Genomic DNA, 106857 nt, shown 5'->3' on the forward strand with positions numbered 1-106857 from the left:
TTCAAGGTTAAAGCGCTGGCAAGACCTGCCGTTAGGGCTGAGCATGAACGCCATGTCCCTTGCCGCCGCCCTGATGCTTGCCGCAAGCGCACCCGCCGCCGCGCCCATAGCGCAGCAGCCGAAGGCGAGCGCGGTCGGCATCGCGCGCGTGCGCATCCTGGCCCCCGCCGAGGTCCGACGCGTGGACGGGCGGCTGGAGGTGCGAAGCGGCAGCCGCGACGCACCGACGCAGGTCCACCGCACCGAACGGCGCGACGGCGGCGAAACCGCCGATTTTTACTGAGTTATGGGCCTCAACCCTTTTCGCCTGGAAAGAAGCGCGCGATCACATCGCTCGCGAGCCGCGCGGGGCGCAGCGTTTCGGCGTCGATACAGCACCAGCTCGACTTGACCTCGGCCAGCACTTCCTCGCCGCGGCGGATGATCGTTTCGTAAAAGGCGCGCGCGCCCTGCACCTTTTCGAGGATGACCGTCGCGATGACCTGATCGTCGAGGAAGGCGGGGCGGCGATAGGTGATTTCATGCTTGAGCGCGACCCAGAGATGCGCGGCGACCGCTTCGGGCGGCGCGATCTTGCGCCAGTGCGACAGCACCGCGTCCTGCACCCAGCTCAGATAATGGGCGTTGTTCACATGCCCCATGAAGTCGATCGCGTCGGCGCCGACGGCAATGGGATGGTCGTGCGGAAGCGAGGCTGTCGTCATATCGTTTACACTAGTGTCAACAAAATGTGTCGGAAAGATGAAATATCAGCCGCGCCCGCGATAGGGCGCGACGCCCTGGTCGGGGAGCCACAGCTCCGCGGGCGGCGGTCCCGACTGCCAGAAAACGTCGATCGGAATGCCGCCGCGCGGATACCAGTAACCGCCGATGCGCAGCCATATGGGCCGCATCTCGTCGAACAGGCGACGGCCGATACCGACGGTGCAATCCTCGTGGAAACCGGCATGGTTGCGAAAGGAACCGAGGAACAGCTTGAGGCTTTTCGATTCGACGATTGTTTCGCGCGGCGCGTAGTCGATCACCAGATGCGCGAAATCGGGCTGGCCGGTAACCGGGCAGAGCGACGTGAACTCGGGTGCGGCGAAGCGGACGAGATAAAGCTCGCCCACGCGTGGATTGGGCACATAGTCGAGCACCGCGGCCCCGGGCGAGGCAGGCAGTTCGCTCGATTGGCCGAGATGTTTGGGCGCGAGCGGCGTAGGGGTGGAATCGGTCATGGAAACGCTCTAGTGCGCAGCGCGGCCGATGTCACCGACCTCGTGGGACTGCGGGCCGCGAGGTTCAGCGCCAATTCAGCGGCGCGGGCAAGATATGGACGGTTTGGGATCGCGACAGGATGAGCGTGCGGATATTCGGGCAGGATCGGGCGGCACGGGTCGCGCTGGCGGCAGCGATGCTGGTCGCGAGCGCGTCCGCGGGCGCGCAAGACAGTGGAACCGCCACGCAAAATCCGCCGCGCCAGATCGATTTCCGCCTCCAGCCCGAAGACGATGGCCGCGCGCCGGGCGTGCAGGGGCCCGCCGACAACGGCCTGCCCCCCGTCGCGCCGGGCGAGCGCCGCGGCCAGCCGACGCCTGCGCCCACGCCTACGGTCACGACCACGCCGACAGCGCCCGCCATCCCGCCGCGCGTCGTCCCGACCCAGCCCGAACCGCCAGCGGCGCCCGAGCCGACGGCCGCCCGAGGCCCGTCACCTGTAGCATCCGAGGCGCAGCGCACTGCCACGCCGACCCCCACACAGCAGCTCGACCCAGCGGCCGACGCGGAGGAGTTGCCGCCGGTCGATTCGGAAGCTACCGCGCCGGACCTCGTCACGCGCGAATCGGCCGATGACATTCGGGCGGTCAACGTGCCCGCGTCGGGCACCCCGCCTTGGGCGTGGGCGCTCGCCGCGCTCGCCGCGCTGGGCGCAGGCCTCTGGTACTGGCGCCGCCGCATCGCGCCAGCGGGACCGGCGCTGGACGAAACGCCCGAAGCCGCATCGCCGCCCCCCGCGCCGCGTCCGGTCCAGCCGCCGCCCGCCAAAACCGCAACGCCGCGTCCGCCCGTACCCGCTACTCCCGCCGCATCCCCGGCCGCACCGCGCCCGGCTTCGCCGCTCGTCACTCGCCCCGCGGCCGAGCGCCGTGCGATCGTCGCCATGGCGCTCGAGATTCGCGCCATTCGCTTTGCCGCCGATCATGTCGCGGTCGCCTTTGCGCTCAACCTGGTCAACCAGGGCAGCGCCGACGCGACCGGGCTGATGGTGCGCATCGCGCTGAATCAGGGATCGGCGATGACCGAACCGGTGCTCGGCCGCTTCTTCGACGGCGCGGGCGGCAGCGTGCTGCGCGACGACATGATGCTCGCGCCCGGCGCGGGCGAGCTTTTGTCGACCGAAGTGATGCTGCCGCGCGCCGCGATCGAACCGCTGATGATCGGCGGCAAGCCGATGCTCGTCCCCGTGATGGCGATCGACGTCACCTATCATTGGGACGGCGAAGGTGACGCCTTCGGGCAGAATGCGGGCAGCTTCGTCCTCGGCCGCGAACAGGGAGCGGCCAGCGACAAGCTTGCACCGCTCGCGCTCGACCGCGCCGCCTATGCGGTCGACCGCCCCGCCGCCCGGCCGACCGCGATTCGCCGCAGCCAATAGGCGCGCAGGGCTGCAATCCGCCGCTTTTATTGTTGCGGTGCAGCAAAGGCTGGGGCAGAGCGGACCCGCTTGAAAAAGCACAGGTGGGGGCATAGGCTGACGATCCCCGGAAAGAAGCCACAGCAGGATGGCCGGACGAGGAACAGGCAGAAGCTTCCCGACCGGCGGTAACAGGAGCATGACATGGACGCCTTGGTTTCAACCGACTGGCTGGAACGCGAACTGGGGGCATCGGACCTGCGGGTCGTCGATGCGACGAAATTCCTGGGGACCGATCGCGACGCGCGCGCCGAATATGAGGCAGGGCACATTCCCGGCGCGGTGTTCATGGACCTGGCCGAACTGACCGACACGTCGAGCGCGATCGAGAATATGGCGCCGCCCGCCGAAAAATTCGCGAGCCGCATGCAGTCGCTCGGCCTCGGCGATGGCAGCCGCATCGTGCTGTATGACGACAGCCCGCTCAAGAGCGCGGCGCGCGCCTGGTGGCTGCTCAAATTGTTCGGCGCACACGACGTTGCGCTGCTCGACGGCGGCCTCGCCAAGTGGAAGGCCGAAGGCCGCGCGCTTGAAATGGGCAAGCAGACGCTGCGCCACCGCCACTTCACCGTTTGGCGCGACGCCAAGGCGGTGCGGACGAAGGAACAGATGCTCGCCAATCTCGACAGTCGCGCCGAACAGGTGGTCGACGCGCGCCCCACGGCGCGCTTCACCGGCGAGGAACGCGACCCGCGCCCCGGCCTGGCGCCCGGCCATATTCCGGGATCGCGCAGCCTGCCGCACAGCGAATTGTTCAACGCCGACGGCACCTGGAAGCGCGGCGATGACCTCAAGGCCGCTTTCGACGCCGCCGGAATCGACCTCGACAAGCCGCTCGTCGCGACCTGCGGCAGCGGTATGACCGCCGCCGTCGTCGCCTTTGGCGCGCATCTGCTCGGCAAGGACGACGTCGCGGTCTATGACGGCAGCTGGCTCGAATGGGGGGCCGACGCCGCGACGCCCAAGGCGACCGGCGCGGCCTGATCGGGCGCGGTGGTCGAATTGCCGCCTCTTGTCATTCCCAGCTTCGGCGCGGCGGTGCGCGTCTATGCGCGTATCGGCTTGCTGAGCTTCGGCGGCCCCGCAGGGCAGGTCGCGCTGATGCACCGCGAGTTCGTCGACGAGCGCCGCTGGGTCGACGAGGCGACCTTTCTCCACGCGCTCAATTTCTGCAATTTGCTGCCCGGCCCCGAAGCGCAGCAGCTCGCGACCTGGATCGGCTGGCGGCTGCACGGGCTGCGCGGCGGGCTGGCGGCCGGACTGCTGTTCATCGTTCCAGGCGCGCTGGTGATGCTCGGCCTGTCGCTGCTGTATGTGATGGCGGCGGGGCTGGGCTGGTTTACCGCACTCTTCCTCGGCATCAAGGCGGCGGTGCTGGCGATCGTCGTGCAGGCGTTGCTGCGTATTGCCGGACGTGCGCTCAAGACCCCGCTCCAGCGCGGCATCGCGGCCGCCTCCTTCGTCGCCATCGCCATCCTGACCTTGCCCTTCCCGCTCGTCATTCTTGCAGCATTGCTGACCGGCTGGGCGGCGGGGCGCTGGCGGCCGGGCTGGCTCAGGCTCGCACCCGCCGCCGCGACGCCCATTGCGCCTTCGCGCTCGGCGTGGCGGCAGAGCGTTTCGGCGGTGCTGATCTGGGGCGCGATCTGGGCGGCGCCGATGCTGCTGATCCTCGCCACCCTGGGGCAGGAGCATGTCCTCTGGGACATCGGTGTCTTTTTCTCGCAGCTCGCCGTCGTCACCTTCGGCGGCGCCTATGCGGTGCTTGCCTATATGGCGCAGGAAGCGGTCGGCGGCTTCGGCTGGCTGCGGCCGGGCGAGATGGCCGACGGGCTGGGACTCGCCGAAACGACGCCGGGGCCGCTGATCCTGGTGACGCAGTTCGTCGGCTTTCTCGCCGCCTACCGCGACGCCGCGCCCTTCACGCCCTTTGTGGCCGCCCTGTTCGGCGCGGGGCTGACGCTGTGGGTCACCTTTGCGCCTTGCTTCCTGTGGATTTTCACCTTCGCGCCGTGGATCGACCGGCTCGAACGCGCGGCGGGCCCGAAAGGCGCGCTCGCGGCCGTGACCGCGGCGGTCGTCGGCGTGATCGCCAACCTGTCGCTGTGGTTCGCGCTGCATCTGCTTTTCCGCGAGTCCGTCCGCAGCGGATGGGGCATGGAACTGCCGGTGCTTGCCAGCCTCGACCTTCGCGCGCTGCTGCTGGCGCTGCTCGCGGCGCTGCTGCTCTTTCGCTTCAGGATGGGGATCGTGCCGGTGCTCGCAATCTGTTCGGCGGTGGGGCTCGTGGTCGGCTTTGCCGGTGCGCCACTGGATTTTACCTAGCGCTTCGCTAACAAGGCGGGGATGAGCAAGAACGACGATGACGGCCTCCGCCCCGCGACACGGCTGGTGCGGGGCGGGCGGCGGCCCGAATGGACCGGCGACCCGCGGCTGGGCGGCGGCATCGTCAACCCACCCGTCTGGCGCGCTTCGACCATCCTTTACGACAATGTTGCCGATCTCAAGGCGCGCGGCCATGCGACCCACGACAGGCTCTATTACGGCCGTCGCGGGACGCCGACGGTGTGGGCGCTCGCCGACGCGCTGACCGCGATGGAGCCGGGGGCCGAGGGGACATTGCTCTATCCTTCGGGCGTCGCCGCCAATTCGGCGGGGCTGCTCGCGCTCTTGTCGCCGGGCGATCATCTGCTGATGGTCGACAGCGCCTATGAGCCGACGCGCGCCTTTTGCGACGGGATGCTCGCGCGGCTGGGCGTCGAAACCACCTATTATGATCCGCTCGTCGGCGCGGAGATTGCCGCGCTGATCCGCCCGGAAACGAAGCTGATCTTCCTCGAATCACCGGGCAGCCTGACCTTCGAGGTGCAGGATGTACCCGCGATCACCCGCGCCGCGCGTGCGCGCGGCGTGCTGACGATGATCGACAACAGCTGGGCGACGCCCCTGCTGTTCCCCGCGCTGGCGCACGGGGTCGATGTCGCGATGATGAGCCTTACCAAATATGTCGGCGGGCACAGCGACGCGATGATGGGCTCGCTCACCGCGACGCGCGCCGTCTGGCCAAAGCTGCGCAGCGCGGCGTACCAGCTCGGCCAGTCGGTCTCGCCCGACGATTGCGCACTCATGCTGCGCGGGCTGCGCACGCTCGACGTGCGGATGCAGCGGCATGGCGAAAACGGGCTGACGATCGCAAACTGGCTCGCCGGGCGCAAAGAAGTCGGCCGCGTGCTCCACCCCGCGCTTGCAGGTGACGCGGGCCACGCCATCTGGTCGCGCGATTTTGCAGGCACCAGCGGACTGTTCGGCTTCACGCTCAAGGGCGCCGACGAGGGCGCGCGCACGCGCTTCATCGACGCGCTCACCCATTTCGGCATCGGTTTCAGCTGGGGCGGCTATGAAAGCCTGATCGTGCCCGCCGATCCCGCGGGCATCCGCACCGCGACGCGCTGGGCCGACCCCGACCCCCTCGTCCGCCTGTCGATCGGGCTCGAAGACCCCGCCGACCTGATCGCCGACCTCGCGCGCGGCTTTGCGGCGATGACGGCGTGAACAGCCTCGACGCCCTGCTCGCCCGCATGGGTTTTCCGGCGCTTGCCGAAGCGCAGCTGGTTGAGCTCGGCGTCGCCGCGGCGCTGGCGGTGCTCGCACTCGCCGCGAACTGGCTCGTCAGAAAGCGGATCGGGCCGCGGCTCGCCGACTGGCTGCATGGGCAGGATTTCGGCGCGCGCGGGCCGCTCACCGAACGCGCCGGCGCAATTCTCGGCTGGATCGCCGCGCTGCTGATCGTCGGTATCGCAGGGGCGCTCTGGCCCTGGCACCCCTATGCGTTGCTGCTGCTGAACCTGCTGTTCGCATTCGGCGCCGCGGCGCTGGTGCGACATATATTGATCGGCGTGGGGCTCGGCGACGGGGCGGCGCTGGCGGGGGCGTTCGTCGCGCTCGTCATCATGTTGTCACGCGCGGTCGGCGGGCTGGAACTGTTGCAGGAGCGGCTCGACGCCTTTGGCTTCTCGATCGGTGCGCGGCATTTCTCGCTGCTCACCGTCGTCAACCTGCTGGTGACCGTGGTCATTCTCTTCACGCTGGTGCGGCTCGCGACGCGCGTGCTGCGCCGGGCGATCAGGCGCAGCGATCGTTTCGATCCGACACAGCGGTTGCTTATCGAAAAGATCTCGGCGGTGGTGATTATCGTCGCCGCCTTTTTTGTCGGCATCGACATATTGGGCATCGACCTCACCGCCTTTGCGGTGTTTTCGGGCGCGCTCGGCCTGGCAATCGGTTTCGGGCTGCAAAAAACCGTCGGCAATCTGATCGCGGGGATCATCCTGCTGATGGATCGTTCGATCAAGCCGGGCGACGTCATCGCGGTCGGCGACAGCTTTGGCTGGGTGAACAAGATCGGCGTGCGCGCGGTGTCGGTGATCACGCGCGAGGGCAAGGAGCATCTGATCCCCAACGAAATCCTGATGACGCAGGAGGTCGAGAACTGGAGCTATTCGAGCCGTACGGTGCGCGTGAGCATCGCGGTGGGCGTCGCCTACGACACAGACCTGCGGCTCGCGCAGCAGCTGATGATCGAAGCGGCCAGCGAGACGAGGCGCGTGCTGGCCGAGCCCGCGCCCGTATGCTGGATCACCGCTTTCGGCGACAGCAGCGTCGACCATGAAGTGCGCTTCTGGATCACCGACCCTGAGGCCGGGATCGGCAATATCAAGGGGGACGTCTTTCTGCGCATCTGGGACAAGTTTCAGGCGTCGGGGATCGAAATCCCCTATCCGCAGCGCGACCTGCACGTGCGCTCGATGCCCGCGCCCCAAACGGCGTCGGCGCCGAAGCCGAAAGATTGAATCGTCGCCTTCGCGGGGGCGACATATGCTTCAGAAGCCGACTTTTTTCGCGCGCTCGACCGCTTCGACAATGATGCGCTTGGCCGCATCGACATCGCCCCAGCCGTTGAGCTTCGCCCATTTGCCGGGTTCGAGATCCTTGTAATGGGTGAAGAAATGCTCGATCTGTTGCAGCACGATCGGCGGCATGTCGGTGTAGCTTGCGACATCCTTGTAATAGGGGAAGGTCTTGTTCACCGGCACGCACAGCAGCTTCTCGTCGCCGCCGGCGTCATCCTCCATCATCAGCACCCCGATCGGGCGGCATTTGACCACCGCGCCCGCGACGATCGGCGAGCGCGCGACGACGAGCGCATCCAACGGGTCGCCATCGTCGCCGAGCGTGTGCGGAATGAAGCCGTAATTGGCGGGATAGCGCATCGGCGTGTGCAGGAAGCGGTCGACGAACAGCGCGCCCGACGCCTTGTCGAACTCATATTTCACCGGCTCGCCGCCGATCGGCACTTCGATCAGGACGTTGAGGCTGTCAGGCGGGCTGTCGCCCGCCGGAATGAGGTCGATACGCATGGGAGAAATCCTGTCTTTTCTTGATTCGCGCGCGGCCTTAGCCCCGGAGGGCGCGACAAGTCGAGGGCAATCAACCCTGCAAGGTGCGGATGATCGCCGAAAAGTCGTGGCCGTCCTTGTCGGCCTCGACAAACGCCTCGTATAGCTCCCGCGCCTTTGCCCCCATTGGCACATCGGCGTTGACGCTGGCGGCGGCCTCCATCGCGAGGCGCAGATCCTTGAGCATCAGCGCCGCCGCGAAACCGCCCTTGTAATCATTGTCGGCGGGGGTCGTCGGACCAACGCCGGGAAGCGGCGCATAGCTGGTGAGCGACCAGCATTGCCCCGACGACACGCTGGCGATGTCGAAAAATGTCTGCGGATCAAGGCCGAGTTTCTGAGCGAGCGCGAGCGTCTCGCACGTCGCGACCATCGACGCGCCGAGCAGCATATTGTTGCAGATTTTCGCCGCCTGCCCCGTACCCGCATCGCCGGCGTGGATCACCGCCTTGCCCATTTTGGCGAGAATCGGCTCGGCGCGTGCAAAGCCTTCATCGGTGCCGCCGACCATGAAGGTGAGCGTTCCGGCATTGGCGGCGGCGATGCCGCCCGACACCGGCGCGTCGACAGCAACGAGGCCCTTGGCGGTCGCCGCCTCGATATTGGCGCGCGCGGTCGCGACGTCGATCGTCGAGCAGTCGAGGAGCAGCGTGCCGGGCGCGGCGTTGGGATAGACATCGCCTTCATAGACGCCTGCGACATGCTTGCCCGCAGGCAGCATTGTGACGACGGCTTCGGCGCCGGTCACCGCTTCAGCGGCGGAGGCGGCGCGGGTGCAGCCCGCTTCGACGGCGCGCGCCAGCGCCTCTTCGCTGAGGTCGAAGGCGCGGACCTCATGCCCCGCCCTGGCGAGGTTCGCGGCCATCCCGCCGCCCATATTGCCGAGTCCGATAAAAGCGATCTTCATTTGTCTCTCCATGAGCCCTCTCCCCTTCAGGGGAGAGGATTGGGAGAGGAGGACGTGGTCACAAGCCCCTCTCCAACTCCGGCCAGGCGCTACGCGCCAAGCCTCCATATCCTCTCCCCTGAAGGGGAGAGGGTTTAGAAGGTCACCGCCCCTTCCACACGCCTTCGCGCTTCTCGATAAACGCGGCCATGCCTTCGGCCTTGTCCTCGGTCGCGGCGAGGATCTGGAACAGGCGGCGTTCGTAGATGAGGCCCTGGTCGAGCGTCGTCTCGAACGCGGCGCCCACCATCTCCTTGTTCACCATCGCGGCCATCGGCGGCATTGCCGCGATCGTCGTCGCGGTCTTCACCGCTTCGTCGATGAGGCTTTCGTGCTGGACGACGCGCGCAACCAGCCCCGATCGCTCGGCCTCCTCGGCATCCATCATCCGCCCGGTGAGGCACATTTCCATCGCCTTCGCCTTGCCGATCGCGCGCGTCAGCCGCTGCGACCCGCCCATGCCCGGCGCGACGCCGAGCTTGATTTCGGGCTGGCCGAATTTCGCCTTGTCCGACGCGATGATGAAATCGGCCATCATCGCAAGCTCGCAGCCGCCGCCGAGCGCAAAGCCGTTCACCGCGGCGATCCAAGGCTTCCTCACCTTCTTCACGAAATCGCTCGTCCATTTCGAGAAAAAATCCTCGAGGTAGAAATCGGCGGCGGGCTTGTCGGCCATTTCCTTGATGTCGGCGCCTGCGGCGAAGGCCTTGTCGCCCGCGCCGGTGAGAACGGCGCAGCGCTGGCCGGGGTCGGCCTCGAAGGCGGCGAAGGCGGCGATCAGCTCGCCCAGCACGCCCGAATTGAGCGCATTCAGCGCCTGTGGGCGGTTGAGCGTCACCAGGGTGACGGCGCCGCGCTGTTCGACGAGGAGGGTTTCGTAGGTCATTCGCTATTCTCCGGATTTTCGTCATGCCGGACTTGATCCGGCATCCATGGCCGCCTGGACCCCGGATCAAGTCCGGGGTGACGAGCTAGGTGAGCGGGGTCCATTTCTCATTCTCAGGCAGCGGCGCAAAGATGGCGTCGATCCAGTCGTCGGTCACCGCCTCGGGCGTCGGCGGATTCCATTTCGGGCTGTTGTCCTTGTCGATGATCAGCGCGCGCACGCCCTCGATGAAGTCGTGCATCGTCACGACGCGGCTACCGATCGCATATTCCTGCGCCATCTCGGCAGCGAAGTCGTGCATCTCCGCCCCCTCCTTGAGCTGTCGCAGCGCGACCTTGCACGTTTGCGGCGATTTGCTGTGCAGGGTTGCAAGCTCCCTTTCCGCCCATTCGCCGCCATCGGCTTCCAGCGCGGCGAGAATCTCCTCATAGGTGTCGCTCGCGAACAGCCGGTTGATCCTGTCGATCTGATGGGTGATCGTGGCGGGCGGTGCGGTGATCGACAGCTCGCCCAAAATGCCGCCGATGCGATCGGGATGCGCGGCGATGCGCGCCTTTGCCTCGGCGAGCTTTTCTGACGGCAGATAATGCGTCGCGAGGCCGAGCGCGAGGCATTCCGCCCCGTCGAGCCGCGCGCCGGTGAGCGCCAGATATTGCCCGACGCGCCCTTCGAGCCGCGGCAGATACCAGCCGCCGCCGACGTCGGGGAACAGGCCGATTCCCGTTTCGGGCATCGCAAAGCGTGTGTGCTCGGTCGCGACGCGATATTTCGCCGGCTGCGAAATGCCGACGCCGCCGCCCATGGTGATGCCGTCCATGAAGGCGACGACGGGCTTGGGATAGGTGAAGAGCAGATGGTTGAGCCGATATTCGGTGTGAAAGAAGGCGCGCGCCTCGACCCCGTCCTTCGCGCCGCTTTCCGCGAGCATGCGGATGTCGCCGCCGGCGCAGAAGCCGCGGCCCTCGCTATGGTCGATGATGACGGCTTCGACCGCATCGTCGGCGCGCCACTGCAAAAGCGCGTCGATCATCGCCTGACACATTGCGAGGTTCAGCGCGTGGATCGCCTTGGGGCGATTGAGCGAGATTCGGCCGACGCGGCCGCAGGTCGAGATGAGAACGTCTTCGGTCATCGCCGATCCTCCCCCAAGGGGGGAGGGGGACCACCGAAGGTGGTGGAGGGGTACGGGAGGTCATACGCAGCGCTCGACACCGCGTACCCCTCCACCATGCTTCGCATGGTCCCCCTCCCCGTGCCGGGGAGGATCTTTTCGATCGTGATCATTGGCGCAGCAAATCCCTTCCGACGATCATCCGCATCACCTGGTTGGTGCCCTCGAGGATCGAATGGACGCGCAGATCGCGCCAGAAACGCTCGATCGGATAATCCTTCAAATAGCCATAGCCGCCGAACAGCTGGAGCGCGTCGTTGACGATCCTGCTGCCGTTATCGGTCGCGAGCCGTTTCGCCATCGCCGAAAAGCGCGACTTGTCGGGGGCGTTGGCGGTCACCTTGGCCGCCGCCATATAGAGCAGCGCGCGCGCGGCCTCCAGATCGGTCGCCATGTCGGCCAGCATGAACTGGGTGTTCTGGAAATCGGCGATCGGTTGCCCGAACTGCTGGCGGTCCCTGGTATAGGCGATCGCTTCGTCGAGGCATCGCTGCGCGCCGCCCAGCGAGCAGGCGCCGATGTTGAGGCGGCCGCCGTCGAGCCCCGCCATCGCGAAGCGGAAGCCGTCGCCCTCCGCGCCGACAAGATTCTCCACGGGCACGCGGCAATCCTCGAAAATCACCTGCGCGGTCGGCGAAGCGTTCCAGCCGAGCTTTTTCTCGGGCGCGCCGAACGACAGGCCCGGCGTGTCCTTTTCGACGACGAGGCAGCTGATCCCTTTCGACTTTTCCTCGCCGGTGCGCACCATGCAGACATAAATGTCGTTGACCCCGGCGCCCGAGATGAACTGTTTGGTGCCGTTCAGCACATAATGATCGCCGTCTCGCCTTGCCGTCGTCTTGAGCGCCGCGGCGTCCGACCCCGAACCCGGCTCGGTCAGACAATAGCTCGCTATTCTTTCCATGCTGACCAGCTGCGGCAGGAAGCGCGCCTTGATCTCCGCTCCGCCGAAGCGGTCGATCATCCACGTCGCCATATTGTGAATCGAGACATAGGCGGATGTAGCGGGACAGCCATAGGCCATCGCCTCCATGATGAGCGCGGCTTCCAACCGGCCGAGCCCGATGCCGCCCGATTCCTCCGCGACGTAAATCGCGCCGAAGCCGAGCTCGCCCGCGGCCTTCCAGACATCGACGGGATAATGGTGCGTCTCGTCCCATTCGGCCGCGAAAGGCGTGATCCGGTCGGCGGTGAACTTGCGCGCCATGTCCTGGATGGCGAGCTGGTCGTCGGTCAGCTGGAACTGGTCGGTCATGCGGTCTTCTCGATAATGATGGCTTCGGCTTCGATTTCCACTTTCCACTCAGGGCGGATCAGCGCGGGGATGACGAGCATCGTCGATGCCGGGCGGATGGCGCCGAACATAGCGCCATGCGCGCGGCCGACGAGATCGGCATCAGCGGGGTCGGTGACATACATGCGCGTGCGCACGACGTCGGCGGGCGAAGCGCCGAGCGCCTCCAGCGCCTCGGCGATGATCGCCAGGCAGCGCGCGGCCTGCACCCCCGCGTCGCCGACGGTCGAACTGCCGTCCGGCTCGATCGGCGCACAGCCCGCAACGTCGATGCGGTTGCCCACGCGCACCGCGCGGCTGTAGCCGTATACGGGCTCGAACGGGGACGCCGAGCCATGATTGCGGCGCGTGCCGTCAGCCACAGGTGACCTGCGTGATCTTGTAGGCGTCGTCGTACATGATGTTCACCCGGTCCTGGCGGTAATCCATCGTCATCGCCGAACGCGGCGGCCCCCAGCGCAGCGTGCGCGCGCCGGTGGCTTTCAGGATCGCCGCGCCGACAGCCCCGGTCGCGGTCTGCCCGACGTAGGATTGCGCCGCATCGGCGTTGCACGTCATTTCGGTGGGCGGCGGCGGGGTCGATTCGACAGGCGCCTCGCCGCCCATGCAGGCGGCAAGCGGCAGCGCGGCGGCGATGGCAAACAGGCGGATGTCCATGGTGAATCTCCCTTTCAAAACGACGCCGTCATCCGGCACAGCGCGTATAGCGCATCGCGCCCGCCACGGCACCCTCGCCCATATCGCGGCGCACGAGCGCCTTGCCGCCGTCGGCGAGGGTGAGCGTCATGCGGCGGTCCCATTGCTCGCCCTCGCCGCTGAACCGATAATCAGCGACGATGCGGTTCGCATCGCTTTCCCGAACGCGCACAAGTTCGCCGTGCGATTCATAGAAGCGCAAATCGGTCGCGCCGATCGTCAGCACGGTGAGGTCGGCGCCCTTGCGCGCCGTGCAATCGGCGGCGCTCAGCGCCCAACGTCCACGGATTGCGGGCGGGTGCGTATCGCCGTCGACGCGGGCGCCGTCCTCGTCCGGCGCGGGGGCTTCAGCGTTGACGCCCGCAGTCGGCATTTCGGGCGGCGCCGCACGCTCGGCCTTTTGTACCGGGCTGATCGCGGCGCTGTCCTCGGGGCCCGTCTCCCCATCCTGACCGCCGCCGCACGCGGCAAGCAGCAGAAGCGCGGCGGGCATCATCCATCGCATCATCGTCCTTCTCCTTTGCCCGGAGAAATGTCCGACCCGGCGCATGGGTTTCATCGGCGCTTGCCGATCAACCCATCGTCGGGATGACGAAGGCGTTGCCGCCGTCGGGCGATCCATCGGGCCAGCGCGCGGTGATCGTTTTCACCCTGGTCCAGAACCTCACCCCTTCCATGCCGTGTTGGTTGGTGTCACCGAACGCCGAGCGCTTCCAACCGCCGAACGTATGATAGGCGACGGGCACCGGAATCGGCACGTTGATGCCGACCATGCCGACCTGCACGCGCGCCGCGAATTCGCGCGCGGCGTGGCCGTTGCGCGTGAAGATCGCGACGCCATTGCCATATTGATGCTTCGACGGCAGTTCGAGCGCGGTCTCGAAATCGGGCGCGCGGACGATCTGGAGCACGGGGCCGAAAATCTCTTCCCTGTAGCTTTCCATGTCGGGGGTGACATGGTCGAACAAGGTCGGACCGACGAAAAAGCCCTTTTCATGCCCCTGAAGCGTGAAGCCGCGGCCGTCGATCACCAGCTCGGCACCCTCGTCGGCGCATTTGGCGATCCAGCCTTCGACCTTTTCCTTGTGCGCCTGTGTCACGACGGGACCATAATGCGCCTCGGCATCGGTCGACACGCCGACGCGGAGCGCCTCGATCGCCGGGATCAGCTTTTCGCGGAGACGATTGGCGGTATCCTCACCCACCGGCACGACGACCGGCAGCGCCATGCAGCGTTCACCCGCCGAGCCGAAGGCGGCGCCGGTGAGGTCGTTCACGACCTGGTCGAGATCGGCGTCGGGCATGACGATGCCATGGTTCTTGGCGCCGCCCATCGCCTGCACGCGCTTTCCGTTCGCGACGCCGCGATTATAGACATAATGCGCGATGTCCGACGAGCCGACGAAGCTGACCGCGCCGATGTCGGGATGGTCGAGAATCGCATCGACCATTTCCTTGTCGCCGTGGACGGTCTGGAAAATCCCCTCCGGCATCCCGGCTTCGAGGAACAGTTCCGACAGGCGCACCGGCACCGACGGATCGCGCTCGCTGGGTTTCAGGATGAAAGCGTTGCCCACGGCAGTCGCGACGCCGCCCATCCACAGCGGGATCATGGCGGGGAAGTTGAACGGGGTTATGCCCGCGCCGATGCCGATCGGCTGGCGCATCGAATAGACGTCGATGCCGGGTCCGGCGCCTTGCGTATATTCGCCCTTCAGCACATGCGGGATGCCGCAGCAGAACTCGATGACTTCAAGGCCGCGCTGGATGTCGCCCTTCGAGTCCGCGATCACCTTGCCATGCTCGGCCGACAGCATTTCGGCGAGCTGGTTCATATTGGCTTCGACGAGGCGCTTGAACTCGAACATCACGCGTGCGCGGCGCTGCGGGTTGGTCGCGGCCCATGCGGGCTGCGCGGCCTTTGCCGCGGCCACGGCGCGGTCGAGAACAGCGCGGTCGCCGAGCGCGACCTGTGCCTGTACGCCGCCATTATTGGGGTCGAGGACATCGCCGAAGCGAGCGGAGCCGGCGGAACCGCCGACGATGTGATGGTCGATCTGTCGCATATCCGAGTCTCCCATAAGATGTTGCCGCTGCCACAGCCGAGTTGCGGGGCGATTGCAAGGGATAGACTTGCAGAGTCATCCTGCATATTTGCAGGTTATGGACTGGGACAGGCTGCAATATTTCCTGATGGTCGCACGCCATGGCACGCTCGCGCGCGCGGCGGCGGCGCTGCATGTCGATGCGACGACGGTGAGCCGCCAGGTCAGCGCACTGGAGGCGGCGCTCCAGCAGACCTTGTTCGAACGCGCGCCGACGGGTTTCGTTCTGACCGCGGCGGGCCGGGCGCTTGTCCCGCACGCCGAGGCGATGGCGACGGCGGCGGCGCGCATCCATAAGGCGTCCGAAGGCTCATCGGCGCTGTCGGGGCAACTCCGCGTCAGCGTCTCCGAAGGCTTCGGCAACAGCTTTATCGCGCCGCGGCTCGGCGGCTTCGTCGCGGCGCATCCCGAGCTTGAGATCGACCTTGTCGCCTCGTCGGGGTTTCTGAACCCGTCGCGGCGCGAAGCCGATATGGCGGTGCTGCTCGCGCGGCCGCGCAAGGGTCCGCTCATCACGCGCAAGCTCGCCGATTACAGCCTCGGCCTCTATGCCCCGGCGAACCGCCCCGATTGGCAGGAAGCAGTTGGCAACACGCCGCTGTCGCGCGCGGGCATTCCGGTGATCGGCTATATCCCCGACATTCTTTACGCCCCCGAACTCGACTATCTGGGCGAGATCGAGCCGGGGTTGCGAGCCAATGTCCGCTCATCGTCGATCCTCGCCCAGCGACGGATGATCGCCGGCGGCGCGGGCGTCGGCGTGCTGCCCTGCTTCCTCGCGAGCGGCGATCCTGCGCTGGTCCGTGTGCGGAGCGATCAGGCGATCGCGCGCGCCTTCTGGCTTGCGCTTCACCGCGACATCGCGCCGCAACCGCGCATCAGGGCGTTTATCGACTGGCTGGATGGCGAGGTGAGGGAGAGCCGGGGGTTGCTGGTTCCAAGCTAACCCCTCCCCGTCATTGCGAGCGGAGTGAAGCAATCCAGGGCGGTTTACGCAGACTCTGGATTGCCGCGTCGCCTTCGGCTCCTCGCAATGACAGCGGTTAGATAGTGGTTTCCGGCCGCCATTCCGACGCGATCAGGCCGCCGTCGCCGAACAATTTTGCTGTCGCGTCCGGACCCGCCGCCGCCTCGCGCAACCTGTCCGCCAGCGGATCGTCAATCGGATGCCCGCTCCGCAGAAAGGCAATCCACGCCGCAATCGCCGTTTCGAGCGACGGACAGCGCGCACCGCGCGCCTGATGCCACGTCAGCGTCTCCAGCCAGCGCTGCGGAATCTTCTGGCTGCCGTCCATCGCGATCTGAATCAGCCGGTGGTCGAGCGCGGGATTGGCGAAGCGGTCCAGCAACGCATCGGCATAGGCGCCAAGATCCTGCCCCGGCGCGGCGTCGATCGTCGGCGCGGCTTCGCCCAGCATCAGCCGTTCGATCACCGGGCGGATGGCAGGATCGGCGATCGCCTGATGGACAAAATCATGTCCGCGCTCCAGCCCGATATAGGCGAGCGCCGAATGCGCGCCGTTGAGCATCCGGAGCTTGGCGGTTTCATAGGGCGCGACGTCGGCAACGAGTTCAGCCCCGACCGCCTCCCAGCGCGGTCGCGGGCCCGCGAAATCATCCTCGATCACCCACTGGCTGAAGCCTTCGGTGACCACCGCTCCCGCGTCGCGCGCGCCGAGTTCGGCTTCGACCGCCGCGCGGTCGGCGTCGGTGGTTGCGGGGACGATGCGGTCGATCATCGTTGCGGGGCAGGCGCAGGTCGCATCGAACCAATCGACCAGTGCCGGATATTCGGCGGCGAGATATTGCCGCATCAGCCGCCGCAGCACGGCGCCATTGCTCGCCAGATTGTCGCAGCTCAGCAGGGTCAGTCCCGGCAGGCCCGCCGCCCGGCGGGCGGCGAGCGCGGCGCCGACGAAGCGGTAGAGGCTCGACGCCCCGCGTGCCGCATCAAGGTCGAGCGATCCGTCGGCGCGGCGCAGATAGCCCTTCTCGGTGACGGTGACGCTGACGATATGCGTCGTCGGCGCGGCGATGGCGTCGATCACGGCTTGCGGATCGTCGGCGGCGACGAGCACATGCCGCACCGCACCAACGATGCGGAGCCGTGTGCCCGCCGCGCTGCGGCTGCTCACCGAATAGAGTCCCGCCTGCGGGTTCAGCTGCGCCGCGACGTCGCCCGACCGCAGCGACACGCCGATGATGCCCCAATCGCGGTCGCCGGCGTCCATCGCGTCGTCGGTGTACACCGCCTGATGCGCGCGGTGGAAAGCGCCGATACCGAGATGGACGATGCCCACGGCTTGGGCGGAGCGGTCGTATCGCGGCCGCCGCACCGACGCCGGGAGCGGCGTGTCGGCACCCAGCCTCACAGCTTGTAGGCCGCCTTGGCGAGATTGTAGCTGAGGTCGGCCGCGAGTTCGGCGGCTTCCCATTCCTCCAGCCGATGTTCGGCGACCAGCCCGGCGAGAAAGCCGCAGTCGATGCGCCGCGCGACATCGTGCCGCGCGGGGATCGACAGAAAGGCGCGCGTGTCGTCGTTGAACCCGACCGTGTTGTAGAAGCCCGCCGTCTCGGTCATCTGCGAGCGGAAGCGCCGCATTCCTTCAGGGCTGTCGTGAAACCACCACGCCGGGCCGAGCCTCAGCGCCGGATAATGGCCCGCGAGCGGCGCGAGTTCGCGCGCATAGCTCGTCTCGTCCAAAGTGAAGAGGATGATCGTCAGCGCGGCTTCGTTGCCATATTTGCCGAGGAGCGGACGCAGCGCGTGGACAAAGTCGGTCGCGGTCGGAATATCCGCGCCCTTGTCGCGGCCATAGGTCGCGAACAGCCATGGGTTATGGTTGCGGAACGCGCCGGGGTGGATCTGCATGACCAGCCCGTCGTCGAGGCTCATCCCCGCCATCACCGTCAGCATATGCGCGCGGAACAGCTCGGCATCGGCGGCGCCGACATCGGCGCCGGTGACGCGCATGAACAAGGCTTCGGCCTCGGCGTTGGACAGGTCGGCAGTTGCCGCGCTCGGGTGACCATGATCGGTCGAGGTCGCGCCCATGCTGGCGAAGAAGGCGCGGCGACCCCGATGCGCGGCGAGATAGCCGGCATAGCTGAACGCATCCTCGCCCGACAGCTCGGAAAAGCGTTCGAGGTTATCGCGAAAACCCTCGAACTCGGGATCGACCACGGGGTCGGGGCGATAGGCGGTGATCACGCGCCCGCCCCATTCGCCGCACGCGTTGGCCGCGCGGATGACGGCGTGATGGTCGAGCGTGTCAAGCGGGCTTTCGGTCGTCGCGATCACCTCGATCCCGAAACGGTCGAACAGCGCGCGCGGGCGAAAGGCGTCGGTCGCCAGCGCTTCGGTGATGCGGTCGTAATAAAGGTCCGACGTTTCGGCCGAAAATTGCACCTCGATCCCGAAGGCTTCGGCGAACACCCAGTCCATCCACATGCGGCTGGGGGTGCCGCGAAAGAGATGATAATTCCCGGCGAACAGCCGCCAGCTCTCGCGCGGGTCGGCGTCGGGGTTGCCGATGCCCAGCGCGTCGAGCGACACCCCCTGCGAATACAGCATGCGGAACACATAATGGTCGGGATGGAGCAGCAGCTCCGCCGCATTGCCGAAGGGCGCATTGCCCGCAAACCAGGCCGGATCGGTATGCCCGTGCGGGCTGACGATCGGCAGGCCCGCCACCTCCTTGTAGAGTCGGCGCGCGATATCGCGCTGTGCCGGCTCGGACGGAAAGAGGCGGTCGGGAGAGAGGGTCAGCGGGCGTGGCATGACGCTATTTTGCGCCTTCCACGCTGACCGGCGCGAGGCGCGGGCTGAGGATATGGACCGCGAGCACCGCGAGGAAATAGACGGTCGTGCAGGCGGCGAAGATGAGCGTGTAATTGCCCCCCGTCGCGTCGAGCACAAGTCCCGTCGACTTCGCCATGATCATCCCGCCGACGCCGCCCATAAAACCGCCGAGCCCGATCACCGACCCCACCGCGCGTTTCGGGAACATGTCGGGCGGGATCGACAGGATCGTCGACGAAAAGGCCTGGTGCCCCGCAAGCGCAATGCCGATGAGCACGACCGCGAGCCACATATTGTCGAGCCCCGTCACGAACAACAGCGGCAGCACGCAAAGGCCCGCGCCGATCATCGTCACCTTGCGCGCAAAATTGACGCTGCGGCCGGTCTGGATCAGCTTCGACGACGCCCAGCCGCCAAGGATGCTGCCGACGTCGGACAGCAGATACATGATGATCATCGGCAGCAGCACGATCTTGAGGTCGACGTCATAGGTCGAGGCGAAATATTTGGGCAGCCAGAAGAGCATCAGGAACCACACCGGATCGGTCAGGAACTTCGCCGCCGCAAAGGCCCAGGCTTCGCGCTTGGTGACGATCCTGCCCCAGCCGATGCGCTCGACCTGTTCGGGCGGGTCATGCTCGATCCACGCGAGCTCGGCCTCGCTGACCTTCCCGCTTTCGCGCGGATTGCTGTAGAGCCAGAGCCAGAGCAGCAGCAGCACGGCGCCGAAAATGCCGGTGTAGATGAAGGTTTCGCGCCAGTCGAAACCCAGCACGCGCATGAACAGCGCGACGGTCGGCGCGGTGAGAATGACGCCGATCGTCGTCGCGCTGTTGACCCAGCCGATCGCGTAGGAGCGTTCCTTTTGCGGGAACCATTCGCTCGACGCGCGGACGACCGAGGGGAAATGCCCCGCTTCGCCGACGCCCAGCACGACGCGCGCGAGCATGAAGGAAGCGACCGACGACGCAAAGCCGTGCGCGACATGGCCGATCGTCCAGATCGAGATGGCGATCGCATAGCCGATCTTGGGACCGAAACGGTCGATCAGCCAGCCCATGACCAGAAAACCGAGCGCATAAGCGGCCTGGAAAGCGGTGACGATGTTGCCATAGTCATTCTCGCTCCACTGAAGCTCGGTGCCGAGCGTCGGCGCGAGCAGGCCGAGCATCGTGCGGTCGATATAGTTGACGGTGGTTGCCGCGAACAGAACCGCGACGATCATCCAGCGATAGCGGCCCGTGCGGGGCACCGGCACCGCCGCACCCGTGTCTGCGATTGCCTGCGCCATCATCCTCTCCCGTGTTTGCTTCTAATAGCTTGTGATCGTGCAGCCGACGCGGATTTTTCCGTCGAACAGCGCCTCGGCCCGCTGGCCGGGCCGGACCTCGTGAATACCCGTGATCGCCCCCGCCGACACCCAGGTGCCCGGCGCGATCGCAATGCCGCGCGCCCGCAGGATGCCGATCAGGAACAGCGCCGATCCGAACGGGCCGTCGAGCATACCCGCCATCGTCGCGGCGCCGACGCGCGCGCCATCGATGAACATCTCGACGGGCATATGGATCAGGTCTGCGTCCCGCCAGTCGGGGATTGACGGACCGAGGATCAGCCCCTTGTTATTGCCATAGTCGGACGCCGTCACTGCGGGACCGTGCCGGTTGATTTCGGGAAAGGGGGAACTCGCGATCTCGATCCCCGTGCGGACATCGGCGATGCACTGTTTCACGCTGTCGATGTCATAGTCGCGCGCGCCGACATCGCCGAAGCAGAGCAGCACCTCGGCCTCGGCCGCGGCGAAGCCGTCGGCATAGACGGGCATCGCCGGGTCGGTGGCGCTATCGACGATTTCATCGGCGAAGATCGGGCCGGTCAGGCGGTTGCCGCCGAAGCGGTCGACGAGTTCGGGCGCGATTCGCCCGACCTTCCATCCGCCGACGCGCCGCCCGTCGAGCGCGATCGCCCGATCCTGGATCGCATAGGCCTCCGCCATCGTTTGCGGCATCGCGCCGGGATAGACGGTAAGCGGTGTCTTTCCCGCACGCGCGTCGATTAATACGCGCGCCACATTTTCCGGATCGCTGATAGCCGCCATCTTTCTCATTTCCCTCTTCCGCGAAGCGGTGTAAGAGACACCGGTGTCAAAGGCAAGCGAATATCCGATGAATTGCGCGATCCGTATCGCTGGTGGCGACAATGTGGCGACCGCGATTGCCGACATTGCGCCGGGCCAGCCGATCCTTGCCGGGACCGACCTTCGCGCCGCCGCGCCCATTGCACGCGGGCACAAGGTCGCCCTCGCCGCTATCGGGCGCGGCGCGGCAGTGATCAAATATGGCTTTCCGATCGGCATCGCGCAGGCCGACATCGCGCCCGGCGAGCATGTCCACAGCCATAATCTGGCGACGGCGCTGGGCGGTGACGACGATTATCACTATGCGCCGCCGCCGGTTCGCGCGATTCCCCCCGGTTCGGCACCCCGCTTTCGGGGCTATGTCCGCGCCGACGGCCGTGTCGGGACGCGCAACGAAATCTGGGTGCTGCCGACCGTCGGCTGCGTCGGCAATCTGGCCGCGCGCGTCGCGCGGATCGCGGGCGAGCGCCTCGCCGGGCGCGTCGACGGCGTCCACGCCTTCAAGCATCCCTTCGGTTGCTCGCAGCTCGGCGACGACCTGGCGCATACGCGCGCGCTGCTCGCAGCGCTCGCGCAGCATCCCAATGCGGGCGGGGTGCTGATCGTCGGGCTGGGGTGCGAGAGCAACCGGCTCGGCGCGCTGCTCGACCTGATTCCCGCCGACCGTCGCGGGCATATCCGCATTGTCTCCGCGCAAGCGGTCGAGGATGACGAAGCCGCGTGCCTCGCGCTGATCGACGAGCTGATGGAGGGCTGCGGCGACACGCCCCGAACCGATGTGCCGCTGTCGCAACTGGTGCTGGGGGTCAAATGCGGCGGATCGGACGGCCTCTCGGGCCTCACCGCCAATCCGCTCGTCGGGCGCATGGCCGATGCCGTCGCGGCGGCGGGCGGCAAGGTGGTGCTGACCGAGATTCCGGAGATTTTCGGCGCCGAACAGATATTGATGGACCGCGCGGTGTCGCGCGCGGTGTTCGACGACGCGGTCGCGCTCGTCCGCGACTTCAAAGACTATTTCATTCGCCACGGCGAGCCGGTGAGCGAAAATCCCTCACCCGGCAATATCGCGGGCGGCATCACGACGCTGGAGGAAAAGTCGCTCGGCGCGGTGCAAAAGGGCGGGCAGGCGCCGCTCGTCGATGTCCGCCGTTATGGCGATGAGGCGACGATTCCCGGCCTGACCCTCCTCGAAGCACCGGGCAACGACGCCGTCTCCTCGACCGCGCTGACCGCGGCAGGGGCGACGATCATTCTTTTCACCACCGGACGCGGCACCCCGCTCGGCTTTCCGGCGCCGACGCTGAAGATCGCGTCGAACAGCGACCTGGCCGTGCGCAAGGCGGGGTGGATCGACTTCGATGCGGGGACGGTGCTCGACACGGGATTCGATGGCGCGGCGGACGCCTTGCTCGGCCTGATCGCTGCAACGGCCTCGGGCGCCGCAACACGCGCCGAGAAAAATGAGGAACGCGACATCGCCATCTGGAAATCGGGTGTGACGCTGTAATTGCTCACGAACAAAAGAGCGATTCTCGCACAAAGTCACGAAGCCACAAGGGGGGCTGCCCAGCAAGATTTTGTGGCTTCGTGGCTTTGTGCAACAAAAACGCTATCCCAGTGCCTTAAAGCTGAAATTGCGAAAGCGCGCTTCGCCTGCCCCCGCCGAATAAAGTCCAGGGCGCAGCATCAGGAAGCCCCCGCGCACATTATGGTGGTATCCTGACACTTCCATGCCGCGATCGAAACGCACCCACGTTTTTCCGCCGTCGCCGCTCGTGTCATAAGTGACGATATGCCGGTCGTTCGTGACGCGCATCCGCATCGTTCGGCCGTGCGGATTGGCCGGGCGCGCGCGTTCGATGCCATATTGATGCGTCACGAAACGGTCGCCGTCGAAGCCGAGCCCGCAATAGAGTTTTTCGTCGTAAAAGAGGATCAGCCCGGCAGTGCCGCCGGGCGCGACTTCGATATCGCATTCAAAGCGGTAGGCCTGGTCGCCCGCGATGAGCAGCAGGGGCGATGAGTCGGCGGGCGCCGAGCCGCGCGCCGCCAGCACCAGCGCGCCGCCCTCGACGCGCGCGCGGCGATGTTCGCCCGGCGCAGGTTTGAAGAAGTTCCATTTGGCGCCGAGCGCGAGCGATGAAAAATCGTCCGACAGCGCCATGCCGTGCGGCCCCGCGACCGTCCCGCCCTTTGGCTTCGCGATCGGTTGCGACAGGTCGCCGCCGGTCATGCGCAGCCAGCCGTCGGCGGTCCATTCGACCGGATCGAGCAAGGCCTGTCGCCCCAGGGTCCAGAAACCATTTTCATAACCGTGATAGACCGCCCACCAGTCGCCCGCCGGTCCCTCAACGAGCGTGGCATGGCCCCGCGACCACCATTTTTCGCTGGCCGAGCGCGTGCGCACGAGCGGGTTCGCCGGGCAATTTTCCCACGGCCCGTGGATCGATTTCGCGCGTGCCGCAATGACCATATGCCCCGTTGGCGGGCCCGCCGTGCCGCCGACCGCGGTGATCATGTAATAATAGTCACCATGCCGCGTGATCTTTGGCCCCTCGGGCGCGAAGCCTTCGACCACCCAGTCGGCGGGGTAGCGCCACGGGTCATAGACATGCTCGGGCTCGCCGATGCGCTTGAGGCCGTCGTCCGACAGGCGCACCCGGTCGCCGCCCGACAGGAACAGCCAGCGCGACCCATCTTCGCCGACCGCATGGCCGGGGTCGATATGGTTGGGCAGGTTCAGGTCGACGGGATCGCTCCACGGCCCCTCGATCCGGTCGGCCCAGATCACCCAGCTCGTGTTCGGGCCTTTGGTCGGGATGTAGAGATAAAAGCGCCCCTCGTGCTTCACCAGTTCGGGCGCCCAGACCGACCCGATATTCCGGTGCAGCGCGGACCCGACCGGCCGCCAGTTCACCAGATCGCGCGAGTGCCAGATGACCAGCCCCGGATAGCTGTCGAAGGTCGAGAAGGTCATGTAATAATCGGCGCCGTCCTTCAGGATCGACGGATCGGGATGATCGCCCGCCATGATCGGATTGAGGAAGCGCCCATCGCCCAGGTCGGCGATGCGCTGGCCATCGAAGCCTTTGGCCCAGGCGGGCGCCGGACCCTCGGGCGCCGGAGCCGACCGCCCCAGAACGGCAGGCGCCGCGAAGCCCGAAAGACCTGTCGCGAGAAGGCCGGTCCCGGCCAGTTTGAGCATCTTGCGGCGACCCGTCACCCATCTCTCCTTTCCAAAGAAAAAGGCCCGGCCCTTGCGAACGCAGGCCGGGCCTTTTCCGGGACAACCCTATTGGTCAGATTTTCACGCGCGCACCGAAGAGGAAGGTGCGGCCGAAGTGGTTATTCTCATAATTGCGGTCGGCATCGAAATCGGTGAAACGATACCGATATTCGTCGGTCAGATTGATCCCTTCGACCGAAATCTCGATATTCTCGGTGATCGCATAGCGCATCGACGCATCGACGTTGATCGTCGAGCCATAGCCTTCGAATATATTGCCGGTGCCACTGTTGGAGTCGACATAGCGGCTGCGGTAGCTGATCGAGCCGCGTGCGCTGAACTTGCCGTCGTCATAGTAGAGCGTACCGTTGAATGCGCGCTTCGACAGGCCGAACAATGTGCTGGTGCGGGTGGTGCCCTGAAGGCCGCCGCCGGGGACGATCGCCGGGCCGCTGACGCGATAGTCGGCATCGGAATCGACAAAGGTAGCGTTCACGATCCCGCCGAAATTGGACAGGAAGCCCGGCAGGAACTTGAACGGCGCCTGCAGCGACACCTCGACGCCCTTGAGGCTCGCGCCTTCGCCATTACCGATCGAATTGATCGTCCACAGCTGCCCTTCCGGATTGATCGCGGCGGGACTGCTCGGCGGGATGATCGACAGCGGCAGTCCGGTCGAGGCGAAAGTGCCGCTCGACGTCGTCGAAACCGGGAAGCTCGCGACATCCTTCTTGAACAGCGCGACCGAAAAGATCGACTGCGGCGCGAAATACCATTCGAACGCAAGATCATAGGCGGTCGCACGGAACGGGTCGAGGAAGGGGTTGCCGTAATTGATGCGATAGTTGAACCCGTCGACCGATCCGCCGGGGGTCAGATTGCCAAGCGTCGGGCGCGTCATCACATCGGCGACCGCCGCGCGGATGATTATGTCGTCGTGCGGGAACAGCGCAAGGTTCATCGACGGCAGCCAGTCCTCATAGCCGCGCTCGACCGTCACGGCCGTGCCGCTGGAAAGACCGCTCGACGTCTGGTCGGTGTGGACATAACGCACCCCGGCGTTGAGCGCATAGCGCAGCCCGCCGAGTTCGCCCTTCGCATCGAATTGCAGATAGGCGCCCTTCACCTCTTCACGCACCGAGCGGTTATTGCCGGCGTCAAGCGCCGGGGTGCGATTGTACAGACCGGTGAAATCGGTCGCGGCGTCGAGATTGGGCACGAGCCATTCGGTCGTCGTCCCCGCCGGTTGTCCCGCCTTGCCGAGCTGGAACAGCTGCGAAAGCGCCGGAGTTACCGCAAAGCCATAGACGGCCGACGGGCCGAACGCGCTCGACGGCGAACAGGTGATCGTGCCGAGCACACGATCGACGCCGCCATTGCCGCACACCACCGTATCGCGCGTGAAGGCGACGCTCGCGAAGTCGAAGCGGCGATAGACGCCCCCCGCCTTGACGGTGAAATCCTCGCTGACGTCCCATTCGGTGCGCAGCTGGACGGTGCGGAACTTGTTTTCGACCTCCGACGGGCGGTCGCGGATTTCGGCGAGCTGGAAATTGGCCGGATCGGTGACGCTGGTGCCGAAGCTGAGCAGCGGGCTGCCCATGTCGCTATAGTCATAGCGATAATCCTGCGCGTCGCGATCGTCGAAAACGATCGTCGTTTCGAGCGGGATCGACGCGGTCGACTTCGACATGCCGCCGAGCAGGGTGAAGCGGAAGCTGTCCCCGACGTCCTGGTCCCAGCTGCCGCCGATCTGATAGAATTCGGTTTCGGCCTTGCGCAGATAATGTTCGGTGCGCACCCAGGCATCGTCGAGCGTTGCCGAAATCAGGTTGTTGTTCGCGTCGATCTCATAATCGCTGACGTTGATCGAGCGTTCGTTGCTGCGCAGCAGCACTTCGGCCCATTGTTCGCGGCGCTGGTGCTTGAACTTCGAATAGAGCGCGTCGAGCGAAATCTTGGTCGCATCGGTCGGCGCGAACTGCACCGATCCGGTCAGACCCAGCCGCTGCTTGTCGTGGGCGATTTCGCCATAGCGCGGAATGCGCGGATGGAACGCCAGCGCGACCTCGTCGCAAGCGGCGCTCGGCACATAGGTGCCGCCCGAATTGGCGGTGGTGAAGCAAGGCGTGCCATCGACCGAATCGAAACGCGCCTGCGCCCAGCGAACCGTGTTATTGCCGAGTTCCAGCGTCTTCTGGTCCGAATAGGCCGCCGAGACCGAGACGCCGAAGGTGCCCGCATCATTGACCCAGCTGAGCAGCCCGGCGACGCGTGGGCCCACCTTGTCCGACAGGTCGTTATAGCTGCCCTGCGCCGACAATGCGCCCGAGAAGCCCGAACGGCCGCCGAGCGGATTGCCCGTGTTGAGGTCGACGACGGCACCGAGCGAGCCTTCGTCGAGCTCGGCCGAGGCGGTCTTGTGGACGACGATCGAGGTGAACAGCTCCGACGCAAAGACGTTGAAGTCGAAGGCGCGGTCGCGGTTCGCCGACGCGCCATCGGTCGAGGTTGCGACGGTTTCGAGCCCGTTGACGCGAACGCGCGTGAATTGCGAACCGAGCCCGCGCACCGTGATCGCACGGCCTTCACCGCCGTCGCGCTGGATCGTGATGCCGGGAATGCGCTGAAGCGATTCGGCGAGGTTCTGGTCCGGGAATTTGGCGATGTCTTCGGCAACGATCGCATCGACCGCAGCGACCGATTCGCGCTTCACGTCGAGCGCCTTGTCGAGCGAGGCGCGGAAGCCGGTGACGATGATCTCGTCTTCGCTCGCAACCGCTTCATCGCCGGTGGCCGCATCCTGCGCCCAGGTCGGCGACGCCGCCAGCACGGCAAGCGAGGCCCCGCACGCCAGACGGGTCAAAGTGCGAACGCTCCGCATTGCTTGAATTGACATTTTCATCCTCCCTTAATCGCCCCGCATCCTCGCTCGCACAAGAAATGACACCGGTTACTTTGCTCGACGAAATGACGCGGCGCGCCACCCTGTCTATTGATTGTCAGAGAGCGATAAGGGTCCGCGCGTCGTCGCGGCGGCCCCGATCAAAGCCTCTCCTTCGGAAACATTTTCTCGTTGACCGATTGGGGTAACCGGTGTCAGAAAGATTGAAGGATAGGCGACGCCCTGTCAAGACCCAAAGAATGAGGGAGAGAATTATGCGCCCGACCCCGTGGATAGCCGCGCTTTTGCTGGCCTTTGCGCTGCCCTCCACGCCGCTTGCTGCGGCCGAAGCGGCACCGCGCGCCTTTCCCGGCGCGGTCGGCCCGGCGGCCGAAACCCCCGGCGGGCGCGGTGGCAAGATACTGCGCGTGACGACGCTGGCCGCCGACGGGCCGGGGTCGCTGAAGGCGGCGATCGACACGCCCGGACCGCGCATCATCGTGTTCGAGGTCGGCGGCGTGATCGACATGGGGCGTCAGCCCATCGAGATCAAACATCCCTATCTGACGATCGCGGGGCAAACCGCGCCCGGCCCCGGCATCACGCTGATCCGCACCGGCATCGACGTGAAGACGCACGACGTCATCCTGCGCCACCTGCGCGTCTATACCGGCGTCGATGGCCAGCCGAAGCGCAGCGGGTGGGAAGCCGACGCCTTTTCGACCGTCGCCGCGCACAATGTCATCGTCGATCATTGCACCTTCCTGTGGGCGATCGACGAAAATATGTCGGCGTCGGGGCCGCGCTTCACCGGCAAGAGCGTCGAGGAATGGCGTCAGGGCACGAGCCGCAACATCAGTTTCTCGAACAATATCGCCGCCGAGGGGCTTGCCGATGCGAGCCACCCCAAGGGCGAACACAGCAAGGGATCGCTGATCCACGACAATGCCACCGGCATCGTCTTTTACCGCAATATCTGGGCGCATAATGTCGAGCGCGCACCGCTGGTGAAGGGCGGCGCGCAGGTGCTGATGATCAACAATCTGATCTATAACCCCAAGCACCGCGCGGTGCATTACAACCTGATGAACCTCGAATGGACCGGGCACGACTATGTCACGGGACAGATCACCGCGATCGGCAATGTGCTGCGCGGCGGCAACGACACCGACGACGGCCTGCCCTTTCTGATGCTCGGCGGCGACGGCGACCTCGACTATTATGGCAAGGACAATCTGGCGGTCGATCGCCACGGCCAGCCGCTGCCCGAATTCGGCCGTTATGGCGAGACGCGCGCCGAGCTGATCCGCGCGAAGGCGCCGCTCGCGCCGGTCGAGGGTTACCATATCCTGCCAGCGCGCGACGTCGAAACGTCGGTGCTCGCGACCGCGGGCGCGCGGCCGTGGGCGCGCGATGCCGAAGAGATTCGCGTGCTCTTCTTCGTGGCCGAGGGGCGCGGCGCGATCATCGACGACGAAAGGGAAGTGAGCGTCTATCCCGCGGTCAAGCCGCCGGTGCGCGCGCCCTTCGTCGAGGCCGAGTGGGATCTCGCGACGATGGAGCCCAAATCGGGCCGCTATCCGGGGCAGACCGCGCCGATGCCGCAGGAACATCTGTCGGCGCGCGACCGCGCCTCGCGCGGAGAGGCGCCATGAGCGCGCTGCTCGCGATGTTGCTGGCCAGCGTCGGCGCCGCGCCCGCGATGGTCGTGATCGACGAAGCCGCGACGGTGCGCGAGGAAGCTCCGCCGCACGGGCAAATCGGCATGTCGACCGCATGGCGGATCAGCGACGCCGTGCCCGCGCCGCGCAGCTTCGAGTTCCGCAAGCGCGCGCTGCACGTCGGCGCGGCGATCGGCGTGCATCCGATCGACCATGACGAAATCTATTATGTCCTGGCAGGGACCGGCATCGTCCATTCCGACGGCGAGGAAAAGGCGCTGAAGGCCGGGACTGCGGCGTGGCTCTACAAGGGCGCCAAGGTCGGCATCCGGCAGACAGGCACCGAGCCGCTGGTGCTCATCATCGCCTATCCGAACAAGGCCGCCGGATCATGACTGTCGGCCGCCGCGAACTCCTTACCGCTGGTCTCGCGCTGCCCTTCGCGAGTGTGGCAGCGCGCGAGGCGTGGACGCGCCCCGCCGGGGTCGCGCCCGATGTCAGCGTGCCGCTCTGGCCCGAAGGCCATCTCACGCGGCCCCCTGGCCTCGCCGAGCGCGTCGTCCAGCGCAGCGACGACCCCGACGCCAGCGACCGGATGCTCGAAGGCATCACGCGCCCGCGGCTCGACATCTTCCGCCCGGCGCAGCCCAATGGCGCCGCGGTCATCCTCGCGCCCGGCGGCGGCTATCGCTATGTCGTGATCGACAAGGAAGGTTATGAGCTGGCGCGCTGGCTGAAGGAACGCGGCGTCACCGTTTACGTTCTTTTCTATCGCCTGCCCGGCGACGGCTGGACGAACGGAGCCGACGTGCCGCTCGCCGATGCGCAGCGCGCGGTGCGGCTGGTGCGCAGCCGCGCAGGCATCGACGGCATCGATCCGGCGCGCGTCGCCTTCGGCGGCTTTTCGGCGGGCGGGCAGGTCGCGACGAGCCTGCTCACGCGCTTCGACGCAAAAGTCTATGCACCGGTCGACGCCGCCGACGCGCTGCCCGCGCGGCCCGATGCGCTCGCCGCCATTTATCCGGTCGTGTCGATGGACCCCGCGATCGCCCATGCGGTGAGCCGCGAGAAGCTGATCGGAACAAACCCCGACGCGGCGCGCGAGGCGCTTTACTCGCCCGACCGCAATGTCCGCGCCGACCAGCCGCCGCTCTGGCTGCTCCACGCCGAGGATGATGATGTCGTCAAGGTCGACAACAGCGTCCGCCTGCGCGACGCGGCGCGCGCCATCAATGCGCCGTGCGAAGCGCATTTCTTCGAGCGCGGCGGTCATGGTTTCGGGCTGATGAAAACCGCGGGGCTGCCCGTCGCGATCTGGCCCGACTTGCTGTGGAACTGGCTGGGGTCGCACCGGATCGTCTGACCAAATCATCATGCCGGCGAAGGCCGGGATCTCACCCTCGCCCCCTCACGCACCGGCGAGATCCCGGCCTTCGCCGGGATGACGAACAAGGGCGTTGTGACTGCCGCTTAACTCCCCGGCTGGATATAGGGCACGCGCGCGAACAGCTCGCGCTCCCACCGGCGCGGATCGCTCTCGACGCGGCTGTCGGTGTCGAAGATCATCGTCTGCCGCGTGCCCAGATCATAGGCGGGCCAGCCCGGATCGCCCGTGCGCGCGAAGCGGACGAAGGCATCCATCATCCGGTCGCTCATCGCCTGCTGCGCCGGGCTTGCATCGGGGGTGGTGCCGAAAGCGAAACCGATGTCGTCGGTGTGCTTCGCATCCTCGAAATCGAGCTGATAGACAAAGGCGGGCGCCCCGGCGCGCGCACGCGCCTCGGCCTCCTCGACCTGCCCGCGCCAGCTGCGCCCCGCGGTAACGATGCGGTGGAAAAGGTCGAGTGGCGCGGCCTTGGGATAGCGCGCGCGAAACTGCGCGACGACCCATTCGGGGTGCGCATCGACCTTGATTTCGGGGGCGATCCGCGCCGCAAGATTGTCAAAACTCAGCCCCGCCAGCGGCTTGCCGTCGGGCGCATAAAAGGCGCGCGTTTCCAGCACCGTGTTGCCGAGCATCATCGGGATGTCGAGCGACTGCGGCGCTGCATCGGGCCAGAAGGGGTGGCGCGTCAGATGCGTCATGTCGAGCACCGGACCCATGTAGACGGAGCCGCCCAGAATCGGGTCGGTCGCCTCCAGCGCTGCGATCAGTTGCCCGATGGGTGCGGTCGCGGGATCGACGCCCTTGCCGAGTGCGTCCAGGAAAGCTTCGGCACGCTTCGTGGCGTTGAGCGGGCCCGAGGCCGTAACCTGCTGCCCGCTCATCGTGATCGCCTTGTGGAACAGGCCCTTCGCCGCCGGCATCGCCATCAAGGTCGCAATCTTCGCGCCGCCGCCCGACTGGCCGAAGACGGTGACATTGCGGGGATCGCCGCCGAAGGCCGCGATATTGCGCTGCACCCATGTCAGCGCCGCGATCAGGTCGAGCTGCCCGGCATTGCCGCTGTCGGGAAAACGCGGGTCGAGCCGCGCGAGATACAGATAACCGAGCGCGTTGAGCCGGTGGTTCACCGTCACGACCACGACATCGCCGCGCGCCGCGAGCGCCGCGCCGTCATTGATCGGATCGGTGACGCTGCCGGTCGAATAGGCGCCGCCGTGGAAATAGACCATCACCGGCCGCCTGGCATCGCTTGCCGTCGCGGGTGTCCAGACGTTGAGGAACAGGCAGTCTTCGGACTGCGGGGCATAGCGATCGCCGCGCTGCGGGCAGGCGGGGCCGAAGTCGCCCCGCGCGGTGCGATTATCGGGCGATGGCACCGGCGCCTCGAAGCGCCTGGCCGTCGCGTAGCGAATGCCTTTGAAGGTCCGGACGCCTCCCCCCGTTCGCGCAAAAAGCGGCGGCGCCAGCACGGCGCCGGCGCCTGCCGCGAGCAGCGCGCGGCGGGTCAGCTCAGCGCCGGACATCGAGTCCGCCGCCGTGGAAAGCATCGATGTCGGCCTGGCCGAAGCGGCTGGCGTCGCCGGGGAGCGAATGTTTGAGGCAGGTGAGCGCGAGGCCGCTCATCGCCATCGTTTCGGCGGTGCCTCCGCCCAGATGCGCGTGGAGCACCCCCGCGGCAAAGGCATCGCCCGCGCCGATGCGGTCGACGATTCCGGTTACGTCGACCTCGTCAGTCTGGTGGCAGCCATCGCGAAGATCGACGCGCGCCGCGATGCGGTGGTGGTCGGCGGTGACGGTATGGCGCGCGGTCGAGGCGATGAGGCTGAGACCGGGAAAAGCCGCGAAGCCCGCTTCGGCCGCCTCGCGCCGCCGGTCCTCGCCTTCGCCACTGAACTCCTGCCCCAGCACCAGCGACAGGTCGCGGTGGTTGCCGAACAATATGTCGGCGCTGCCGATCAGCTCGGAAAGAATCGCGCGCGGATCGCTGTCCCACGCCTCCCACAGCATCGCACGGTAATTGCCATCGAAGCTGACGGGCACGCCCAGCCGCTTCGCCATACGCGCCGCCGCGAGCGCCGCCTCGGCCGAGCGCGGGCCCAAGGCAGGGGTGATGCCCGACAGATGGAGGAGCGCTGCGCCATTCAGCAGCGCGTCCCAGTCATAATCGTCCGCGCCGCTCGCCGCAAAGCTCGATCCCGCGCGGTCATAGACGATTTCGGACGCGCGCAGCCCTGCCCCGACGCTGAGGAAATAAAGCCCCATGCGCCCCGGCGCGGTCGTGACAGCGGTGCAATCGACGCCCGCGCCGCGCACCGCCGCCACTGCGCCACGACCCAGCGCATTGTCCGGAACCCGCGACACCATCGCGCAGGCATGGCCAAGATGCGCGAGTCCAATCGCCACATTGGCTTCGGCCCCGCCGACGTGAAGCGCCAGCGTGGGCGACTGCATCAGCAGCTCGTTGCCCGGCGCGTTGAGGCGGATCAGCAGTTCGCCGAAAAAGACCAGCTTGCCTTGCGCCATTCCTACTCCGTTCGCCCTGTCCCGGACCTGATGCGGGATTGTCGAAGGGCTGTGTTTTTTTTGCGCCAAAGGAAGAACGGTGCTTCGACAAGCTCAGCACGAACGGTCCTTTGAAATATATTTACCGAGCCAGCCAGCCGCCATCGACGGCGAGGATATGGCCTTGCACATAGTCCGACGCGCGCGACGCCAGGAACACCGCGGCGCCGCCGATATCGGCGGGGTCGCCCCAGCGACCCGCGGGAATGCGCTCCATGATCTGCCGGTTGCGCGTCTCATCCGATTGCAGCGCGGCGGTGTTGTTCGTCGCGATATAGCCCGGCGCGATCGCGTTGACGTTGACCCCCTTTGCCGCCCATTCGTTCGCGAGCAGCTTGGTGAGTCCGCCGACCCCCGATTTCGACGCGGTGTAGCTCGGCACGCGAATACCGCCCTGAAAGGTCAGCATCGAGGCGATGTTGATGATCTTGCCCGACCCGCGCGCGATCATGTGTCGCCCGACGCTCTGGCAGAGGAAGAAGAGCGTCTTCAAATTGGTGTCCATCACCGCATCCCAGTCTTCCTCGGTGAAATCGACCGCATCGGCGCGGCGGATGATCCCGGCGTTGTTGACGAGGATGTCGATGCGCCCGAACGCGGCGAGCACCGCATCGACGAGCGGCTGCACTGCGCCGACGCTCGACAGGTCGGCGGCGAAATTGTCGCCGCGGCGCCCGATCGCGCGCACCTTGCCAATGGTTTCATCGGCGGGCGAGCGGCCCGCCGCGGCGATGTCGGCGCCCGCACCGGCGAGCGCGAGCGCAATCCCCTGCCCGATGCCGGTGTTGGCGCCGGTGACCAGCGCGACGCGTCCGGCGAGATCAAAGAAGGATGCGCTCATGTCAGGCGAGCGCCGGCTCCGCCGACAGGCTCTTCAGATAGGCGCTGATCGCCTCGTCCTGCGAATTGGCGTAGAAATAATCGGCGAATTTCTCGCCCGCGATCGCCGCACGCAGCAGATCCTGATCGACAGTCTTCAGCACCGTCAGCATGTCGTGGCACGCCGCCGCCTTCAGTTCCTTCAAAATGCCGCGGTTCGTCCGCATGATTTCGGCGCGCTCCTTGGGATAGCCGAGGCCGCGCTCGCCGTCGAACAGCTTGGCATAAACATCCCGGAGGTTGAGTTCGGCGGCCCAGCCGAAACCCTTGGCATAGGGCATCGAAATGGCGTTGCCGTCGTTGATCTGGCCGAACAGAAAGGCATCGGTCGGATCGATCACCAGACCGCAGAACACGCCGGGCATCGCGTTGCAGGCGAGCATCGAACCCATGCCGGTTCCGCAGCCGGTGACGACGAAATCGGCGGCCTTCGAATTGAGCAGGATGCCCGCGAGCAGGCCGTTCATGACATAGGTCAGCGACGCCTTGTCGTCGGCCGAATACATGCCATAGTTGAAAACCTGATGACCCAGCGGCTCGGCAACCGCGGCCAGTGCTTCGTGGATGATGCCGTTCTTGGCGGCCTGGCTGTTCTCGGTGATCAGCGCGATCTTCATGTCCGGTTCCTTTGCTGCTTTCCAGACAGGCTACTCATTCAGGTAACCGGTGTCAATATCTGAAGCGGCCCGACGACAGCATTGCGTACCAGACACCGGTATCAATAATCAGCGCGCGCGCCTCGCGATGGTTGATTTTGGCGCGGCGAGCGCCCATCACACGGCGGGAAAGGCGGGGCAGAAGCCAAAACCACCCGCGGAGGAACAAGCGCATATGGCGGCACAGACCAAGGGGCCGGGGGGCAAGCAGCCGACAATCAACGACGTCGCGGCGTTGGCGGGCGTATCGAAAAAGACGGTGAGCCGGGTGATCAACCGGTCGGAGTTCCTGACCGAAAAGACGCGCGCCGCGGTCGAAAAGGCGATCGAGCAGCTGGGCTTCGTCCCCAATCCACAGGCGCGCGCGCTCGCCTTTCGCCGCAACTTCCTGATCGCGCTGCTTCACGACAATCCGAACGCGCAGACGGTGCTCAATTTCCAGCGCGGCGTGCTCGACGCGATCAAGGATAGCGATCTCGCGCTGCTCGTCCGCCCGGTCGATCGCGGGTCGGACAAATTGCTCGACGATGTGCGCACTTTTCTCGAAAAGCAGCGGCCGATCGGCGCGATGCTGTTGCCGCCAATCTCCGAGAATGACGAGCTAGCCGGGCTCTGCGAGGATCTGGGCGTGCGCTATGTCCGCATCGGCTCGGCGCCGCTCGACGACCCCAGACATTGCATCTCGTCGAACGATCGCGAGGTGGTGGCGGAGGCGGTGCGCGGGCTCATCGCGCTTGGCCATCGCCGCATCGGTTTCGTGCGCGGCCCGGTGGGTTTCCGCTCGGCCGCCGAGCGCGAAAAAGGCTTTCTCGAAGCGCTCGCCGAGGCGGGACTCACGCTGCCCGACGAACTCAACGCTCCCGGCAACTACCGCTACACGGCGGGGATCGAGGCGGGCGAGGCGCTGCTGGCGCGCGCCGATCCACCGACCGCGATCTTCTGCTCGAACGACGAAATGGCGGCGGGAGTGCTGAGCGTTGCACACGGCAAGGGGATCAAGGTGCCCGCCGAACTGTCGATCATCGGCTTCGACGACAGTCCGACCGCGACGCATATCTGGCCTGCGCTCAGCACGGTGCGCTGGCCGATCCGCGAAATGGGCGTGCGCGCCTCGCAGATCCTGGTTCCCGATTTCCTCGGCCCCGGCGCAAAGCTGGACGAGGAAGATAATGTCCTGCCCTCGACCTTGATCGAGCGGCAGTCGGTCGCGCCACCGCCCGGCGGCTCGAAGCCGTAAATCCATGAACGAAGAAGCCCGGCGAATCGCTCCGCCGGGCTATCCGAAACATTCCTATGGCGGTCCGCTTATTCGCGGCTGCCCAGAAGGTTGAGCAGGAAGGTGAACATGTTGACGAAGTCGAGATAGAGCGACAGCGCGCCCATCACCACCGACTTGCCGACAAAATCGGTCCCGCGAACATAGAAATACATGCTCTTGATCTTCTGCGTGTCATAGGCGGTCAGGCCGGCGAAGATCAGCACGCCGATGACGCTGATCGCGAGGCTGAGCGCGCTCGACTGCACGAAGAAGTTGATCAGCATCGCGACCAGGATGCCCACGACGCCCATGATCAGGAAGGTGCCGAAGCCCGACAGATCCTTCTTGGTCGTATAGCCATAGAGGCTGAGGCCAAGGAAGGCCGCCGCGGTCGCAAAGAAGGTCGTCGCGATCGACGTGGCGGTAAAGGCCAGGAAAATCGTCGACATCGACAGGCCCATCACCGCGGCATAGACCCAGAAGATCGCCTGCGCGGCCGGAGTCGACAGCTTGTTGATGCCAAAGCTCAGCACCATCACGAAGGCCAGCGGCGCCAGCATCACCACCCACATCAGCGGACTGCCGATCAGCGATGCGGTAAAGCCCGACTGAAAGGCCAGCAACGCGACGATGCCCGTGAGCAGCACGCCCGAGGCCATATAGTTGTAAACCGACAGCATGTACGACCGCAGACCGGCATCGACGGCCTGGTCCATTGCGTTCGCGCCGGCGCCAAAACCGGAAGCCGCCATATTGGGGTCGTTCCAATTCGCCATTTTTCATCTCCATCACCGGCCAGCCCATACCGGCCGTGACCGCAATATCGGGACTTTTCCTGTCCGATTCAAGCGAAACCGGACAGGAAGGTGGCGACGGGGGACTCGCGGCAAGCGGCGGTACGCCCTATGCTCATGCCATGTCGACGCACCGCCTGTTTGTCGCGCTGCGACCGCCACCGCCCGTCCGCGCGCTCTTGCTGCGCGCGATGCACGGCATTTCGGGCGCGCGCTGGCAAAGCGACGAGCAGCTTCACCTGACGCTGCGCTTCATCGGCGAGGTCGACCACCACCTGGCCGAAGACATCGCCGCGGCGCTGGGCGCGCTCCACGCGCCGCCGATCACGGCGCGAATCGCGGGTGTCAGCCTGTTCGAGCGGCAGGGGCGGCCGCACATGGTCTGGGCGCGCGTCGCCCCCGAAACGGCGCTCGCGGCGTTGCACCGCAAGGTCGAACAATGCCTGGCGCGCGTTGGCATCGCGGCCGAAACGCGCGCCTTTGTGCCGCACATCACGCTGGCGCGCCTTAACCGCGCGTCCGGGCCGGTCGCGCCTTTCCTCGCGCTGAACGGCGACCTCGCGAGCGACCCTTTCCCCTTCGGCCATGTCACGCTTTACGAGAGCGAAATGGGGCACGGCGGTTCACGCTATCACCCCGTCGCGCGCTATCCGCTCGTCGACCAGCGCGCGGCGAGCGCCGACGCGACTGCCGCCACATCCTCCCACGTCGCGGCAAAACCCTCGTCCGAGCCATAATAGGGATCGGTCACCCCCTGCCCCGCGCGTCCGGCAACGAGGTCGAGCATCAGGCATAGCTCGGCGATCGCGTCGTCGGGGCGGATTGCCAGCGCGTCGCGCAGATTGCTTTCGTCGGCGGCAAGGATCAGGTCGAAGCGGTAAAAATCGTCGCGGACGAGCTGACGTGCGCGCAGCCCGGAAATGTCGATGCCGCGACGCCGCGCCTCGGCCTGTGCCCGGCGATCGGGCGGATGGCCGACATGCCAGTCGCCCGTTCCCGCCGAATCGATATGCGCGTCGATCCCCGCGGCGGCGAAGGCCGCACGCGCCGCGCCCTCGGCGAGCGGCGAGCGGCAGATATTGCCGAGACACAGAAACAGGATTGCCCGCGGCGCGCTTCCGTCCTTGTTCATCTCGCTCCTGCTCCACCAAAGTTGAACCGAGTTTCAACTTGCGCCGCCGTGCGGCTCTGCTAGCCATGATGCGCAACAGATAGAGGGTCAGGGAGAGGGTTGCCATATGGCCGATGCCGCGAGCGAAAACAGCATGTCGGGTGCATCGGCACCCTCCGAACCCAAGGCCACCGCATATAGCTGGTATGTGCTGGCGGTGCTGGTGGTCGTCTATATCCTCAATTTCATCGACCGGCAGATCATCAGCATCCTCGCGGTCGACATCAAGGCCGACCTGCAGCTCAGCGATTCGGACATGGGCTTCCTCGGCGGCGCGGCCTTTGCGGTCTTTTACGCGCTGTTCGGCATCCCGCTCGGCCGCCTCGCGGACAATTGGAGCCGCGTGCGGCTGCTGTCGATCGGCCTGACCCTGTGGTCGGCGATGACCGCGGCCTCGGGCTTCGCCTATGACCGGCTGACGCTGACGCTGGCGCGCATGGGGGTCGGCGTCGGCGAAGCGACCGCGAGCCCGACCGCCTATTCGCTGATCTCCGACTATTTCCCGAAGAGGCAGAAGGCGACGGCGCTCGCCATCTATTCGTCGGGCCTTTATCTCGGCGGCGGCGTGTCGCTGTTCATCGGCGCGGTGATCGTCGAAAGCTGGAACCGCGCCTATCCGGCGGGCGGGCCGCTGGGGCTCGTCGGCTGGCAGGCAGCGTTCCTCGCGGTCGGCATTCCCGGCCTGCTGCTCGCGCTGTGGGTCGCCAGCCTGCGCGAGCCGGTGCGCGGCGCGATGGACGGCGTGCCGACGCAAAGTTCGCCGACGCCGTTCCGCGCGTTCGGCAGGGATCTGTCGATGATCGTGCCGCCGCTCACGCTCTATGGCGCGTGGCAGCGCGGCCCCGCGGCGCTCGCGATCAACGTCGGCGTCGCCGCCGCGCTCGCCGCCTTTGCCTGGTGGATGATCGAGCTGACGGGCAATTTGCCGCAATGGTCGGCGGTCGCGCTCGGCTATTATGCGGTCTTTTCGTGGGCGAGCACGCTGCGCGCCAATGACCCCGCGACCTTTCGCCTGATCTGGGGCACGCCCGCGTTCATCTGCACCACGCTCGGCTATGGCCTCGTCGCGCTCGCCGCCTATGCGCTTGCTTTCTGGTCGGCGCCCTATGCCGAAGTCGTGCTGGGGCTGCCCAAGCAGCAGCTTGCCTCGATCCTCGGCGCCAATGGCGCGCTCAGCGGCTTCATCGGCGTCATCATCGGCGGCCGCGTCGCCGACGCGCTGCGCGCGCGCCACCCCGCGGGGCGCATCTGGATGATCCTGTTCGGCGTCGTCGCGCCGATCATCCCCATCTGGATCGGATACACCACCGAAAACGCCGCGCTTTTCTATGTGATGAACTTCCTCGCCGGGCTGTTCGGCGCCGCGGCACTCGGCGCGGCGGCGGCGACGACGCAGGATCTGGTGCTGCCGCAGATGCGCGGCACCGCGACCGCCGCCTTCTTCCTTGGCACGACGCTGATCGGCCTGTCCTTCGGCCCCTATATGGTCGGGCAGATTTCGGACCTGACGGGCACGGTGGTGAACGGCCAGCCGGTCGGCAATCTGCGCACCGGCATATTGTCGCTGATCGGCGTCGCGCCGGTCGCGGTCGCGCTGCTCCTCTATGCCTATCGCGCGCTGCCCGAGGCGGAGGCGACGCTTGTGGAGCGGGCGGCCGCAGCGCGCGGCGAGGGCTGACCGGTCAGCCGCCGACCGTCGGCGCGCCCGCAACGATCACGCCGCACGCGACGCGCCCGCCGCTGTTGCCGCTGGGGTCGGTCCGGTAATCATCGGGGCCGGCGTGAATGACGAAGGCCGCGCCGTCGGCGTCGAGCAGCCCGCCGTCGCCTTCAAAGCGTGAGCCGACCATGCGCAGCGTCGCACGGCCGATCTGGTCGGGTTCGACAACCAGGTTGGGCAGGTCGCCATGGTGCGCGCCCATCGGATTGTCGCGGCCGTGCTGAACCCCCGTCGGGTTCCAGTGCCCGCCCGCGCTCGTGAAATCGGGCGGCGCGCACTGGCCGACGGCATGGACGTGCATGCCATAGGTGCCGGGCCCGAAACCGCGCGCCACCAGCTCGATGCGCAGCCCGCTGGCGTCGCGATAAATGTCGGCGCGGCCGCGGTCGGCGCCGCTCGCGTCGTAAAGCTGGGCATGGGCGTCGGGCGGCGGCAGCGTCGTCGTCGGCGCCTTGCCGCCCATCCCCGCGCAGCCCGCAAGGAGCAGCGCGCAGGCGAAGGCGCCACCGCGGGCGAGAAACTGTTTGTGGTGCGAACCGATCGTCATGTGGCGGCCTCCCTGCTGTTCCATCGGGATCAGAACGCCGTAGCGGCGCGTTTCGATCCCCAGCCACGATGCCGCTTTTTGGAGCAGCTTCCAAGGGCATAGTGGCGCGCAGCGTGCGGTCGTCGCATTTCATCGTCGCCCGGTGCGACCGCGATCCGGTCGGCGCCGGAGGACTCCCGATCGGCCCAAAGGTCAGGGAAAGTCGGCCCTGTGCGGCCCCCCGGCCGGCAGCGCTCGGCGGACAGTTCGACCGGGCCCCTGTTCACTTCGCGATGCCGGTCAGCCACCGCAGTTTCGTGCGCCGATGGAAAGAACCGGGGTAGAGCTTCGCACAGGCGGAGCATGTAGGACAGCGTTATTATGATGGCCGCTTTGGGGTGGGAAGCGGCCGTTGCCGATCCTCCTCCAACGGGGGAGGGGGACCACCCGCAGGGTGGTGGAGGGGTACGGGAGGTCATACGCCGCGCTCGACACCGCGTACCCCTCCACCATGCTTCGCATGGTCCCCCTCCCCGTGGCGGGGAGGACCATCAACGTCCGCTTCCGGTCGTTTTCAGCCCTTGTCGGCCGCCACGGCAAAGGGGCCGCGAATCGCTTCGCGGCCCCTGGTCTTGCCGTGCGGCGCTGATGTCAGAAATCAGAAGACGCGGGCATATTGTTCGTTGCCGACGAAGCCGAGCTTGCCGACGCCGCTGCGCTTGATCACCGCCATGACATTGTCGACGACGATATAGCGGGCATAGGGGTCGGGCTGAACCTGCAGTTCGGGTTCGACCGGCAGCGCCTTGGTCTGTTCCAGATATTGCGCAAGCTGCGCCAGATCGACCGGCGTGCCGTTCCAGGTGATCGTCCCCGCGCGGTCGATCATCACCTTGTTCTTTTCGGGGTCGACATTGCTCTGACTGTCGGTCGGGACCGGCAGGTCGATCTTCACCGCGTGAGTCTGGACCGGGATGGTGATGATGAACATGATGAGAAGCACGAGCATGACGTCGATAAGCGGCGTCGTGTTCATGTCCATCATCGGTTCATTGTCGTCCCGTTCGCCAACTGACATGGACATTGGTTATTCCTTCATATCTGGGCGGAGCGCCTTAGAGGCGGCCCACCGTGCCCGAGCCAGGAGCCGGTTCCGAAATGAACCCGATCTTCTGGAAGCCGGCATATTGCATCGTGTAGATCACGCCGCCGATGCACTGGTACGGCGTGTTGACGTCGCCGCGGATATGCACTTCGGGGAAGTTTTCTTCGGTGATGTTCTGCGGCCCGCCGATATCTTCGAGCAGCTTTTCCAGCTTCGCCTGTCCGCGTTCGAGCAACTGCCGCGAATCAACCGGGGTCTGACCCCAGTAAACTTCGCATGCCGTGCTTTCCGGATTGGGCAGGCCATCGCCGTCGGTGTCGGCCGACCGGATCGACAGCAGCACATTTTCAGGCTTCGTCGTCGTCGGTTCAAAGACCACGTCGGGCAGCTCGAGCTCCACCGTCTCCAGCACCACGGGAACCGTGATGAGGAAGATGATGAGAAGCACGAGCATGATGTCCACGAGCGGGGTCGTGTTGATTTCGGACATCGGGGCGTCTTCGCCGCCCTTGTCGCCTACACTCATCGCCATAGGATTAGCATCCTGTCACAAAATTATCTGTCATGGACGGCGATTATGGGCCGTCCAGCGGACCCCGCCCGTCCCAGGGGACGGGCGGGGATCCAGGAGCCGAATCAGGCTTTCTTCGGCGCGGCGGCCGGAGCAGCGGCCTTTGCCACCGTCGGCGACGCCGGCTTCACCTGGCCGTTCGACATGATCGAGCCGAGAACGTCGTTCGAGAAGATCGAGAGACGGCGCGCGATCATCTTGTTGCGGCTCTGGAGCCAGTTGAAGGCGAGCACCGCGGGAACCGCGACGATCAGACCGATGGCGGTCATGATGAGCGCTTCGCCGACCGGACCGGCGACCGTGTCGATCGACGCCTGACCCGAGGCACCGATCTTCACCAGCGCGCGCAGAATGCCGATAACGGTACCGAACAGTCCGATGAACGGCGCGGTCGAACCGACGGTCGCGAGGAAGGCGAGGCCGCTGTTCAGCTTCGAGTTGATGTGGTTCTGCGAACGTTCGAGCGTACCGTGCATCCAGTCATGCGCTTCGACGGGGTCGGTCAGCTTGTTATGCTCTTCGTTCGCGCGGAGGCCGTCTTCGACGACCTGGCGGTAGGCGCTGTTCTTTTCGAGCTTGGAAACGCCATCGGCAAGCGTCGGCGCGCGCCAGAAGGTGGCGTCGACGGTCTTGCCCTGGTTGATCACCTTGTTCTGCTCGAACAGCTTGGTGAACAGGATGTAGAGCGTCCCGACAAACATGATGAGCAGGATGAGGAAGGTGAGCTGCGAAACGATGCCGCCCTCGCAGAGCGCGGGAACCAGACCATAGGGGTTCTGGCCTTCTTCCTTCACGCACATGGATGCGGGCATCAGGCTGAGGCCTGCGTCGTGAGCGGCGGCCGGCGCCGCGGCGGCGGCGTTTGCGATCAGATTAAACATACTGGAAATTCCCTCTCAAAGAATTTGTTCAAATCGAAAAACTTAGGATCGCGTCAGATCAGCGGGGGATCTGCCAACGGATACGATTGCTGTAGGTGCCCCCTGTCGGATTGCCCGCGCGGTCCTTGCCCGGATTGAACCGGGCGCGGCGCGTGATCAGCTTGCAGGTTTCGGCATCGAGGTCGGCGTGACCGCTCGACGACGTAATGTCGCACGAGGTAACGCGGCCATCGACCCCATAGGTCACACGGAATCCGGTCGTGCCTTCGCGCTCTTCGCGCATGGCGCGCGCCGGATAATCGTCGTTCGTCGCCCAGCGCGCCGGGTTGCCGCGTGGCGAGCCGGCCTGGCTGAGATCGGGCGGCGGGGGCGCGGGGGGCGCGGGCGGCGTGAACACGGGCGGCGGCGGCGTCGGCGGCGCCTTCGGCACCGACTGAATCGTGTTCGTCGTGACCGGCGGAGGGATCGGCGACGGCGGCGTCACCACCGGCGGCGGCGGCGGCAGGACATTGTCCGGCGGCGGCGGCGGCGGCGGTTCCTCCGGCGGCGGCGGCTCTTCAACGTCCACCACGTCCAATTTTTCGGCGATCTTCTTGACGATGCTGATGTTCAGGCCGTTGACCAGGCCGTAGCCCAGAACAGCGGTGAACAGACCGACCAAGACGATTGCCACTACCCTGTTTTTAGGGTCGACACTATCACCATAAGCCATTCAGGGACGACGCTCCTTGCTAGATCATCCTGACACCAATTCCCAACCATCGGGACGGTTGCCAAATGCCCGGATGATTTCCGATGCGCTTTCACAGACCCGACGGCACTGCATCCGGCATATTATGTTCTCGCCGGACACTTCGCGCCCGTCCTATCGCGGTGGCGGCACATTCGCAAACCCTTTATCAGCGGTTAATGTGCCCTGTCCCATGATGGGGTTTCCGGCACCGATACCGGTGTCACCGACGATGCGAAAAAATGGAAAGAGGATCGACCATGCGCCTCCCCCACGCCGCCTTCATCGCCGGCGCCCTGACGCTAACCCTTGGAATCCCGAGTGTTTCGGCGATGCAGACGAATGAGCCGGCCACCGGCACCAGTCCCTACAGCTATGCCGACATCGCCGACCTTGCCACCGCGGCGCCGATCGTGCTGCACGCGCGCATCCACCGCGCCGCCGCGCTGAAAGCCGAGCGTGCGCCCGGCGTCGCGCCCGCCCACACGCGATTCTATGTGGAGGCCGACGTCGTGCGCCTGATTCGCGGGAGCGATCCACTGGCCGCACGAATCTCCTATCTGGTCGACCTGCCGGACGACGCGCGCGGCAAGCCCGCGAAGCTGAAGCGCAAGCAGCCGGTCCTGCTCTTTGCCCGTCCCGTCGCGGGCGCCGCCGCCGGAACGAACGACACGGGCAGCGTCCAGCTGGTCGCGCCCGACGCCCAACTGCCGTGGGATGCGGCGACCGAGGCGCGATTGCGTGCGATCCTGACCGAGCTCGTCAAACCCGGCGCGCCGCCCGCGATCACGGGCATCGCCAACGGCTTTCACGTCCCCGGCACGCTGCCCGGCGAGGGCGAGACGCAGCTGTTCCTGAACACGGCGACGGGCGAACCCGTATCGCTGACCGTGCTGACCGCCGCCGACGGGTCGCGGCGCTGGGCCGCGGCCTTCGGCGAGATTGTCGACGGGTCGGCGGCGGTCCCCGCGCGCGACACGCTCGCCTGGTACCGCCTCGCCTGCGGCCTGCCGCGCCAGTTGCCGCTGGACAAGCTGGCGGGCACCGCGCCCGCGGATCGGCGAAAGGCGGCGTCGGATTATGCCGTGGTGCTCGGCGCGCTCGGCGAATGCACGCGAACGCGCAAGCCACCGGAGGGATAAGCCAGGGGATAAAGATCGGCTTCGGCGCGCGAAAGGCGCAGCGGGCTTGTCTCCAGTGGAAAAGCCGATAGGGCGGCGGCAATGACGGGGGCTGCCCCCGCGAGCCCTGGCCTGGAGTCTTTGATCATGTCGTCCCCTGTCGCCCCGCCCGTCCCCCGCCCGCCGCTGCGCGTCGCGCTTGCCGGGATCGGTGTCGTCGGCGGCGGCGTCGTGCGGCTGCTCGAGGCGAATCGCGGGCTGATCGCGCGGCGCGCGGGTCGGCCGATCGAAATCGTCGCGGTGTCGGCGCGCGACCGGCACAAGGATCGCGGCATCGACCTGTCCCCCTATCGCTGGGAAGACGATATGGACGCGCTCGTCGCGGCGGGCGACGTCGATGTCGTCGTCGAGATGATCGGCGGCGCCGACGGATCGGCGCTGACGCTGGCGCGCCGCGCGCTCGGCGCGGGCAAGGCGCTGGTCACCGCGAACAAGGCGATGATCGCGCATCACGGGCTGGATCTGGCGCGAATCGCCGAGGAAAAGGACACGCCGCTGAAATATGAAGCCGCGGTCGCGGGCGGCATTCCCGTCATCAAGGCGATCCGCGAAGGCGCGTCGGCGAACGAGATCGCGCGCGTCTATGGCATCCTCAACGGCACCTGCAATTATATACTGACCCAGATGGAACGGAACGGCGCGAGCTTCGCCGACGCGCTCGCGGCCGCGCAGGCCGAGGGCTATGCCGAGGCCGATCCGACCTTTGACGTCGACGGCATCGACGCCGCGCATAAATTGTCGATCCTCGCCGCGCTCTGTTTCGGGACGCGGCTCGACATCGGCGCGGTGACCGCCGACGGCATCCGGGGCCTGATCGCCGCCGACATCCGCGAGGCCGAAGCGCTCGGCCACCGCGTCCGCCTGATCGGCATGGCCGAACGGGGGGCGACCGGCCTCTACCAGCATGTCCAGCCATGCCTGGTGCCCGCCGACCATCCGCTCGCCTATGTCCCCGGCGCGCTCAACGCCGTGGTCGCCGAGGGCAATTTTGTCGGCCGCCTGTTCTTCGAGGGCGCGGGCGCGGGCGCCGGGCCGACCGCCTCCGCGATCGTCGCCGACATCATCGACATCGCGCGCGACGAATATGGCCCCGCCTTTGCGATGCCCGTCGATGCGCTCGACGCCGCGCCCGCCGCCGATGCCGGCGCGCGCGTCGGCAAACATTATGTCCGCCTGATCGTCGAGGACCGGATCGGCGTGCTCGCCGAGATCGCGGCGGCGATGCGCGACGCGGGCGTGTCGATCGAAAGCCTGATCCAGCGCGGCAGCGAGGATGGCAACGGCGTCGTCATCGTGCTGGTGACGCACGAGGGCCCGGCCCGCGCGATCCATGCGGCGCTCGCGGCGCTCGGCGCGTCGGAGCATGTCGTCGGCGCGCCGATGCACATGCCGATCCTGGCGCTTTGAACTGTCCCTTCCTGCCGTCATCCCGGCGAGGGCCGGGATCTCGCCGGTGCGTCACACCGTAAGGGAGAGATCCCGGCCTTCGCCGGGATGACGAAGTGAGTTGCCGGGATGACGAAGTGGGTTAATGTTCCGGCTCTTCCGAGGGCGGCGGCGTTCCCGTCTCGGGATCGGTGCGTTCCTTCGCCATCTCGTAAAGCGCATTATATTCGGGGCCGGGCGCATAGCGGCCGCCGATCGAGATCCAGTTATAGGGCAGCTTGTCGAGGCTCATCGCCCGCGCTTCGGCGCGCGGCAGCTTCGGCGACGCCTCGCGGCCGACGCCCGCTATCGCGCGCAGTTCGGGAGTCAGCCGGTGGCGTTCGGTGTCGGTGCCGCAGACGGTGATCGTCCCGTCACCGGCAGGCTTGCAGCGCCGGATCGGATCGACAAGCTCCCTGGCATTGGCGACCGCGCTTTCGGCATCGCGCGGCGGCGGCGGCGCGGGCGGCCCCTGCACCTGCGCCCCCGCCGTCACGGGGATGACGCATGAGAGCGCGAAAGCCGCGGCGAATCGGGCGAAGCATTCTCGACAAGCGGGGCGGCGCGCCATATGGCGCCCACCATGCCGAAGGGGCGCAGCAAGTAAAGACGGAGAGTGGCGGAAATGACGAAAAGCGGCAGCAACCTCGACCGGGTGCTCGTGCTCGAAATGGTGCGCGTCACCGAAGCCGCGGCGATCGCCGCCGCCCGGCTGATCGGCCGCGGCGACGAGAAAGCCGCCGACGCCGCCGCGGTCGAGGCGATGCGGGGCGCCTTCAACACGCTCTATATGGACGGCACGATCGTCATCGGCGAGGGCGAGCGCGACGAGGCTCCGATGCTCTATATCGGCGAGAAGGTCGGCAATGCGCCCGGCAAGGGGCCGAAGATCGACATTGCGGTCGACCCGCTGGAAGGCACGACGATCACCGCCAAGGCCGGCCCCAACGCGCTCGCGGTGCTCGCGATCGCCGAGGAAGGCTGCCTGCTCAACGCGCCCGACGTCTATATGGACAAGCTGGCGGTCGGCCCCGGCTATTCGCCCGACATCATCGGGTTCGACAAGAGCGTGCAAGAGAATGTCGCCGCGGTCGCGCGCGAAAAAGGCGTCGCGCCCGAAGAGATTATCGTGTGCGTGCTCGACCGCCCGCGCCACGAGGCGATCATCGCCGAACTGCGAGCGATCGGCTGCGGCGTGGCGCTGATCCCCGACGGCGACGTCGCCGGGGTGATCGCGACGACCAACCCCGACACCAATATCGACCTCTATATGGGGTCGGGCGGCGCGCCCGAGGGCGTGCTCGCCGCCGCGGCGCTGCGCTGCGTCGGCGGCCAGTTCAAGGGCCGCCTGCTGTTCCGCAACGACGACGAGCGGCTGCGCGCCAAAAAATGGGGGATCGACGATCTCGACCGCGTCTATGATCTCGACGATCTGGCGAGAGGCGATGTGATCTTCGCCGCGACGGGGGTGACCGACGGGTCGCTGCTGCGCGGCGTGAAGCGCCGCCGCGGCGGCGTGCTGACCACCGAAAGCGTCGTCATGCGCGCTTCGTCGGGCACGGTGCGCTGGGTGCGCGGCGAGCATCGCGCGGGCTGACCCTTTGCGGGCGCTCATGCGGCCCGGTCGGGCGCGCCGACGCAAGGCTTTGCCTTGGCGCGCCAGCCTTGCTATCGGCGGCCGATAATGGCCAGCACAACCGACGACCTTCCCCCTTCCGACCCCGGCAACAGCATCGATACCCCGTTCGACAGCGCGCTGTCGCAGCGCTATCTCGTCTATGCGCTGTCGACGATCACCGCGCGCTCGCTTCCCGACCTGCGCGACGGATTGAAACCCGTCCACCGCCGCCTGTTGTGGGCGATGCGCGCGATGCGGCTCGACCCGAGCCAGGGTTACAAGAAGTCGGCGCGCGTCGTCGGCGACGTCATCGGCAAGTTCCACCCGCACGGCGACACCGCGGTTTACGACGCGATGGTCCGCCTCGCGCAGGATTTTTCGCTCCGCTATCCGCTCGTCGACGGTCAGGGCAATTTCGGCAATATCGACGGCGATAATGCCGCCGCCTATCGCTATACCGAGGCGCGGCTGACGCGCGTTGCGATCGACCTGATGGCGGGGCTGGACGAAGGCACCGTCGATTTCCGCCCCACCTATAATGGCGAGGATGAAGAGCCCGAGATCATGCCGGGCCTCTTCCCCAACCTGCTGGCCAATGGCGCGAGCGGGATTGCGGTCGGCATGGCGACCAACATCCCGCCGCACAATGCCGCCGAAGTGATCGACGCCGCGCTGCTGCTGCTCGACAATCCGAAGGCCGAGCTTTCGGACCTGCTCACCCATGTCAAGGGCCCTGATTTCCCCACCGGCGGCATCGTCGCGGACAGCGCCGAGACGATCGCGCAGGCCTATGAAAGCGGGCGCGGCAGCTTTCGCGTCCGCGCGCGCTTTTCGACCGGCAAGGATGCGGGCGGCCAATGGGAAGCCGACGGGGTCGAGAAGCTGTCCGGCGGCACCTGGCAGCTTGTCATCAGCGAAATCCCCTATGGCGTCGCCAAGGGCAAGCTGATCGAACAGATCGCGCAGCTGATCGCCGACAGGAAACTGCCGATTCTGGAAGATGTCCGCGACGAAAGCGCCGAGGACATCCGCATCGTGCTGGTGCCCAAGAGCCGCAACGTCGACCCCGATGTGCTGAAGGACAGCCTCTATCGGCTGACCGACCTCGAAAGCCGCTTCGCGCTCAATCTGAACGTCCTCGACGCGACGCGCACGCCGAAGGTGATGGGGCTGAAACAGCTGCTCGCCGAATGGCTCGCGCATCAGATCGTCGTGCTCGTCCGCCGCGCGCAGCACCGGATCGCGAAGATCGACGACCGGCTGGAGCTGGTTGCCGGCTACATCATCGCCTTTCTGAACCTAGACCGGATCATCGAGATCATCCGCACCGAGGACGAACCCAAGCCGGTGATGATCGCCGAGTTCGCGCTGACCGACCGCCAGGCCGAGGCGATCCTCAACATGCGCCTGCGGTCCTTGCGCAAGCTCGAGGAAATGGAGCTGAAACGCGAGCAGGCCGACCTGACCGCCGAGCGCGAGGAGCTGGCCAGGCTGGTCGAAAGCCCGGCGCTGCAACGAAAGCGGTTGCGCGCCGACCTCAAGAAGCTGCGCGACGTCTATGGGCTCGAAACGCGGCTCGGCGCGCGGCGCACGACGATCGCCGAAGCCGCACCAACGCGCGAGATTCCATTGGATGCGATGATCGAAAAGGAACCGGTGACGGTGATCCTGTCGAAGCGCGGCTGGATCCGTGCGCAGCGCGGCCATGTCGCGGAAGGTCAGTGGGGCGAGTTCAAGTTCAAGGAAGGCGACGAGCTGCTCTTCGCCGCCCATGCGCAAACCACCGACAAGCTGTTGATCGCCGCGAGCGACGGGCGCTTTTTCACCGTCGGCGCCGACAAATTGCCCGGCGGGCGCGGATTCGGCGAGCCGCTGCGGCTGATGGTCGACATCGACCCCGACGCGCGCATCGTCGCGATGCTCCCCGCGAGCGCCGAGGGTCGCCTGCTGCTCGCCTCGACGAGCGGACATGGGTTCATCGTCCGGACGGATGACGTCACCGCCGAGACGCGCAAGGGCCGCAACGTCGTCAACCTGAAGCCCAGGGCGACGCTTGCGGTCGTGCGCCCGGTCGCGCCGGGCGACGACAGCGTCGCGGTGGTCGGCGAGAATCGCAAGCTCGTCGTCTTTCCGCTCGCCGAAGTGCCGGTGATGGCGCGCGGCCAGGGGGTGATGCTGCAACGCTATCGCGACGGCGGCCTGTCCGACGCGGTGAGCTTTGTCCTCGCCGACGGGCTGAGCTGGGCGATGGGCGGCGACAGCGGCCGCACGCGCACCGAAACCGATCTGGCGCCGTGGCGCGTCGCGCGCGGCGCGGCGGGACGGATGCCGCCGACCGGTTTTCCGCGCAACAATCGCTTCGACTGAGCGCAAAAGCGCGCTGCCGTAAATCCCTTCTTTACTCCCCGCACCCTAGGCATGGGTAAATGGGGAAAGGTCGCACAAAACCCGCTGTTATGCCTATTGATCGAACCGGCGAAGACCGGCCTTTGTTGTTTGTCGGCTGGATCGACGCGCTGCCGGTGCCGGCCGCGCTGGTCAGGCCGATGGCGCGCGGCAATTTCCGCCTCCACGCGAGCAACGCCGCTTTCGACCGGCTGAGCCTGTCGCCGGTCGGCGCCGACGCGCCGATCGAGCTTCTGCGCGCGGTCGAACGCGCATCGCAACAGCCGGGCGAGGCGCAGGAGTTTTCGTGCCAGCTGGGCGAGGGACCGGCAGCGCGCGACCTGCGCGGGCATATCGGCCCGCTGCCCACCGAAACGGACGACGACGGGCTTTTTCTGCTGACGCTGATCGATCGCACCCAGGAAATGATGACCGAGCGCAACCTGCGCCGCGAACTGGTGTCGGACAGCCTGACCGGCCTGCCCAACCGCGCGGGGTTCGAGGAACTGGTCGAACAGCGCGCGCATGGCGAGGCCTCCGGCGCCGACCATGCCGTGCTGCTGCTCGACCTCGCACGCTTTTCGCGCATCAACGAACATATCGGCCCGATGGCGGGCGACGAGCTGATCATCACCGTCGCGCGACGGCTGAAATCGAGCCTGCGCAGCGGCGATATACTGGCGCGCACCGGGGGCGACGAGTTCGCAATTTCGACGCGAATCGTCGGCGGACGCGCCGATGTGCGCGAAATGGCGCGGCGCATCCGCGGCTGTTTCGACCATCCGTTCCGCATCGGCGAGCTGAAGGTCAGCGTCGATTGCGCGCTCGGCTGTTCGATCCTGCCGACCGACGAAATCGACGTCGCGGACCAGATCCGTCACGCGCAGATCGCGCTCAAGCGCGCGAAACAGACCGATCGCATCGAAATCTATGAGCCCGAAGCGGCGATGCTGTCCGACAACCGCTTCGGACTCGAAACCGAACTGCGCAACGCGATCGAGGAGGATCGGCTGCACCTCGCCTTTCAGCCGCTCGTCGAGATGGCGACCGGGCGCGTCGCGGGGTTCGAGGCGCTCGCGCGCTGGGACAATGGCAGCGGCGTCGCGGTGTCGCCGACCGAGTTCATCCCGATCGCCGAGGATTCGGGGTTGATCGTCCCGCTCGGCCAATGGGCGATCGGCAAGGCGGCGGCAGTGCTCGCCGACTGGGACCGGCAGAACGGCGGACAGATCGTCAACGCCTATTTCTCGGTCAATGTCTCGGCGATCCAGCTGGTGCGCGACGATGTCGCCGGGGTTGTGCGGCAGGCGCTCGAAAAACACGGTATCGGCGGCGAACGGCTGATGATCGAACTCACCGAAAGCGCGATCATCGGCGATCCCGACCTGGCGCTGTCGGTGCTGCGCGAACTGAAGGCGCTCGACGCGCGCGTCGCGATGGACGATTTCGGCACCGGCTATTCAAATCTGGCCTATCTGCAGCGGCTGCCGATCGACGTGCTCAAGATCGACCGCAGCTTCGTCGAGCATATGGTCGACGACCGCGACAAGGTGGCGATCGTCCGCACCATCCAGAGCCTCGCCGAAGTGCTAGGGATGAAAACCACCGCCGAGGGGGTCGAGACGACCGATCAGGCGCGGCTGCTCTCGGCGCTCGGTTGCGACTTCGGGCAGGGATATTTGTTCGCGCGGCCGATGGATGGCGAGGCCGCGCTCGACTATTGGCGGCGGTCGCTCACACGGCCGATCTTCTGATCGACCAGCTCGGCGACGCGCGCGGCGCCGGGAAAATCCTCCGCCACCCACGCCGCCTCCACCGCCTTCAGGATGCGCGCCACTTCCGGCCCCGCGGCGATGCCGCGCGCGACGATGTCGCCGCCCTTCAGCGGCAGCGCCGGAACCTGCCAATCGGCGAGGGCAGGAAGCGCCGCGGGGTCGCCCGCGAGCAGATGCACATCGCGCGCCGCGTCGACGCCGATCGCGTGCGCGAGCTGGCGCACCGGGCGCGCGACATCATGGCGATGGCCGCCAAGCGCGGCGAGATGCTTGCGCTGGCGCGTCGACAGGCGCAAACGGCTCGCCACCTGTTCGGCGATCGCGGCATCGGCCGGGAGCAGCGCGGCGAGGCGGCGGAGCGGCGCCGGCGGGATGCCCGCCGCGGCTTCGCTGGCGAGCAGCCGGTCGAGCGTCGCGGCAAAGCCCGTGTCGAGTTCGGGCAGCAGCACCGCGAAAATGCCGTCACCGTGCATCTGCGCGACGATCGCGCGCGGGTCGGGGAGCGCCAGTATCTTGGTGAGCTCGTCGGCGATGCGCTCGCGCGACAGGCTTTTGAGCGACTGGCGCGCCGCGACGACCGCGGCGTGGCTGGCGGGATCGAGGTCGCCGCGCCCGAAGCGCGCGGCGAAGCGATAGAAGCGCAGGATGCGCAGATGATCCTCGGCAATGCGCGTCGCGGCGTCGCCGATGAAGGCGACGCGCCCGGCCGCCAGATCGGCGAGGCCGCCGAACCAGTCGTCGATTTCGCCGCTATCGGGATCGGCATAGAGCGCATTGATCGTGAAATCGCGCCGCGCCGCATCGCCCCGCCAATCGTCGGCAAAGGCCACCGTCGCGCGGCGGCCGTCGGTCGCGACGTCGCGGCGCAGCGTCGTGATCTCGTGATGATCGCCGCTGGCGATCGCGGTGACGGTGCCGTGCGCGATGCCCGTCGGGATCACCTTGATCCCCGCCGCCTCGAGCCGCCGCGTCACCTCCTCCGGCACCAGCGGGGTCGCAAGGTCGATGTCGGTGACGTCCAGACCCAGCAGCGTGTCGCGCACCGCGCCGCCAACGACCTTGACCGCGCCGCCATCGGCAGCAAGCGCGGCGACGATGCGGCGCAGCCCCGGCCGCTGGCGCCATGCCGCATCGGGCAGGCACGTCACCGGTGCCACCCCGCGGGCAGGCGCCGCGCCAGATTGACGATGATGCCCGCGGTCACGCCCCAGATCCGCCGTCCCTGCCAGTCCATGTCATAATAATGCCGGTCCTGTCCCTGCCAATGCGCGTGCTGGCGCGCATAATTGTCGGGGTCGAACAATATGTCGAGCGGCACCTCGAACCAGTCCTCGACCTCGTCGGGATTGGGGTCGAGCGGCAGGTCGGGCGGGATGACGCCCAGCACGGGGGTGATGCGATAGCCGCTGCCCGACCGATAGGGCTCGGTAACCCCCGCGATCATCACGTCGCGGCGGCTGAGGCCGATCTCCTCCTCCGCCTCGCGCAGCGCGGCGTCGATCGCGTCACGGTCGCCGGGGTCGATCTTGCCGCCCGGAAAGGCGACCTGCCCCGCGTGGCTGCGCAACCATTGCGGCCGCTGGGTCAGGATGACGCCGGGGTCGGCGCGATCGGTGAAGGCGATGAGCACCGCGGCATCGCGCAGCGTCGGCGTGCCCAGATAGGCCTCGTCCTCCCCCGGTCCGGGGAGCAGATTGGCGAGCGCGTCGCGCAATTTGGCGGAGAGCATCAGCGGTCGACCAATGGAAATTGCGCGCCGTTCGACCAGATCGCGATGGGATCGCCGCCCTCCGCCAGCGCGATGTCGGCGAGTTCATAATAGAGCGCCCGGTCAATCCGCGCCTCGAGCCCGTTGCCGATTGCGCCGCGCACATGCAGCCGCGGGTCGGGATGGTCGGGGTCGCGGCCGAAGCTGAGCGGGTGATCGGCGCCCGCGAGTATGAGGTCGTCGGTGTCGAGGCGAAAGATGAGTTTGCGCGTCGCGCCGGCGCCTTCGCTCTTCATCTCGACCGCGCGAAAGGGCGTGTCCTCGACCGCGATGACGAGCTTTTCGGCCGGGGTGACAAGAACATGGCTGCCGTCGGCCTCGCGGCGGAGGATCGTCGAGAAGAGTTTGACCATCGCGGGCCGGTTGATCCGCCCGCCCTCATGATACCAGCTGCCGTCGGCGCGGATTTCCATCGCGCTGTCGCCGGTGCGCTCGGGGTGCCAGCTTTCGACCGGCGGCAGCTTCCGCGCGGCGAGCAGTTCGGCGGCCTCGGCCAACGAGAGCTGCGAAAAATCCTTGGGGAGCGAGGGCGCGAAGCTGACCATCCACCCGACATAGGAATGTGCGGGCACAAGTAAAGCCGCACCTGGAGGAGACGATGGAGACTATCGCCAAATACCATGCCGCGCGACCGACGGAGGGCGCCGGTTTTGGCGGCGCGATCAGGCCGCCCTGGCCGATGCCCGAAGATGGAGACGGCCGGTGGTCGAGATTTCCTATCCTGACAGCGTCGCCATTCCCGCGAGCGCGGGAATGGCGGGCGTTCGGTATGTCCCTTCCCTACCCCTCAGCAGACATATTCAGCGCAGCACGCCATTCGCCGCCTGCGCGCGCGCATAAAGGAACAGCGCGATCACGATCACCCAGATCACCGCGGTAAAGATCATCGGGAACGTCCCGAACATCCGCTCCAGGTCGCCATAGTGCATCCCGAACTGATAGATGCTGCTGATCGCCAGCCCGACGAGCGACAACAGAAAGGCGGTCACCGCATGGCGGCTGCGCGCGAGCAGCAACACCGACCCCAGCACCGATCCCCACACCCCCAACGCCCAGCCGACATTGGCCCAGAGCGGAAAATTATAGAAATACGCCTGCTGTTCGGGCGTGAACGCCGCCATATAGCCGGGATTCTTGAGCTTGGTCATCACATAGTCGAACGCGCCAAAGGCGTTCCACAGCAACGACACGATCCCCACCACCCACAGGTGCAAGGGCGTCTTTACGGCATCCGTCATCATCGTCTCCCCCCTCCAGAAAGATCAGACGAAACTATCACGCTTCGCCGTCGCCAGCAACATGGTGATATAGTCGCGCAATACAGCAATGTTGCGGTCGAAATAGCCGATGTCGCGATAGGTGCGCGCCTGCATCACCGCGCCCTCCATCACCGTCAGCACGAACTCGCCGAGCGCCTTTGCGTCGGTGCCGGGCGGCAGGCGGTCGGCGGCCGCGTCGAAGCAGCGCGCGATCGCCGCGGACCAGTTGGTGAAGTTCGCCGCCATCAACTCGCGCACCACGGGGTCGGGCTCGTGGATTTCGAGCGCGAGGCTGCCGATCGGACAGCCATAGGTGCAATCGGTGACGATCAGATGGGTGCGATACCCGCCAAGCAGTGCAAAGACGCGCTCGATCGGATCGTCGACCCCCGCCCAGTTGGGCGCGAGCAACATCTCCTCGATCCCGTCGCGATAAAGTTCGAGCACGCCGACGAGCACGTCCTGCTTGCCGGGGAAGAAATGATAGAGGCTGCCCGAATGAACCTGGCTGCGCGACAGGATGTCGGACACCGAGGTCGAGAGATAGCCTTTCTCCCAGAACAGCTCCATCGCGGTCGCCAATATGCGCTGGCGTGTATCGGCGGCGTTCATCGCGAACCCTCAGCCCGCACGATCGTAGGCCGCGCGCAGCCAGTCCGCCACCGCGCCCCCCGGCTCCTCGCCCGCGTTGATGCGGATGCGGTGCGAGACCATCGCGTTCCAGCTCCCCGCCAGTTCGAGCCTGCCGACCGGTTCCTCCCCCTTCAGCGCGAGGCCGATGTCGAAGCGATCCTTGGTCGAGGGCATCAGCAGCGCAAACTGCTTCTTGCGGCGGAGGCTGACATAGCCCTTTTTGGGCGCCAGCCCGACATCGCCGCCAAAACCCCGAACCAGCGCCACCAGCCGGTCGTAGAGCGGCCGCCAATGCGCTTTGGCGCCGTCGAACGCGGCATCGACCAGCGCGTCGTCATCCTGCGACAGCGACGACGAGGCATTCGCGGCATGGACGATCATATTGGCATAGCCATGACCCAGCCCATGTTCGGTTTTCAGGTGATTCACCAGCGCCATATGGCCGGCGATCCCGGTGCTGCGCGCGGTGGCCACCCATTCATCCAGCCCCTTGCCCGTCTTGGCGCGCAGGCTTTCGCCCATCTTCGCGAACTCGTCGGCCATCGGCGACCTCCCTCGACAAAGAAGTTGATTGAACATTCAACCAAGGAACTTGTCAAGAGGCTTGGCAAGGCCGCCGGTCGACCCGATATGGGCGCGCATGTGCGTCGTCGCCCTTGCCTACCGCGTCCATCCCGACTGGCCGATCATCCTCATCGGCAATCGCGACGAGTTTCATGCACGCCCCGCCGCGCCGCTCCATGCGTGGGACGACGGCAGTGGCATTGTCGCGGGGCGCGATCTCCAGGCGGGCGGCACGTGGCTCGGCGTCCACACCCAGAGCGGCCGCGCCGTCGTCGTGACCAATGTTCGCGGCGCGATGCCCGATCCGGCGAAGGACTCGCGCGGCGCGATCGTGACCGATCTGCTGAGCGGGCAAGGCCGCTTCGCCGACCCGGCGGCGGCCGACCTCGACCGCTTCAACGCCTTCAACCTGTTTGCGGTCGGCAGCCACGGTCCGCGCCGTTTCACCAACCGGCCGCGGCCGCAGATTTCAAGCCTTGCGCCGGGCGTCCACGCGCTCGCGAACGAACCCGTCGACCGCCCCTGCCCACGCGCGGAGCGGCTGCGCGCCGCGCTCGCGGCGGTGGCGGCGGCGGGCGGCGATCCCGAAGGGCTGCTCGACACGCTGACGGCGGAAGGCAGCCCGGCGCTGTTCCTGATGGGTGAGGTTTATGGCACGCGCGCCTCGACACTGATCGCGGTGGCGACGGACGGCAGGGCCCGGATGGTCGAGCGCCGATATGAAGCGGGCGGCCGCCCCGGTGGAACGACCGCCCTCGATTTTCGGATCGGCGAATGATCTCGTCGTCCCCGCGAAGGCGGGGGTGACGGCCCGCGATTCGCCCGGCGCCTATTTCGGCGCCAGCACCATCAGCATCTGACGGCCTTCGGTGCGCGGGTGCGCCTCGACCTTCGCGACCTCGGCGGTCAGTTCGGCGACGCGCTGGAGCACGTTGAGGCCCAGCTGCGTGTGGCTCATCTCGCGGCCGCGGAACCGCATGGTCATCTTGACCTTGTCGCCTTCCTCGAGGAAGTCGAAGACCTTCTTCATCTTCACATCGAAATCATGGTCGTCGATGTTCGGACGCATCTTGATCTCCTTGATCTCCTGCGTCTTCTGGCTCTTGCGGGCGAGGTTCGCCTTTTTCTGCGCCTCATATTTATACTTGCCGACGTCGAGGAACTTGCACACCGGCGGGTCGGCGTTCGGGGACACTTCAACCAGGTCGAGTCCGACCTCGGCCGCCTGTTCGATCGCTTCGGCAGTCAGCATTACGCCCAGATTTTCGCCTTCCTCGTCGATCACGCGGACTTTCGGGGAGGCGATGAATTCATTGTATCGCGGGCCGTTCTTCGGCGGCAGCGGCGCCATCGGGCGACGGGTCATGGGCGGGCGTATAGCTGTATCTCCTTGATCATTTCACAGGGGCGCGCGGCATCAAGCCGCGGCGCGACCGTTGTTCATATAGTGATCGCGGCGGCGCCGTAAAGGTGGCGGCGGCAATCTGGCGCCGCTTTTCGGCCGACTGTGGCCGCTTGGTCACGCAAGCGCGCGCTCACCATTTGGTCGGCGCGGGGTCGATGACGCGAAAGCCCCCGGCGCCGATCTCGCTCACCTCGAGCGCGCGCTCGGCGATGCCGCGGTTGTTGAAGCGGAAAATGCCGTCGATGCCGCCGAAGCCGTCGGCGGCGAGCAGCCGGTTCACCGGGAAATTGGTCCCCGGCTTCCAGTCGCGCGCGATCCGAACGGTGAGCAGCACCGAATCATAGCCAAGACTCGCCAGCCGGTACGGCGCGCGGCCGAAGCGTGTGCGATATTTGGTCGCGAGCTGGCCATAGAGGCCGTCGGAGACGCTGGCGAACCACGCCCCGCGCATCGCCGCATTGCCCGCGAGCGCGGCGTCGGTGTTCCACAGCTCGGTGCCGAGAATCTGGCGCTCGCCCGCGCCCTTGACCACCGGTACGGCGCGAATGGCGTTGCCGCCGCTGTCGGCGATCAGCACCGCGTCGATCGCGCCCGCATTGGCCAGCCGCCGCGCCGCGCCGGTCAGCGCTGCCGCGCTGCGGTCATAGCTTTCGAGCGCGACGAGCGTGCCCCCCGCCTCGGCCACCGCGGCGCGGAAGGCCGCCGCCGAGCGGTCGCCATAGACATTCCTGGGCACCAGCGCGCCGAAGCGTTGATGCCCCCTGGCGCGCGAAAAGGCGACGATGCGCTCGACCGACTGGCCGGGGACGAACCCCATGATGAAGACGCCATTGCCCGCAACGCTCGTGTCGTTTGAAAAGCTCAGCACCGGGATTTTCGCGCCGCGCGCGATCGGCGCGACCGCCGCGACATCTTCGCTCAGCAGCGGCCCCAGGATCAGCTTGTTGCCGTCGGCGACCGCCTGCCGCGCCGCCGCGGCCGCGCCGAGCGCCGTGTCATAGGTGGTGATGCGCACGCGCTCGGTGCGCGAATCGAGCAGCGCCATCGTCGTCGCATTGGCGATCGCGGTGCCGACATCGGCGTTGGGTCCCGTCTGCGGGACGAGCAGCGCGACGCGGTGGCGGTCGGTGTCGGTGGGCAGGCCGGGGCCGACGCTTTCGCCCGGATCGCTCGGCGGCGGCGGGGTCGCGGGGCCGCCGGTCCTGGGCACGACCTGACACGCGGCGAGCACCCCCGCCAGCGCCACCGCGCCGAGTCCGCGCAGCAATTGCCGCCGCGGCGACGCATCATTTTGGCGCGAGCCGTCATAGCAGTTTGGGGCAGTTTCTGCCATTTTCGGCGTCATGCCAGATTCGACCATCTCAGATTCTCCCTTGCCCGGTCTCTATATCGTCGCGACCCCCATCGGCAACCTCGGCGACATCACCGCGCGCGCCGCGGCGACGCTGGCGTCGGCCGACCTGATCGCGGCGGAGGATACGCGCGTCACCGCCAGGCTGCTGGCGCACCTTGGCCTGCGCGTGCCGATGACCCCCTATCACGACCACAGCGACGACCGCACGCGCGCCGCGCTGGTTGCCCGCATGGCAAGCGAGGTCGTCGTGCTGGTGTCGGACGCCGGAACCCCGCTGATTTCGGACCCCGGTTACAGACTGGTTCGCGACGCGCGCGCGGCGGGGCGGCACGTCACCACCCTGCCCGGCCCCTGCGCCGCGATCGCCGCGATCACCCTCTCGGGGCTGCCGAGCGACCGCTTCCTCTTCGCGGGCTTCCTGCCGAGCAAGACCAAGGCGCGCGCCGACACGATCGCCGAGTTCGCGGGCCTGCGCGCCACGCTGGTTTTCTACGAAAGCGGCCCGCGCCTCGCCGCGGCGCTGGCCGCGCTCGCCGCCGGGCTCGGCAATCGCGAGGCGGCGGTCGCGCGGGAAATTACCAAGCTTTACGAGGAATGCGTGACCGGCCCGCTCGCCGACCTCGCCGCGCGCTATGAAAACGCCCCGCCGAAGGGCGAGATCGTCATTATCGTCGGCCCGCCCGGCGAAGCGGCCGCCGAAGAGGCCGACGACGCGACGCTCGACGCCGCGCTGCACGCCGCCATGGCCGACAAGCCTGTCGCGCAGGCGGCGAAAGCGGTCGCCAAACGCTTCGGCCGCGACCGCCACGAAATCTACGCCCGCGCGCTCGCGCTCAAGGAACAGGCTTGACCCGCGCCGCCGCCGAAGCGCGCGGCCGCCGCGCCGAGCGCCGCGCCGCCTGGTGGCTGCGTCTCCACGGCTGGCGCATCCTGGGCGAGCGGCTGCGCGTCCCCGTCGGCGAGGTTGATCTGGTCGCGCGCCGCGGGCGCACCGTCGCCTTCATCGAGGTCAAATGGCGCGACCGCGCCGCCGACCTCGACCTCGCCATCGATCCTTATCGCCTGCGCCGCGTCGCCGCGGCGGCGGCAATGCTCAGCCCGCGCTTCGCCCGGCCGCACGACGACATACGCATCGACGTGATGCTTCTTGCGCCGCGGCGCCTGCCACGCCATCTGGTCCACGTCTGGCAACCGTGACGGGTGGCAGCAACAACGCTCCATTCCGTCATCCCGGCGAAGGCCGGGATCTCGCCGGTGCGTCCGATTGCGACGACGAGATCCCGGCCTTCGCCGGGATGACGATTCAGGTTAGGCGCGCGGCCTGATGGCGCGCGCTGTGAGGAGAATAAAATGACCCTGCGCGCCGCGGTGCAAATGGACCCGATGGACAATATCAACATCGGGGGCGACAGCAGCTTTCACCTGATGCTGAAGGCGCTCGAACGCGGCTATGACCTCTATCATTACGACGTGCGCGGCCTGACGTGGGAGGCTGGGCGGCTGACGACGAAGGCGCATCACGTGGTCGAGGCAAAGCGCGAGGCGGGCGATCATTACCGCTTTGGCGATTCCCTCACGCTCGACCTCGGCCGCGACGTCGATGTCGTGCTGATGCGGCAGGATCCGCCCTTCGACCTCGGCTATCTCACCGGAACCTGGCTGCTCGAGCGCATCGCGGGCGAAACTTTGGTGGTCAACGACCCCGTGTCGGTGCGCAACGCCCCCGAAAAGATCTTCGTGCTCGATTTCCCCGAATATATGCCGCCGACGATGGTGACGCGCGACTTGGGCGCGGTGAAGGATTTTCAGGCGCGCCACGGCGCCATCGTCATCAAGCCGCTGCACGGCAACGGCGGCAAGGCGGTGTTCCGCATCGACGCCGACGGCGGCAACCTCGGCGCGCTCGTCGAGCTGTTCGGACAGGTGTGGCCCGAACCCTTCATGGTCCAGCAATTCCTGCCCAGCGTTGCCCAGGGCGACAAGCGCATCGTGCTCGTCGATGGCGAGGTCGCGGGCGCGATCAACCGCAAGCCCGGCGAGGGCGAGTTCCGATCGAACCTCGCGGTCGGCGGTTATGCCGAAGCCGCCGACCTCACGGCGCGGGAGCAGGAAATCTGCGCCGCGCTCGGCCCCGCGCTCAGGGAACGCGGGCTGATCTTCGTCGGCATCGACGTGATCGGCGGCGAATGGCTGACCGAAATCAACGTCACCTCGCCCACCGGGATCGTCGCCATCGACCGTTTCAACAACAGCGATACCGCCGGCATGATCTGGGACGCAATCGCGCGGCGGATCGGCGGATAGCGTCATTGCGAGGACCCCGGACTTGATCCGGGGGACGAAGCAATCTCCAGCTATCGCTTGTGTGCTGCGCAAGCTGGAGATTGCTTCGCTTCGCTCGCAATGACGGCTAGAGATCGTCCAAACCCGATAAGGAAACCCCATCTCCCATGACCGACTTCATCCTCGATCTCATCCATTCGTGGGGCTACCTCGGCATCGCGATCCTGATGTTCCTCGAAAATGTGTTCCCCCCGATCCCGTCGGAGGTCATCATGAGCCTCGGCGGCGTGATGGTCGGACAGGGGCGCTTCGATTACTGGACATTGGTGGCGTTCGCGGTCGCGGGCACGACGCTCGGCAACTGGGTCTGGTACTGGATCGGCCGCTGGTACGGCTATGAACGGCTGAAGCCGCTCGTCGACCGCTACGGCCGCTGGCTGACGCTCGACTGGGACGAGGTCGAAAAGCTGCACGACTGGTTCATCCGCTATGGCTCGGGCATTGTCTTCGTGATGCGCTTCATGCCGATCGCGCGAACGATGGTGTCGCTGCCCGCGGGGATGGTCGCGATGAACCAGGCCAAGTTCCTGGTCTGGACCGCCGCCGGCTCGACGATCTGGATCGCCGCGCTCGCCGGCGCGGGCAGCTGGTTCGGCCGCCAGTTCGCCGAGGTCGAACGCTTGATCGGCCCCGTCGCGCTGATCGCCATCGGCTCGATCATCCTGCTCTACATCTATCGCGTCGTGACGTGGAAGCCGAAAGTGCGCGAGGATTGATATCGGCTTGCGGCGAAGGCGGGGCGACGGTCAATTGGAACGTCCGCTTCGCACTCCCGAGGCCGATCTTCCGGGGTCACTCCGCCCGCGGATGCGCGCTCCGGTAAATGTCGAGCAGATGCGCCGCGTCGACCGCGGTATAAACCTGCGTCGACGCGAGGCTGGCGTGGCCGAGCAGTTCCTGCAGGCTGCGCAGGTCGGCGCCGCCCGCGAGCAGGTGCGTCGCGAAACTGTGGCGCAGCGCGTGCGGCGTCGTCCGCTCGTGCAGTCCCAGCGCGCGCCGCGCCGACCGCACGCTGGCGCGCACCACGCCGGGCCGGAGCGGCCCGCCGCGCGCGCCGAGGAACAGCGGCGTCTCTTTCGCGATCGGCCAGGGGCACGCCGCGACGTAACGCGCCACCGCCTTTGCCACCGCGGGCAGCACCGGAACGATCCGCGTCTTGTTTCGCTTGCCGGTGACGCGCAGCGTCTCGCCCAGCGGCAGCGCCGCGCCGGTCAGCGCCAGCGCCTCGCCGATGCGCAGCCCCGCGCCATAGAGCAGCAGCAGCAGCGCGAAGTCGCGCGCGCCGACCCAGGTTTCGCGCGCATTTTGCTCGACATCCTGCGCCAATCGCATTGCTTCGGCGGGCGAAACCGGGCGCGGCAGGCCTTTTTTGACGCGCGGGGCGCGCATCTGCGGGACGCTGGCGCCCGATCCGCCGACGAAGCGCAGGAAGGTGCGCAGCGCGCTGAGTTCGCGCGCCGCCGACGCATTGCCCAGCCCCTCGGCCCGGCGGTCGGCGAGATAGGCGCGCAGGTCGTTGGCGGTCAGCGCCTTCAGCATCGCCGCATCGACCGCGCCGCCGCGATGCCGCGACAGAAAGGCACAGAAACGCTCCGCGGTCGCGATATAGGCGCGGCGCGTATGCTCCGACCGGCGCTTCTCGTGCGCCAGATGGGCGTCCCAGTCGCGGATCAGATGTTGCGGCAAAACGGCTCCTCTCAATCCGCTCGTGTCGAGCGAAGTCGAGACACCCATCGACGTGGCACAAGGCTGCGGGGCATCTCGACTTCGCTCGATGCAAGCGGGTTTGGCGAGCCTAACCCGTCCGCACCACTTCGGAAAGGATCGAGTCGAGCAGCAGGATTCCCGCATCGGTGACGCGCAGCCGATCGCCGTCCGCGACCATCAGCCCCTGTCCCGCCAGCCGCGCCGCCGCGCCCGCATCGACGAACGCCGCACGCCCCAGCTCGCACCGCGCCTCGATGCGCGCCAGATCGACGCCTTCGGTCAGCCGCAGCCCCATCAGCATCGCCTCGGTCGCGCGCTCGTGCGCGGGCAGGTCGCTCTCGACCTTCAGCCCGTGGCCGTTGCGCGCCACCGCGGCCGTGAAGTTTTCGGGCTTCCGGTGGCGCTCGGTCGCCTGCGCGAGCCGCCGCCCGTGCGCTCCCGGCCCGACACCCGCATAATCGCCGTAGCGCCAATAGGAGAGGTTATGTCGGCTCTCTTCGCCCGGCCGCGCATGGTTCGACACTTCATAGCGCGGCAGGCCCGCGGCGCGCGTCATCGCCTGCGTTGCGTCGAACAGGTCGGCCGCGGCGTCGCCGTCGGGAATCACAAGCTCGCCCCTTGCCGCGAGCGCCCAGAAGCGCGTCCCCGGCTCGATGGTCAGCTGATAGAGCGACAGATGGCCGGTGCCGAAGCCGAGCGCGTCCGACAGTTCGCTTTCCCATGCCGCCAGCGTCTGCCCCGGCCGTGCATAGATGAGGTCGAAGCTGACGCGCGCAAAATGCTCCTGGGCCACCGCGATCGCCCGCCGCGCCTCATCCTCGCTGTGCGCGCGGCCCAGAAAGGCAAGCGCCTCCGCGTCAAAGCTCTGGACGCCCACCGACACGCGGTTGATCCCCGCCGCCGCCAGGTCGGCAAAGGCCGCGATTTCGACCGAATTGGGGTTCGCTTCGAGCGTGATCTCGCAATCGTCCGCCAGCCCCCAGCTTGCGGCGGCTTCGGCAATCACCGCCGCGACCGTCGCCGGCGGCATCAGGCTGGGCGTCCCGCCCCCGAAAAAGATCGACGTCACGGTCCGCCCCGGCAGCAACGCCGCCTCGTGCCGCAAATCGGCGATCAGGGCGGCGCGCCAGACTTCCTGATCGACGCTGTCGCGGACATGGCTGTTGAAGTCGCAATAGGGGCATTTGCTGACGCAAAAGGGCCAGTGAACATAGAGGGCGAGCGGTTCGGGCATGGGGGGCCTATAGCGACGATCCTCCACCACCGTCATGCTGAACTTGTTTCAGCATCCATGGCCCGCATTCGCATTCTGTGCTGCGCCTGGCGGCGGGGTCTGGCCATGGCCCCTGAAACAAGTTCAGGGTGACGAAACCCCCAAGATGCGAGTATCACAAAACCCCCGCCACCAGCTTCGCAAAGGCATCGGCACGGTGGCTGATCCGATGCTTTTCCGCGGGGTCGATCTCCGCAAACGTCAGCACATTCCCGACCGGAACGAACACCGGATCATAACCGAAGCCCAGCTTGCCGCGCGGTGGCCATGTGAGGCTTCCGTCCGCCCGGCCCTCGAAAACCTCGGCATGACCGTCGGGCCAGGCGAGCGCGAGGGTGCAGACGAAGCAGGCGCTGCGGTCGACGCCCGGTCCCTGTTCGGCAAGCAGCCCTTCGACCTTGCCCATCGCCAGATACCAGTCGCGACCGGGATTGCCCTCGAACCACTGCCGTTCGGCCCAGTCGGCGGTGTAAACGCCCGGCCGCCCGCCGAGCGCGTCGACGCACAGCCCACTGTCGTCGGCGAGCGCAGGAAGCCCGGACGACGCCGCGCTCGCATGGGCTTTCAACAGCGCATTCTCGCGAAAGCTCGTCCCCGTCTCCTCGGGTTCAGGCAGGCCGAGATCGCCCGCCGACACCGGATTGATTCCATAAGGTTCGAGCAGCGCCCGAATCTCGCGCACCTTGCCTGCATTATGGCTGGCGATCACGAGCTTGCCGGGGGCGAGTTTGCGGAAAGTCGTCAAATCAGTCGTTCCAGATAATCCGCGAGCGACTTGAGTGCCGCGTGGCGGGCTTTCCATGCCCGATCGGCTTGGGTGTTGCGAGTAAGGGTCGCCACCGAAACGACAAACATCACGGGCGCGAACACGCCTGCCACCGCGCTGCCGATCGTCAGTCCCCAGTCGACCACACCGCGCCAATTGGCGTTCTTCTGATAACGAACCAGGCGCCCCGCATAGCGCGCCATATGCGTACGCAACTGCTCGCGCTCGCTGTGGGTCAACGCTTCGGGGTCGGGGAGCTGCCGCAACCATGGCCCGATCCGGCCGAGAAAATAGTCCAGCTGCCAATCGCCATCGCCGGGCAGGAATGGGAAATTGGCAAGCCAGCCATTCCACTCGTCGCTGGCGGTCAGAAAACCCCGAATCGCTATGTCGGGCGGTTCATCATCCATCGCCGGACCGACGAAGGGCCTGTATCTCGATTTGCAGGAATCGATGCTCGATATCGATCAACTCGCGTTGCCGACGATAGTTTGACCAGCCTATCCATCCGGCGATCGCCAGCGACAGGCCCGCCAGCGTCAAACGTCCATCGGCGTCGATGGCCGCGGCCGATAGCGACGACCAGCCCCCGAAATCGGTCACCGCAAGCAGGCCAAGCGCCACAACAACCAGCGTCCAGCGGACGATATGGACGAAGACCACCGAAGCGGTTTCGGCGCGCATCAACCGCTGCTCTTGCGCGACCAGTTCGGCAAATGCCTCGCTCTGTGACAAATCGACCATGGCTTATGTCCTATCACGCGCGCACGGGGTGGCAAAACGCTTTCAGCGCCCCACCGCCTTCGCCTGCGCCGCGAAAATCTCGCCGCAGCCGATGCGCGCGAGGCGGAGCAGGCGGAGCAGGCCTTCCTCGTCATAGGTCGCGCCTTCGGCGCTCGCCTGAACCTCGACGATCCGTCCCTTGCCCGTCAGCACGAAATTGCCGTCGGCCTCGGCCACCGAATCCTCGTCATAATCAAGGTCGAGGACGGGCGTGCCGTTGTAGATGCCGCATGAGATCGCCGCGACGCTGTCGACGATCGGGTCGTCGGCGATCAGCTTTGCCTCGATCAGCTTGTCGACCGCGAGCCGCAGGGCGACCCAGGCGCCCGAAATGGAGGCGGTGCGCGTGCCGCCATCGGCCTGGATCACGTCGCAGTCGATGACGATCTGGCGCTCGCCGAGCTTTTGCATGTCGACAACGGCGCGCAAGCTGCGGCCGATCAGCCGCTGGATTTCCTGTGTCCGCCCGGACTGCTTGCCCTTCGCCGCCTCGCGGCTGCCGCGCGTATGCGTCGCGCGGGGCAGCATCCCATATTCCGCGGTGACCCAGCCCTGCCCCTTGCCGCGCAGGAAGGGCGGCACCTTCTCCTCGACACTGGCCGTCACCAGCACCCTGGTGTTGCCGAAACTGACCAGCACGCTCCCCTCGGCATGGATGGTGAAATTGGTTTCGATGGCGATGGAACGCATCTGGTCTGCCGCGCGGCCGGACGGGCGCATGAATCTTTTCTCCTCGTGAAGCTGTGCCGCGGCGCTTAGCGGCGCGCGGGGGGATTGGCCAGAGCATAGCTTGCTCTTGCCGCACCCGCTCCCTAAATCCTCCCCATGACAACGCCCCCGATCACCGAACTCACCACGCGCGCGCGCGACGTGTTCCGGCTGGTCGTCGACGCCTATCTGGAGACGGGCCAGCCGGTCGGGTCGCGCACCCTGTCGAAACTCGCGACGCTCAACCTGTCGCCCGCGTCGATCCGCAACGTCATGCAGGATCTGGAGGAAATCGGCCTGCTGGCCAGCCCGCACACCAGCGCGGGACGCCTGCCGACCGAACAGGGGCTGCGCCTGTTCGTCGACGGGATGATGCAGGTCGCCGAACCGAGCGCGGAGGACCGCGCGCAGATCGAGGCGAGCCTGTCCGAAGGCGGGCCGATCGAAAGCGCGCTGGCGCAGGCGACCGCCGCGCTGTCGGGTCTGTCGGCGTGCGCGGGGCTGGTGCTCGTGCCGAAGCATGAGCGCGTACTGAAACAGCTCGCCTTCGTGCCGATGTCGGAGGGGCAGGCGCTCGTGGTGCTCGTCGCGGGCGACGGCACGGTCGAGAATCGCGTCATCGACGTGCCCGCGGGGCTCAACCCCTCGGCGCTGGTCGAGGCGGGCAATTATATCTCGGCGACGCTGGCGGGCCTCACGCTGACCGAAGCGATGGCGCGCGTGCGCCGCGAAATCGAGGCCGAGCGTATCGCGATCGACCGCGCCGCGCAGGATCTGGTCAACCGCGGCCTGGCCGTCTGGTCGTCCGACGGCGCCGACCGCCCGGTGCTGATTGTCCGCGGACAGGCGAACCTGCTCGACGACAGCGCCGTCGGCGACCTCGACCGGGTGCGGCAATTGCTCGATGAACTGGAAACCAAGCAGGACATCGTGCAACTGCTCGACAGCGCGCGCGAAGGCAGCGCGACGCGCATTTTCATCGGCTCCGAAAACAAGCTCTTTTCGCTGTCGGGTTCGTCGGTTATCGCCGCGCCCTATCGCGGCGCCGACGGGCGCGTCGTCGGCGTCGTGGGGGTGATCGGCCCGACGCGCTTGAACTATGCCCGCATCGTTCCCATGGTGGATTTCACCGCCCAATCGCTCTCCAGACTGATACGATAGGTTTATGACGAACAAGGAAAATGACACGCCCGTCGACGACGGACAGGCCGACGACGCCGCAACCCAAACCGCGGCGACCGAAACCGCGGTCACCGAGCCGATGGATGAGACGGCAAAGCTCGCCGAACAGCTTGCCGCGGTGCAGCAGGACCTGCTCTATGCGCGCGCCGAGACGCAGAATGTCCGCCGCCGCGCGGAAAAGGAAGTCGCCGACGCACATACTTATGCCGCGACCAAGTTCGCGCGCGACATTTTGTCGGTCGCCGACAATCTGGGCCGCGCGCTCGCCGCGCTCAGCGACGAACAGCGCGCCGATGAGGCGATCAAGCCGCTCGTCACCGGGCTGGAGGCGACCGAGCGCGAACTTATGAGCGTGTTCGAACGCCACGGCATCACGCGCATTGCCGCGATCGGGCTGCCGCTCGACCCCAACCAGCATCAGGCGATGCTCGAAATCCCGAGCGACAAGGCGCCCGGCACGATCGTGCAGGAAATGCAGGCGGGCTATATGATGAAGGACCGGCTGCTGCGTCCCGCGATGGTGGCGGTGGCGAAGGCGGCGGAGTGAACAAATCTCCCCTCCCCCTTGCGGGGAGGGGATTAAGGGGTGGGGGTAGCGGCGCGTCCGCGCCGTATAAGAATTTGCGACATCAAGATCAGGGACAGAGTCTCTTCGCGCGCAAGCGCGCGGCCCCCTCCCCAACCCCTCCCCGCAAGGGGGAGGAGCTTAGCGGTTACGCCGCCTTGCGCAGCTTCGCCAGTTTCTTCAGCACCATCTCGCGCTTCAGCCGCGACAGATGGTCGATGAACAAAATGCCCTCCAGATGGTCGTGCTCGTGCTGGATGCACGTCGCCATCAGGCCGGTCATGCGTTCCCGATGAGGCTTGCCGTCCTCGTCCTGCCAGTCGACGGTGACTTCGGCGGGGCGCGACACATCGGCATATTGTTCGGGGACCGACAGGCAGCCTTCCTGATAGACGCTATGTTCGTCCGAAAAGTCGGAAAAGACGGGGTTGATGAACACCCGCGGGTCGCGGATCACCTTCTTGCCCTCGGGATCGTCGGGATCGGCTTCCTGCAGATCGATCACCAGGATGCGCTTCGGCACCCCGACCTGGATCGCGGCGAGCCCGATGCCGGGAGCATCGTACATCGTCTCGAACATATCGGCGACAAGCTGCTTCAGCTCGGCGTCGAAGGTCTCGACGGGCTTGGAAATGACGCGCAGCCGGGGGTCCGGGGTCTCGATGATGGGTAGGATGGCCATGGATGCCATTTAGGTATGCACGGCCGGGCGGTCAATGATCGGCGCGATGCAGATTCAGCCCACCGGCCGCCGCGCCCTGAGCGCCTGCGCCAACGTCCCCTCATCGAGATAATCGAGTTCGCCGCCCACCGGCAAACCATGCGCGAGTTGGGTCAGCCGCACCGGATGGCCCTCCAGACGTTCGGCGAGATAATGCGCGGTCGTCTGGCCCTCCAGCGTCGCGTTCATCGCGAGGACGACCTCGTCGATCCCGCCCGCCGCGACGCGCGCGACGAGGGCGTCGATGCTGAGATCCTGCGGGCGCACGCCCTCCAGCGCCGACAGCCGCCCGCCGAGCACATGATATTTGCCGGGAAACAGCCGCGACTTGTCGAGCGCCCAGAGGTCCGACACCTCCTCGACGACGCACAGGCTGCGCGCATCGCGGCGCGGGTCGGCGCAGATCGCGCAGGGGTCGTGCGTGTCGATATTGCCGCAAATGGTGCAGGTGACGAGCCGTTCGGACACGGTTTGCAGCGCGGCGAGCAACGGCGCGAACGCGCTCTCGCGCTTCTTCATCAGGTGCAGCACCGCGCGCCGCGCCGAGCGCGGGCCGAGGCCGGGGAGCCGGGCGAGTTGCTGGACGAGGGCTTCGATTTCGGTGGAGGCCATGGCGCGTGTTTGGCTTGCGGACTGGCATCGCGCAAGGCCGATAGCAGGAGATTGCTTCGCTTCGCTCGCAATGACGAGTTTTGGCGTCATTGCGAGGAGCGAAGCGATGAAGCAATCTCCGGCTATCGATCTTGCACAACCCCGCATCCTCCGCCAAAGGCCGCACCCATGCGTATCGCCTTCATGGGAACGCCGCCCTTTGCGGTACCGACGCTCGCCGCGCTTCGCGCGGCGGGGCACGACATCGCGGCCGTCTACACCCAGCCGCCGCGCCCCGCGCAGCGCGGCAAGAAATTGCAGAAAAGCCCGGTGCAGGTCTGGGCCGAGGAGCATGGCCTTTCCGTCCGCACGCCGCGCAGCCTGAAAGGCGAGGAGGCGCAGGCCGACTTCACCGCGCTCGACCTCGATGTCGCGGTGGTCGCCGCCTATGGCCTGATCCTGCCGCAAGCGGTGCTCGACGCCCCGCGCGAGGGGTGCCTCAACGTCCACGGCTCGATCCTGCCGCGCTGGCGCGGCGCGGCGCCGGTGCAGCGCGCGATCCTGGCGGGCGATGCCGAAACGGGCGTGACGATCATGCAGATGGACGCGGGTCTGGACACCGGCGCGATGCGGCTGATCGAGACGACGCCGATTGCGCGCAAGAGCGCGGGCGTGCTGACGCACGAGCTGGCCGAGATGGGGGCGCTGATGATGCGCCGCGTGCTGAGCGAGCTTCACGCCTTTCCGCCGGTGCCGCAGCCCGAAGAGGGCGTCACCTATGCGGCGAAGATCGACAAGAGCGAGGCGCGGCTCGATTTCCTGACCAGCGCGGTGCAGGTCGAGCGGCTGATTCGCGCGTTCAATCCGACACCCGGCGCGTTTTTCGAGCTGGAGGGTGAGCGCTATAAGGTGCTGGCGGCCGACGTCGTGCATCCGGCCGATACGGTGGTGGGCGCGGCGCCGGGCACGACGATCGACGATGCGCTGACGATCGCCTGCAACCCCGGCGCGATCCGCGTGACGCGCATCCAGCGCGCGGGGAAGCCGGCGATGGAGGCGGGCGAGTTGCTGCGCGGGCGGGGAATCGCCAAGGGGACGCGGCTGGCATGACTCCCCCTCTCCTCCATCGTCACCCCGGACTTGATCCGGGGTCCATGACTTCAGCGCTGCTATGGACCCCGGATCAAGTCCGGGGTGACGAAAATGGGGTCCGCCCATGACCCGCTTCGCGCTCACCATCGAATATGACGGCCGCCCCTATATGGGCTGGCAGCGGCAGGCGCACGGCCCCAGCGTCCAGCAGGCGATCGAGGAAGCGATCCACCGTTTCACCGCCGAGGAGGTGCAGGTGCTGAGCGCCGGGCGCACCGACGCCGGCGTCCATGCGATCGCGATGCGCGCGCATGTCGACATCGCCAAGCCGTTGACCCCCTTCAAGCTGACCGAGGCATTGAACGCGCAGCTTCGCCCCGCGCCGATCGCGATCATCGGGTGCGAAGTGGTGCCGGACGACTGGCACGCGCGCTTCGCCTGCATCGGGCGGTCATACGAATATCGCATCGTCAACCGCCGCGCGCCGCTGACGTGGGACAAGGGGCTGGCGTGGCAGGTCGCGCGTCCGCTCGACGCCGATGCGATGCACGAAGCCGCGCAGCAGCTGATCGGTCTCCACGATTTCACCACCTTTCGTTCGGCGCATTGCCAGTCGCAAAGCCCCGTCAAGACGCTGGACAGGCTGACCGTCAGCCGCCACGGCGAGGAGATCATCATCGAGGCCGCGGCGCGCAGCTTTTTGCACCATCAGGTGCGCTCGATGGTCGGATCGCTCGCGCTTGTCGGTCATGGCAAATGGTCGGCGCGCGATCTGAAGGCGGCGCTGGAGGCGGCGGACCGGCAGGCGCTGGGGCTGAATGCGCCGCCCGATGGATTGTATTTCGTGGGGGCGGTTTATCCCTAAACCTCCTCTCCCATCGGGAGAGGATAGCAAGCCTTGGCGGCGCAGCCGTCTAGGCGCGCTTGGTGAGGGGATCAGCCCTTACAAAAGCCCGCGACGTCATATCCCCTCACCCAGCTTCGCCTAGGCAGCAAGCTGCCAAGGCTGCGCAACCCTCTCCCAACGGGAGAGGGAAGAACGAAAAAAAGGGCGGCCCTTTCGGACCGCCCCTTTCCTTATCGCTATCCCGCGCCCTTACACCTTTTCGGCGTAGTAAAGCGGCGCATGTTCGTTGAGGATCTGAAGGATCTTCGCCTGCGCGGTCTTTTCGTCGCTTTCCTCCATCGCGGCGAGTTCGCGCGCGAGGCGGCTCGACGCCGCTTCAAAGATCTGGCGCTCCGAATAGCTCTGTTCGGGCTGGTCGTCGGCGCGGAACAGGTCGCGGGTCACTTCGGCGATCGACACGAGGTCGCCCGAATTGATCTTCGCTTCATATTCCTGCGCGCGGCGCGACCACATGGTGCGCTTCACCTTCGGCTTGGTGGTCAGCACCTGGAGCGCTTCCTTCAGCGTCTTGTCCGACGACAGCTTGCGCATCCCCACGCCCTCGGCCTTGTTGGTCGGGACGCGCAGGGTCATTTTTTCCTTCTCGAAGCGCAGGACATAAAGTTCGAGCTGCATTCCGGCGATTTCGGATTTCTGCAACTCGATGACGCGCCCCACGCCATGTTTCGGATAAACGACATAGTCACCGACTTCGAAGACGAGCGTGCTTGCGGACATTCAAGTTCCTTTCATTGGCCTTGTCGGGTATGGCAGCGCGTCAACAGCAGTATATCCGGCCCTCGCATGAAGGGGGACAAAGGCGGTCAGGGCGGCGCTCGCCGGTCAGAGTGACAAGGGATGTGGCTCCATCGGAAACGCCGAATATGCCCCAGCCCGGCGGCGGGAAGAGGCAGAATGTCGACGCGTTGATATTAATTATAACAGATTCGCAACAAAATTGCCACCCCTGCGCGGAAATGCGCCGCAGTGACACCTTGACGGCTCCGCACACCCGTTTCACCTTGAAACCAAAGCCAGGATAGGGAGCGGGTATGAAAGATCAAATCTGGTGGGTCACCGGGGCCTCGTCGGGGATCGGCGCGGCGCTGGCGCGGGCGCTCGCGGCGCGCGGCGCGACGCTGATCCTCTCTGGGCGAAATATCGCCGCGCTGGAGGCGGTGGCGAAGGATTGCGGCCCCGACGCGATGATCCTGCCGTTCGAGGCGACCGACTATGCCGCGCTGCCCGCGATCGTTCAGCAGGCGTGGAACTGGCGGGGGCGGATCGACGGGCTGGTGAACAATGCCGGCATTTCGCAGCGCAGCCTGGCGGTCGAGACCGACTTTTCGGTCTATCGGCGGATCGTCGACGTCGATTTGCTCGCCCCGATCGCGCTGACCCAGCAGCTGCTGCCGCGCATGATCGGCGCGGGTGGCGGGCAGATCATCGCCATATCGAGCGTCGCGGGCATCGCCGGCGTGCCGCTGCGCAGCGCCTATTCGGCGGCGAAGCATGGTCTCATCGGCTATCACGACGCGGTGCGCGCCGAAAATGAGCATCTGGGGCTGAAAGTGCTGGTCGTCGCGCCCGGATCGGTGCGCACCAACGTCAGCCGCAATGCGCTCAACGCCGACGGCAGCGTGCGCGGGACGAGCGACGCGGCGATCGACAACGGCCTCGCGCCCGACGATGCGGCGGCGCAGATGCTCGCCGCACTCGATGCGGGCAAGCGCGAGATCATTGTCGCCGAGGGCATGGAAGCGGCGATCGCCGACCTGCGCCGCAGCGATCCCGACGCGCTGTTCGACCGGATGAGCGCGATGGTCCAGGCGGGCTATGCGCAGCAGATGAAGGCGGGCCGCGCGTCCTGAGCCTGAAGGCCCGAAGCCCCACGAAAAAGGGCGGCCCGTCGCCGGACCGCCCTTCTCTTCTCCGCCCGTCGGCGGAAGAAACTTAGCGCTTCGAGAACTGGAAGCTGCGGCGGGCCTTGGCCTTGCCGTACTTCTTGCGCTCGACCGCGCGGCTGTCGCGGGTCAGGAAGCCGGCCGCCTTGACCGGGCCGCGCAGCGCGGGCTCGAAGCGGGTCAGCGCCTGCGCGATGCCGTGCAACACGGCGCCCGCCTGACCCGACAGGCCGCCGCCCTTGACGGTCGCGACGACGTCATACTGGCCAACGCGATCGGTCAGGCCGAAGGGCTGGTTGATGACGAGGCGCAGCGTCGGGCGCGCGAAATAGACTTCCTGGTCGCGGCCGTTGACGGTGATCTTGCCCGTGCCGGGCTTGACCCACACGCGCGCAACCGCATCCTTGCGGCGGCCGGTCGCATAGGCGCGGCCCTGCTTGTCGACCTGCTTTTCGCGGAGCGGCGCAGCCGGAGCGGCCGGGGTCGCGGTGCCTTCGACGGCGCCGGCGAGATCCTTGAGATCGGTCATGGTCTGTTCGTCAGCCATTATGCACCCACCTTGTTCTTGCGGTTCATCGACGCGACGTCGATCACTTCGGGGTTCTGCGCTTCGTGCGGATGTTCGGCCCCGGCGAAGATGCGCAGGTTGCGCATCTGCTGGCGGCCGAGCGGCCCGCGCGGAATCATGCGTTCGACGGCCTTTTCGAGCACGCGTTCGGGGAAGCGGCCCTCGAGGATCTTTGCCGGGCTGGTTTCCTTGATGCCGCCGGCATAGCCGGTGTGCTTGTAGTAACGCTTGTCCTGCAGCTTCTTGCCGGTGAACGCCACCTTGTCGGCGTTGATGACGATGACATTGTCACCGCAATCGACGTGCGGGGTGAACGACGGCTTGTGCTTGCCGCGCAGGATGTTGGCGATGATCGTCGCGACGCGGCCCACGACCAGGCCCTCGGCGTCGATCAGCACCCATTTCTTTTCGACCGTGGCGGCGTTCGCCGAAACGGTCGTCTTGGTCAGCGCCTTCATGGCACGCTCCTTGACAGATATGGACTGGGGCGCCCGGCATGACACCGGCCCGCCCCGAAACAGGCGCGCCGCCTGTCCTGAGCGGACGCAGCGGCGCTTCGACGCGGGCCAATGACGCCGAATGCGCGGAAAGTCAAGTATCGCGCGGCTTTGCTGACGGGTATTATGATACCCTGAGCGGTGAGACCTCGCGACCCAGCCGGTGCAGCGCCGCCGCCGCGACGGCAACGAGGATCGCGCCGACGACCTGATGCGCGACGGCCACCCACATCGAGACCCCCGACACGACGGTCCAGATGCCGAGCAGCATCTGCACCGCGACGACGAAGACGAGCGCGCCCGCTTCGCCCCGCGCGCCGCGCCGCGCCAGGGCGCGGGCGAGCAGCAGCAGGGCGGCGGCGGCCACCCACGACCACCAGCGATGCAGGAAGTGGATCAGAAAGGGATCGTTCGTCAGCGCCAGCCAGACGCCGCCGCTCCAGTCGATCCCCTCGGGCACGAAATGATCGTTCATCATCGGCCAGCTGCTCGAAACATAGCCGGCATTGAGCCCGGCGACCCACGCACCGAGCAGCAGTTGCACGAACAGCACCGCGATGACGCCCAGAGCGGCGCCCGTCAACCGCGCGGGCCGCGCCGCCGGATCGCGCGCGAGAGCGCCCAGGTCGCGCGCGGTCCACACCAGCCCGGCGAGCAGGAACAGCGCGGTCAGCAGATGCGCCGCGAGCCGGTAATGGCTGACGTCGGTGCGATATTCGAGCCCCGACGCCACCATCCACCAGCCGATCGCGCCCTGCAAGCCGACGAGCGCGGTCAGCGCGAACAGCCGCGGGCCATATCCGGCGGGGATCGCGCGACGCCATGCGAACCAGATGAAGGGGACGACCAGCGCCATGCCGACGACGCGGCCGAGGATGCGGTGCAGCCATTCCCAGAAAAAAATCGCCTTGAATCCCGCTAGCGTCATGCCGCGGTTGATCTCCCTATATTCGGGGATCTGCTTGTATTTCTCGAACTCCGCGACCCAATCGGCCTCGTTGAGCGGCGGCAGCACGCCCGACACGGGACGCCATTCGGTGATCGAAAGCCCCGATTCGGTGAGGCGGGTGATGCCCCCCACTCCGACGACGATAATCACGAGCAGGGCGACCGCCCACAGCCAGCGCGCCAGCGCGCCGGGGCGCGGCGCCAGTGCGGGAGACGACGGAGAAAGGGCCGAGCCATTGGTCATGGCCGCCCTATCGTCGCTTGCCGCTCGATAGGCAAGAGGTTGGCATGAGCGGGCCGATCCGGCAATTCATGGCCGCGACAGACACCGCTTGATAGGCCATCGACATGCTGCCCTTCATCCGACCGATGCTTGCCGCCCTCACCTTGAGCGCCGCCCCGCTGGTATCGGCCGCGCCGCTCAATGCTCCTTCACCCTATACCGCGCTCGCCGCGACCGAAGCGCGTGTCGCGGCGATCGGCTTTCGCCTGACGACCGCAAACGCCGCCTGGTGCCCGATGCGGCAGCCGCAGTTCGGGTGGATATGGGGCGATCCGCGCCTGTACGACGCCGACCGCCGCGCCGAGGCGCTGGCGGCTTATGACGCGGACGATGCAAGCCACGCCTTCCTTGCCGCCATCGCGCCGGGTTCGCCCGCGGCCGCCGCCGGGCTGCGGGTCGGCGATACGGTCGAGGCGATCGACCTTGCCCCCGTTCCCGACGGCGAAGGCGACCATCCTTTCGCGCGGATCACGGCGATCGAAGCGAAGCTTGCGACGCGGCCCGCCGATGCGCCACTCGAGCTGCATGTCGAGGCGGGACGGCTCGTGCGCCTGACCCCCCTTCCCGGCTGCGCCAGCGACTTTCGCGTTGAGCCAAAGGACAAGCCCGGCGCGGTGGCCGACGGACGGCTGGTGCTCGTCAATCAGGGCCTCGCCGATTTCGCCGACGACGACGCCGAGCTCGCCGCCGCCATCGCGCACGAGCTTGCCCATAATATCCTTCGCCACCGCGCGCGGCTCGATGCGGCGGGCGTGGATCGCGGGCTGGGCAAGCAGTTCGGGCGCAGCGCGCGGCTGTTCCGCCAGACCGAGGTGGAGGCCGACCGCCTGTCGGTGTGGCTGCTCGCGGGCGCCGGTTATGACCCCGGAGCGGCGGCGCGCTTCTGGTCGAAGTTCGGGCAGCGCAAGGGGCGGCCGCTGTTCCAGGCGGGCACGCATCCCGGCTGGCGTGACCGCGTCGCGGCGCTGGAGGCCGAAGCCGCGGCGATCGCCGCCGCGCGCGCCGTGGGCCAGCCGCTGCACCCGCCGCTGGTCGACGCGCCGCCGCCCTTGGAATAGCCGCGCGAACATCCTATTTCGGCGGCACCCTATTTCTCCCCGACAAGGATCGACGCCATGACCCAAGACACCGCCATTTTTGCCGGAGGCTGTTTCTGGTGCACCGAAGCCGTGTTCCAGTCGCTCGCGGGCGTCGAAAGCGTCGAGAGCGGCTATATCGGCGGCAGCGTCGCCAATCCGACCTACAAGCAGGTCTGCGGCGGCGACACCGGCCATGCCGAGGCGATCCGCATTAGCTTCGATCCGGCGGTGATCGGCTATGACGACCTGCTCGACGTGTTTTTCGCGACGCACGATCCGACGCAGCTCAACCGCCAGGGGGGCGACATCGGCACGCAATATCGCAGCGCGATCTTTCCGCTGAATGACGCGCAGGCGGATGCCGCGCGTGCGGGCATCGAACGCGCCGCGCCCGACTGGCCGGCGCCGATCGTCACGACGATCGAAAAGGCGACCGAATGGTATCCGGCCGAGGATTATCATCAGGCCTATTGGGAGGGCGAAGGACAGCGCAATCCCTATTGCATGGCGGTGATCCCGCCCAAGCTCGCCAAGCTGCGCAAGGGATTCGCCGACCGCCTTCGCACCTGATTTCATGGGACCGCCATCCCGGCCTTCGCCGGGATGACGCATCATGTGCATAAGTGCCTGGCATCCGGGTTCGGATCGCTGTTGCATTATGGCCGCATGACGTCAGTTTTCATTGACTTTCCAGCCGTTTTGACTAGCGGACGCGCCTTCGCTGGGGCAGGATGGCCCCGAAACGCTTTGGGGGCACTGTCCGGTGCTGGCATCATGGTTTCTGATCGGCGCGTTGACGACGACGCCCCAGATATCGGTTCAGGCCGCGGCGCAGTCGGTCGTCGAAGAGGGCGGGATGACGCCGGCGGTCAACCGCATGGTCGGCGGCATCGCCAGCTACGCCCGCTGGCCGGGCGGGACGGCAACCACCCACCGCCATATGTGCGTTGTCGGAACGCCGCGGCTGGCGCCGCGAATGGCCCCTGACACGCCGGGCCGCGGTTCGATTTCGGTGAGCTATGTCGCGGCGTCGGCCGTCAACGCCCGCTGTGACATATTGTTCCTCGGCCGGATGCCTGCGGCCGACCGACGGCAGCTCATCGCCTGGGTGCGCGGGCGCCCTGTCCTTACCATAACCGACGACGACGACGCGTGCCTCTATGGCGCGATGTTCTGCCTCACCGGCCGCGCGGCAAGCCTCAGCTTTTCGGTCAATCTCGACGCGATTGCCCGCGGGCCGCTCAAGATCGATCCGCGCGTGCTGCGCATCGGAGCAGGCGATGGAGGCACAGGATGAGCGGCCCCGTCGAACGGATCGGCGCGCGCACGACGCTGCAAAAGCTGCTGTCGCGTTTCCATTTCGGCATCACCCTGTTCGCGGTGGCGCTGTCGGGCGTGACGATCCTGCTCGCCGGCGTCACCGCGCTTCGAGGTTATGCCGACCGCAACATGGAACTTGCGGCACAGCTCGGCGCCTATGGCGTCGAACCCGCGCTGGTCTTCAACGACCCCGTCGCCGCGCGCGAAGGAATCGAGCCGCTGACGCGCATCCCCGGCATCGCGCGGCTGCGTGTGCTCGATCATGTCGGCAAACCGGTCACCGAATGGAGCTCCCCTGCCGGAGATCCGGCGCCGCTGCTCAGCCGCGCCTTTTTCCCGCACCCCTTTGCCGTGACCGTCCGGCGCAACGGGTCGGCGATCGGCACGGTCGAGGTCTGGGGCGACAGCTCGACCTTGATCGACTATGTGCGCCTCGGCCTGCTCGCGGGACTGGGCTGCCTGCTCGTCACTGCATTGGGGACGATCTTCCTCGCCCGCCGGTTCGAATATGAACTGGTCAAGCCGCTGAACGAGATTGCGACGGTCGCGCATGACGTGCGCCTCCACCGCCGCTTCGACAAGCGCGTGAAGCCGCTCGGCATCGCCGAGCTTGACCGGCTGGGCGGCGACATCAACGCGCTGCTCGACGAACTTCAGGGCTGGCAGGGGCATATGGAAAGCGAACGCGCGCTGCTCGCGCACCGCGCGTCGCACGACACGCTGACCGCGCTGCCCAATCGCGCCGCCTTCGACGAACAGCTTGCGCTGCGGATCGCTGCGGCCGACGCGCGCGATGGCCGGTTCGCGCTGCTGTTCATCGACGCCGACAATTTCAAGGCGGCGAACGACAATTTCGGTCACGCGGCGGGCGATGCCGTGCTTGCCGCGCTGGCGGGCTGCATCAGGAAAACGCTGCGCAAGGAGGATTTCGCAGCGCGGATCGGCGGCGACGAATTCGTCGTCATCATCGACCCCTTTGATGCGGGCGTCGCGCGCGCCGATCTGGCGAACCGCCTGCGCGCGTGCATCGCCGACCCCGTCACCCTGCCCGACGGCGGATCCTATCGCGCGTCGGTGAGCATCGGCGTCGCGGTCTTTCCCGACGACGGCGGCGACGCCACCGCGCTGCTCACCGCCGCCGATGCGGCAATGTATGCCGACAAAATGACGCATCGTTCCCGATAGACCAGCGGAGAAACGCCCATGACCATCATCGCCCCCCAATCGCTGCGCGCGCTGATCCTGGCCGCCTTTGCCGCGCTGCTCGCCGCGTGCCAGAGCCTGCCCGCACCCGACGGATTCTCCCGCGAACAGGTCGCGGTGCTGCAAGCCGAAGGCTTTGTCGAAACCCCGCTCGGCTGGGAACTCAGCATGCCCGAACGCTTGCTGTTTCCCACCAACGAAAGCACCGTGCCGGTGGAGCAGCAGGACCGGATGCGCGAGGTCGCGGCGCGGCTCGTATCGGTCGGCATCACTACCGCGCGGGTCGAAGGCCACACCGATTCGACGGGAAGCGCGGCCTATAATCTGACGCTGTCGCAGGCGCGCGCGGAGGCGGTGGCGGCGCCGCTGCGCGCGGGCGGAATGACCTTCACGGCCGATCAGATCGTCGGCCGCGGCGAAACGCTGCCGCTGTCGAGCAACGACACGGCGGAAGGCCGACAGGACAATCGGCGCGTGGTTGTCATCGTCACGCCGACGCTCGTGTCGCAATAGGCACCCGGCCCGTCCGCCGCCCCTTTTCCTCCGCGGCGTTCGTCGCTAGGTCCGGCAACCATGAAACCGATCCGCAAAGCCGTCTTTCCCGTCGCCGGCCTCGGCACCCGCTTCCTGCCCGCGACCAAGGCGATCCCGAAGGAGATGCTGCCCGTCGTCGACCGGCCGCTCATCCAATATGCGGTTGACGAGGCGCGCGAGGCAGGGATCGAGCAGATGATCTTTGTCACCGGCCGCGGCAAGAGCGCGATCGAGGATCATTTCGACATCGCCTTTGAACTCGAAAAGACGATGTCCGAACGCGGCAAGGACTTGTCGGTGCTCGGGCCGACACGGCTTGGCCCCGGCGCCTGCGCCTATGTCCGCCAGCAGGAGCCGATGGGGCTCGGCCACGCGATCTGGTGCGCACGCGACATCGTCGGCGACGAGCCCTTTGCGATCTTCCTGCCCGACGAGTTCATGCACGGCTCGCCCGGCTGCATGAAGCAGATGGTCGACGCCTATGCCCGCGTCGGCGGCAATCTGATCTCGGTGCTCGAAGTGCCGCACGAACAGCTGTCGAGCTATGGCGTGATCGCGCCGGGCGCGCGCGACGGCGCGCTCACCGAGGTGAAGGGGCTGGTCGAAAAACCGCCGGTTTCCGAGGCGCCGTCGAACCTCATCATCTCGGGCCGCTACATCCTGCAACCCGAAGTCATGCGCGTGCTCGAACGTCAGGAAAAGGGCGCGGGCGGTGAGATTCAGCTCACGGATGCGATGGCGACGATGATCGGGTCGCAGCCATTCCACGCCGTGACCTTCGACGGCGCGCGTTACGACTGCGGATCGAAAGCGGGCTATATCCAGGCCAATCTGGCCGTCGCGCTTGCACGGCCCGACATCGCCGCCGACGTCCGCGCCTTCGCGATCGACCTGCTGAAATAGGGTCGGCTTACGGTTTCCAAAGCGCCGCGTGCCCCCGCGAAGGCGGGGGCCCATCACCTTGTTGGCGCGATTGCAAACCCAACGGAGATGGGTCCCCGCCTTCGCGGGGACACGGCCTGTGCCGGAACGATTATTCGCCCTCGATATTCGGTTTCGGGAAGCTGTCGGCGCCCAGCGTCTTGTACAGCACGCCGCCGATGATCCCGCCGACGATCGGCGCGACCCAGAACAGCCACAATTGCTGGATCGCGAGGCCCCCGACGACGAGCGCCGGGCCGGTGCTGCGCGCCGGATTGACCGAGGTGTTGGTCACCGGGATCGAAATAAGGTGGATGAGCGTCAGCGCCAGGCCGATCGCGATCGGCGCGAAACCCGTCGGCGCACGCCCGTCGGTCGACCCCATGATGATCCACAGGAAAAAGGCGGTGAGCACGATCTCGATCAGCAGCGCCGACCAGATATCATAGCCGCCCGGCGACCCTCCGCCGAAGCCGTTGGCGGCGAGGCCGTTGGTGGCAAGGTCATAGGTCGGACTGCCGCTGGCGATATAGAAGAGCAGAAAGGCCGCGACGATTGCGCCGAGCAGCTGTGCAATCACATAAAGCGGAATGTCGCGCGCCTCGAAGCGGCCGCCCGCCCATAGCCCGACGGTGACCGCGGGGTTGAGGTGGCATCCCGAAATATGGCCGATCGCATAGGCCATGGTGACAACCGTCAAACCAAAAGCCAGCGACACGCCGAGCAGGCCGATGCCGACGTCGGGGAACCCCGCCGCGAGCACCGCGCTGCCACAGCCGCCGAACACGAGCCAGAATGTGCCGATAAACTCGGCCAGACCCTTTTGGATATTCGTCATGATGACCCTCCTCCCCGCCGACGGCCACAGACGCCTCCGGCGCGCGGGCATCCTATCAGCGCTGGGCCACCGGGCAAGCCCTTGCGATACGCGGCAGAATCACGCTGCGGCGACCGCCTGGACGAAGGTGCGCGCGCGCTGGTCGAGCGACAGCGCCGCGCCCGAAAGCCCCGCCGACAATTGGCCGAGCGCCTGCGCACCATCCCCCACCGCACTCGCCCCGCGACCGATTTCCTGCACGCGCGAATCGATCTCGCGCCCGGCGAAGACCGCCTGTTCGACATAGGATGCGATCGTCAGCGTCGTCGCGCTCTGTCCGTCGACGGCGCGGTCGATCGCGTCGGAAAAGCCGTTGTTCGCTTCGATTGCCTTTTCGACCTCGGCGAAGCCCGCCGACACCTGGCCGACGATGTCGCGGATATGGTCGATATAGCCCGCGATATCGTCGGCGGCGGTGCGCGTCTGGCTGGCGAGCGTTTTCACTTCGGCGGCGACGACGGCGAAGCCGCGGCCCGCGTCGCCCGCGCGCGCCGCCTCGATCCCCGCGTTGAGCGCGAGCATGTTGGTGCGGCTCGCCATATCGATGATCAGCGCGAGCATCTGTTCGATCGACTGGCTCGCCGCCTTGAGCGCGCTCGCACGCTCGTTCGCCTGCCTTATCTTGTCGTGGGCGTCGCTACGCACCGCGCGGGCGCGCGCGCCGTCCTCGACGATCCGCGCCATGGTCGCCGCGAGCGCGCGACCGCGATCGCCCAGATCCTGGAGGCCCGTGAGCGTCTGCGCCGTCGCGCCCGCGACGGTCACCGCATCGCGCCCCGTCTGGTGCGCGCGATGGGCCAGCTCGCCCGCCACCGCCTCGACCTGCCCCGCCATGTCGGACAGGCTCGCGGTCAGCGCGGCAATATCGCGCTGGAAGGCGCGCCCCGCGGCGTCGATATGCGCCGCGCGCGTCGCGCGCTCCTGCGCCAGCTCGACCTCGCGCAGCATCGCCAGCCTGGCAAGCTGGCTGCCGTCGAGCGTTTCGACGAAGCGTCCGCCCTGCACGAGGATCAGATCCTGCCCGTCGGGCGCCCCCGCCGCGATCCGCAGCAGGTCGGTCGTCGAATGTTCGACATCGGCGGTTGGACAATCCTCTATCATCGACGCGATCGAGCCGCCGATCGTCGGATTCTGCATCAGCGAAAACCAGAAGGGACAGAAGAGCAGCTCGCGCACGCGCTGTTCGCGGATCACCCCGACCGGCCGCCCGGCCGCATCGACCACCGCGAGCGTGCGGAGGCCGGGGTTGGCGCGGAACTGGTCGATCACCTCGGACATATGCGCATCGACCCCGACCGCCGCCACATGGCCCGACGTTGGCGAAAAGGCGTTGGCGATGGCGTTCATGGGATCTCGCGAGGCTCCGTCCGATGGGTCCGAGCGCGTCCTACGCCGCCATGGTAAACATGAATTTAACTATTTGTTTCAGTGATGTGACATCCTGGCTCCGGCGAACGCCGCTCTGCCGCAATATGCTGTTCAGATTGCGCCGGTTATGCGATGGGACGCCAGCCGCGAGGAGAGAGACGATGCGCGCCTTGATTTTGCCCCTGATCGCCGCTCCCCTGCTCGCCGGCTGCGTCAGCGCCGTGAAAACGGTCGTCACCGCGCCGGTCAAGGCGGTTGGCCAGGTCGCCGACTGGTCGACGACGAGCCAGGACGAAGCCGACCGCAACCGCGGGCGCGAACTGCGCAAGCGCGAGGAGCAGATGGGCAAGCTGGCGCGCCAGCGCGACAAGGCGGTCGAAAAATGCCGCGACGGCGACGAGGAACAATGCCGCCGCGCCGAGGTGCTTGACCATGAAATCGAGGCGCTGATGGCGGCGCCCTATTAATTTGAAGGTGGCTGAGGCTCTCGGCCATTCCTCAAATTCCGTTGGTGTCGAGCGAAGTCGAGACACCCCGAAGGTCGGCGCTCCCCAAGCGTGTCTCGACTTCGCTCGACACGAACGGGAATGGAGGGCTCACCCCAACGTCGCCGCTACCGCACCCGCCGTCCCGTCCACACGACGCGCCCGACGATCCGGATCGCCGACAGCGGCAGATCGTCCCAGCTGCGATAATGCGGATTGTCGCTGATCACCGATACGCGCCCCGGCCCCGGCGCGCGCGCGATCCGCTTGACCATCAGCACATCGTCCATGCGCAGCACGTAAATGCCGTCGCGCAGCCGCGCCGCCGCGTCGCTGCCGTCGACCAATATGTCGTCGCCGTCGTCGAGCGTCGGCGCCATCGAATCGCCTTCGACGCGGATGATGCTGAGCGCGCGCGGATCGGCGCCAAGGTCGCGCAGCCATTTGGGATCGAAGGCGACCTCGCCCTCGACCGGCTCGCCATCGACGCTCGCGCCCGCGCCCGCCGACGCCCCGATCGCCAGCTTGGGCACCAGGATCATCCCCGGCCCGCGACTCCGCGCCGGGGTCGCGACACGCGCCACCGGCCCACCCAGCATCGCTTCGGACACCCCCAGATAGGCGGCGATGCGCGCGCGATCCTGTTCGGCCAGCCGCCGCGGCGAACCGCGCTTGATATATTGCTGAATATAGGCCGGGTTGCGCCCGATCACCTGCGACAGGCGCGCATAATCGACGCCCTTTTCCGACAATAGCCGGTCGAGCGCCGCGCGCGGGTCGTGAACTGGGTCGATCATGGCGGTCTGGTCCCGTCCTTCCGCATTCTTCCTAGCAAGCGGATTTTTCCTAGACAAGTAGGTAATTGAGCATCAGATAGGAAATATCCTATCACGCGACTCGCCCGGTTTCGCCGGGTTTCATCAGGGAGGACAATATGGAGCGCAGCCTGTTGCAGCGGATCGATGTAGCCGGCCAAAAATTCTGGCCAAAAACTCCGGCCAAAAATTCGCTCGATTATGTTAAATTTGCACCCACCTAAAGCGCGGTTTCAAAGAGCCGTCGTGGGGCCTTAATCGACCTTGCAGGGCAGCCCTTCCACTCCCTGCTCTTTGAACCACAGACAGACATCGTTGAGCTTGTCCCAGCCGCGCTGCCCCCACTCATCCTTGTTTCGCTGATGCTGCCGATTTCCCTCCTCACTGTTCTGCTGGAGGATGGCGACATCAGGGAGCGGCTTGCGCTCCTGCTCGAACATCACTGCACTCGGGGATGAGAGACGTGTCGACTCCACCGTCGCGCAGCTCGTTACACAGATCGATGCGCTGGCGATCAGTAAGACCGTTGTCGGGAATGCCCGCAGTCGCATTGTCGAATTCCTTTCTTGCGGTGGCCTCGGCCCGTCGCCGCGCTGCCGCGCGCTGGGCAGCCGAGGTGTCGGCCTGACGGCCCGTTCGCTCCAGTTTCGCAGACGTCTTCGCCTCGTGCGTCGTGATGACGTTGGCGTCGTATGTGCATTTGCCGACCCCCGCGAGGATCAGGGCAACGCCGATCACGATTGCCCAGGCGATCGGGCGCGCCGCGCGGACCCCGACGCCTTTGCCTATGAGCCAATAGGCTATCAGCGCGATCATACCGCACCCCCGCCGTCATAGGCTTCGCGCGCCGCGCGCGCGCCGATCGCCTCAAGGCTCCGCTCGCCCCAGCGCGCGCGCCAGCGCCCGACGGGACCGCCAAGCGAGAAGGCGAGGACGACGACGAATTGATAGGCGACCGTCATCAAGGCAATCATGGCGATGATGTTGAGGCGCATCCGCTCGGTCGAGACGCTCCACCCGCCACGCCAGAGCAGCACGACGAGCGCGATCAACATGAGCGCGGCAACGATGCTGCCGATCCACATGCGGTCGATCATCCAGTGCCGCTTGGCCTCGGCTGGCGTGCGCGCGGCCAACAGCTCATAGGGGATGCCGCCGTTCATCGCGGGTCGATCCCGACCGACTGGAGCCACGACGCGACGTCGAAACAGGGGCATTCCTTCAGCCACTCGTTCGACGTGATCTTGCCATCGCCATTCCGGTCGGGGCTGGCGTCGCGGTGCCCCATGAAACGGGCGGCGGGATAGGCCGCGCCCAATTCACGGCACAGCCATTCCAGCGCCTTCTTCTGCGCGTCGGTGCGCGTGTCCTTCGCCTTGCCCTGGGCATTGAGCCCACCGACGTAGACGACGGCGATCGAGCCGGTGTTGAAGCCCTTCACATGGCTGCCGGGCACGCTCTCGTCGCGGCCGATCTCGATCGTGCCGTCCAAGCGGATGACGAAATGATAGCCGATGTCGCTCCAGCCCTGCGCCAGATGCCATCGCTTGATCGTCGCGGCGTCGATGTCCTGCCCCTCGCGGGTCGCGGTGCAGTGCAGAAAGATGCGAGTGATATTCTTGCCAGTGCCCTTGACGACATCGGGCGCGATCTGCCCGATCAGCGGAAGCGAGACGCCAAGCTTCCGAAGCAGCATGTCGGCCGTCTCGTTGCCATAGATGCCGTCTTCGGCCGCACCGACCGCGCGCTGGATGCGCTTTGTCTTTTCGAGAAGGTTCACCGTCACTGCTCCGCCGGGAAGGTCATTTGCCTTGACCTAACCCCAAGGAAGCACAGCGACCGGGGCCCGCTGGCGGACCTCACCGCCACTCCTCGACGGTGAGCGCCCATTTGGTGACGGCGGGATCTTCGCGCTCGAACTGCTCCAGTTTGCGGAACAGCGCATAATGAACCGACGTGGCGAGTGGCGGATAATCCGGTCCCTCGACGGCGAGCAGTGTTTTGCTCTCCCCCAGCTCCTCGACGATCTGCCACAACTTGGCAAGCGCCGCGTTGTCGAGGTCGACGAAACGCCATTGGAAAGAGGCTTTAACGACCCCTTCGTCGACCCCGAAGCCGCCATCGGGCAGCGCGACGACGCGCGACGTATCGATCGGCATCCGTCCGCTGCCATAGGCATAGGGCCAATCGAAGGCGAGGCCGACGATGACGCGGCCGATCTCGATCGGCGTGGTCGGCTGGTTCACCGTGAAGCGGAAATAGCGGCCCGCGACCGGCGCAGCCAGGCGAGCAAAACAATGATAACGGGTGCGGATATTTCCGGCCAGCCGCATTGGCTGAGCATTGACGTGCGTAGCCGTAACCGCGCCACCAAGCGCGTCGATCGTCTGGATCGTCCACACGGCGTCGGCGCGAGCGTTGGTCGCGGCCAGGAAGAAGCTGTCGACATTCTCGACGGCCTGCAGATCGATTTCAAAGGCCTGCGCACCCACGCCCGGTGCGACGCCGATTTCGCGGGGTGATTTGGTTTGGAGATTGTCGGCCCCGCTCCAACCGGCAGCCGACGGGACGAAGGAGATCGGTTTCACGATCAACAGGCCGGGCATTACAGTCTCCTCAGGACGGTGACCTTGGTCCCGCCATTGCCATCGATCTCGTCGGCGCCCAGGACGAACACATCGATCCCTTCGGCATAGCCGCCCTTGTCGGCCGTCAGCGTGACGACCTTGCCGATTATTTCGACATGCAGGCCGGGGACGCGGAGTATCTCGACGACGAGCGGGCCGGAACGGAAGGAGAGTTGTCGCGCCGCCTCGGCGACCGCGTCAGCCTTTAGAGCGAGCGCGCTGGAGATCGTCGTGTCGATCGCGATCGTGCCCCAGGTCGCGGCGGCGATCGGATCGGACGCGATCGCGGAAATCTCCTCGCTCGCCAGCCACTCGGCAAAATCGGGATCGACCTGCGTCACGCCGCGACTGCCGCCTCCAGCGCCGCGATCCGCGCGTCCTGCGCGGCGATCAGGAACAGCGCGAGCTGGTCGACGCGGACCCCGAAGCGGCTTCCGGCGGGGCGACCGGCCTGCGCCGCGCGCGCCGGGGCGATGAGGTTGCCTTCCCCGTCGCGGACTTCGTCGGTCGCCGCGACCGGCTCCACCGCGTCCCACTTGTCCCAGCAGAGGAAGGCATAGGCGCTGCCCGGATCGACGCCCTCGGCAAGCGGCTCGATCAGCCCCTCGTCGGCCATGATCGCCCACACCGCCTGCGCGCGCACGCCGAAGTGCATCCGCGCACCGTCCGCGCCCTTCGCGGCGATCGCGTCGTTCCACTGATAGAAACCGAGTTCAGCCGCGATCCGCCGCGCGGCGCGCAGTTCGGCTTCGGTCGGCGCGCCGCGCCACGTCTTGTCACGCTCGTCGGACGTGTTGATCGTGCCATTGACGGCATAGATTTCGCTGACCCGGTTCTCGCCGCCGCCAAGCGTATAGGCATTGTCGGCGACCGGATAAAAACCGCCCGCTGACGAGATCGCCCAGCGATAGGTGGCATTGGTGCCAAAGCGTATCTGGTGGTTCAGGCTGTTCCAGATGTCGAAACCGTCATCGATTGCCGAATAGCCGCAAAAGCCCTTCGCCCCCGACGGATCGTAGAAGCCCTGAAAACAGGCGCCGCCGCCGCGCGCGGTGGTCGTTTCGAGCCGCTGGATTTCGCCGCCCGACTTGACGTGCAAACGCACAGCGGGGGGCACGCCGATACCGAAATCGCGCGCGGTCGAGATACGAACTGCCTCGACGGCATCGATCCCAAACCGAATGTCATATCCGCTAGAAGTCGAGCCGATATATCCGTAACCGCTGCCGGCATCGCCATTGGCGGAAACCACGAGGCCGCGATTAGCATCCTCGTGATTTTGCAACAACACTCCGACGCCGGATGGGCCTTTGAGGGCCAATGCGCCGCCATCGAAACGAGCCACCTCGCCCCCAGCGACGGCGATGCCAACGATATTGTTGCCAACGCGATAAAGGCCTGTGTCCGTATCCGCCCCGAAACGCAGCGCCGGGGCCGCCGCCGTCCCGTCAGGGAAGTTGCCTGATCCGATCCCATCGCGAACCGCACCGAAATCGTCGATCAACGTGGTAACGCCTTCCGAAAGGGCGATGATCCGCCCCTGCGTCGGCACGATGCGGTATGCCTGCCCCGCTGCGGTCGCGCCCGCATAATTCGGGCTGATCGTCAGCTGCGTGTCGCTATCGACGTTAACGACCTCATACATGAAGCCATCGGGGCCGCGAAAGCCGTCCCCGGCGAGCGCATTCTTTACAAAGGCGGTGCCCGCGCCGATGATAGTCGCGCTTCCATTGGTGACGGTGACGGTGCCCGTTTTGTACCAAGTCATTGTTCTGCTCCTGAAAGAATGATCGCGTCGCGCCAGGCGAAACGGGCGCCGCCCGCCGCGCTCACCGGCTCGATCGCTAGAAGGATAAGATCGCCGCGCTCGACCGGCAGCGCGGCGCGCAGCTCGCCCCGCTTCCAGTCGCCCACCGCGCCGTAATCCCACGCTGCGCGACTGCCCGCTGCCCAGCGCCCCAAGGCGTCGGCGTTGCGTTCGATGTCGGCCAGTGCAATCGGCGCCAACGCGGCCGGTACAAGATAAAGCCGCAAGGTCGCTGGGTCGGTGCCCTTGATCTCGACGGCGGCATCCACGGCCGGGGCAGGTGCGGTCATCTCGGCCGAAGCGACGAGCGTTATCGCGTCGATAGAGCTGGCGCGGTCCGAGCTGCACCCCGGCGCGAGCGCGAAGGCGGCAATCGCCATCGTCAAGCGTGCGAACTTCATCATGTGATCTGTGTCCTCTTCATGATTTCGGCGGAGATTTGAACGTCCTTCCAGCGGACATCGACGGCGGAGAGCGCATCGAGCGTGACGATATAGAGCTGGCCGCTTTCGGGCGCCGTATCGATCCACGACAGATGCGCATTGTCCCAGACGTTGTAGATATATTCGAGCTTGTCGCTGTTCATGGGCGATACCGCCGAGGCGGGCAGCGCAGGATAGCCGCCCGGCGTCGCGCCCGGATCGGCCTTGAAGGCCGCCGCCTGCGCCGCCGTCACCTCGCGCAGCCTCGCCCATACATGCTGCGCCGCCAGCGCCTCGATCTTGAAGTTGCCGGTCATCGTCACGCGAACCGCGTTGGTGCCGGGCGGCAGCGGCGGCAGCTCGACCATACCGACCAGGACGTCGTTGGCGCTTCGCAGCAGCGAAGGCGGCGTCGACACGACGATGCCGCCGACCGCGCCGCCCGCGACCGACAGCGAATCGACCGACAGCTGCGAGACATAAAGCCCGCCGTTGCGGAACTCGAAGGGCGCCTTCGACACCCCGCCCGCCGCATCCCAGATGCGCAGATAATCGACGATGAAATCCATGCCGCCCGTTTGGCCGTCATTGTTTGCGACCCAGCCGATGACGCGCCCATTGACGTCCAGCTTGACGCCATAGCGCGCGAAAAGACCGTCGATGCTCTCGGCCTGCTGTTCGATCGTCGCGCTATGCTCGCCGACCGTCGTCGAAACCTGGCTGATCTGCGTCGCCAGCGCGCTATCGGTCGATGATCGGACCTGCTGCTCGATCGCGATCGCGCCCTCGGCCGCGCCGACCCGCGCCGCCAGTGCTTCGCGCGCCATCGCTTCGGCCGTGTCGCCATCGATCAGCCGCGCCGTGATTTCCTCGCGGGCCAGTGCCAGCGACGCGACCGTCGAACGCTGGCGCCGATCGCCGGCGAGAAGTGCCGCCAGCGACGCCGCCGCTTCATCCTCCTGGCGGCGATCGACCAGCCGCGCGACGCTGATCCCCCGTTCGATCGACGCGGTGTCGCCCAGAGCGGACAGGCTGTCCTCGGCCGTCGCGACGCGTGTTTCCAGATCGTTGAAGGTCGCTGCATCGACCTTGGTGACGATCGCGCCCTGGAGCGCATCGATGTCGATCCTTGCGTCGGTGACCGTCGCCGACAAGGCGTTGACGGTCGCGGCGTCGGCCTTCAGCAACAGCGACGCATCATGGCCGTCCAGCCGCACCTCGGCACTCGTCAGCCGTGCCTCGATGCCTTCAAAGACGGGCACCTGCGACGGATCGATCACCGCCGTCGCAATCGCATTGTCGACATAGGACGTGGTGGCTTTCAACGCGACCTGCGCCTGCACGGCGTCGAGCGTCACCGACACGTCGTTGATCCGCTCGGCTGTCGCATCGATCGCCGACAGCGTCACCTTTCCAGACGCGGGATCGACATAGATGCCCGCGTCGCGGATGACGCCCTGCGTCCGCGCGAGCCGCGTATCGATCTGCGTCACGACGGCGGCGAGGCGGTCGAGCGCGTCGGTCTGGACGCGCATCGCCCCCTCGGTCGCCGCGCCGATCGCGGCGGCGCGCACCTGTCCCAGATCGGTGGCAGCGCCGCCGCCGCGGTCGATCAATAACCGCCCGCCCTCCGTCAGCACGAGCGACATATTCAAAAGGTCCGCGGGCGAGCGCGTATTGCCCTCTTCGTCGCGGATATTGCTCGGCAGGTCGCTCGCGGGCGAAGGCACGATCGCCCCGTCCGTAGCACCTGGTTCCGCGGGCTTCAAATCCTCCAGCGGCGTGCCGTCGAGATAGCTGACATCGTCCGCCAGGATGACGGCGGCCGATATTTCGCTGTCGCTATGAACGCGATGATTGCGGCGATAACCGACCTTGCGCGTCTTCACCGGCGGCAACTGCCGTTCACGGCCGAGGAAGATCGCCTGAAACGCCGCTACCGGAGCGCCCCATGCCCATTCGCCGATGCGGATCGTCGCGTCGGGCTGGAGCACCCAATAAAGCGACACGCCCAGCAAGAGGCGGTCGATCGCCTGCGCGACGGTGTCGGTGCCGACTGCAATGTGGACGCCGCAGGGCGCGGGCCGCAGCGCCTCCGCTGCGGCCAGATCGGCGAGGGCCGGCCCACCAACCGCTGCCAGCATCTTCGCGACGATCCCCGCCGCCGTCTCCGAATATCCCCCGCTGTTCTCGCCGCGAATGTCAGCCGTCAACGGCCCCGCGGGAACGGTCCACCATTTGACGCAGGCAATCGACGGCGCGGCCACACACCCGCCATCGGGCGCATCGGCCGCCTGGAGCGCGGTGAAGGTCGCGGCGACGCTGCCCTGCCACGGCAGCTCGACGATGGCCCCGGCGCGGCCCTTGTCGCGCACGGCGTCGAACGCGCCGATCGGTTTCGACGGATCGCCGAATTCATAGATATTGTTGGCCTTGTCGAGCAGGCCACCCTCGACATTATAGACGCGACCCCAGCTCCGCCGCTTGGGCCTGCCTGTCGCCTCGGACGGCCCCTCGATCCCACCCTCGCCGGTAAAGCCCGCGCCGAGCAGCGGCTTGTCGAGCAATTGGCTAGGGTCGGCGATCGTGAGCTGCAGCTGCCCCTCGTTCACCACGACGTCGGCGACCGTGCCTGTCAGACGCCGAACGAGGGCGCCGCCCTCTTCGCCCGCGTCGATCGTGACGGCGGCATCGCGCCAATAATAGCCGAGCAGCTCGGTCATCAACGACGACGCGCCGGGCACGAAACCAATCTCGCCGTTGGTCGGCACCGTTCCGCCCGTCCAGCCATTGTCGTCGAAGCCAAAGGCCGCGCGGAAACGCGGCATCGCGACGACGCCGGCATGATAATTTTCGCCGTTCCGTCGATAGGGCGTGTCGGTGCCGCCACCCGCCAGTCGGACGGTGACTTCGGCGCCCGTATCGGCGCGGCGCGGCTGAACGTCGATGAATGCGATCTCGCTCATCGCAGGTCCACGTTGCGAGAGATGTTGCCGCCGCCGCCCCCGCCCACCATGACTACCCCGCCGCCCCCCGCACGCAGGATCGCGCGCATTTCCGCCAGAATGTCGTTGGTCTCGTTGGTCAGCTGGTTCTGCGTCTGCATCGCCTTGCTGGTGTCGACGGTCGCTTGCTGCGCGGCGCGGATGCGTTCATTCTCGGCCGCGATGATCGCCTCGGCCGTGCTGATCGCGTTCGAACGATCGCTGGCATATTCGCTGCCCGCAGTGCCATAGGCGTCGCGGCTCGTCTCGACGAGCTGGCGGGTCAGGTCGGCAAGCTTGTCGGCTGCGCCATCGACGCCCTTTTCGGCGTCCGACTTGGCCGCGGCGATCTCGGTGAGCAGCTTGTCGCGGCGCTCGGCCGCCGTGCCTTCGAACAGGTCGCCGAATTTCAGGTCATCGAGCAGCTGCTGGAGCGATCCGACGCGGCTCGACAGGATCTGCTCGACCAGCTTGGCGCGATCTTCGGCGTTGCGCGCCTCGATCTTGCTGACGTCAAAGCCATATTGGGTCGCGATCCGGACGCGCTCTTTCGCCTGCTCCTCGAACTCGCGGAACTGGCGCTCGATCGCGGAGCCAATGCCGCCGAGCAATTCCTCGACTTCGCGAACCTTCAGCGCCTCCTGGACTGCCTTGTCGATGTCGGTGCTCGACCGCAGCGCCTTTTGCATGGCCGCTGAAAGCCCCTTGATCGCCCCGTCGCCAATCGCGTCGGCGATGGCATAGGCGATCGCGCCCGCCTCATCGTCGCCGAAGTCGCGCGCGCCATTCTTGATCTTCAGCGACGAGCCGCTGGTGTTGACACGGTAATCGCCGCCGCGGACGCCGATGGTGGTGTAGAAAGAACCGACCGTTGCATCGAGGGCCTCGGCGATGCGCTGGAGCCCGCCGGTGACCGATCCGGCCAGCCCTTCGGCCGCGCCGTAGTTTTTCTTGTCCTTGCCGCCGATTGTATAATCGTCGACCCCGGTGATCACGGCCCCAGCCGAGCGCGACTTCTTGAACAGCCCGCCGAGAAGCCCGCCCGCAATCGACCCGATGATGTCGCCGCCGGGGATAGGAAGGAACGAACCGACCGCGCCGCCGATCTGCGATCCTGTCGTGCTCATTTTCAGGCCCAGCGACTTGCCGACGCCGGCGACGAACGATCCGGTCTGCGCACCGCCGAACGCCTTGGCCAGCGTGCCCTTCAGCTTGTCGGGCAGGCCGGGCAATTCCTTCGCCGCACCCAAAATGCCACCGATCGGCCCTGCCGTGAAGAAACCGGCATAGGCGCCCTCGAAAACGGGCGACAGCTTGCGGAAGAAATCGCCGCCCAGATATTCGTCGAACAGCTTGGCGAGCGGTTCATATTGCGCACGCGCCAGATCGCGCAGAAAATCATTCTGCTCGCGCATCAATGCGGCGCCGATCGGCGACGGCCGATTGCCCGACACGACGATCGGCGCGTCGGCGCTCGCCGCGCCGCGCGCCTGGCCGAACACGCCCAGGAACGATTTCGCGCCCTGGCCGATCGCACCGCGCGCGGTCGACCGATTGATGTCGGCCGTCGCCGCCGCCACCGCGTCGGTGAACATTTTCAGGGCCGCCGACGATCGCCCGGCTTCGCCTTCCAGCCCGTCGATCTGTTCCGCCAGATCGTCGATCTCGCGATCGAGCGGCGTCTTGCCGCGCACCCGCTTTTCCAATGCGCGCAGGCTGTCGCCGAAGATCGCCTCGACCGCCATGCTGCCCCGGAAGCGCTTGATCAGCTGCTCGCTATTCTTCAGGAAATCGCCGCCGCTGCCGCCGCTGAACAATTCCTCCAGCGCGCCGCGCAGGTCGCCGATCGACGACATATAGATCGAGATGATGTCCTGGCGCTTTTCGAGCAGATCGTTGATCCGCTCTTCGATCGCAACCGTCGCCTCGATCTGTTTTCGCGCCGTCGCCGTAAGCGGCACATTTTTCGCTGTCAGATCCTGAATGCGCGCGAGGAGCTGCGCTTCACGTTCTCGCCCCTGCAACATGAGGAGCTGCTGCGCCCACTGGTCGCGGCTAGTCTTTAGCATGTCGGTGAGCGGCCCGTCGACCGTCTCGACCGCTACGATTTTCAGCCGCTCCGCCCGCGCGACGAGCTGCTCCCAGTTCGGCGGCTTGCGTGCGCTGAGCACGGCGATGACGCCGTCCAGCTCCTCGACCGCCGCCTGCGCCTTGACGATGCCGTCGGGCAACGGGACGAGCCGCTGCTGGATGGCGTCGAGCGGCGCCGCGATCCCGTCCATCACCGCCGCGCGCGCGCCCTTGGCCTCGCCGATCAGCTTCTCGAACGACGGCGGCTTGCGCTTCTCCAGGTCGGCGATCAGCCCGTCGATCGCCCGCAGGTCGGCGAACGCCTTGTCCAGCGCGCGCGGCGCCGGGTTATAGCTGTCCGCGATCCGCGCGATCTTCTCCGCCGCGCTCTCGCCGAAATTGGCGAGTGCGTTGGCCGCGCCGGCGCCGCTACGTGCCTTGGGCCCTTTCGGACCAGCCTTCCGGAACTCGCTGGCGAGCTGACCTTCGGCGAGGGACTTATCGATCAGGTCGGCCAGCTCGACCTTTGCTTCGGCCGAAACGCGGTTCGCAAGGGCAGTCAGGAACGCGCTCTTGTCGATGCCTGCGCGCGAAAAATCGATGTCGTTGGCCAAGCGCGCGGCCTCGTCGGCCGAAATGCCGCCCTGCTCGACGCCCGTTACAAGGCTCGACAACCGCTGGCGCTCGCGCTGCGAGATCGCAAGACCCGTTTCGCCGTAACCACGGTGCAGGATGCGCTGAAATGCCAGCCCAAAGCCTCCCCGCGGCGCGTCCTTCGCATCGGCAAGTCCCGACACCGCATCGGTTCGCGCCTTTTCCGCTTCCAGGCGAAGGTTGGCGGACATTATCCGGGCATTGAGGATCAGCATCTCGTTCTGAGCTTTGATCTTGCCTGTCGTGAGGTCGAAGATCTCCCCCATGACACTTTGCGCCTGGCTGAGGCCGCTCGATGCCATTTCCGCCGCGCTGGCGGCCTCTGCGCCTTCGAACAGCTTGGCGGCGAACATCGACACGAGCGGGATCGCGACGCCCAGCGCGATCCCGAACGGCCCGCCCATGATCGAAGCGAACTTGGCGATCTTCGACGATGACTTGTCGGTTTCGCCGCCCATCATCGCGATCGCAAATTGCGCCTGCGACGCCTGCTGTGAAAATGCCGTCAGGATGGGCGTCCCGCCCTGGACCTGGATCAGGAAATCCTGCGCCTGCTGCCCCAGCTGCATCTGACCCGCACGATGCCGCGCCTGCGCCCGCGCGATGACGTCGGCCGCCTGCTGCTCGGCGCGCGCCGCCGCCCTTGCTGCCCGTTCCTGATCCTTGCGCGCGCGCTCGACCTCGCGCGCCGCGCGGGCCGCCTCGCGATCGCTCGCGGCAACCTGATTGGTCGCGGCCGACGCCGTGCGCCCCGCGCCGGCCATGTCGCGCAGGCCGCCCGCTGCACCCTTGGCGCGCTGCTCGCTCGCGGTCAGCTGACCGACAAGCCCGTCGTCGCGCGCGCGCAGCCGCGCTTCAAGGATCGTCTGCGCGCTCATTTATGGATCTCGGCAAGCGTGGCCAGCGCGGCCTGCTCCATCGCGCGCAGACCGGGCAGGGTGGCGGGCGTGATCTCTATACCTGCCAGCTCGGCGGTCGGCTTGATCGCGGCATAATCGAGCCCGGCGAGCGCGCCTGAAAAGGGGTGCCGCCGCCATTGCGTATCGAGCGCAAAGAAAAGCGCGACCGTGCCGGCATCGTCCTGATGAATTTCGATCGCGTCGTCGTCGGCGCGCGCGTCCGCCTGAAATCGCGCCGGCAGCACAGTGCTTTGCGTAACCACGTCGTCGGCCTTTTCCCGTCGGCCGCCGCGCCCCGATGCCCAGGCGCGCGCGACCGCCCTCAGTTTCCCTTGCGCTGCTCCGGTTGGGCCTTGCGCAGGTCGCGATAGGCTTCGGTCACGCCACCGGCGAAATTCGGGACGCGAAGCATCCGCTCCAGATTGTCCTTGGTAAACGGGACCGATCGGCCGCCCTCGCTGCCGTCGTCCTCGATCACGCCTTCCCAATTCTCCAGAATGCGGAGAATGAAGGGGGACAACACGCCGCTCAGCGTCTTGCGATCATCCGGATTGTCGGCCTGGACCAGCTCGCTTCCGACCTTGGCCACGTCGTCGTTGAATGCGACGAACTCATCCTCGTCCAGAATGACAAAGCGCCCGCGGATCTCGTTGACGACGATTTCGCCCTCTTCGGTGACGCCGTTGAAGCGGATCGGCCACCATGCCTTGGCCTGCGAAACGATTTTATATGCCACGATGGCCTCCTGTCAGAATATGGCGGGGATGTTCGGCTCCCCGCGCCGGACCCTGATTGACGGCCAACATTGGGCTGTCGCTCGCTCCGGCACGATCGTCGGCTAGGCGCCGCCGCCCCGAACGGCAGCCGCACGCCATCACAGCCCCTCGGGTGTCAGGTTGCGGTAATGACCAGATCGTCCTGGCCGGCGAGGATGTTCATGCGGATGTCCATTTCCCACATCAGCTTGCGGTCTTCCTCGGTCTCGTTGATCGAGACGATCTGCGTCTGCGCGCAGGCGACCTCCACGATATTGCCGGCCGCGACGCCGTGCGTCAGGTTCAGGTCCATGATCGACGAGCTGTCGAGCGCTGCCAGATAGTCCTTCGCGGCCATCGACGGCGCTTCGACGACAAGCCGCCCCGTGATCGCATGGTCGCCCCGGTTGACATAGCGCGAGCCGATCAGGTTGCGCAGGCTGATCCCGACGCCGGCGTTGAGCGTCAGGCTGCGCGTGATGACCGCGAAGCCATCTAGCAGCAGCAGCGTGTTGTCGGTGTTGACTTCCAGCGGGTCGATCCAGCGGTCGATGGTCGCCGCGCCGGGGGCATTGACGTCGCGCGGAGCGGCAGCGGGGATAAGGCACGTATAATTGAGCCCGATGAACGGATAGGCGCCCGCGGTGAAATCCATGGTAAAGGTGCCGCGCGAACCCAGCCCCTTGCGTCGCTGGTCGCCCATCCAGTGATACTGCGTCAGCGACGATTGAGGGACATTGGCGGCGGCCATACGCTGCTCCGCGCTTACCCCAGGGGAAAGCACCGGGGCAGCCATGCCGCACGCTTCGAGCAGCTCCATCCACGCGGGAGCGGTGCCAGCGGCGCCCGATCCCGCAACCTCGACCTCGTAGCTCAGCTCCTGCCGCTTGTTCGTTGCCAGGATCGGCGTCGCGCCGAAGCTGCCGCGGTCAAGGTTGCGTTCGAGGGGGTCGGTAATCAGCGGCGACGCGCGAAAATTGCGCGTAAGGATCGCATTGGCAGCGAGCGTCGGCGCGGCGTCGGTGCCATAGGCCACCTCCTTTTTCGCGGCGAGCACTTTGACGGCGTCAACCATCGACATTCTCCTGTCCGCCCGCGTCCGGCTTCAGCGCGGGATCTTCGATATTGGCCTCGGCGAGCCAGCGACGCCGCGCGACGCCCGACGTCGGCAGGCCATGCTCGTCCAGCTCAAGGCCGGATTTCGGATCGCGAGCGCGCGGCGCGGTCGGCGCGGCCTGCGTCGTCGTTCGTTCGGCCTCCTTGCCCTTTCGGCCCTTGGGGGCCTTGTCCTCGACGGGCGGCGGGGTGGTCACCTCGCTGCCATTCTCGCCGGGGGTTGACTGGAACGCGGGATCGGTGTCATCCGCCATCAGCTGTTTCCTTTCCTAAGTCTCCATGCGGCCATAAGGTCCGCCTCCACTGCGAGCGGGGGTCCGTCAGCGGACATCGGTTGTCGCCCATGCCTTCGGCGCACCGCCATCAGCTGCTTCCTTTCCTCAGTCGCCATGCGGCCGTAAAATCGACGGCCCAGGCAACCCCCCAGCCGTCAGCGGCTATCAGCCGCCCGCCGGCATAATCGCAGGCGCCCGAGGCGTCGGGATGCTTCCAGCCGGTCAGCGCATCCATCACCTTGACGATCTGCTCCTCCAGCTCGCGCGACGGGCTGCCGTCGACGCGCATCTTCGGCTTCAGCACAATGACGACACGGAACATCGTCGCGACCCGCTGGTCGTGGATGCCGTTCATCTCATTGGGCCGCGCGGTCTCGCGATCGGGGATGACGAACAGCGCGGGGCTATGCGCCGGCGCCGCCTTCAGTCCCGCCCATTCGAGCACGCCCGCGACCTCCCGAAAGCCGCCCGCGATCAAGCGATCGACGATCGGCTGCGCCCGGATCAGCCGGATCATGCCGCAGCCCCCGCGTTCATCGCACGCAGCAGATGGCCGACCAGGATGCGGTCGATCGCCATGATGTCGTCATCGGAAAAGCCGAGGAATGACCGGCGCGGCATGGTGACGCTGGCGCGATAGCCGAACGGCGTGTCGAGCGCCTTGCCCGTCTTCGGTCTGATCGTGCCCCCGAATTGATGGATCTTGCCATAGATCGCCGGGCCGCCGGTGCCATAGACGCCGACCGAGGCGAAATCCTCGCCGCTCTGCCGTTCGAGCGCATTATACAGGTCGCCGCTCGCCTGGAGCGTCTTGCGCCCCTCCTCGATCGCGGCGGCCGATTTCTTCCAGGGAATGCCCAGCGGGTCGCGCTCTTCCTGAAAGCGGTCGAGCGTTCCTTCGAACATCGCCTCCGACGACTCGGCCATTGGTGCCGACAGATCCGACGCGGCCTCGCGCAGCCGACGCAACGTCGGCGCCAGCGCGTCGACCGTCGTGATGTCGATGTCCAGCCCGGCACTCATCGGCCGTAGGACCGCAGGCCGCCGACATAGCCCGAAAGCGCGTCGGGATAGGCGCGTCCGCCCGAATGGAACGAAACGCCGCCCTCGTCGGACGGCGGCGCGGCGGTCGCGCCCGGCAGGCTCGACTTGCCGTCCTCGATCCGCTCCAGCGCGCGCTGCGCGGCCTTCGCGGGCGCTTCGATCCCGTCGGGCGCGCCATTCGGATAGAGCCGCGCGCGGGCGATGTCGCCGATCCAGACCTTGACGATCTCCGGCACATCGGCGAGCGGCATCGTATAGCGGCTGCCGAGCGCGGCCTGGACGATCGCCTGGGCAGCGGTCAGCGCGCCGACGAGCAGATCCTTGCCGATGCGGCCGTCGCCGCGCTCGTCGGTCATGCGGACGGTTTCGTCCAGGCCGAACCGCTGGACAAATTCCGCGATCGTCAGCATCGGCGCCCCGCCGTCGGGCATCGCCCAGGCGAGATCGAGCACGGCGACTTCGACTTCATCCTGCGCGCGCGCGCCGCCGGCGTCGTCGACGGTGACGGTCACCAGATATCGCTCGCCAGCCCCGCCTTCGCGAAGTTCCAGCGTCAGCGCCGAGGCTAGCAGATTGCCGACGGCCACCAGCTCGGGCGCGCCGGGCACGAGCCCGCGCGCCTCGACCTCGATGCCGACAAGGTTGCTGATCGTCGTCACTCCGCCGAATTCCATCGGCAGGCGGGCGATCTCGGCAGGCTGTTTGACGACCAGTTTCATCGGCCGCGAACCCTCTTTGCAAGCCGGATGCAGCGCGTGATGGCTTCGTCGGCAAACAGGGCAATCAGGAGGAAGAACCAAAGCGCCGCGGCGACGCCGCCCCATGTCGCCAGTCCAACGCGCTCGCCCCTGGGCGCGGCAACGACCCCGGCCGTGACGATCAAGGCCAGCCCGGTCGAAATGGTGAGATAGAAGATGGCGAACGCCTGCATCTCAGCCTCCCGCGACCGGATAGCGAAGCGCCGCAGCGGCAATCCCGCCCCCGACGATCCACCCGACCGCGCCGGCAAGCGCCGCGAGCAGCCCGAGCAGAAACAGACCGAGCCCCATTTCGAACATCGGCACATAGGCCCGGTGACCCAGCCGGACGACGGGCAGCGCCATCAGGATAACACCGATCAGCATCACTACGCCGGCGATCTGCGACAGCAGCTCGCTCATGCTTTCTGGGCCTTGGGTTTCGGCGCAGCCTTTGGCTTCATCGGCGCCTTGGGCTTCGCAGCCGCAGGCGATGCGGCGGGAGCGGGTGTCGGCGTCGGCGTGGGTGTTGGGGTCGGTGCGGGCTTTGGTGCAGGCGACTTCGCCAAGGTCGGCACCGGCTTCAGCGCGCCGATCGCGACCAACTTGTCGCCCTGGGCTTCCCGCAGCGAAACGATCGTGCCCGGCGGGATGGGCTTCTTTCTGCCGTTCGACAACGGCGTAACGACTTCATAATCGGGCATGGTCGAACCTCTTGAATTTGGGGAAAGGTGGGCCGCCTCCAAGATACCCCTGGAGTGCGGCCCACGATTGCTGCGCGGCGATTAGGCCCCGGCACCCTGGAACAGGAACCCGGCGTCAGCGCCGACCAGCTCGGCCGAGAATTCGTCGAAAACATCATTGTCCCAGCTGCGCGTGTCCTTTTCCCACTGGCTGGGCGACACGAACGGATGCGCTTCGAGCTGATAGGTGTAGCCATAGCTCGGCAGTGGCATCGCGCGCTGGCCTTCGGGCGGGACATAGGCGAGGATCGCATCATCGCCCCAGATGTCGACGGTGGTGTCGTCGTCCTGGTCGTAGATGCCGTCACCGGACACGACGAGCGGAATGTCCAGATATTCCTGGAGCATCGCGTTGGAGATCGTCGCTGCCGTCGTGTGCTTGAAATGCTCGAGCACCTTGGGATGGTCCTTCAGCGCCTTTCGCGCGGTAGCAGCAAGCGCAAGCGTGTTCGGGCGCTTGCCCGTGCGGCCGCGGATCACTTCGACTGCGTCGCTGATCTGCGTTCGCGGGTCGCTGTCGGGATGGGTCCAGACATCGGTTCCGGCGAGGGCAAGCTTGTTGGTCGCGGCATAACTGGCGGCATTGCGCGCGACCTCGGCCTGCTGGATTTCCTTCTCCATCGCGATCACCGCCAGCACGATATCGACGGCGCTCTGCTGAAGGTCGATGCCCGGAACCGCGGCGGCTTCGCCGATATATTCGATCGGCACCGATGCGCGCAGGGCTTCCTGATGCAGGTTCACCGCCTTGCCTTCATAGCCGAATTCGAGCTGCGCGATGCGGGCGCCGGGCGCGCGGCGCGTCTTGCGACGACGGAAGCTCGACCGGTCGAACTCGATGCGCTTGGCGGCGCGCGTCGGCATGGTGACCGTCGGGAAAAGGAAACGCCCGATAAATTCGGCCTGGACATAGCCTCGGGCATGGTTGGACAAAATCGGATCGACGACGCGAACCTGTGCGGCATTCATTCCCGGACCGGTCATGGATGATATTCCTCGTTACTGTTGAAAAAGGGGGTGACAGTGGCGCCGATCAGTGGACCAGCAGCACCTCGATAAGGTCGCCGTCAGCGACGGCGGCCTGAAGCGCATAGGCGGCGATCGGCCCGACGCCCGCCTGGGCGATGCCCTTGCCGCTGCCGTCGGCCGCGGGCTTGATCGGGCCACCGACAGCAATCGCACCGCCCGCTTCGAGCATGGCGGTGCCGAGCACGCGCACCGACAGGGCGACGCCAACGGCTGCGCCATAGGCGGAGACGCCGAGCGGTTGCTCGCCGTCGGCGGCATGATTGCCGGTAAAATCGACGAACCGTGCAGCTGAGATGCCGGTCGCGGCCGAAACCGTGAGGGAAAGAATGGGGGACTGCTGCATCGGTGTTCCTTTCAGTCAGGCAGCGAAAAGGGAGGCGGGAGGCGTCAGCCGCCCGCGCGGCGGACGGCCTCCATCCAGCCGAGCTTGGGATTTTCGGCCTGGAGCGCGGCGGCCTTCGCAAAGATTGCCGCGCGGGCGGGATCGACCTCGTAACCGGCGGGCGCGGCAAAGCTCGCGAGCTGGCCATCGATCGCCTTGCCGTCGTCGGCCGCGATTTCGCCCAGGCTGACGAGCGGCTGCGCCGTGTCGAAGATCTTCATCAGCGCGGCGCGCGGGCTCATATCGGCAACGCCCTCGCCAAAGCTGACGACATCGTCGCCGCCAAGCGCATCGAGCACGCCGACCAGCAGCGCCTTGCCCTCGGGCTTGATTTTCGCTTCCTTCAGCAGCCCTTCGGCAAAGCTGACGTTCGCGTCGTGACGTTCCTTCGCGGCTTTTTCGGCCGCAGCCCGCTCGCGCTCAGCGATGCGCTCCTCGCGTTCGGCGAGCGATTGTTCGCGTTCGGCGAAGCTCGCTTCCCAATCCTTGCGGGCATCCTTGTTGTCGTCGGTGGGCGGCATGACTTTCTCCTGCTCAAAGGTGACGAGGTCGCCGGCATCACCGGCTGCGAAACTGACCCGCCCCAGCCCCTTCACGCCGGGCGCGTGCGCGCCCAGGAAGCCGACATGCTTTAGGTAAAACTGACCGGGCGTGGGATTGTGCGGGTTGTCGGGCGGATAGAATTGCGCCGACACCTTGGCGTAGCGGCCCGCCTTCACCGCCTCGGCAAAGCTGGGCTCCAGCTGGGCGGGATCGGGATAGGCCAACAGCTCGTCACCCTGGACCTCAAGCCGGTCGATCCAGCCATAGGCGGGATCGTTGAGCTGCGGATGACCGATGACGAGCGGGGCGGGGTTGGCGGCGGGGTCATAGCTCGCCGCGATCGCCGCCAGATCGCCTTCGCCAAGCGACACCTTGACCCCTTCGACGGACGTGAAGGTGCCGGTGCGGAAAAGGCGGATCGGTTTGAGGGCGGCGGCGGCGTTCGTCATGCCCCGCACTTAGGCGGCTTAACGAAGCCGCATCGGCGTCCGCCGTCGGACGCCGAATGGATCAGTCCGTCAGGGCCCGCTTAGCTGAACCGGATAGCGACTGGCAAGCGCCCGCGTCGGCGATTGACGCGATCAGCCCGCCGGAGGAAGGGTCGCTCCTGCATCGACGGCATCGGCTGAATGGTGCCCAAATTTGCCGTGGGCACGTTGCCCATGCGCATCGGCAGGAAAAAACGACCCAACCCACCACTTTTCACCGGAGGGGCTTCTACGGGCAAATTTTCCGCTGATCCGACACCCCGTCGGCGCGCCCCAATTGGTCCAGACGCTTTGCGATGGCTTTCCACATCTCGACGCCCGCCAAATCCCCCGTCAATGCCAGGGCACCGATCCGCTCTGCCACGAATAGGTTGGCGCGTTCACCATGCTGCCGCTCAACCTCTAGAGCGCACGCCCAAACATGCTGTTCCGGCGAGAGGCTCATCCGGCAACCCGTTGCCAGATGCCCCAACCGGCCATGCCAACCGAAAGCAGCAGTAGAGACCAGAACTCGGCCGCAAAAAGAAGACGGCGAAGCCGGGCGCTAAAAGGCACGCTTGGGCGCCGGATCGACAGAGCACTTCCCCCTGTCGGTCGAGTTGATCATACGGATGGTTCGGGTCGCGGTTAGATCGACGCGGCTAATTCCATAGTCCAGCATGTCATCCTTGAACACAACGCGGTCGGGCGTAAAGGTGCCCGCCATCCGAACGGTATAGCCCGTTTTCGGAACCAGCACACTGACGGTCCCCGCGCCCTCATCGGCCGTGATCTTAACCTCCGACCTGGTGCCTTCGCTGTTCGTGAAGACACAAGTCATATAGGTGGGGGCCGCTCCCGCCGGAACCGCGAAGCTCACGGCGATCAACGCCAACGCAAAAGAAACGGCCTTCATTATGTCCTCCTCAAACTTGCTTCGTCAGCACAAGCGGAGCTTCCGCCACCCCGCAGTTCGGCCATAGCGCCAGCCAGTCTTGATCGAAACCGTCGCTTTCCGGCTTCCTCGACACAAGGTGGTCGGCTGCGACCGTCCAGCTCATTCTGCGCATCCGCGCCTCGCTGACCTGTTCGACGCGGCAATTGCAGCCCCAGCCGTTTGGTGGAAACATCCAGCGCCAGGCAGGATGCTCGACAGGCAGGATGACGCCATGCCGCTCTTGATGATCAGTTTCCGGATCTCGCCGCCAATGGTCGGATCGATAGCGCAGGAAAGGGAACATCTCCTTTTCGCGCTGATATTTCGCACGGCGATGCGCCGCGATGCCGATACGGCAGATCCATCGCCATAGATCACCGATCGGCCCATAATCGGACGAGCTTGCCAGGATTGCCTCCGCCACGACGCAACAGCGCGCATCATCCGGTGGGAACCTGAGCACGGCCCCCACCTCACGCGCGATTGCCTCTTCAAGCGACGGGAGCGCCGCGTCGGTCGCTGAGGGCGCCTTCAGCCGCTCCAGCAACCACCGGACCTGGTCCCGACCTTCCCAGTGGGCGATCGCCAAGTCGGGCGGAGCGGTGAGCCATGCCCAGAGGAACCGCATCTCCTCTTGGGTAGCGAGATACGTGCGCCGTGATCCGCCGCGGCCGAGCCACTCTCCCATCACTTCCGCGACCAGCGGCCCACCCAGCCGCACGGTCCTTTCGTTGAGCAGCGCTTCGCGCCAATCATCCGGTAAATCCGCCGAGCAAGGCGGGAAATTCGGAATGCCGCTATTCACGTCTTCTTGATCACGGCGACAACGCGGCCGACGATATGGATTTCGCCGTCATAGGCTACGTCGTCCCGCACATTCGGATTGTCACTCTTGATGACTATCGCGCCATCGGCTCGCGTGGCAAGCCTCTTGACCATTCCCATCTCGCCGATCGCACAAACCCAGATCAAATCGGCGAATGATGGCGACGTCTCGGCGAGATCGATCAGCATGATGTCGCCGTCGTCGATCGTCGGCGACATCGAGTTCCCTTTACCCGGCGCGAAGCGAAGCATCTCGGGCGGCGATGAGGTATAGTGCCTCACCCAGTCCGCAGGGAAGTATCGGGCTGTTTCGGTGACAACGATCCCGTCGACGAAGGTTGCACCGAGGCCATAGGCAAGGTCGATTTCCTGAATGAGCACGAGCGACGAAGAGGGCGGCTCGCCTTCGTCTCCGGGCATCTCTGCGGCGTCAGTGTCAATGAAATCGTCAACTGAAGAGCCAATCACCTGACAGATCGCCTTCAACGTTCCTACCTTGGGCGTCGAGACGCCTGACGTGATGGCGTTGAGAGATTGCCTCGAAATTCCGGCCTTTTCCGCCACACTTGAGGCTGCGCCATAGGCAAAAACCGCAAGCCGCAAAGCCGACGCCGATTGCTCGGTCCAGCCGAGGACGCGCGCATTGTCGTTTTTTGGTTGACTTGACGACTTACTTGTCATTAGTCGCGTCAACATGACAAATGTAAGGCGAACTGACATGCAAGACTGGCATCCACAGGATGTCAGAGCGGAAATCCGCAAGCGCGGCGGCACCCTTTCGTCTCTCGCTAAGCAGGCAGGCGTCTCCAAACAGGCTCTTGGTGCTGCGATCGATCATCGCGCTTCCGAACCAATTGAGCATGTGATCGCTGATTTTCTGGATCTGAAGCCGCACCAAATTTGGCCTTCCCGTTACAACGCCAAGGGGCGGCGCATCCGTTACCGCTCCACCCGCGACACGCAGGTGGCTGCATGACGCGGGCCTATCACACCGGGCGCGCCGCGCCAACGTCCCACCAATGTTCCGCTGAATTGCCGTCTCAAACCGGCACATCGGGAGGCAAGGTGCCCGGCTATGCGTCGGCGCAGGAACTGGCTGATGCAGCACTTCCGGGCTTGCCGACGACAAAGCGGAGTATCAACCGTCGGGCCGAAACCGACGGCTGGCAATATATCGACCGCGTCGGGCGCGGCGGCGGGCGCCTCTATCGCGTCGCCGACTTGCCGATCGAGGCACAGCAGGCTCTGCTTCAACAGCGAATAAGCGCCGCTTCAGGCACACCGGTCGGCCGTCCGAAGGGCAGCGACTATTTCACCCGCAATCCCGAAGTCGCCGCGGCCGTCGAGGCGATCCTTGCCAGCCGCCGCCTTGCCGCCCCTGGCGTGATGGAGCTGCTGCAGGACAACTTCGTCACCCTGCCGTCGCTCCGCTCGCTCCGCCGTTTCATCGCGAAGCTGGAGGATGAGCGCAAGACCGTCATCACGTCGATGCGCGATCCCGACGCCTTCAAGAGCAAATATCGTGTCTCCATCGGCCGCGCCGACGCCAACACCACCCGCGCGCATCAGATTTGGGAAATCGACGCGACCAAGGCGGACGTGATGACCACCGAGGGGCGCAAGATGATCCTCGGCCTGATCGACCGCTGGTCGCGCCGCGTCCTCTTCATGGTCTGCCCATCCGAAAGCGCGCAATCGGTGCGCCGTCTGCTCATCACCGCGATCGAGCGTTGGGGCGTCGTTCCCGAAATCGTCATGACCGACCGGGGCGCGGGCTTCATCAACGGCGCGATCGTCTCGGCCCTCGAAATGCTCGGCATCGAACATTGGCCGTGCCCACCCGCGTCGGGCGACAAGAAACCGCATATCGAACGCGTCTTCGGTACCTTCCAGCGCCAGCGCACCGAACTCTTCGACGGCTACTTGGGGCATAGCGTTGCCGAAGCCCAGCAGCTGCGCGCCAAGGCGCGTAAGGACAGCGGGCGCCCGGTCATCACCGCGCGCATGTCGCCCGCCGAGCTTCAGGCCGCGATCGATGGCTGGACCGATGGGGTCTACCATCTCCGCGAACATGGTTCGTTGCGCATGTCGCCGATGCGCAAATGGCAGTCCTCGCCTGTCCCGGCCCGCGCCGCGCCCGGCGCCGACGTGCTCCGCATGGCGCTCTCGGCCCTCGTCGGTCCGCGAACCGTCGGCAAGCGCGGCATCCAGTGGCAGGGCGGGCGCTATTGGTCGCCCGCGCTCGCGCCTTGGGTCGCGCGCCAGGTGCTCGTCCGCCGCGACGAGGACGAGCTGGGCGAGCTGCTCGTCTTCAGCCCTGACGGCGAGTTCATCGACGTCGCGGTGAACCACGCCCGTTCCGGCCTGTCCGAAGCCGAATTCGCCGCCGAGGCGCGCGCGCAGCAGGCACGGTGGCTGCGCGAACAACGCGCCGACCTGAAGGACCGGGCGAAAGACTTCAACTTCGAGCGCGCGCGCGATGCGATCCTGCGTCGCGACGCCGAAGCGGCGGGCAAGCTTGTCCAATTGCCGATGCCGACGCAGACGCACTCGACCCCGGCGATCGACACGCTCTCG

Annotated in this window: 117 protein-coding genes (1 of these 117 cut by a window edge); 39 read left to right on the top strand and 78 right to left on the bottom strand. The window is 66.5% G+C overall.

Annotated elements, in window-relative coordinates; translation table 11 throughout:
- Window positions 1-43 precede the first annotated feature (43 nt).
- Window positions 44-283: a hypothetical protein gene (locus tag SPYCA_RS12875; protein ID WP_120220997.1), complete on the top strand. Its 240-nt coding sequence runs from the start codon at window positions 44-46 to the stop codon at window positions 281-283.
- 10 nt (window positions 284-293) lie between these two features.
- Here the strand turns inward: SPYCA_RS12875 and SPYCA_RS12880 are convergent, their stop codons facing one another.
- Both SPYCA_RS12880 and queF read right to left on the bottom strand, forming a co-directional pair.
- Window positions 294-704: an acyl-CoA thioesterase gene (locus tag SPYCA_RS12880; RefSeq protein ID WP_120220999.1), complete on the bottom strand. Its 411-nt coding sequence runs from the start codon at window positions 702-704 to the stop codon at window positions 294-296.
- A gap of 45 nt (window positions 705-749) precedes the next feature.
- Window positions 750-1220, bottom strand: coding sequence for a preQ(1) synthase (queF, locus tag SPYCA_RS12885; RefSeq protein ID WP_120221001.1), 471 nt, complete (start codon window positions 1218-1220; stop codon window positions 750-752).
- Window positions 1221-1339: 119 nt separating this feature from the next.
- On the opposite strand from queF, the gene SPYCA_RS12890 reads away from it, so the two are divergent.
- From SPYCA_RS12890 to SPYCA_RS12910, 5 genes are all read left to right on the top strand, one after another.
- On the top strand, window positions 1340-2638 hold the full coding sequence (locus SPYCA_RS12890) for a hypothetical protein (RefSeq protein WP_120221002.1): 1299 nt from the start codon (window positions 1340-1342) through the stop codon (window positions 2636-2638).
- A gap of 183 nt (window positions 2639-2821) precedes the next feature.
- Entirely contained in the window at window positions 2822-3661 is an 840-nt protein-coding gene (gene sseA, locus SPYCA_RS12895) for a 3-mercaptopyruvate sulfurtransferase (protein ID WP_120221004.1), read from the top strand.
- Window positions 3662-3670: 9 nt separating this feature from the next.
- The gene (chrA, locus tag SPYCA_RS12900) at window positions 3671-5002 is read left to right on the top strand and encodes a chromate efflux transporter (RefSeq protein WP_232003302.1); all 1332 of its coding nucleotides are present in this window, start codon (window positions 3671-3673) and stop codon (window positions 5000-5002) included.
- Between the two features lie 21 nt (window positions 5003-5023).
- On the top strand, window positions 5024-6229 hold the full coding sequence (metC, locus tag SPYCA_RS12905) for a cystathionine beta-lyase (RefSeq protein ID WP_120221006.1): 1206 nt from the start codon (window positions 5024-5026) through the stop codon (window positions 6227-6229).
- Window positions 6226-7527, top strand: a complete 1302-nt coding sequence (locus tag SPYCA_RS12910; RefSeq protein WP_120221008.1) for a mechanosensitive ion channel family protein — start codon at window positions 6226-6228, stop codon at window positions 7525-7527. The genes metC and SPYCA_RS12910 overlap by 4 nt, the downstream gene beginning before the upstream one ends.
- Before the next feature lie 30 nt (window positions 7528-7557).
- Here the strand turns inward: SPYCA_RS12910 and ppa are convergent, their stop codons facing one another.
- The 9 genes from ppa to SPYCA_RS12955 form a co-directional block, all read right to left on the bottom strand.
- Window positions 7558-8094 (bottom strand): inorganic diphosphatase, encoded by a 537-nt coding sequence (gene ppa / locus SPYCA_RS12915; protein ID WP_120221010.1) that lies wholly within the window; start codon window positions 8092-8094, stop codon window positions 7558-7560.
- A gap of 70 nt (window positions 8095-8164) precedes the next feature.
- Window positions 8165-9040 (bottom strand): 3-hydroxyisobutyrate dehydrogenase, encoded by an 876-nt coding sequence (gene mmsB, locus SPYCA_RS12920; protein ID WP_120221011.1) that lies wholly within the window; start codon window positions 9038-9040, stop codon window positions 8165-8167.
- 142 nt (window positions 9041-9182) lie between these two features.
- Complete coding sequence (locus SPYCA_RS12925) at window positions 9183-9965, bottom strand: enoyl-CoA hydratase-related protein (protein ID WP_120221013.1); 783 nt, start codon at window positions 9963-9965, stop codon at window positions 9183-9185.
- Between the two features lie 85 nt (window positions 9966-10050).
- Window positions 10051-11097: an enoyl-CoA hydratase/isomerase family protein gene (locus tag SPYCA_RS12930; RefSeq protein ID WP_120221015.1), complete on the bottom strand. Its 1047-nt coding sequence runs from the start codon at window positions 11095-11097 to the stop codon at window positions 10051-10053.
- Between the two features lie 148 nt (window positions 11098-11245).
- Window positions 11246-12391 (bottom strand): acyl-CoA dehydrogenase family protein, encoded by a 1146-nt coding sequence (locus SPYCA_RS12935; protein WP_120221017.1) that lies wholly within the window; start codon window positions 12389-12391, stop codon window positions 11246-11248.
- Window positions 12388-12792, bottom strand: coding sequence for a RidA family protein (locus SPYCA_RS12940; protein WP_120221019.1), 405 nt, complete (start codon window positions 12790-12792; stop codon window positions 12388-12390). Before SPYCA_RS12940 ends, SPYCA_RS12935 begins: the two co-directional genes overlap by 4 nt.
- Window positions 12785-13087 carry an I78 family peptidase inhibitor gene (locus SPYCA_RS12945; RefSeq protein ID WP_120221021.1) on the bottom strand — a complete coding sequence of 101 codons (303 nt, stop codon included), beginning with the start codon at window positions 13085-13087 and terminating at the stop codon, window positions 12785-12787. The genes SPYCA_RS12940 and SPYCA_RS12945 overlap by 8 nt, the downstream gene beginning before the upstream one ends.
- Before the next feature lie 28 nt (window positions 13088-13115).
- Window positions 13116-13634 carry a hypothetical protein gene (locus tag SPYCA_RS12950; RefSeq protein WP_120221023.1) on the bottom strand — a complete coding sequence of 173 codons (519 nt, stop codon included), beginning with the start codon at window positions 13632-13634 and terminating at the stop codon, window positions 13116-13118.
- Between the two features lie 64 nt (window positions 13635-13698).
- Complete coding sequence (locus SPYCA_RS12955) at window positions 13699-15192, bottom strand: CoA-acylating methylmalonate-semialdehyde dehydrogenase (protein ID WP_120221025.1); 1494 nt, start codon at window positions 15190-15192, stop codon at window positions 13699-13701.
- Between the two features lie 97 nt (window positions 15193-15289).
- On the opposite strand from SPYCA_RS12955, the gene SPYCA_RS12960 reads away from it, so the two are divergent.
- The gene (locus tag SPYCA_RS12960) at window positions 15290-16177 is read left to right on the top strand and encodes a LysR family transcriptional regulator (protein ID WP_120221027.1); all 888 of its coding nucleotides are present in this window, start codon (window positions 15290-15292) and stop codon (window positions 16175-16177) included.
- Between the two features lie 97 nt (window positions 16178-16274).
- Here the strand turns inward: SPYCA_RS12960 and SPYCA_RS12965 are convergent, their stop codons facing one another.
- The 4 genes from SPYCA_RS12965 to SPYCA_RS12980 are packed head-to-tail and all read right to left on the bottom strand — an operon-like array spanning window position 16275 to window position 21128.
- Window positions 16275-17603 carry a mannitol dehydrogenase family protein gene (locus tag SPYCA_RS12965; protein WP_232003304.1) on the bottom strand — a complete coding sequence of 443 codons (1329 nt, stop codon included), beginning with the start codon at window positions 17601-17603 and terminating at the stop codon, window positions 16275-16277.
- Window positions 17600-19012, bottom strand: coding sequence for a glucuronate isomerase (uxaC, locus tag SPYCA_RS12970; protein WP_120221030.1), 1413 nt, complete (start codon window positions 19010-19012; stop codon window positions 17600-17602). Before uxaC ends, SPYCA_RS12965 begins: the two co-directional genes overlap by 4 nt.
- Window positions 19013-19016: 4 nt before the next feature.
- The gene (locus tag SPYCA_RS12975) at window positions 19017-20324 is read right to left on the bottom strand and encodes an MFS transporter (RefSeq protein WP_120222329.1); all 1308 of its coding nucleotides are present in this window, start codon (window positions 20322-20324) and stop codon (window positions 19017-19019) included.
- A gap of 21 nt (window positions 20325-20345) precedes the next feature.
- Window positions 20346-21128, bottom strand: coding sequence for a 2-keto-4-pentenoate hydratase (locus SPYCA_RS12980; protein WP_120221032.1), 783 nt, complete (start codon window positions 21126-21128; stop codon window positions 20346-20348).
- Window positions 21129-21195: 67 nt separating this feature from the next.
- On the opposite strand from SPYCA_RS12980, the gene SPYCA_RS12985 reads away from it, so the two are divergent.
- Window positions 21196-22674 carry a UxaA family hydrolase gene (locus SPYCA_RS12985; RefSeq protein WP_120221034.1) on the top strand — a complete coding sequence of 493 codons (1479 nt, stop codon included), beginning with the start codon at window positions 21196-21198 and terminating at the stop codon, window positions 22672-22674.
- Between the two features lie 102 nt (window positions 22675-22776).
- On the opposite strand, the gene SPYCA_RS12990 is transcribed toward SPYCA_RS12985, so the two are convergent.
- Both SPYCA_RS12990 and SPYCA_RS12995 read right to left on the bottom strand, forming a co-directional pair.
- Window positions 22777-24372, bottom strand: coding sequence for a family 43 glycosylhydrolase (locus SPYCA_RS12990; RefSeq protein ID WP_120222330.1), 1596 nt, complete (start codon window positions 24370-24372; stop codon window positions 22777-22779).
- A 94-nt stretch (window positions 24373-24466) separates the two neighbouring features.
- Window positions 24467-27298: a TonB-dependent receptor gene (locus SPYCA_RS12995; RefSeq protein WP_443029486.1), complete on the bottom strand. Its 2832-nt coding sequence runs from the start codon at window positions 27296-27298 to the stop codon at window positions 24467-24469.
- Between the two features lie 254 nt (window positions 27299-27552).
- Here SPYCA_RS12995 and SPYCA_RS13000 point away from each other — a divergent pair, with 254 nt between their 5' ends.
- The 3 genes from SPYCA_RS13000 to SPYCA_RS13010 are packed head-to-tail and all read left to right on the top strand — an operon-like array spanning window position 27553 to window position 30301.
- The gene (locus SPYCA_RS13000; RefSeq protein WP_120221038.1) at window positions 27553-28932 is read left to right on the top strand and encodes a pectate lyase family protein; all 1380 of its coding nucleotides are present in this window, start codon (window positions 27553-27555) and stop codon (window positions 28930-28932) included.
- Window positions 28929-29333, top strand: coding sequence for a cupin domain-containing protein (locus SPYCA_RS13005; protein ID WP_172595070.1), 405 nt, complete (start codon window positions 28929-28931; stop codon window positions 29331-29333). The genes SPYCA_RS13000 and SPYCA_RS13005 overlap by 4 nt, the downstream gene beginning before the upstream one ends.
- Window positions 29330-30301: an alpha/beta hydrolase gene (locus SPYCA_RS13010; RefSeq protein WP_120221040.1), complete on the top strand. Its 972-nt coding sequence runs from the start codon at window positions 29330-29332 to the stop codon at window positions 30299-30301. The genes SPYCA_RS13005 and SPYCA_RS13010 overlap by 4 nt, the downstream gene beginning before the upstream one ends.
- Before the next feature lie 107 nt (window positions 30302-30408).
- Here the strand turns inward: SPYCA_RS13010 and SPYCA_RS13015 are convergent, their stop codons facing one another.
- The 4 genes from SPYCA_RS13015 to SPYCA_RS13030 all read right to left on the bottom strand — a co-directional run bounded on the left by SPYCA_RS13015 (window position 30409) and on the right by SPYCA_RS13030 (window position 34383).
- On the bottom strand, window positions 30409-31848 hold the full coding sequence (locus SPYCA_RS13015) for a carboxylesterase/lipase family protein (RefSeq protein ID WP_120222332.1): 1440 nt from the start codon (window positions 31846-31848) through the stop codon (window positions 30409-30411).
- A complete protein-coding gene (locus SPYCA_RS13020; protein ID WP_120221042.1) occupies window positions 31835-32848 on the bottom strand; it encodes a sugar kinase in 1014 nt (337 codons plus the stop codon). The genes SPYCA_RS13015 and SPYCA_RS13020 overlap by 14 nt, the downstream gene beginning before the upstream one ends.
- A 121-nt stretch (window positions 32849-32969) precedes the next feature.
- Window positions 32970-33728 (bottom strand): 2-dehydro-3-deoxy-D-gluconate 5-dehydrogenase KduD, encoded by a 759-nt coding sequence (gene kduD / locus SPYCA_RS13025; RefSeq protein WP_120221043.1) that lies wholly within the window; start codon window positions 33726-33728, stop codon window positions 32970-32972.
- A 1-nt stretch (window position 33729) separates the two neighbouring features.
- Entirely contained in the window at window positions 33730-34383 is a 654-nt protein-coding gene (locus tag SPYCA_RS13030; RefSeq protein WP_120221045.1) for an RpiB/LacA/LacB family sugar-phosphate isomerase, read from the bottom strand.
- Window positions 34384-34597: 214 nt separating this feature from the next.
- On the opposite strand from SPYCA_RS13030, the gene SPYCA_RS13035 reads away from it, so the two are divergent.
- The gene (locus SPYCA_RS13035; protein ID WP_120221046.1) at window positions 34598-35659 is read left to right on the top strand and encodes a LacI family DNA-binding transcriptional regulator; all 1062 of its coding nucleotides are present in this window, start codon (window positions 34598-34600) and stop codon (window positions 35657-35659) included.
- Window positions 35660-35727: 68 nt separating this feature from the next.
- Here SPYCA_RS13035 and SPYCA_RS13040 read toward each other — a convergent pair whose 3' ends face one another.
- Window positions 35728-36456 (bottom strand): Bax inhibitor-1/YccA family protein, encoded by a 729-nt coding sequence (locus SPYCA_RS13040; RefSeq protein ID WP_120221048.1) that lies wholly within the window; start codon window positions 36454-36456, stop codon window positions 35728-35730.
- A 140-nt stretch (window positions 36457-36596) separates the two neighbouring features.
- Here SPYCA_RS13040 and thpR point away from each other — a divergent pair, with 140 nt between their 5' ends.
- On the top strand, window positions 36597-37211 hold the full coding sequence (gene thpR, locus SPYCA_RS13045; RefSeq protein WP_120222333.1) for an RNA 2',3'-cyclic phosphodiesterase: 615 nt from the start codon (window positions 36597-36599) through the stop codon (window positions 37209-37211).
- Here thpR and SPYCA_RS13050 read toward each other — a convergent pair.
- Window positions 37121-37606 carry a low molecular weight protein-tyrosine-phosphatase gene (locus SPYCA_RS13050; RefSeq protein ID WP_120221050.1) on the bottom strand — a complete coding sequence of 162 codons (486 nt, stop codon included), beginning with the start codon at window positions 37604-37606 and terminating at the stop codon, window positions 37121-37123. The two genes, thpR and SPYCA_RS13050, sit on opposite strands and share 91 nt — an antisense overlap.
- Window positions 37607-37712: 106 nt before the next feature.
- Between SPYCA_RS13050 and SPYCA_RS13055 the strand changes: the two genes are divergently transcribed.
- Window positions 37713-39323 (top strand): MFS transporter, encoded by a 1611-nt coding sequence (locus SPYCA_RS13055; protein ID WP_120221052.1) that lies wholly within the window; start codon window positions 37713-37715, stop codon window positions 39321-39323.
- A 4-nt stretch (window positions 39324-39327) separates the two neighbouring features.
- Here the strand turns inward: SPYCA_RS13055 and SPYCA_RS13060 are convergent, their stop codons facing one another.
- The 5 genes from SPYCA_RS13060 to SPYCA_RS13085 all read right to left on the bottom strand — a co-directional run bounded on the left by SPYCA_RS13060 (window position 39328) and on the right by SPYCA_RS13085 (window position 43160).
- On the bottom strand, window positions 39328-39912 hold the full coding sequence (locus SPYCA_RS13060; RefSeq protein ID WP_172595071.1) for a superoxide dismutase family protein: 585 nt from the start codon (window positions 39910-39912) through the stop codon (window positions 39328-39330).
- A gap of 637 nt (window positions 39913-40549) precedes the next feature.
- The gene (locus tag SPYCA_RS13070) at window positions 40550-40975 is read right to left on the bottom strand and encodes an ExbD/TolR family protein (protein WP_011541115.1); all 426 of its coding nucleotides are present in this window, start codon (window positions 40973-40975) and stop codon (window positions 40550-40552) included.
- A gap of 31 nt (window positions 40976-41006) precedes the next feature.
- Complete coding sequence (locus tag SPYCA_RS13075) at window positions 41007-41528, bottom strand: ExbD/TolR family protein (protein WP_011541116.1); 522 nt, start codon at window positions 41526-41528, stop codon at window positions 41007-41009.
- A 104-nt stretch (window positions 41529-41632) separates the two neighbouring features.
- Complete coding sequence (locus SPYCA_RS13080) at window positions 41633-42448, bottom strand: MotA/TolQ/ExbB proton channel family protein (protein WP_172595072.1); 816 nt, start codon at window positions 42446-42448, stop codon at window positions 41633-41635.
- A gap of 58 nt (window positions 42449-42506) precedes the next feature.
- Window positions 42507-43160, bottom strand: a complete 654-nt coding sequence (locus SPYCA_RS13085; RefSeq protein WP_120221056.1) for an energy transducer TonB — start codon at window positions 43158-43160, stop codon at window positions 42507-42509.
- Window positions 43161-43510: 350 nt separating this feature from the next.
- Here SPYCA_RS13085 and SPYCA_RS13090 point away from each other — a divergent pair, with 350 nt between their 5' ends.
- Entirely contained in the window at window positions 43511-44320 is an 810-nt protein-coding gene (locus tag SPYCA_RS13090) for a hypothetical protein (protein ID WP_172595073.1), read from the top strand.
- A 126-nt stretch (window positions 44321-44446) separates the two neighbouring features.
- Window positions 44447-45766: a homoserine dehydrogenase gene (locus SPYCA_RS13095; RefSeq protein ID WP_120221059.1), complete on the top strand. Its 1320-nt coding sequence runs from the start codon at window positions 44447-44449 to the stop codon at window positions 45764-45766.
- A 121-nt stretch (window positions 45767-45887) separates the two neighbouring features.
- On the opposite strand, the gene SPYCA_RS13100 is transcribed toward SPYCA_RS13095, so the two are convergent.
- Window positions 45888-46280 carry a hypothetical protein gene (locus SPYCA_RS13100; RefSeq protein WP_232003305.1) on the bottom strand — a complete coding sequence of 131 codons (393 nt, stop codon included), beginning with the start codon at window positions 46278-46280 and terminating at the stop codon, window positions 45888-45890.
- Between the two features lie 129 nt (window positions 46281-46409).
- Here SPYCA_RS13100 and glpX point away from each other — a divergent pair, with 129 nt between their 5' ends.
- From glpX to SPYCA_RS13115, 3 genes are all read left to right on the top strand, one after another.
- On the top strand, window positions 46410-47381 hold the full coding sequence (gene glpX, locus SPYCA_RS13105; RefSeq protein ID WP_120221063.1) for a class II fructose-bisphosphatase: 972 nt from the start codon (window positions 46410-46412) through the stop codon (window positions 47379-47381).
- A gap of 87 nt (window positions 47382-47468) precedes the next feature.
- The gene (parC, locus tag SPYCA_RS13110) at window positions 47469-49769 is read left to right on the top strand and encodes a DNA topoisomerase IV subunit A (protein WP_120222336.1); all 2301 of its coding nucleotides are present in this window, start codon (window positions 47469-47471) and stop codon (window positions 49767-49769) included.
- Window positions 49770-49858: 89 nt separating this feature from the next.
- Window positions 49859-51541, top strand: a complete 1683-nt coding sequence (locus SPYCA_RS13115; protein ID WP_232003307.1) for a putative bifunctional diguanylate cyclase/phosphodiesterase — start codon at window positions 49859-49861, stop codon at window positions 51539-51541.
- Here SPYCA_RS13115 and SPYCA_RS13120 read toward each other — a convergent pair.
- The 6 genes from SPYCA_RS13120 to SPYCA_RS13145 form a co-directional block, all read right to left on the bottom strand.
- Complete coding sequence (locus tag SPYCA_RS13120; protein ID WP_120222337.1) at window positions 51505-52710, bottom strand: CCA tRNA nucleotidyltransferase; 1206 nt, start codon at window positions 52708-52710, stop codon at window positions 51505-51507. The two genes, SPYCA_RS13115 and SPYCA_RS13120, sit on opposite strands and share 37 nt — an antisense overlap.
- Window positions 52707-53291: a CoA pyrophosphatase gene (locus tag SPYCA_RS13125; RefSeq protein ID WP_120221067.1), complete on the bottom strand. Its 585-nt coding sequence runs from the start codon at window positions 53289-53291 to the stop codon at window positions 52707-52709. The genes SPYCA_RS13120 and SPYCA_RS13125 overlap by 4 nt, the downstream gene beginning before the upstream one ends.
- Window positions 53291-53875 (bottom strand): DUF1285 domain-containing protein, encoded by a 585-nt coding sequence (locus SPYCA_RS13130; RefSeq protein WP_120221069.1) that lies wholly within the window; start codon window positions 53873-53875, stop codon window positions 53291-53293. Before SPYCA_RS13130 ends, SPYCA_RS13125 begins: the two co-directional genes overlap by 1 nt.
- Before the next feature lie 255 nt (window positions 53876-54130).
- The gene (locus SPYCA_RS13135) at window positions 54131-54571 is read right to left on the bottom strand and encodes a hypothetical protein (RefSeq protein ID WP_232003308.1); all 441 of its coding nucleotides are present in this window, start codon (window positions 54569-54571) and stop codon (window positions 54131-54133) included.
- A gap of 21 nt (window positions 54572-54592) precedes the next feature.
- Window positions 54593-55201: a TetR/AcrR family transcriptional regulator gene (locus tag SPYCA_RS13140; RefSeq protein WP_120221071.1), complete on the bottom strand. Its 609-nt coding sequence runs from the start codon at window positions 55199-55201 to the stop codon at window positions 54593-54595.
- 9 nt (window positions 55202-55210) lie between these two features.
- Window positions 55211-55765 carry a DUF4287 domain-containing protein gene (locus SPYCA_RS13145; RefSeq protein WP_172595074.1) on the bottom strand — a complete coding sequence of 185 codons (555 nt, stop codon included), beginning with the start codon at window positions 55763-55765 and terminating at the stop codon, window positions 55211-55213.
- Window positions 55766-55862: 97 nt separating this feature from the next.
- On the opposite strand from SPYCA_RS13145, the gene SPYCA_RS13150 reads away from it, so the two are divergent.
- Window positions 55863-56564, top strand: coding sequence for an NRDE family protein (locus SPYCA_RS13150; protein WP_120222339.1), 702 nt, complete (start codon window positions 55863-55865; stop codon window positions 56562-56564).
- A 51-nt stretch (window positions 56565-56615) separates the two neighbouring features.
- Here SPYCA_RS13150 and infC read toward each other — a convergent pair whose 3' ends face one another.
- Together infC and SPYCA_RS13160 are read right to left on the bottom strand one after the other, a co-directional pair.
- Window positions 56616-57152 (bottom strand): translation initiation factor IF-3, encoded by a 537-nt coding sequence (gene infC, locus SPYCA_RS13155; RefSeq protein ID WP_041382939.1) that lies wholly within the window; start codon window positions 57150-57152, stop codon window positions 56616-56618.
- A 169-nt stretch (window positions 57153-57321) separates the two neighbouring features.
- Complete coding sequence (locus SPYCA_RS13160) at window positions 57322-58458, bottom strand: penicillin-binding protein activator (RefSeq protein ID WP_120222340.1); 1137 nt, start codon at window positions 58456-58458, stop codon at window positions 57322-57324.
- Between the two features lie 76 nt (window positions 58459-58534).
- Here SPYCA_RS13160 and rsmI point away from each other — a divergent pair, with 76 nt between their 5' ends.
- From rsmI to SPYCA_RS13180, 4 genes are all read left to right on the top strand, one after another.
- Window positions 58535-59395 carry a 16S rRNA (cytidine(1402)-2'-O)-methyltransferase gene (rsmI, locus tag SPYCA_RS13165; protein WP_120221075.1) on the top strand — a complete coding sequence of 287 codons (861 nt, stop codon included), beginning with the start codon at window positions 58535-58537 and terminating at the stop codon, window positions 59393-59395.
- On the top strand, window positions 59392-59742 hold the full coding sequence (locus tag SPYCA_RS13170) for a YraN family protein (RefSeq protein WP_120221077.1): 351 nt from the start codon (window positions 59392-59394) through the stop codon (window positions 59740-59742). Before rsmI ends, SPYCA_RS13170 begins: the two co-directional genes overlap by 4 nt.
- A gap of 153 nt (window positions 59743-59895) precedes the next feature.
- A complete protein-coding gene (gshB, locus tag SPYCA_RS13175; RefSeq protein WP_120221079.1) occupies window positions 59896-60849 on the top strand; it encodes a glutathione synthase in 954 nt (317 codons plus the stop codon).
- A 146-nt stretch (window positions 60850-60995) separates the two neighbouring features.
- On the top strand, window positions 60996-61604 hold the full coding sequence (locus SPYCA_RS13180) for a DedA family protein (protein WP_120221081.1): 609 nt from the start codon (window positions 60996-60998) through the stop codon (window positions 61602-61604).
- Between the two features lie 76 nt (window positions 61605-61680).
- Here the strand turns inward: SPYCA_RS13180 and SPYCA_RS13185 are convergent, their stop codons facing one another.
- From SPYCA_RS13185 to rph, 6 genes are all read right to left on the bottom strand, one after another.
- Window positions 61681-62574 (bottom strand): tyrosine recombinase XerC, encoded by an 894-nt coding sequence (locus SPYCA_RS13185; RefSeq protein ID WP_120221083.1) that lies wholly within the window; start codon window positions 62572-62574, stop codon window positions 61681-61683.
- Between the two features lie 109 nt (window positions 62575-62683).
- The gene (gene hemW, locus SPYCA_RS13190) at window positions 62684-63829 is read right to left on the bottom strand and encodes a radical SAM family heme chaperone HemW (RefSeq protein WP_120221084.1); all 1146 of its coding nucleotides are present in this window, start codon (window positions 63827-63829) and stop codon (window positions 62684-62686) included.
- A gap of 154 nt (window positions 63830-63983) precedes the next feature.
- Window positions 63984-64613, bottom strand: a complete 630-nt coding sequence (gene rdgB, locus SPYCA_RS13195; protein ID WP_120221086.1) for an RdgB/HAM1 family non-canonical purine NTP pyrophosphatase — start codon at window positions 64611-64613, stop codon at window positions 63984-63986.
- Window positions 64610-65044 carry a hypothetical protein gene (locus SPYCA_RS13200; protein ID WP_120221088.1) on the bottom strand — a complete coding sequence of 145 codons (435 nt, stop codon included), beginning with the start codon at window positions 65042-65044 and terminating at the stop codon, window positions 64610-64612. Before SPYCA_RS13200 ends, rdgB begins: the two co-directional genes overlap by 4 nt.
- Window positions 65037-65318 (bottom strand): hypothetical protein, encoded by a 282-nt coding sequence (locus tag SPYCA_RS13205; protein WP_146625137.1) that lies wholly within the window; start codon window positions 65316-65318, stop codon window positions 65037-65039. Before SPYCA_RS13205 ends, SPYCA_RS13200 begins: the two co-directional genes overlap by 8 nt.
- 102 nt (window positions 65319-65420) lie before the next feature.
- Window positions 65421-66137 (bottom strand): ribonuclease PH, encoded by a 717-nt coding sequence (rph, locus tag SPYCA_RS13210; RefSeq protein WP_120221092.1) that lies wholly within the window; start codon window positions 66135-66137, stop codon window positions 65421-65423.
- Between the two features lie 105 nt (window positions 66138-66242).
- On the opposite strand from rph, the gene hrcA reads away from it, so the two are divergent.
- Window positions 66243-67286, top strand: coding sequence for a heat-inducible transcriptional repressor HrcA (hrcA, locus tag SPYCA_RS13215; protein WP_120221094.1), 1044 nt, complete (start codon window positions 66243-66245; stop codon window positions 67284-67286).
- Window positions 67287-67290: 4 nt separating this feature from the next.
- Entirely contained in the window at window positions 67291-67854 is a 564-nt protein-coding gene (gene grpE, locus SPYCA_RS13220; protein ID WP_120221096.1) for a nucleotide exchange factor GrpE, read from the top strand.
- Window positions 67855-68020: 166 nt separating this feature from the next.
- Here grpE and def read toward each other — a convergent pair whose 3' ends face one another.
- Together def and recR are read right to left on the bottom strand one after the other, a co-directional pair.
- Window positions 68021-68554 (bottom strand): peptide deformylase, encoded by a 534-nt coding sequence (def, locus tag SPYCA_RS13225; protein WP_120221098.1) that lies wholly within the window; start codon window positions 68552-68554, stop codon window positions 68021-68023.
- Between the two features lie 54 nt (window positions 68555-68608).
- Window positions 68609-69205 (bottom strand): recombination mediator RecR, encoded by a 597-nt coding sequence (gene recR / locus SPYCA_RS13230; protein ID WP_120221100.1) that lies wholly within the window; start codon window positions 69203-69205, stop codon window positions 68609-68611.
- A 168-nt stretch (window positions 69206-69373) separates the two neighbouring features.
- Here recR and fmt point away from each other — a divergent pair, with 168 nt between their 5' ends.
- Complete coding sequence (fmt, locus tag SPYCA_RS13235; RefSeq protein WP_120221102.1) at window positions 69374-70294, top strand: methionyl-tRNA formyltransferase; 921 nt, start codon at window positions 69374-69376, stop codon at window positions 70292-70294.
- Window positions 70295-70400: 106 nt separating this feature from the next.
- On the top strand, window positions 70401-71141 hold the full coding sequence (gene truA / locus SPYCA_RS13240; protein WP_120221104.1) for a tRNA pseudouridine(38-40) synthase TruA: 741 nt from the start codon (window positions 70401-70403) through the stop codon (window positions 71139-71141).
- 231 nt (window positions 71142-71372) lie between these two features.
- Here truA and SPYCA_RS13245 read toward each other — a convergent pair whose 3' ends face one another.
- Window positions 71373-71900, bottom strand: a complete 528-nt coding sequence (locus tag SPYCA_RS13245) for a CarD family transcriptional regulator (protein ID WP_011540562.1) — start codon at window positions 71898-71900, stop codon at window positions 71373-71375.
- 314 nt (window positions 71901-72214) lie between these two features.
- Between SPYCA_RS13245 and SPYCA_RS13250 the strand changes: the two genes are divergently transcribed.
- The gene (locus SPYCA_RS13250; RefSeq protein WP_120221106.1) at window positions 72215-73033 is read left to right on the top strand and encodes an SDR family NAD(P)-dependent oxidoreductase; all 819 of its coding nucleotides are present in this window, start codon (window positions 72215-72217) and stop codon (window positions 73031-73033) included.
- A gap of 82 nt (window positions 73034-73115) precedes the next feature.
- Here SPYCA_RS13250 and rpsI read toward each other — a convergent pair whose 3' ends face one another.
- The 3 genes from rpsI to SPYCA_RS13265 all read right to left on the bottom strand — a co-directional run bounded on the left by rpsI (window position 73116) and on the right by SPYCA_RS13265 (window position 75323).
- Window positions 73116-73613: a 30S ribosomal protein S9 gene (rpsI, locus tag SPYCA_RS13255; protein WP_120221108.1), complete on the bottom strand. Its 498-nt coding sequence runs from the start codon at window positions 73611-73613 to the stop codon at window positions 73116-73118.
- Complete coding sequence (gene rplM / locus SPYCA_RS13260) at window positions 73613-74092, bottom strand: 50S ribosomal protein L13 (protein WP_120221110.1); 480 nt, start codon at window positions 74090-74092, stop codon at window positions 73613-73615. Before rplM ends, rpsI begins: the two co-directional genes overlap by 1 nt.
- 163 nt (window positions 74093-74255) lie before the next feature.
- Window positions 74256-75323, bottom strand: coding sequence for a COX15/CtaA family protein (locus SPYCA_RS13265; RefSeq protein WP_120221112.1), 1068 nt, complete (start codon window positions 75321-75323; stop codon window positions 74256-74258).
- A 104-nt stretch (window positions 75324-75427) separates the two neighbouring features.
- On the opposite strand from SPYCA_RS13265, the gene SPYCA_RS13270 reads away from it, so the two are divergent.
- From SPYCA_RS13270 to galU, 6 genes are all read left to right on the top strand, one after another.
- Window positions 75428-76420 (top strand): M48 family metallopeptidase, encoded by a 993-nt coding sequence (locus SPYCA_RS13270; protein ID WP_120221114.1) that lies wholly within the window; start codon window positions 75428-75430, stop codon window positions 76418-76420.
- Window positions 76421-76477: 57 nt separating this feature from the next.
- Window positions 76478-77011 carry a peptide-methionine (S)-S-oxide reductase MsrA gene (gene msrA, locus SPYCA_RS13275; RefSeq protein WP_120221116.1) on the top strand — a complete coding sequence of 178 codons (534 nt, stop codon included), beginning with the start codon at window positions 76478-76480 and terminating at the stop codon, window positions 77009-77011.
- A gap of 193 nt (window positions 77012-77204) precedes the next feature.
- The gene (locus SPYCA_RS13280) at window positions 77205-77738 is read left to right on the top strand and encodes a YfiR family protein (RefSeq protein ID WP_120221117.1); all 534 of its coding nucleotides are present in this window, start codon (window positions 77205-77207) and stop codon (window positions 77736-77738) included.
- Window positions 77735-78946 (top strand): diguanylate cyclase domain-containing protein, encoded by a 1212-nt coding sequence (locus SPYCA_RS13285; RefSeq protein WP_120221119.1) that lies wholly within the window; start codon window positions 77735-77737, stop codon window positions 78944-78946. The genes SPYCA_RS13280 and SPYCA_RS13285 overlap by 4 nt, the downstream gene beginning before the upstream one ends.
- An 18-nt stretch (window positions 78947-78964) precedes the next feature.
- Window positions 78965-79477 carry an OmpA family protein gene (locus tag SPYCA_RS13290; RefSeq protein ID WP_120221121.1) on the top strand — a complete coding sequence of 171 codons (513 nt, stop codon included), beginning with the start codon at window positions 78965-78967 and terminating at the stop codon, window positions 79475-79477.
- A gap of 60 nt (window positions 79478-79537) precedes the next feature.
- Window positions 79538-80401 carry a UTP--glucose-1-phosphate uridylyltransferase GalU gene (gene galU / locus SPYCA_RS13295; RefSeq protein ID WP_120221123.1) on the top strand — a complete coding sequence of 288 codons (864 nt, stop codon included), beginning with the start codon at window positions 79538-79540 and terminating at the stop codon, window positions 80399-80401.
- A gap of 130 nt (window positions 80402-80531) precedes the next feature.
- Here the strand turns inward: galU and aqpZ are convergent, their stop codons facing one another.
- Window positions 80532-81257, bottom strand: coding sequence for an aquaporin Z (gene aqpZ, locus SPYCA_RS13300; RefSeq protein WP_120221125.1), 726 nt, complete (start codon window positions 81255-81257; stop codon window positions 80532-80534).
- 99 nt (window positions 81258-81356) lie between these two features.
- A complete protein-coding gene (locus SPYCA_RS13305; RefSeq protein WP_232003310.1) occupies window positions 81357-82643 on the bottom strand; it encodes a methyl-accepting chemotaxis protein in 1287 nt (428 codons plus the stop codon).
- Between the two features lie 182 nt (window positions 82644-82825).
- On the opposite strand from SPYCA_RS13305, the gene SPYCA_RS13310 reads away from it, so the two are divergent.
- Entirely contained in the window at window positions 82826-83131 is a 306-nt protein-coding gene (locus SPYCA_RS13310; RefSeq protein WP_120221127.1) for a hypothetical protein, read from the top strand.
- A 146-nt stretch (window positions 83132-83277) separates the two neighbouring features.
- Here SPYCA_RS13310 and SPYCA_RS13320 read toward each other — a convergent pair whose 3' ends face one another.
- From SPYCA_RS13320 to SPYCA_RS13410, 20 genes are all read right to left on the bottom strand, one after another.
- The gene (locus SPYCA_RS13320) at window positions 83278-83946 is read right to left on the bottom strand and encodes a S24 family peptidase (protein ID WP_172595075.1); all 669 of its coding nucleotides are present in this window, start codon (window positions 83944-83946) and stop codon (window positions 83278-83280) included.
- A gap of 272 nt (window positions 83947-84218) precedes the next feature.
- A complete protein-coding gene (locus tag SPYCA_RS13325; RefSeq protein ID WP_120221129.1) occupies window positions 84219-84404 on the bottom strand; it encodes a hypothetical protein in 186 nt (61 codons plus the stop codon).
- Window positions 84373-84780, bottom strand: coding sequence for a hypothetical protein (locus SPYCA_RS13330; protein WP_120221130.1), 408 nt, complete (start codon window positions 84778-84780; stop codon window positions 84373-84375). Before SPYCA_RS13330 ends, SPYCA_RS13325 begins: the two co-directional genes overlap by 32 nt.
- Window positions 84777-85127: a hypothetical protein gene (locus tag SPYCA_RS13335; protein ID WP_120221132.1), complete on the bottom strand. Its 351-nt coding sequence runs from the start codon at window positions 85125-85127 to the stop codon at window positions 84777-84779. The genes SPYCA_RS13330 and SPYCA_RS13335 overlap by 4 nt, the downstream gene beginning before the upstream one ends.
- Window positions 85124-85744, bottom strand: coding sequence for an N-acetylmuramoyl-L-alanine amidase (locus tag SPYCA_RS13340; RefSeq protein ID WP_232003312.1), 621 nt, complete (start codon window positions 85742-85744; stop codon window positions 85124-85126). The genes SPYCA_RS13335 and SPYCA_RS13340 overlap by 4 nt, the downstream gene beginning before the upstream one ends.
- Window positions 85745-85823: 79 nt before the next feature.
- On the bottom strand, window positions 85824-86570 hold the full coding sequence (locus SPYCA_RS13345) for a hypothetical protein (RefSeq protein WP_120221134.1): 747 nt from the start codon (window positions 86568-86570) through the stop codon (window positions 85824-85826).
- Window positions 86570-86932 carry a hypothetical protein gene (locus tag SPYCA_RS13350; protein ID WP_120221135.1) on the bottom strand — a complete coding sequence of 121 codons (363 nt, stop codon included), beginning with the start codon at window positions 86930-86932 and terminating at the stop codon, window positions 86570-86572. Before SPYCA_RS13350 ends, SPYCA_RS13345 begins: the two co-directional genes overlap by 1 nt.
- Window positions 86929-88359 carry a tail fiber domain-containing protein gene (locus SPYCA_RS13355; RefSeq protein WP_120221137.1) on the bottom strand — a complete coding sequence of 477 codons (1431 nt, stop codon included), beginning with the start codon at window positions 88357-88359 and terminating at the stop codon, window positions 86929-86931. The genes SPYCA_RS13350 and SPYCA_RS13355 overlap by 4 nt, the downstream gene beginning before the upstream one ends.
- The gene (locus SPYCA_RS13360) at window positions 88356-88778 is read right to left on the bottom strand and encodes a hypothetical protein (protein ID WP_146625138.1); all 423 of its coding nucleotides are present in this window, start codon (window positions 88776-88778) and stop codon (window positions 88356-88358) included. The genes SPYCA_RS13355 and SPYCA_RS13360 overlap by 4 nt, the downstream gene beginning before the upstream one ends.
- Window positions 88779-88798: 20 nt before the next feature.
- Window positions 88799-91786 carry a hypothetical protein gene (locus tag SPYCA_RS13365; protein ID WP_120221140.1) on the bottom strand — a complete coding sequence of 996 codons (2988 nt, stop codon included), beginning with the start codon at window positions 91784-91786 and terminating at the stop codon, window positions 88799-88801.
- Window positions 91783-95406 carry a hypothetical protein gene (locus SPYCA_RS19290; RefSeq protein WP_172595076.1) on the bottom strand — a complete coding sequence of 1208 codons (3624 nt, stop codon included), beginning with the start codon at window positions 95404-95406 and terminating at the stop codon, window positions 91783-91785. The genes SPYCA_RS13365 and SPYCA_RS19290 overlap by 4 nt, the downstream gene beginning before the upstream one ends.
- Window positions 95403-95690 (bottom strand): DUF1799 domain-containing protein, encoded by a 288-nt coding sequence (locus tag SPYCA_RS13375; protein ID WP_232003314.1) that lies wholly within the window; start codon window positions 95688-95690, stop codon window positions 95403-95405. The genes SPYCA_RS19290 and SPYCA_RS13375 overlap by 4 nt, the downstream gene beginning before the upstream one ends.
- A 59-nt stretch (window positions 95691-95749) precedes the next feature.
- Window positions 95750-96163, bottom strand: coding sequence for a hypothetical protein (locus tag SPYCA_RS13380; RefSeq protein ID WP_120221142.1), 414 nt, complete (start codon window positions 96161-96163; stop codon window positions 95750-95752).
- A 155-nt stretch (window positions 96164-96318) separates the two neighbouring features.
- The gene (locus SPYCA_RS13385; protein ID WP_120221144.1) at window positions 96319-97257 is read right to left on the bottom strand and encodes a phage tail tube protein; all 939 of its coding nucleotides are present in this window, start codon (window positions 97255-97257) and stop codon (window positions 96319-96321) included.
- A complete protein-coding gene (locus tag SPYCA_RS13390) occupies window positions 97250-97552 on the bottom strand; it encodes a hypothetical protein (protein ID WP_120221146.1) in 303 nt (100 codons plus the stop codon). Before SPYCA_RS13390 ends, SPYCA_RS13385 begins: the two co-directional genes overlap by 8 nt.
- A gap of 109 nt (window positions 97553-97661) precedes the next feature.
- Window positions 97662-98090: a phage tail terminator protein gene (locus SPYCA_RS13395; protein WP_120221148.1), complete on the bottom strand. Its 429-nt coding sequence runs from the start codon at window positions 98088-98090 to the stop codon at window positions 97662-97664.
- A complete protein-coding gene (locus tag SPYCA_RS13400) occupies window positions 98087-98596 on the bottom strand; it encodes a phage virion morphogenesis protein (RefSeq protein ID WP_120221149.1) in 510 nt (169 codons plus the stop codon). Before SPYCA_RS13400 ends, SPYCA_RS13395 begins: the two co-directional genes overlap by 4 nt.
- Window positions 98593-99336: a DUF1320 domain-containing protein gene (locus SPYCA_RS13405; protein WP_172595077.1), complete on the bottom strand. Its 744-nt coding sequence runs from the start codon at window positions 99334-99336 to the stop codon at window positions 98593-98595. Before SPYCA_RS13405 ends, SPYCA_RS13400 begins: the two co-directional genes overlap by 4 nt.
- On the bottom strand, window positions 99333-99548 hold the full coding sequence (locus tag SPYCA_RS19295) for a hypothetical protein (protein WP_172595078.1): 216 nt from the start codon (window positions 99546-99548) through the stop codon (window positions 99333-99335). Before SPYCA_RS19295 ends, SPYCA_RS13405 begins: the two co-directional genes overlap by 4 nt.
- Window position 99549: 1 nt before the next feature.
- Window positions 99550-99777: a hypothetical protein gene (locus SPYCA_RS13410; protein WP_120221153.1), complete on the bottom strand. Its 228-nt coding sequence runs from the start codon at window positions 99775-99777 to the stop codon at window positions 99550-99552.
- Between the two features lie 12 nt (window positions 99778-99789).
- Here SPYCA_RS13410 and SPYCA_RS13415 point away from each other — a divergent pair, with 12 nt between their 5' ends.
- Window positions 99790-100050, top strand: a complete 261-nt coding sequence (locus tag SPYCA_RS13415; protein ID WP_120221155.1) for a hypothetical protein — start codon at window positions 99790-99792, stop codon at window positions 100048-100050.
- An 89-nt stretch (window positions 100051-100139) separates the two neighbouring features.
- On the opposite strand, the gene SPYCA_RS13420 is transcribed toward SPYCA_RS13415, so the two are convergent.
- From SPYCA_RS13420 to SPYCA_RS13450, 7 genes are all read right to left on the bottom strand, one after another.
- Window positions 100140-101081 (bottom strand): major capsid protein, encoded by a 942-nt coding sequence (locus SPYCA_RS13420; protein ID WP_120221157.1) that lies wholly within the window; start codon window positions 101079-101081, stop codon window positions 100140-100142.
- Between the two features lie 49 nt (window positions 101082-101130).
- Entirely contained in the window at window positions 101131-101469 is a 339-nt protein-coding gene (locus SPYCA_RS13425) for a capsid cement protein (RefSeq protein WP_120221159.1), read from the bottom strand.
- 44 nt (window positions 101470-101513) lie between these two features.
- On the bottom strand, window positions 101514-102500 hold the full coding sequence (locus tag SPYCA_RS13430) for a hypothetical protein (protein ID WP_120221161.1): 987 nt from the start codon (window positions 102498-102500) through the stop codon (window positions 101514-101516).
- 268 nt (window positions 102501-102768) lie between these two features.
- Window positions 102769-102984 carry a DUF6961 family protein gene (locus tag SPYCA_RS13435; protein ID WP_120221163.1) on the bottom strand — a complete coding sequence of 72 codons (216 nt, stop codon included), beginning with the start codon at window positions 102982-102984 and terminating at the stop codon, window positions 102769-102771.
- Window positions 102985-103083: 99 nt separating this feature from the next.
- Entirely contained in the window at window positions 103084-103434 is a 351-nt protein-coding gene (locus SPYCA_RS13440) for a hypothetical protein (RefSeq protein WP_120221165.1), read from the bottom strand.
- A gap of 10 nt (window positions 103435-103444) precedes the next feature.
- Window positions 103445-104260, bottom strand: coding sequence for a hypothetical protein (locus SPYCA_RS13445; RefSeq protein ID WP_120221167.1), 816 nt, complete (start codon window positions 104258-104260; stop codon window positions 103445-103447).
- Window positions 104257-104961 carry a S24 family peptidase gene (locus SPYCA_RS13450; RefSeq protein WP_172595079.1) on the bottom strand — a complete coding sequence of 235 codons (705 nt, stop codon included), beginning with the start codon at window positions 104959-104961 and terminating at the stop codon, window positions 104257-104259. Before SPYCA_RS13450 ends, SPYCA_RS13445 begins: the two co-directional genes overlap by 4 nt.
- Before the next feature lie 37 nt (window positions 104962-104998).
- On the opposite strand from SPYCA_RS13450, the gene SPYCA_RS13455 reads away from it, so the two are divergent.
- Together SPYCA_RS13455 and SPYCA_RS13460 are read left to right on the top strand one after the other, a co-directional pair.
- Window positions 104999-105256, top strand: coding sequence for a helix-turn-helix domain-containing protein (locus tag SPYCA_RS13455; protein WP_120221170.1), 258 nt, complete (start codon window positions 104999-105001; stop codon window positions 105254-105256).
- 56 nt (window positions 105257-105312) lie between these two features.
- Window positions 105313-106857, top strand: partial view of a DDE-type integrase/transposase/recombinase gene (locus SPYCA_RS13460; protein WP_172595080.1) — the 5' portion only. 258 nt of this gene lie beyond the right edge of the window; the window shows 1545 of its 1803 coding nt (coding positions 1-1545); its start codon is at window positions 105313-105315; the stop codon falls past the right edge of the window.

This window comes from Sphingopyxis sp. FD7 (assembly GCF_003609835.1).
Taxonomy (GTDB): domain Bacteria; phylum Pseudomonadota; class Alphaproteobacteria; order Sphingomonadales; family Sphingomonadaceae; genus Sphingopyxis.

Bases quoted from the DNA above. Each gene is read 5' to 3' on its own strand.
- hemW (WP_120221084.1), bottom strand. From the start codon at position 63,829: ATGCCCGAACCGCTCGCCCTCTATGTTCACTGGCCCTTTTGCGTCAGC.
- ppa (WP_120221010.1), bottom strand. From the start codon at position 8,094: ATGCGTATCGACCTCATTCCGGCGGGCGACAGCCCGCCTGACAGCCTC.
- glpX (WP_120221063.1), top strand. From the start codon at position 46,410: ATGACGAAAAGCGGCAGCAACCTCGACCGGGTGCTCGTGCTCGAAATG.
- SPYCA_RS13410 (WP_120221153.1), bottom strand. From the start codon at position 99,777: ATGAGCGAGCTGCTGTCGCAGATCGCCGGCGTAGTGATGCTGATCGGT.
- rsmI (WP_120221075.1), top strand. From the start codon at position 58,535: ATGCCAGATTCGACCATCTCAGATTCTCCCTTGCCCGGTCTCTATATC.
- SPYCA_RS13290 (WP_120221121.1), top strand. From the start codon at position 78,965: ATGACCATCATCGCCCCCCAATCGCTGCGCGCGCTGATCCTGGCCGCC.
- SPYCA_RS13435 (WP_120221163.1), bottom strand. From the start codon at position 102,984: ATGAGCCTCTCGCCGGAACAGCATGTTTGGGCGTGCGCTCTAGAGGTT.
- SPYCA_RS13335 (WP_120221132.1), bottom strand. From the start codon at position 85,127: ATGAACGGCGGCATCCCCTATGAGCTGTTGGCCGCGCGCACGCCAGCC.
- SPYCA_RS13135 (WP_232003308.1), bottom strand. From the start codon at position 54,571: ATGATGACGGATGCCGTAAAGACGCCCTTGCACCTGTGGGTGGTGGGG.
- SPYCA_RS13405 (WP_172595077.1), bottom strand. From the start codon at position 99,336: ATGAAACTGGTCGTCAAACAGCCTGCCGAGATCGCCCGCCTGCCGATG.
- SPYCA_RS13005 (WP_172595070.1), top strand. From the start codon at position 28,929: ATGAGCGCGCTGCTCGCGATGTTGCTGGCCAGCGTCGGCGCCGCGCCC.
- SPYCA_RS13305 (WP_232003310.1), bottom strand. From the start codon at position 82,643: ATGAACGCCATCGCCAACGCCTTTTCGCCAACGTCGGGCCATGTGGCG.
- SPYCA_RS12925 (WP_120221013.1), bottom strand. From the start codon at position 9,965: ATGACCTACGAAACCCTCCTCGTCGAACAGCGCGGCGCCGTCACCCTG.
- SPYCA_RS13055 (WP_120221052.1), top strand. From the start codon at position 37,713: ATGGCCGATGCCGCGAGCGAAAACAGCATGTCGGGTGCATCGGCACCC.
- SPYCA_RS13450 (WP_172595079.1), bottom strand. From the start codon at position 104,961: ATGACAAGTAAGTCGTCAAGTCAACCAAAAAACGACAATGCGCGCGTC.
- aqpZ (WP_120221125.1), bottom strand. From the start codon at position 81,257: ATGACGAATATCCAAAAGGGTCTGGCCGAGTTTATCGGCACATTCTGG.
- SPYCA_RS12995 (WP_443029486.1), bottom strand. From the start codon at position 27,298: ATGAAAATGTCAATTCAAGCAATGCGGAGCGTTCGCACTTTGACCCGT.
- SPYCA_RS13050 (WP_120221050.1), bottom strand. From the start codon at position 37,606: ATGAACAAGGACGGAAGCGCGCCGCGGGCAATCCTGTTTCTGTGTCTC.
- SPYCA_RS13325 (WP_120221129.1), bottom strand. From the start codon at position 84,404: ATGTTCGAGCAGGAGCGCAAGCCGCTCCCTGATGTCGCCATCCTCCAG.
- SPYCA_RS13150 (WP_120222339.1), top strand. From the start codon at position 55,863: ATGTGCGTCGTCGCCCTTGCCTACCGCGTCCATCCCGACTGGCCGATC.
- sseA (WP_120221004.1), top strand. From the start codon at position 2,822: ATGGACGCCTTGGTTTCAACCGACTGGCTGGAACGCGAACTGGGGGCA.
- SPYCA_RS12935 (WP_120221017.1), bottom strand. From the start codon at position 12,391: ATGACCGACCAGTTCCAGCTGACCGACGACCAGCTCGCCATCCAGGAC.
- SPYCA_RS13180 (WP_120221081.1), top strand. From the start codon at position 60,996: ATGACCGACTTCATCCTCGATCTCATCCATTCGTGGGGCTACCTCGGC.
- fmt (WP_120221102.1), top strand. From the start codon at position 69,374: ATGCGTATCGCCTTCATGGGAACGCCGCCCTTTGCGGTACCGACGCTC.
- SPYCA_RS13010 (WP_120221040.1), top strand. From the start codon at position 29,330: ATGACTGTCGGCCGCCGCGAACTCCTTACCGCTGGTCTCGCGCTGCCC.
- SPYCA_RS13145 (WP_172595074.1), bottom strand. From the start codon at position 55,765: ATGGCCGACGAGTTCGCGAAGATGGGCGAAAGCCTGCGCGCCAAGACG.
- infC (WP_041382939.1), bottom strand. From the start codon at position 57,152: ATGACCCGTCGCCCGATGGCGCCGCTGCCGCCGAAGAACGGCCCGCGA.
- SPYCA_RS13320 (WP_172595075.1), bottom strand. From the start codon at position 83,946: ATGATCGACCCAGTTCACGACCCGCGCGCGGCGCTCGACCGGCTATTG.
- SPYCA_RS13455 (WP_120221170.1), top strand. From the start codon at position 104,999: ATGCAAGACTGGCATCCACAGGATGTCAGAGCGGAAATCCGCAAGCGC.
- SPYCA_RS12960 (WP_120221027.1), top strand. From the start codon at position 15,290: ATGGACTGGGACAGGCTGCAATATTTCCTGATGGTCGCACGCCATGGC.
- truA (WP_120221104.1), top strand. From the start codon at position 70,401: ATGACCCGCTTCGCGCTCACCATCGAATATGACGGCCGCCCCTATATG.
- SPYCA_RS13130 (WP_120221069.1), bottom strand. From the start codon at position 53,875: ATGGTCAGCTTCGCGCCCTCGCTCCCCAAGGATTTTTCGCAGCTCTCG.
- SPYCA_RS13345 (WP_120221134.1), bottom strand. From the start codon at position 86,570: ATGCCCGGCCTGTTGATCGTGAAACCGATCTCCTTCGTCCCGTCGGCT.
- SPYCA_RS13090 (WP_172595073.1), top strand. From the start codon at position 43,511: ATGCAGACGAATGAGCCGGCCACCGGCACCAGTCCCTACAGCTATGCC.
- gshB (WP_120221079.1), top strand. From the start codon at position 59,896: ATGACCCTGCGCGCCGCGGTGCAAATGGACCCGATGGACAATATCAAC.
- rph (WP_120221092.1), bottom strand. From the start codon at position 66,137: ATGCGCCCGTCCGGCCGCGCGGCAGACCAGATGCGTTCCATCGCCATC.
- SPYCA_RS13330 (WP_120221130.1), bottom strand. From the start codon at position 84,780: ATGATCGCGCTGATAGCCTATTGGCTCATAGGCAAAGGCGTCGGGGTC.
- SPYCA_RS13020 (WP_120221042.1), bottom strand. From the start codon at position 32,848: ATGGCGCAAGGCAAGCTGGTCTTTTTCGGCGAACTGCTGATCCGCCTC.
- metC (WP_120221006.1), top strand. From the start codon at position 5,024: ATGAGCAAGAACGACGATGACGGCCTCCGCCCCGCGACACGGCTGGTG.
- SPYCA_RS13075 (WP_011541116.1), bottom strand. From the start codon at position 41,528: ATGGCGATGAGTGTAGGCGACAAGGGCGGCGAAGACGCCCCGATGTCC.
- hrcA (WP_120221094.1), top strand. From the start codon at position 66,243: ATGACAACGCCCCCGATCACCGAACTCACCACGCGCGCGCGCGACGTG.
- recR (WP_120221100.1), bottom strand. From the start codon at position 69,205: ATGGCCTCCACCGAAATCGAAGCCCTCGTCCAGCAACTCGCCCGGCTC.
- SPYCA_RS12975 (WP_120222329.1), bottom strand. From the start codon at position 20,324: ATGGCGCAGGCAATCGCAGACACGGGTGCGGCGGTGCCGGTGCCCCGC.
- SPYCA_RS13265 (WP_120221112.1), bottom strand. From the start codon at position 75,323: ATGACCAATGGCTCGGCCCTTTCTCCGTCGTCTCCCGCACTGGCGCCG.
- SPYCA_RS13365 (WP_120221140.1), bottom strand. From the start codon at position 91,786: ATGAGCGAGATCGCATTCATCGACGTTCAGCCGCGCCGCGCCGATACG.
- SPYCA_RS13115 (WP_232003307.1), top strand. From the start codon at position 49,859: ATGCCTATTGATCGAACCGGCGAAGACCGGCCTTTGTTGTTTGTCGGC.
- SPYCA_RS12950 (WP_120221023.1), bottom strand. From the start codon at position 13,634: ATGATGCGATGGATGATGCCCGCCGCGCTTCTGCTGCTTGCCGCGTGC.
- SPYCA_RS13355 (WP_120221137.1), bottom strand. From the start codon at position 88,359: ATGACTTGGTACAAAACGGGCACCGTCACCGTCACCAATGGAAGCGCG.
- SPYCA_RS13420 (WP_120221157.1), bottom strand. From the start codon at position 101,081: ATGACCGGTCCGGGAATGAATGCCGCACAGGTTCGCGTCGTCGATCCG.
- SPYCA_RS12955 (WP_120221025.1), bottom strand. From the start codon at position 15,192: ATGCGACAGATCGACCATCACATCGTCGGCGGTTCCGCCGGCTCCGCT.
- SPYCA_RS13140 (WP_120221071.1), bottom strand. From the start codon at position 55,201: ATGAACGCCGCCGATACACGCCAGCGCATATTGGCGACCGCGATGGAG.
- SPYCA_RS12990 (WP_120222330.1), bottom strand. From the start codon at position 24,372: ATGCTCAAACTGGCCGGGACCGGCCTTCTCGCGACAGGTCTTTCGGGC.
- SPYCA_RS12890 (WP_120221002.1), top strand. From the start codon at position 1,340: ATGAGCGTGCGGATATTCGGGCAGGATCGGGCGGCACGGGTCGCGCTG.
- SPYCA_RS13285 (WP_120221119.1), top strand. From the start codon at position 77,735: ATGAGCGGCCCCGTCGAACGGATCGGCGCGCGCACGACGCTGCAAAAG.
- SPYCA_RS13395 (WP_120221148.1), bottom strand. From the start codon at position 98,090: ATGATCCGGCTGATCCGGGCGCAGCCGATCGTCGATCGCTTGATCGCG.
- queF (WP_120221001.1), bottom strand. From the start codon at position 1,220: ATGACCGATTCCACCCCTACGCCGCTCGCGCCCAAACATCTCGGCCAA.
- mmsB (WP_120221011.1), bottom strand. From the start codon at position 9,040: ATGAAGATCGCTTTTATCGGACTCGGCAATATGGGCGGCGGGATGGCC.
- kduD (WP_120221043.1), bottom strand. From the start codon at position 33,728: ATGAGCGCATCCTTCTTTGATCTCGCCGGACGCGTCGCGCTGGTCACC.
- SPYCA_RS13400 (WP_120221149.1), bottom strand. From the start codon at position 98,596: ATGAGTGCCGGGCTGGACATCGACATCACGACGGTCGACGCGCTGGCG.
- SPYCA_RS13250 (WP_120221106.1), top strand. From the start codon at position 72,215: ATGAAAGATCAAATCTGGTGGGTCACCGGGGCCTCGTCGGGGATCGGC.
- SPYCA_RS19295 (WP_172595078.1), bottom strand. From the start codon at position 99,548: ATGCAGGCGTTCGCCATCTTCTATCTCACCATTTCGACCGGGCTGGCC.
- SPYCA_RS12875 (WP_120220997.1), top strand. From the start codon at position 44: ATGAACGCCATGTCCCTTGCCGCCGCCCTGATGCTTGCCGCAAGCGCA.
- SPYCA_RS13040 (WP_120221048.1), bottom strand. From the start codon at position 36,456: ATGGCGAATTGGAACGACCCCAATATGGCGGCTTCCGGTTTTGGCGCC.
- SPYCA_RS13360 (WP_146625138.1), bottom strand. From the start codon at position 88,778: ATGGCGATTGCCGCCTTCGCGCTCGCGCCGGGGTGCAGCTCGGACCGC.
- SPYCA_RS13125 (WP_120221067.1), bottom strand. From the start codon at position 53,291: ATGCTCTCCGCCAAATTGCGCGACGCGCTCGCCAATCTGCTCCCCGGA.
- SPYCA_RS13080 (WP_172595072.1), bottom strand. From the start codon at position 42,448: ATGTTTAATCTGATCGCAAACGCCGCCGCCGCGGCGCCGGCCGCCGCT.
- SPYCA_RS13030 (WP_120221045.1), bottom strand. From the start codon at position 34,383: ATGAAGATCGCGCTGATCACCGAGAACAGCCAGGCCGCCAAGAACGGC.
- parC (WP_120222336.1), top strand. From the start codon at position 47,469: ATGGCCAGCACAACCGACGACCTTCCCCCTTCCGACCCCGGCAACAGC.
- SPYCA_RS13095 (WP_120221059.1), top strand. From the start codon at position 44,447: ATGTCGTCCCCTGTCGCCCCGCCCGTCCCCCGCCCGCCGCTGCGCGTC.
- def (WP_120221098.1), bottom strand. From the start codon at position 68,554: ATGGCCATCCTACCCATCATCGAGACCCCGGACCCCCGGCTGCGCGTC.
- SPYCA_RS13060 (WP_172595071.1), bottom strand. From the start codon at position 39,912: ATGACGATCGGTTCGCACCACAAACAGTTTCTCGCCCGCGGTGGCGCC.
- SPYCA_RS12980 (WP_120221032.1), bottom strand. From the start codon at position 21,128: ATGGCGGCTATCAGCGATCCGGAAAATGTGGCGCGCGTATTAATCGAC.
- uxaC (WP_120221030.1), bottom strand. From the start codon at position 19,012: ATGCCACGCCCGCTGACCCTCTCTCCCGACCGCCTCTTTCCGTCCGAG.
- SPYCA_RS13200 (WP_120221088.1), bottom strand. From the start codon at position 65,044: ATGGATGATGAACCGCCCGACATAGCGATTCGGGGTTTTCTGACCGCC.
- msrA (WP_120221116.1), top strand. From the start codon at position 76,478: ATGACCCAAGACACCGCCATTTTTGCCGGAGGCTGTTTCTGGTGCACC.
- SPYCA_RS13035 (WP_120221046.1), top strand. From the start codon at position 34,598: ATGGCGGCACAGACCAAGGGGCCGGGGGGCAAGCAGCCGACAATCAAC.
- SPYCA_RS13440 (WP_120221165.1), bottom strand. From the start codon at position 103,434: ATGAAGGCCGTTTCTTTTGCGTTGGCGTTGATCGCCGTGAGCTTCGCG.
- SPYCA_RS12880 (WP_120220999.1), bottom strand. From the start codon at position 704: ATGACGACAGCCTCGCTTCCGCACGACCATCCCATTGCCGTCGGCGCC.
- SPYCA_RS13430 (WP_120221161.1), bottom strand. From the start codon at position 102,500: ATGACGAACGCCGCCGCCGCCCTCAAACCGATCCGCCTTTTCCGCACC.
- SPYCA_RS13385 (WP_120221144.1), bottom strand. From the start codon at position 97,257: ATGGTTGACGCCGTCAAAGTGCTCGCCGCGAAAAAGGAGGTGGCCTAT.
- SPYCA_RS13085 (WP_120221056.1), bottom strand. From the start codon at position 43,160: ATGGCTTATGGTGATAGTGTCGACCCTAAAAACAGGGTAGTGGCAATC.
- SPYCA_RS12985 (WP_120221034.1), top strand. From the start codon at position 21,196: ATGAATTGCGCGATCCGTATCGCTGGTGGCGACAATGTGGCGACCGCG.
- thpR (WP_120222333.1), top strand. From the start codon at position 36,597: ATGTCGACGCACCGCCTGTTTGTCGCGCTGCGACCGCCACCGCCCGTC.
- SPYCA_RS13015 (WP_120222332.1), bottom strand. From the start codon at position 31,848: ATGTCCGGCGCTGAGCTGACCCGCCGCGCGCTGCTCGCGGCAGGCGCC.
- SPYCA_RS12930 (WP_120221015.1), bottom strand. From the start codon at position 11,097: ATGACCGAAGACGTTCTCATCTCGACCTGCGGCCGCGTCGGCCGAATC.
- SPYCA_RS13070 (WP_011541115.1), bottom strand. From the start codon at position 40,975: ATGTCCATGTCAGTTGGCGAACGGGACGACAATGAACCGATGATGGAC.
- SPYCA_RS13390 (WP_120221146.1), bottom strand. From the start codon at position 97,552: ATGGCGGATGACACCGATCCCGCGTTCCAGTCAACCCCCGGCGAGAAT.
- galU (WP_120221123.1), top strand. From the start codon at position 79,538: ATGAAACCGATCCGCAAAGCCGTCTTTCCCGTCGCCGGCCTCGGCACC.
- rpsI (WP_120221108.1), bottom strand. From the start codon at position 73,613: ATGGCTGACGAACAGACCATGACCGATCTCAAGGATCTCGCCGGCGCC.
- SPYCA_RS19290 (WP_172595076.1), bottom strand. From the start codon at position 95,406: ATGAGCGCGCAGACGATCCTTGAAGCGCGGCTGCGCGCGCGCGACGAC.
- SPYCA_RS13310 (WP_120221127.1), top strand. From the start codon at position 82,826: ATGCGCGCCTTGATTTTGCCCCTGATCGCCGCTCCCCTGCTCGCCGGC.
- grpE (WP_120221096.1), top strand. From the start codon at position 67,291: ATGACGAACAAGGAAAATGACACGCCCGTCGACGACGGACAGGCCGAC.
- SPYCA_RS13425 (WP_120221159.1), bottom strand. From the start codon at position 101,469: ATGCAGCAGTCCCCCATTCTTTCCCTCACGGTTTCGGCCGCGACCGGC.
- SPYCA_RS13000 (WP_120221038.1), top strand. From the start codon at position 27,553: ATGCGCCCGACCCCGTGGATAGCCGCGCTTTTGCTGGCCTTTGCGCTG.
- rplM (WP_120221110.1), bottom strand. From the start codon at position 74,092: ATGAAGGCGCTGACCAAGACGACCGTTTCGGCGAACGCCGCCACGGTC.
- SPYCA_RS13205 (WP_146625137.1), bottom strand. From the start codon at position 65,318: ATGCGCGCCGAAACCGCTTCGGTGGTCTTCGTCCATATCGTCCGCTGG.
- SPYCA_RS13270 (WP_120221114.1), top strand. From the start codon at position 75,428: ATGCTGCCCTTCATCCGACCGATGCTTGCCGCCCTCACCTTGAGCGCC.
- SPYCA_RS13245 (WP_011540562.1), bottom strand. From the start codon at position 71,900: ATGTCCGCAAGCACGCTCGTCTTCGAAGTCGGTGACTATGTCGTTTAT.
- SPYCA_RS12945 (WP_120221021.1), bottom strand. From the start codon at position 13,087: ATGGACATCCGCCTGTTTGCCATCGCCGCCGCGCTGCCGCTTGCCGCC.